This is a genomic window from Mycobacterium sp. D16R24, assembly GCF_002013385.1.
Taxonomy (GTDB): domain Bacteria; phylum Actinomycetota; class Actinomycetes; order Mycobacteriales; family Mycobacteriaceae; genus Mycobacterium.
In genome coordinates this window covers 114563-229905 of sequence record NZ_MAEV01000007.1, presented here as the reverse complement: position 1 = coordinate 229905, position 115343 = coordinate 114563, and the positions used below count along the sequence as shown (strand labels likewise).

General features: G+C 63.9%; 107 protein-coding genes and 7 pseudogenes (2 of these 114 running past the window's edge). 57 read left to right on the top strand and 57 right to left on the bottom strand.

Annotated features, from left to right (window positions below; genetic code table 11):
* From gnd to B4383_RS06325, 4 genes are all read right to left on the bottom strand, one after another.
* Positions 1-802, bottom strand: partial view of a phosphogluconate dehydrogenase (NAD(+)-dependent, decarboxylating) gene (gene gnd / locus B4383_RS06340; RefSeq protein ID WP_286143996.1) — the 5' portion only. The gene continues 122 nt to the left of window position 1, outside the view; only the first 802 of its 924 coding nucleotides appear in the window; the start codon lies at positions 800-802; the stop codon falls past the left edge of the window.
* A gap of 19 nt (positions 803-821) precedes the next feature.
* Positions 822-2021: a DNA polymerase III subunit beta gene (gene dnaN, locus B4383_RS06335; RefSeq protein WP_078289693.1), complete on the bottom strand. Its 1200-nt coding sequence runs from the start codon at positions 2019-2021 to the stop codon at positions 822-824.
* A 691-nt stretch (positions 2022-2712) separates the two neighbouring features.
* On the bottom strand, positions 2713-4188 hold the full coding sequence (gene dnaA / locus B4383_RS06330; protein ID WP_078289696.1) for a chromosomal replication initiator protein DnaA: 1476 nt from the start codon (positions 4186-4188) through the stop codon (positions 2713-2715).
* Positions 4189-4337: 149 nt separating this feature from the next.
* Positions 4338-4715, bottom strand: coding sequence for a hypothetical protein (locus B4383_RS06325; RefSeq protein ID WP_078289699.1), 378 nt, complete (start codon positions 4713-4715; stop codon positions 4338-4340).
* 73 nt (positions 4716-4788) lie between these two features.
* Here B4383_RS06325 and rpmH point away from each other — a divergent pair, with 73 nt between their 5' ends.
* The 9 genes from rpmH (at position 4789) to B4383_RS06280 (ending at position 11071) form a co-directional block, all read left to right on the top strand.
* Complete coding sequence (rpmH, locus tag B4383_RS06320) at positions 4789-4932, top strand: 50S ribosomal protein L34 (protein WP_030097696.1); 144 nt, start codon at positions 4789-4791, stop codon at positions 4930-4932.
* A 24-nt stretch (positions 4933-4956) separates the two neighbouring features.
* Positions 4957-5340 carry a ribonuclease P protein component gene (gene rnpA / locus B4383_RS06315; RefSeq protein WP_078289704.1) on the top strand — a complete coding sequence of 128 codons (384 nt, stop codon included), beginning with the start codon at positions 4957-4959 and terminating at the stop codon, positions 5338-5340.
* Positions 5337-5621, top strand: a complete 285-nt coding sequence (gene yidD / locus B4383_RS06310) for a membrane protein insertion efficiency factor YidD (protein WP_078289708.1) — start codon at positions 5337-5339, stop codon at positions 5619-5621. The genes rnpA and yidD overlap by 4 nt, the downstream gene beginning before the upstream one ends.
* Positions 5614-6711 carry a membrane protein insertase YidC gene (gene yidC / locus B4383_RS06305; RefSeq protein WP_078289713.1) on the top strand — a complete coding sequence of 366 codons (1098 nt, stop codon included), beginning with the start codon at positions 5614-5616 and terminating at the stop codon, positions 6709-6711. Before yidD ends, yidC begins: the two co-directional genes overlap by 8 nt.
* 41 nt (positions 6712-6752) lie before the next feature.
* Positions 6753-7298, top strand: a complete 546-nt coding sequence (locus B4383_RS06300) for a R3H domain-containing nucleic acid-binding protein (RefSeq protein WP_078289716.1) — start codon at positions 6753-6755, stop codon at positions 7296-7298.
* Between the two features lie 49 nt (positions 7299-7347).
* On the top strand, positions 7348-8061 hold the full coding sequence (gene rsmG / locus B4383_RS06295) for a 16S rRNA (guanine(527)-N(7))-methyltransferase RsmG (RefSeq protein ID WP_078289721.1): 714 nt from the start codon (positions 7348-7350) through the stop codon (positions 8059-8061).
* A 58-nt stretch (positions 8062-8119) separates the two neighbouring features.
* Positions 8120-9028 carry a ParA family protein gene (locus B4383_RS06290; RefSeq protein ID WP_217697253.1) on the top strand — a complete coding sequence of 303 codons (909 nt, stop codon included), beginning with the start codon at positions 8120-8122 and terminating at the stop codon, positions 9026-9028.
* 55 nt (positions 9029-9083) lie between these two features.
* Complete coding sequence (locus B4383_RS06285; RefSeq protein WP_078289729.1) at positions 9084-10067, top strand: ParB/RepB/Spo0J family partition protein; 984 nt, start codon at positions 9084-9086, stop codon at positions 10065-10067.
* 254 nt (positions 10068-10321) lie between these two features.
* Entirely contained in the window at positions 10322-11071 is a 750-nt protein-coding gene (locus B4383_RS06280; protein WP_078289731.1) for an acetyltransferase, read from the top strand.
* 21 nt (positions 11072-11092) lie between these two features.
* Here the strand turns inward: B4383_RS06280 and B4383_RS06275 are convergent, their stop codons facing one another.
* Positions 11093-12004, bottom strand: a complete 912-nt coding sequence (locus B4383_RS06275) for an MBL fold metallo-hydrolase (RefSeq protein ID WP_078289732.1) — start codon at positions 12002-12004, stop codon at positions 11093-11095.
* A gap of 147 nt (positions 12005-12151) precedes the next feature.
* Here B4383_RS06275 and B4383_RS06270 point away from each other — a divergent pair.
* Positions 12152-13435, top strand: a pseudogene (locus B4383_RS06270) (cytochrome P450).
* 2 nt (positions 13436-13437) lie between these two features.
* Positions 13438-13560 (top strand): annotated as a pseudogene (locus B4383_RS06265) (ferredoxin); the annotation flags it as partial.
* A 44-nt stretch (positions 13561-13604) separates the two neighbouring features.
* On the opposite strand, the gene B4383_RS06260 reads toward B4383_RS06265, so the two are convergent.
* From B4383_RS06260 to B4383_RS06225, 8 genes are all read right to left on the bottom strand, one after another.
* Positions 13605-14792, bottom strand: a complete 1188-nt coding sequence (locus B4383_RS06260; RefSeq protein ID WP_078289735.1) for an N-acetylmuramoyl-L-alanine amidase — start codon at positions 14790-14792, stop codon at positions 13605-13607.
* 135 nt (positions 14793-14927) lie between these two features.
* Positions 14928-15257 (bottom strand): thioredoxin, encoded by a 330-nt coding sequence (trxA, locus tag B4383_RS06255; protein ID WP_078289737.1) that lies wholly within the window; start codon positions 15255-15257, stop codon positions 14928-14930.
* A 30-nt stretch (positions 15258-15287) separates the two neighbouring features.
* On the bottom strand, positions 15288-16265 hold the full coding sequence (gene trxB, locus B4383_RS06250; RefSeq protein ID WP_078289738.1) for a thioredoxin-disulfide reductase: 978 nt from the start codon (positions 16263-16265) through the stop codon (positions 15288-15290).
* A 153-nt stretch (positions 16266-16418) separates the two neighbouring features.
* On the bottom strand, positions 16419-17315 hold the full coding sequence (locus B4383_RS06245) for a hypothetical protein (protein ID WP_078289739.1): 897 nt from the start codon (positions 17313-17315) through the stop codon (positions 16419-16421).
* Positions 17316-17400: 85 nt separating this feature from the next.
* Positions 17401-17985: an RNA polymerase sigma factor SigM gene (gene sigM / locus B4383_RS06240; RefSeq protein WP_078289983.1), complete on the bottom strand. Its 585-nt coding sequence runs from the start codon at positions 17983-17985 to the stop codon at positions 17401-17403.
* A gap of 250 nt (positions 17986-18235) precedes the next feature.
* Complete coding sequence (locus B4383_RS06235) at positions 18236-21667, bottom strand: lipid II flippase MurJ (protein WP_078289741.1); 3432 nt, start codon at positions 21665-21667, stop codon at positions 18236-18238.
* Positions 21655-23946 carry a DUF6049 family protein gene (locus B4383_RS06230; protein ID WP_078289742.1) on the bottom strand — a complete coding sequence of 764 codons (2292 nt, stop codon included), beginning with the start codon at positions 23944-23946 and terminating at the stop codon, positions 21655-21657. The genes B4383_RS06235 and B4383_RS06230 overlap by 13 nt, the downstream gene beginning before the upstream one ends.
* Positions 23943-24749, bottom strand: a complete 807-nt coding sequence (locus B4383_RS06225) for an NUDIX hydrolase (RefSeq protein WP_139360569.1) — start codon at positions 24747-24749, stop codon at positions 23943-23945. Before B4383_RS06225 ends, B4383_RS06230 begins: the two co-directional genes overlap by 4 nt.
* Before the next feature lie 62 nt (positions 24750-24811).
* Here B4383_RS06225 and B4383_RS06220 point away from each other — a divergent pair, with 62 nt between their 5' ends.
* On the top strand, positions 24812-26254 hold the full coding sequence (locus B4383_RS06220; protein WP_078289743.1) for a CCA tRNA nucleotidyltransferase: 1443 nt from the start codon (positions 24812-24814) through the stop codon (positions 26252-26254).
* Here the strand turns inward: B4383_RS06220 and B4383_RS06215 are convergent, their stop codons facing one another.
* Positions 26255-27001, bottom strand: a complete 747-nt coding sequence (locus B4383_RS06215; RefSeq protein WP_078289985.1) for a TSUP family transporter — start codon at positions 26999-27001, stop codon at positions 26255-26257. It lies immediately after the preceding gene.
* A gap of 167 nt (positions 27002-27168) precedes the next feature.
* Between B4383_RS06215 and B4383_RS06210 the strand changes: the two genes are divergently transcribed.
* Positions 27169-27717: a pullulanase gene (locus B4383_RS06210; RefSeq protein ID WP_078289745.1), complete on the top strand. Its 549-nt coding sequence runs from the start codon at positions 27169-27171 to the stop codon at positions 27715-27717.
* A 164-nt stretch (positions 27718-27881) separates the two neighbouring features.
* The gene (locus B4383_RS06205) at positions 27882-29021 is read left to right on the top strand and encodes a beta family protein (RefSeq protein ID WP_078289747.1); all 1140 of its coding nucleotides are present in this window, start codon (positions 27882-27884) and stop codon (positions 29019-29021) included.
* On the opposite strand, the gene B4383_RS06200 is transcribed toward B4383_RS06205, so the two are convergent.
* On the bottom strand, positions 28999-29541 hold the full coding sequence (locus B4383_RS06200) for a sce7726 family protein (RefSeq protein ID WP_078289749.1): 543 nt from the start codon (positions 29539-29541) through the stop codon (positions 28999-29001). The genes B4383_RS06205 and B4383_RS06200 overlap by 23 nt on opposite strands.
* Positions 29542-29592: 51 nt before the next feature.
* On the opposite strand from B4383_RS06200, the gene B4383_RS06195 reads away from it, so the two are divergent.
* Positions 29593-30030: a hypothetical protein gene (locus B4383_RS06195; RefSeq protein ID WP_139360567.1), complete on the top strand. Its 438-nt coding sequence runs from the start codon at positions 29593-29595 to the stop codon at positions 30028-30030.
* Positions 30031-30280: 250 nt separating this feature from the next.
* Here B4383_RS06195 and B4383_RS06190 read toward each other — a convergent pair whose 3' ends face one another.
* Genes B4383_RS06190 through B4383_RS06180 form a run of 3 tightly spaced genes read right to left on the bottom strand, consistent with a single transcriptional unit; the run spans position 30281 to position 33561 of the window.
* Positions 30281-31432 (bottom strand): acyltransferase, encoded by a 1152-nt coding sequence (locus tag B4383_RS06190; RefSeq protein ID WP_078289986.1) that lies wholly within the window; start codon positions 31430-31432, stop codon positions 30281-30283.
* 49 nt (positions 31433-31481) lie between these two features.
* Positions 31482-32261, bottom strand: coding sequence for a TIGR03084 family metal-binding protein (locus B4383_RS06185; RefSeq protein ID WP_078289753.1), 780 nt, complete (start codon positions 32259-32261; stop codon positions 31482-31484).
* Entirely contained in the window at positions 32245-33561 is a 1317-nt protein-coding gene (locus tag B4383_RS06180) for an MFS transporter (RefSeq protein ID WP_078289755.1), read from the bottom strand. Before B4383_RS06180 ends, B4383_RS06185 begins: the two co-directional genes overlap by 17 nt.
* A 143-nt stretch (positions 33562-33704) precedes the next feature.
* On the opposite strand from B4383_RS06180, the gene B4383_RS06175 reads away from it, so the two are divergent.
* Positions 33705-34331, top strand: coding sequence for a YqgE/AlgH family protein (locus B4383_RS06175; protein WP_078289757.1), 627 nt, complete (start codon positions 33705-33707; stop codon positions 34329-34331).
* 2 nt (positions 34332-34333) lie between these two features.
* Here the strand turns inward: B4383_RS06175 and B4383_RS06170 are convergent, their stop codons facing one another.
* From B4383_RS06170 to B4383_RS06155, 4 genes are all read right to left on the bottom strand, one after another.
* Positions 34334-35167 carry a DUF4393 domain-containing protein gene (locus B4383_RS06170; RefSeq protein WP_078289759.1) on the bottom strand — a complete coding sequence of 278 codons (834 nt, stop codon included), beginning with the start codon at positions 35165-35167 and terminating at the stop codon, positions 34334-34336.
* A gap of 36 nt (positions 35168-35203) precedes the next feature.
* Entirely contained in the window at positions 35204-36580 is a 1377-nt protein-coding gene (locus tag B4383_RS06165; RefSeq protein WP_078289987.1) for a hypothetical protein, read from the bottom strand.
* 126 nt (positions 36581-36706) lie between these two features.
* Positions 36707-37093, bottom strand: a complete 387-nt coding sequence (locus tag B4383_RS06160; protein WP_078289761.1) for a hypothetical protein — start codon at positions 37091-37093, stop codon at positions 36707-36709.
* A gap of 30 nt (positions 37094-37123) precedes the next feature.
* A complete protein-coding gene (locus tag B4383_RS06155) occupies positions 37124-38053 on the bottom strand; it encodes an LpqN/LpqT family lipoprotein (RefSeq protein WP_078289764.1) in 930 nt (309 codons plus the stop codon).
* Between the two features lie 257 nt (positions 38054-38310).
* Here B4383_RS06155 and leuS point away from each other — a divergent pair, with 257 nt between their 5' ends.
* The gene (gene leuS, locus B4383_RS06145; protein ID WP_078289768.1) at positions 38311-41190 is read left to right on the top strand and encodes a leucine--tRNA ligase; all 2880 of its coding nucleotides are present in this window, start codon (positions 38311-38313) and stop codon (positions 41188-41190) included.
* 65 nt (positions 41191-41255) lie between these two features.
* Positions 41256-41435, top strand: a complete 180-nt coding sequence (locus B4383_RS06140) for a hypothetical protein (protein ID WP_078289771.1) — start codon at positions 41256-41258, stop codon at positions 41433-41435.
* Here the strand turns inward: B4383_RS06140 and B4383_RS06135 are convergent, their stop codons facing one another.
* Complete coding sequence (locus B4383_RS06135) at positions 41436-42101, bottom strand: SDR family oxidoreductase (RefSeq protein WP_078289773.1); 666 nt, start codon at positions 42099-42101, stop codon at positions 41436-41438.
* 120 nt (positions 42102-42221) lie between these two features.
* Here B4383_RS06135 and B4383_RS06130 point away from each other — a divergent pair, with 120 nt between their 5' ends.
* Positions 42222-43562: a glycogen debranching protein gene (locus B4383_RS06130; RefSeq protein WP_078289777.1), complete on the top strand. Its 1341-nt coding sequence runs from the start codon at positions 42222-42224 to the stop codon at positions 43560-43562.
* A 3-nt stretch (positions 43563-43565) separates the two neighbouring features.
* On the opposite strand, the gene B4383_RS06125 is transcribed toward B4383_RS06130, so the two are convergent.
* Positions 43566-44039 carry an Lrp/AsnC family transcriptional regulator gene (locus B4383_RS06125; protein WP_078289780.1) on the bottom strand — a complete coding sequence of 158 codons (474 nt, stop codon included), beginning with the start codon at positions 44037-44039 and terminating at the stop codon, positions 43566-43568.
* A 163-nt stretch (positions 44040-44202) separates the two neighbouring features.
* Between B4383_RS06125 and pdhA the strand changes: the two genes are divergently transcribed.
* The 9 genes from pdhA to B4383_RS06080 all read left to right on the top strand — a co-directional run bounded on the left by pdhA (position 44203) and on the right by B4383_RS06080 (position 52801).
* Positions 44203-45315, top strand: a complete 1113-nt coding sequence (gene pdhA / locus B4383_RS06120) for a pyruvate dehydrogenase (acetyl-transferring) E1 component subunit alpha (RefSeq protein WP_078289783.1) — start codon at positions 44203-44205, stop codon at positions 45313-45315.
* A gap of 11 nt (positions 45316-45326) precedes the next feature.
* The gene (locus B4383_RS06115; protein WP_176126481.1) at positions 45327-46295 is read left to right on the top strand and encodes an alpha-ketoacid dehydrogenase subunit beta; all 969 of its coding nucleotides are present in this window, start codon (positions 45327-45329) and stop codon (positions 46293-46295) included.
* Between the two features lie 16 nt (positions 46296-46311).
* On the top strand, positions 46312-47583 hold the full coding sequence (locus tag B4383_RS06110; protein ID WP_078289790.1) for a dihydrolipoamide acetyltransferase family protein: 1272 nt from the start codon (positions 46312-46314) through the stop codon (positions 47581-47583).
* A 50-nt stretch (positions 47584-47633) separates the two neighbouring features.
* Positions 47634-48317: a sensor domain-containing protein gene (locus tag B4383_RS06105; RefSeq protein ID WP_078289792.1), complete on the top strand. Its 684-nt coding sequence runs from the start codon at positions 47634-47636 to the stop codon at positions 48315-48317.
* Complete coding sequence (locus tag B4383_RS06100) at positions 48317-48997, top strand: sensor domain-containing protein (RefSeq protein WP_078289794.1); 681 nt, start codon at positions 48317-48319, stop codon at positions 48995-48997. Before B4383_RS06105 ends, B4383_RS06100 begins: the two co-directional genes overlap by 1 nt.
* A 76-nt stretch (positions 48998-49073) precedes the next feature.
* Positions 49074-49811 carry a glucose 1-dehydrogenase gene (locus B4383_RS06095; RefSeq protein ID WP_078289796.1) on the top strand — a complete coding sequence of 246 codons (738 nt, stop codon included), beginning with the start codon at positions 49074-49076 and terminating at the stop codon, positions 49809-49811.
* Entirely contained in the window at positions 49808-50461 is a 654-nt protein-coding gene (locus B4383_RS06090; protein WP_078289799.1) for a TetR/AcrR family transcriptional regulator, read from the top strand. Before B4383_RS06095 ends, B4383_RS06090 begins: the two co-directional genes overlap by 4 nt.
* Before the next feature lies 1 nt (position 50462).
* Positions 50463-51752, top strand: a complete 1290-nt coding sequence (locus B4383_RS06085; RefSeq protein ID WP_078289800.1) for an acyl-CoA dehydrogenase family protein — start codon at positions 50463-50465, stop codon at positions 51750-51752.
* Positions 51752-52801, top strand: coding sequence for a phosphotransferase family protein (locus B4383_RS06080; RefSeq protein ID WP_078289802.1), 1050 nt, complete (start codon positions 51752-51754; stop codon positions 52799-52801). The genes B4383_RS06085 and B4383_RS06080 overlap by 1 nt, the downstream gene beginning before the upstream one ends.
* On the opposite strand, the gene B4383_RS06075 is transcribed toward B4383_RS06080, so the two are convergent.
* Positions 52791-54179: an amino acid permease gene (locus B4383_RS06075; protein WP_078289804.1), complete on the bottom strand. Its 1389-nt coding sequence runs from the start codon at positions 54177-54179 to the stop codon at positions 52791-52793. The genes B4383_RS06080 and B4383_RS06075 overlap by 11 nt on opposite strands.
* A gap of 103 nt (positions 54180-54282) precedes the next feature.
* Here B4383_RS06075 and B4383_RS06070 point away from each other — a divergent pair, with 103 nt between their 5' ends.
* Positions 54283-55116: a TIGR03619 family F420-dependent LLM class oxidoreductase gene (locus B4383_RS06070; RefSeq protein WP_078289807.1), complete on the top strand. Its 834-nt coding sequence runs from the start codon at positions 54283-54285 to the stop codon at positions 55114-55116.
* A gap of 18 nt (positions 55117-55134) precedes the next feature.
* Here the strand turns inward: B4383_RS06070 and B4383_RS06065 are convergent, their stop codons facing one another.
* The 5 genes from B4383_RS06065 to B4383_RS06045 all read right to left on the bottom strand — a co-directional run bounded on the left by B4383_RS06065 (position 55135) and on the right by B4383_RS06045 (position 59043).
* Positions 55135-56226: an inositol-3-phosphate synthase gene (locus B4383_RS06065; protein ID WP_078289988.1), complete on the bottom strand. Its 1092-nt coding sequence runs from the start codon at positions 56224-56226 to the stop codon at positions 55135-55137.
* 29 nt (positions 56227-56255) lie between these two features.
* Positions 56256-56801 carry a PadR family transcriptional regulator gene (locus B4383_RS06060; protein ID WP_030097647.1) on the bottom strand — a complete coding sequence of 182 codons (546 nt, stop codon included), beginning with the start codon at positions 56799-56801 and terminating at the stop codon, positions 56256-56258.
* A 101-nt stretch (positions 56802-56902) separates the two neighbouring features.
* Entirely contained in the window at positions 56903-57748 is an 846-nt protein-coding gene (locus B4383_RS06055) for a DUF1707 domain-containing protein (protein WP_078289809.1), read from the bottom strand.
* A gap of 28 nt (positions 57749-57776) precedes the next feature.
* Positions 57777-58562, bottom strand: a complete 786-nt coding sequence (locus B4383_RS06050) for a DUF1707 domain-containing protein (RefSeq protein ID WP_078289812.1) — start codon at positions 58560-58562, stop codon at positions 57777-57779.
* 25 nt (positions 58563-58587) lie between these two features.
* Positions 58588-59043: a hypothetical protein gene (locus B4383_RS06045; protein ID WP_078289814.1), complete on the bottom strand. Its 456-nt coding sequence runs from the start codon at positions 59041-59043 to the stop codon at positions 58588-58590.
* 130 nt (positions 59044-59173) lie between these two features.
* Here B4383_RS06045 and B4383_RS06040 point away from each other — a divergent pair, with 130 nt between their 5' ends.
* The 8 genes and pseudogenes from B4383_RS06040 to dnaB all read left to right on the top strand — a co-directional run.
* Complete coding sequence (locus tag B4383_RS06040) at positions 59174-59596, top strand: DUF5318 family protein (RefSeq protein WP_078289989.1); 423 nt, start codon at positions 59174-59176, stop codon at positions 59594-59596.
* Between the two features lie 19 nt (positions 59597-59615).
* Positions 59616-61991 carry a transglycosylase domain-containing protein gene (locus tag B4383_RS06035; protein WP_078289816.1) on the top strand — a complete coding sequence of 792 codons (2376 nt, stop codon included), beginning with the start codon at positions 59616-59618 and terminating at the stop codon, positions 61989-61991.
* Positions 61992-62136: 145 nt separating this feature from the next.
* On the top strand, positions 62137-63723 hold the full coding sequence (locus B4383_RS06030) for a glycosyltransferase family 87 protein (protein ID WP_078289990.1): 1587 nt from the start codon (positions 62137-62139) through the stop codon (positions 63721-63723).
* A gap of 129 nt (positions 63724-63852) precedes the next feature.
* Complete coding sequence (rpsF, locus tag B4383_RS06025; RefSeq protein ID WP_030097640.1) at positions 63853-64143, top strand: 30S ribosomal protein S6; 291 nt, start codon at positions 63853-63855, stop codon at positions 64141-64143.
* A gap of 74 nt (positions 64144-64217) precedes the next feature.
* Positions 64218-64721: a single-stranded DNA-binding protein gene (locus tag B4383_RS06020; RefSeq protein WP_078289818.1), complete on the top strand. Its 504-nt coding sequence runs from the start codon at positions 64218-64220 to the stop codon at positions 64719-64721.
* A gap of 44 nt (positions 64722-64765) precedes the next feature.
* Entirely contained in the window at positions 64766-65020 is a 255-nt protein-coding gene (gene rpsR, locus B4383_RS06015; protein ID WP_005064619.1) for a 30S ribosomal protein S18, read from the top strand.
* Positions 65021-65037: 17 nt separating this feature from the next.
* Positions 65038-65493: a 50S ribosomal protein L9 gene (gene rplI / locus B4383_RS06010; protein ID WP_078289820.1), complete on the top strand. Its 456-nt coding sequence runs from the start codon at positions 65038-65040 to the stop codon at positions 65491-65493.
* A 462-nt stretch (positions 65494-65955) separates the two neighbouring features.
* Positions 65956-67329, top strand: a pseudogene (gene dnaB / locus B4383_RS06005) (replicative DNA helicase); the annotation flags it as partial.
* Here the strand turns inward: dnaB and B4383_RS26195 are convergent.
* The 4 genes from B4383_RS26195 to B4383_RS05990 are packed head-to-tail and all read right to left on the bottom strand — an operon-like array spanning position 67313 to position 70166.
* The gene (locus B4383_RS26195) at positions 67313-67585 is read right to left on the bottom strand and encodes a hypothetical protein (protein ID WP_139360565.1); all 273 of its coding nucleotides are present in this window, start codon (positions 67583-67585) and stop codon (positions 67313-67315) included. The pseudogene dnaB and the gene B4383_RS26195 sit on opposite strands and share 17 nt — an antisense overlap.
* Before the next feature lie 44 nt (positions 67586-67629).
* Positions 67630-68001 (bottom strand): DUF1275 family protein, encoded by a 372-nt coding sequence (locus tag B4383_RS27035; RefSeq protein ID WP_286143978.1) that lies wholly within the window; start codon positions 67999-68001, stop codon positions 67630-67632.
* Position 68002: 1 nt separating this feature from the next.
* Positions 68003-68356 (bottom strand): DUF1275 family protein, encoded by a 354-nt coding sequence (locus tag B4383_RS27030; protein WP_286143977.1) that lies wholly within the window; start codon positions 68354-68356, stop codon positions 68003-68005.
* A gap of 10 nt (positions 68357-68366) precedes the next feature.
* Entirely contained in the window at positions 68367-70166 is a 1800-nt protein-coding gene (locus B4383_RS05990; RefSeq protein WP_286143976.1) for an ABC transporter ATP-binding protein, read from the bottom strand.
* A gap of 60 nt (positions 70167-70226) precedes the next feature.
* On the opposite strand from B4383_RS05990, the gene B4383_RS05985 reads away from it, so the two are divergent.
* A complete protein-coding gene (locus B4383_RS05985) occupies positions 70227-70838 on the top strand; it encodes a TetR/AcrR family transcriptional regulator (RefSeq protein ID WP_139360564.1) in 612 nt (203 codons plus the stop codon).
* A gap of 169 nt (positions 70839-71007) precedes the next feature.
* Here B4383_RS05985 and istB read toward each other — a convergent pair whose 3' ends face one another.
* The 5 genes from istB to B4383_RS05960 all read right to left on the bottom strand — a co-directional run bounded on the left by istB (position 71008) and on the right by B4383_RS05960 (position 76761).
* Positions 71008-71814, bottom strand: a complete 807-nt coding sequence (istB, locus tag B4383_RS05980) for an IS21-like element helper ATPase IstB (RefSeq protein ID WP_078289829.1) — start codon at positions 71812-71814, stop codon at positions 71008-71010.
* 24 nt (positions 71815-71838) lie between these two features.
* Entirely contained in the window at positions 71839-73458 is a 1620-nt protein-coding gene (gene istA / locus B4383_RS05975; RefSeq protein WP_078289992.1) for an IS21 family transposase, read from the bottom strand.
* A gap of 224 nt (positions 73459-73682) precedes the next feature.
* A complete protein-coding gene (locus tag B4383_RS05970) occupies positions 73683-74669 on the bottom strand; it encodes an enoyl-CoA hydratase/isomerase family protein (protein ID WP_078289831.1) in 987 nt (328 codons plus the stop codon).
* The gene (locus B4383_RS05965) at positions 74666-75895 is read right to left on the bottom strand and encodes a M28 family peptidase (protein WP_078289833.1); all 1230 of its coding nucleotides are present in this window, start codon (positions 75893-75895) and stop codon (positions 74666-74668) included. The genes B4383_RS05970 and B4383_RS05965 overlap by 4 nt, the downstream gene beginning before the upstream one ends.
* Positions 75892-76761, bottom strand: a complete 870-nt coding sequence (locus B4383_RS05960) for an alpha/beta fold hydrolase (RefSeq protein WP_286143975.1) — start codon at positions 76759-76761, stop codon at positions 75892-75894. The genes B4383_RS05965 and B4383_RS05960 overlap by 4 nt, the downstream gene beginning before the upstream one ends.
* A gap of 80 nt (positions 76762-76841) precedes the next feature.
* Between B4383_RS05960 and B4383_RS05955 the strand changes: the two genes are divergently transcribed.
* Together B4383_RS05955 and B4383_RS05945 are read left to right on the top strand one after the other, a co-directional pair.
* The gene (locus tag B4383_RS05955; protein ID WP_176126475.1) at positions 76842-77450 is read left to right on the top strand and encodes a TetR/AcrR family transcriptional regulator; all 609 of its coding nucleotides are present in this window, start codon (positions 76842-76844) and stop codon (positions 77448-77450) included.
* A gap of 417 nt (positions 77451-77867) precedes the next feature.
* Positions 77868-78065: pseudogene (locus B4383_RS05945) on the top strand (hypothetical protein); the annotation flags it as partial.
* A gap of 46 nt (positions 78066-78111) precedes the next feature.
* Here B4383_RS05945 and B4383_RS05940 read toward each other — a convergent pair.
* Together B4383_RS05940 and B4383_RS05935 are read right to left on the bottom strand one after the other, a co-directional pair.
* On the bottom strand, positions 78112-78924 hold the full coding sequence (locus tag B4383_RS05940) for a DUF1906 domain-containing protein (RefSeq protein WP_078289841.1): 813 nt from the start codon (positions 78922-78924) through the stop codon (positions 78112-78114).
* Between the two features lie 128 nt (positions 78925-79052).
* Positions 79053-80516 (bottom strand): serine hydrolase domain-containing protein, encoded by a 1464-nt coding sequence (locus B4383_RS05935; RefSeq protein WP_078289993.1) that lies wholly within the window; start codon positions 80514-80516, stop codon positions 79053-79055.
* A 263-nt stretch (positions 80517-80779) separates the two neighbouring features.
* On the opposite strand from B4383_RS05935, the gene B4383_RS05930 reads away from it, so the two are divergent.
* Positions 80780-81325 carry an SRPBCC family protein gene (locus tag B4383_RS05930; RefSeq protein WP_139360563.1) on the top strand — a complete coding sequence of 182 codons (546 nt, stop codon included), beginning with the start codon at positions 80780-80782 and terminating at the stop codon, positions 81323-81325.
* Here the strand turns inward: B4383_RS05930 and B4383_RS05925 are convergent.
* On the bottom strand, positions 81322-81942 hold the full coding sequence (locus B4383_RS05925) for an FMN-binding negative transcriptional regulator (protein ID WP_078289994.1): 621 nt from the start codon (positions 81940-81942) through the stop codon (positions 81322-81324). The genes B4383_RS05930 and B4383_RS05925 overlap by 4 nt on opposite strands.
* A gap of 139 nt (positions 81943-82081) precedes the next feature.
* On the opposite strand from B4383_RS05925, the gene B4383_RS05920 reads away from it, so the two are divergent.
* The gene (locus B4383_RS05920) at positions 82082-83341 is read left to right on the top strand and encodes an MFS transporter (protein ID WP_078289845.1); all 1260 of its coding nucleotides are present in this window, start codon (positions 82082-82084) and stop codon (positions 83339-83341) included.
* A 28-nt stretch (positions 83342-83369) separates the two neighbouring features.
* On the opposite strand, the gene B4383_RS05915 is transcribed toward B4383_RS05920, so the two are convergent.
* Complete coding sequence (locus B4383_RS05915; protein WP_078289847.1) at positions 83370-83978, bottom strand: TetR/AcrR family transcriptional regulator; 609 nt, start codon at positions 83976-83978, stop codon at positions 83370-83372.
* A 202-nt stretch (positions 83979-84180) separates the two neighbouring features.
* On the opposite strand from B4383_RS05915, the gene B4383_RS05910 reads away from it, so the two are divergent.
* Both B4383_RS05910 and B4383_RS05905 read left to right on the top strand, forming a co-directional pair.
* On the top strand, positions 84181-84585 hold the full coding sequence (locus tag B4383_RS05910) for an MmpS family transport accessory protein (protein ID WP_078289849.1): 405 nt from the start codon (positions 84181-84183) through the stop codon (positions 84583-84585).
* The gene (locus tag B4383_RS05905) at positions 84582-87518 is read left to right on the top strand and encodes an RND family transporter (protein ID WP_078289851.1); all 2937 of its coding nucleotides are present in this window, start codon (positions 84582-84584) and stop codon (positions 87516-87518) included. The genes B4383_RS05910 and B4383_RS05905 overlap by 4 nt, the downstream gene beginning before the upstream one ends.
* Positions 87519-87529: 11 nt before the next feature.
* Here B4383_RS05905 and ppc read toward each other — a convergent pair whose 3' ends face one another.
* From ppc to B4383_RS05885, 4 genes and pseudogenes are all read right to left on the bottom strand, one after another.
* On the bottom strand, positions 87530-90319 hold the full coding sequence (gene ppc / locus B4383_RS05900) for a phosphoenolpyruvate carboxylase (protein WP_078289853.1): 2790 nt from the start codon (positions 90317-90319) through the stop codon (positions 87530-87532).
* 140 nt (positions 90320-90459) lie between these two features.
* A pseudogene (locus B4383_RS05895) lies at positions 90460-91108 on the bottom strand (SDR family NAD(P)-dependent oxidoreductase).
* Between the two features lie 299 nt (positions 91109-91407).
* The gene (locus B4383_RS05890; RefSeq protein ID WP_078289856.1) at positions 91408-92907 is read right to left on the bottom strand and encodes a PPE family protein; all 1500 of its coding nucleotides are present in this window, start codon (positions 92905-92907) and stop codon (positions 91408-91410) included.
* A gap of 277 nt (positions 92908-93184) precedes the next feature.
* Complete coding sequence (locus B4383_RS05885) at positions 93185-93949, bottom strand: DUF1906 domain-containing protein (protein WP_078289858.1); 765 nt, start codon at positions 93947-93949, stop codon at positions 93185-93187.
* 69 nt (positions 93950-94018) lie between these two features.
* On the opposite strand from B4383_RS05885, the gene B4383_RS05880 reads away from it, so the two are divergent.
* The 3 genes and pseudogenes from B4383_RS05880 to B4383_RS05870 all read left to right on the top strand — a co-directional run bounded on the left by B4383_RS05880 (position 94019) and on the right by B4383_RS05870 (position 96534).
* The gene (locus tag B4383_RS05880) at positions 94019-95683 is read left to right on the top strand and encodes an ABC-F family ATP-binding cassette domain-containing protein (protein WP_078289860.1); all 1665 of its coding nucleotides are present in this window, start codon (positions 94019-94021) and stop codon (positions 95681-95683) included.
* A 102-nt stretch (positions 95684-95785) separates the two neighbouring features.
* Positions 95786-96151 (top strand): annotated as a pseudogene (locus B4383_RS27025) (thiocyanate hydrolase).
* Complete coding sequence (locus B4383_RS05870; RefSeq protein WP_078289862.1) at positions 96148-96534, top strand: ester cyclase; 387 nt, start codon at positions 96148-96150, stop codon at positions 96532-96534. The pseudogene B4383_RS27025 and the gene B4383_RS05870 overlap by 4 nt, the downstream one beginning before the upstream one ends.
* 45 nt (positions 96535-96579) lie before the next feature.
* Here B4383_RS05870 and B4383_RS05865 read toward each other — a convergent pair whose 3' ends face one another.
* A complete protein-coding gene (locus B4383_RS05865) occupies positions 96580-97608 on the bottom strand; it encodes a fused (3R)-hydroxyacyl-ACP dehydratase subunits HadA/HadB (protein ID WP_078289864.1) in 1029 nt (342 codons plus the stop codon).
* A 215-nt stretch (positions 97609-97823) separates the two neighbouring features.
* Here B4383_RS05865 and B4383_RS05860 point away from each other — a divergent pair, with 215 nt between their 5' ends.
* Positions 97824-98078 (top strand): hypothetical protein, encoded by a 255-nt coding sequence (locus B4383_RS05860; protein WP_078342559.1) that lies wholly within the window; start codon positions 97824-97826, stop codon positions 98076-98078.
* Positions 98079-98142: 64 nt separating this feature from the next.
* Complete coding sequence (locus B4383_RS05855) at positions 98143-99099, top strand: glycoside hydrolase family 6 protein (RefSeq protein WP_217697252.1); 957 nt, start codon at positions 98143-98145, stop codon at positions 99097-99099.
* A gap of 8 nt (positions 99100-99107) precedes the next feature.
* Here the strand turns inward: B4383_RS05855 and B4383_RS05850 are convergent, their stop codons facing one another.
* Both B4383_RS05850 and B4383_RS05845 read right to left on the bottom strand, forming a co-directional pair.
* Complete coding sequence (locus tag B4383_RS05850) at positions 99108-99857, bottom strand: enoyl-CoA hydratase-related protein (protein WP_078289868.1); 750 nt, start codon at positions 99855-99857, stop codon at positions 99108-99110.
* Between the two features lie 33 nt (positions 99858-99890).
* On the bottom strand, positions 99891-100241 hold the full coding sequence (locus tag B4383_RS05845) for a PPOX class F420-dependent oxidoreductase (protein WP_286144046.1): 351 nt from the start codon (positions 100239-100241) through the stop codon (positions 99891-99893).
* A 35-nt stretch (positions 100242-100276) separates the two neighbouring features.
* Here B4383_RS05845 and B4383_RS05840 point away from each other — a divergent pair, with 35 nt between their 5' ends.
* Positions 100277-100849: a TetR family transcriptional regulator gene (locus B4383_RS05840; protein ID WP_078289870.1), complete on the top strand. Its 573-nt coding sequence runs from the start codon at positions 100277-100279 to the stop codon at positions 100847-100849.
* A gap of 202 nt (positions 100850-101051) precedes the next feature.
* Entirely contained in the window at positions 101052-101849 is a 798-nt protein-coding gene (locus tag B4383_RS05835; protein ID WP_078289872.1) for a L,D-transpeptidase, read from the top strand.
* 80 nt (positions 101850-101929) lie between these two features.
* On the opposite strand, the gene B4383_RS26590 is transcribed toward B4383_RS05835, so the two are convergent.
* The 3 genes from B4383_RS26590 to B4383_RS05820 all read right to left on the bottom strand — a co-directional run bounded on the left by B4383_RS26590 (position 101930) and on the right by B4383_RS05820 (position 104276).
* On the bottom strand, positions 101930-102379 hold the full coding sequence (locus tag B4383_RS26590) for a hypothetical protein (RefSeq protein ID WP_078289874.1): 450 nt from the start codon (positions 102377-102379) through the stop codon (positions 101930-101932).
* A 399-nt stretch (positions 102380-102778) separates the two neighbouring features.
* Positions 102779-103234 carry an SRPBCC family protein gene (locus B4383_RS05825; protein WP_078289876.1) on the bottom strand — a complete coding sequence of 152 codons (456 nt, stop codon included), beginning with the start codon at positions 103232-103234 and terminating at the stop codon, positions 102779-102781.
* Between the two features lie 40 nt (positions 103235-103274).
* Positions 103275-104276 carry an adenylate/guanylate cyclase domain-containing protein gene (locus B4383_RS05820; protein ID WP_078289878.1) on the bottom strand — a complete coding sequence of 334 codons (1002 nt, stop codon included), beginning with the start codon at positions 104274-104276 and terminating at the stop codon, positions 103275-103277.
* Between the two features lie 141 nt (positions 104277-104417).
* On the opposite strand from B4383_RS05820, the gene B4383_RS05815 reads away from it, so the two are divergent.
* The 3 genes from B4383_RS05815 (at position 104418) to B4383_RS05805 (ending at position 108259) form a co-directional block, all read left to right on the top strand.
* Positions 104418-104864, top strand: coding sequence for a hypothetical protein (locus B4383_RS05815; RefSeq protein WP_078289880.1), 447 nt, complete (start codon positions 104418-104420; stop codon positions 104862-104864).
* A gap of 177 nt (positions 104865-105041) precedes the next feature.
* The gene (locus tag B4383_RS05810; RefSeq protein ID WP_078289882.1) at positions 105042-105440 is read left to right on the top strand and encodes an MmpS family transport accessory protein; all 399 of its coding nucleotides are present in this window, start codon (positions 105042-105044) and stop codon (positions 105438-105440) included.
* Positions 105437-108259: an RND family transporter gene (locus tag B4383_RS05805; RefSeq protein ID WP_139360561.1), complete on the top strand. Its 2823-nt coding sequence runs from the start codon at positions 105437-105439 to the stop codon at positions 108257-108259. Before B4383_RS05810 ends, B4383_RS05805 begins: the two co-directional genes overlap by 4 nt.
* Here B4383_RS05805 and B4383_RS05800 read toward each other — a convergent pair.
* The 3 genes from B4383_RS05800 to B4383_RS05790 form a co-directional block, all read right to left on the bottom strand.
* Positions 108165-109436, bottom strand: a complete 1272-nt coding sequence (locus B4383_RS05800; protein ID WP_078289998.1) for a PepSY-associated TM helix domain-containing protein — start codon at positions 109434-109436, stop codon at positions 108165-108167. The genes B4383_RS05805 and B4383_RS05800 overlap by 95 nt on opposite strands.
* 115 nt (positions 109437-109551) lie before the next feature.
* Positions 109552-110247, bottom strand: a complete 696-nt coding sequence (locus B4383_RS05795; protein ID WP_078289884.1) for a cupin domain-containing protein — start codon at positions 110245-110247, stop codon at positions 109552-109554.
* Between the two features lie 72 nt (positions 110248-110319).
* The gene (locus B4383_RS05790; RefSeq protein WP_078289999.1) at positions 110320-110928 is read right to left on the bottom strand and encodes a TetR/AcrR family transcriptional regulator; all 609 of its coding nucleotides are present in this window, start codon (positions 110926-110928) and stop codon (positions 110320-110322) included.
* Positions 110929-111052: 124 nt separating this feature from the next.
* Between B4383_RS05790 and B4383_RS05785 the strand changes: the two genes are divergently transcribed.
* From B4383_RS05785 to B4383_RS05775, 3 genes and pseudogenes are all read left to right on the top strand, one after another.
* Positions 111053-111988 carry a metal-dependent hydrolase gene (locus B4383_RS05785; RefSeq protein ID WP_078289887.1) on the top strand — a complete coding sequence of 312 codons (936 nt, stop codon included), beginning with the start codon at positions 111053-111055 and terminating at the stop codon, positions 111986-111988.
* A 2-nt stretch (positions 111989-111990) separates the two neighbouring features.
* Positions 111991-113156, top strand: a pseudogene (locus B4383_RS05780) (hypothetical protein).
* Between the two features lie 77 nt (positions 113157-113233).
* The gene (locus tag B4383_RS05775; protein WP_078289891.1) at positions 113234-113605 is read left to right on the top strand and encodes a WhiB family transcriptional regulator; all 372 of its coding nucleotides are present in this window, start codon (positions 113234-113236) and stop codon (positions 113603-113605) included.
* Here B4383_RS05775 and B4383_RS05770 read toward each other — a convergent pair.
* Positions 113595-115343 carry the 3' portion of a YhgE/Pip domain-containing protein gene (locus B4383_RS05770; RefSeq protein ID WP_078289894.1) on the bottom strand. It continues 198 nt past the right edge of the window, so 1749 of the gene's 1947 nt are visible here — the last part of the coding sequence; its start codon lies off the right edge, out of view; its stop codon occupies positions 113595-113597. The two genes, B4383_RS05775 and B4383_RS05770, sit on opposite strands and share 11 nt — an antisense overlap.

Below are 115343 nucleotides of genomic sequence, written 5' to 3'. Positions count from 1 at the left end.
CGATAACCGGAACCGGAACCCGGTGGTTGATGGCCTCTTCCACGGTCCAGCGGCCCTCACCGGAATCCTCGGTGTATCCCGAGATCGCGTCGAAGCCGGGGTCTTCCTTCAACGCCTTGGCCAACAAATCCAGCAACCAGGATCGCACCACGGTTCCCTTGGTCCAGGCTTGCAGCACGGCCTGCACATCGGTGATCAAAGGCTCGGCAGCCAGCAGCTCGTATCCCTCGGCGTAGGCATGCATGAGCCCATACTCAATGCCGTTGTGGATCATCTTCGCGTAATGGCCCGCACCCACCGGCCCGGCATGCACGAAGCCGTCCGCGCGGTCGCCCTCCGGCCGCAACGTATCGAAGATCGGCATCGCGCGCGCGACGTCCGCGTCACTGCCACCGACCATCAATCCGTAGCCATTGTCCTTACCCCACACACCGCCGGAGACTCCCGCGTCGATGTATCCAATTCCCTTGGTAGCCAACAAATCTGCGTTGGACTTATCTTCGGTGAACCGTGAGTTACCGCCGTCGATCACGAGGTCACCTTCGGACAACTCGTCAGCAAGCTCGGCAATCGTCTGCTGGGTGACCGGCCCGGACGGCACCATCACCCACACGACACGTGGCGCCTCGAGTGCCTCCGCCAACGCTTTGAGCGACGGCACGTCGGTGACCTCCGGGCGGGGGTCGTACCCGATGACCTCATGCTCGCCAGCCCGCAGCCGATCGCGCATGTTGAAACCCATCTTGCCGAGCCCAACCAAACCTAGCTGCATGACCCATAACCTCCGATGACCAGTACGTATACCGTTTGGGGCGCAAGCCCTAGCCGGGCAGGCGCACCGGCATCAATAGATACACATAGTCAGTTTGCGCTGCCGTGAACGGCCCGGTGCCTTCTGGGGAGCTTTGATCGTCTTCCGCAGGACGCAGCACCGCCGGCCGGCTGGGCGTGGTGAAACCGAAGGTCACCCGGCTCGAGTGCAGCGACCCCAGCCCGTCCGTCAGGTAGGTCGGGTTGAAGGCAATGGTCAGCGGTTCACCAACGAACTCAACGTCCAGCTCTTCCTCTGCGCGACCCACATCGTCAGCGCCTGCCGACAGACGCAGCAGCCCCGGCTCAAATTCCAACCGGATCTGCGCTCCACGATCAGCAACCAGCGCAACACGTTTGATGGCTTCAACCAACTCTGCGATGGCTATCGTCGCCAAGGCGGTGTGCTCGGTCGGCAGCAACTGCCGGAACTTGGGGAATTCGGCATCAAGAAGGCGGGTAGTGCTGCGCTTGCCGTTGCTGACAATTCCGAGCAGGCCCTCGGATCCGATGGCCGAACCCGCGCCCAGCGCAAGCTGCACATCTGACCCGCTCGATGCCGACTTTGCCGCTTCCGACAACGTTTTGGCCGGTACCAGCACGGCGGCGTTGATCTCACCTGCGCCCGAGGTCCACTTCAGCTCGCGAACCGCCAATCGGAATCGGTCGGTTGCCGCCAAAACCACTGTGTCGCCATTGATTTCAACACGAATACCGGTAAGCATCGGAAGGGTGTCGTCCTTGCCGGCTGCTACCGCAACCTGACCGATCGCCTCCGAGAACACGTCAGCACCCAGTGCACCGGTCTCCTCCGGCAGCGAAGGCAGTGCCGGGTAATCCTCGACCGGCATGCTCGGCAGCGAGAACTTCGCGCTTCCGCAGCTGATCAGCAGCCGCGTGCCCTCCAGGGCCACATCGACCGGCTTGTTGGGCAGTGATCGCGTGATATCCGAGAGCAGTCGGCCCGATACGAGTGCGCTACCGGAAGCTGCGACCTCGGCCGGCACCTGCACCTGCGAGGAAACCTCGTAATCGAAGCCCGACAACCTCAAACCGGCGTCATGCGCGGTCAGCAGCACGCCCGCCAACACCGGAACCGTCGGCCGAGAGGGCAGACTCCGCGCGACCCACGCCACCGAATCGGCGAAGTCATCACGCGCGACCCTGAACTTCAGGCTGGTGTCTGCGGCAGTGGGGCTCGCAAGATCCATGAATACCCTTCGCTTCCTCATTGTCCAGGTCGGACTGTCTCCACACAAAAATCCCTGATAGCCATCGTGGCACGTCCGGGTGACAGTGTTGACAGCGCATCGGCGGCCATCCGGTATTGACCGGGGCACCGGGCACAAGTCCTGTCACTCGCAGTGGGAAGCCGACAGGCCACGCGGCTTCCGAAGCACAACCGTAGATGCTTTCGACGCATCGGGAAAGCGGATCGGTCTCTCGAAAGGTCCCTTTCGTCCACCGCTCGGTTACCGGCTCGACTAACCATGTTGACGTGTCCATCCACACAGCTGCTTTTAAAGAGGAAGATTAGATAGAGATTTAAGCAGTATTAGTAGGTGCTGTGGAATCTGTGGACAGACAAGTGTTGTCGCACGACAGGGGCTCAGCGGGGGTGTCAGGGGATTGTGGATTCAGACGTGGTTCGCGGCCGCCGGGTGTGGACCAGATGTCATTCGTTCAGCAACTCCCAACCGATCCCAGGTTTGCCCCACAGGAGTCCACAGTTCTGTGCACAACCTCCACTGGTGTGGATGTGACGTGTGAGCCACACGAGGTGACAAAAAATCGTCGAGAAAAATGTTGAAAAGTCTTGAAATACGTGCGTGTTGAGGGCCGGAATCGGTGCTGTGCGACAAAAAAACCCGGCCGCGCGGGCCGGGTGGGGGAGCAACGAGGTCAGTGTCGGGAGCGCTGACGGATCCGCGCGGTGAGCTCCTTGACGTGATCGAAAACCTCACGCCGCTGAGCCATTTCGCCACGTACCTTTTTGTCGGCGTACATGACGGTGGTGTGGTCGCGCCCGAACGTCTGGCCGATCTTGGGCAGTGACAGGTCGGTGAGCTCGCGACACAGGTACATAGCGATCTGGCGTGCCTGAGCCAGCGCGCGCGTCTTACCGGGCCCACGAAGTTCTTCGAGGGTGGTATCGAAGTACTCGGCCGTGACGGCCATGATCGTGGCCGCGCTGATCTGGATGGCGTTGGAGTCCGGGATGAGGTCGCGCAGCACGATCTCGGCCAACGACAACTCGATGGGGGACTTGTTCAGTGATGCGAACGCGGTCACCCGGATCAGCGCGCCTTCAAGCTCACGGATATTGCGCTCAATCCGGCTCGCGATGAGCTCGAGCACGTCGTCGGGGACGTCGAGCCGATCCATTTGCGCCTTCTTACGCAGGATCGCGATCCGAGTTTCCAGTTCAGGGGGCTGGACATCGGTGATGAGACCCCATTCGAAGCGGGTGCGCAGCCGGTCCTCGAGGGTGGCCAGGCCCTTCGGCGGCCGGTCTGAGGAGATCACAATCTGCTTGTTGGCGTTGTGCAAGGTGTTGAAGGTGTGGAAGAACTCTTCCTGGATACCTTCCTTGCCCTCGATGAACTGGATGTCGTCGACCAGGAGAACATCGATGTCGCGGTAGCTGCGTTTGAACGCGACCCGGCGGTCATCGCGCAAAGAGTTGATGAAGTCGTTGGTGAACTCTTCGGTGGATACGTACTTGACACGCATACCGGGGAACAGGCGCTGGGCGTAGTTCCCCGCGGCATGGAGCAGATGCGTCTTGCCCAACCCGGATTCGCCCCAGATGAACAACGGGTTGTAGGCCCGAGCGGGGGCTTCGGAAACCGCGACGGCCGCTGCGTGGGAGAACCGATTGGACGCGCCAATGACGAAAGATTCGAAGGTGTAGCGCGAATTGAGGCTCGTGTCGGGGGTTTCGGCCTTGTCGGCTCCGCCAGGGCGGTTGATGAAGTACGACGGCCACGATTCGTGTGCGCTAGCAAGCGCCTCGGTGGTCTCGTCAACCTCGTCGAGCTCGAGTTCTGGAGCTGCGCCGGCGACCTCCGGATCTTCGCCAGGAGCCGGCGCCGCGATCCGGACACCCAGTTCGACGTTCTCGCCCAGCCTCCGGGAAAGAGCCTCCACAATGGGTCCGCGCAGGTGCCGTTCGATCTCGTTTTGCACGAAGCTGGACGGCACGGAAAGCAGCGCGAAGCCCTCGGCCATCGTGAGTGGTTTGACCAGAGTGAGCCAGGCGCGCTGCTGCGGAGTCAACGGCGGAAAACTGGACAGATATTGATTGTCGTCACCGTTGAGCTCTGCGACGACGGTATTCCATACCGCCGTGAACTGGGAATTCAGTTCATCAGTCAACGGCGAGCATCTCTCTTACTGGAGGGGACACGTCGACATTAGCCCCTTTTCAATGATCGGTCGTGGCTTTCCACACGGTTATCCACACCTGTGGACAACAAAGCAGACCACCATGATGGTGATCAGTGTGCGCATACCAGGGGATCACGTCAGATCACCTGTTCCGGGGGACCGGCTAGTCGGTGTCCGACCGCGATCGGCATCGGCCCGTGTGGGTGGTTCCGATGTGTTCGCCCGGTGGAAACGGCATTCGCAGAAGCTAACAGTTTTTGTTCCGCGCTGCCAACCGATCTGGAGACATCGCTGACAACTTTCGTCAAGGTGACAGACTCCTGTGCAGAGGGGATACGCGTGTGACGACTGTGATCAGTTTGACCGGCGACGAGCAGGTCAGTACCCTCAAACAGTCGCCCGAACGTTGGCGGCTCGGCCGCGAACCGCACGTCATCAGGGATGAAACCCGAGATTCCGTAGGCACCGCGCCGGTGGCGAGTGAGAAGTACCAACGGACTGATGCGTCTCAGCACATCGCGTGCGTCGTGAACGATCGGCGTGAGTGATGTCAGATGAGGGCGTGACGGACATGAAGGAGTAGTAGCGGTGGCAAAGGGCAAGCGGACCTTCCAGCCAAACAATCGGCGTCGCGCGCGCACCCATGGTTTTCGGTTGCGCATGCGCACCCGAGCCGGCCGCGCGATCATTGCGGTCCGGCGTCGTAAGGGCCGCAAGGAACTGACCGCCTGAGTTTCGGGCGCAGGTAGGTAGTCGGTGTTACCGACTCGACACCGGATGACTAAATCATCCGAATTCCGGCAGACCGTCAAGCGTGGGGTGCGAAGTGCCCACGCGGACTTGGTGATTCACCTCCAGCGTGGGTGCGTGGGCTCTACCCCCGGGCAGGCTGAGGGTCCCAAGATCGGTCTGATCGTCGGAAAGTCGGTCGGTGGAGCAGTGGTACGCCACCGGGTGTCCCGTCGGCTTCGGCATGTCGCCGCAGAAGTGCTGCCCGGACTTGAACCGGTCGATCGCATGGTGATCAGGGCACTGCCCAGCAGCGGCACCGCACTGTCGGCCAGTCTGCGTCAGCAATTGCGAGACGGAATCGATCGGTCGGTACGACGGCAGGAACCAGCGCCAGAACGGCAGCGATGAGAAGCCGTCCGGCGCGGGCCGTGATCTTTCTGATCCGCCTGTACCAGACCTGGATCTCACCGATGCGTTTGCCCAGTTGTCGATTCATGCCGACCTGTAGTCAGTACGCGGTTGAGGCATTGAGTGTGCACGGACTGGTCCGCGGCGGTTGGTTGGCGACAATCCGCCTACTGAAGTGTGGGCCGTGGCATCACGGTGGGTGGGATCCGATCCCTGAACGCCATACCAAGCACGGGGACGTAGAGCACGCGAGCGTGCGGAGGAGTACAGCGGATGTTTGATTGGTTCAGTCTCGGGTTCATCTATTACCCGGTCTCGGCGATCATGTGGGTCTGGTACAAGCTGTTCGCGTACCTGTTAGGGCCCAAGAACTTCTTCGCGTGGGCGCTGTCGGTGATGTTCCTCGTGTTCACCCTGCGCGCGATTCTGTACAAGCCGTTTGTGCGGCAGATCCGGACCACGCGGCAGATGCAGGAGCTTCAGCCACAGATCAAGGCGCTGCAGAAGAAGTACAAGAACGACCGTCAGCGCATGGCACTGGAGATGCAGAAGCTGCAGCGCGATCACGGCTTCAACCCGATCCTGGGATGCCTGCCCATGCTGGCGCAGATCCCGGTGTTCCTGGGCCTCTTCCATGTGCTGCGCTCGTTCAACCGAACTACCGGTGGCTTCGGCCAAGTGCATATGTCGGTAGAGGCCAACCGCGCCACTGGTAACTACATTTTCAGCGCGGGCGATGTCGCCAACTTCCTGGACGCCAACTTGTTCGGGGCACCGCTGGGCGCGACCATGATTCAGACGACAGGTCTGGACGCCTTCACCGAATTTAATAGGTGGGCCGTGGCGGGTGTCGCGGTGCCGCTGATGATCCTCGCCGGCGTCGCGACCTACTTCAACAGCCGGGCATCGATCGCGCGTCAGAGCCCTGAGGCCCAAGCCAACCCGCAGACCCAAATCATGAACCGGTTGGCGTTGTACGTCTTCCCGCTCGGCGTCGTGGTCGGCGGGCCGTTCCTGCCGCTGGCGATCATCCTGTATTGGGTGGCGAACAACATCTGGACGTTCGGGCAGCAGCACTACGTCTTCAACAACATCGCCAAGGAAGAAGAAGAGAAGAAGCAGGCGGATCTGGAGCGCCGGGCAGCCAACGCCCCGAAGCCGGGTGCCAAGCCAACACGCGGCGGCAAGAACCAGCCGGCCAAACAAGCAGACGAGTCCGACAACAACGCAGACGGCGTCGAGGTTGCGGAGTCCGATGGTACGGACGAGGACACCGGGGGACAGGCTTCCCCGAACTCCACAAACGGATCAGGCACGACGAGCCGCACCCCGAAGCCGGGTGCTCGGCCCGATCGTCGCCGCAAGCGCTAACCGCCCGCGATTCTGCACGGGCGTGACAAAGGAGAAGAACGATGACTGATCTGGACACGCAGGCCGAGGAGACCACGGCCGAGGTCGACGTCGCACCCGAGGGTGAGACACGTACCGGAGACCTTGAAGAGCGTCTGGTTGCCGAGGGCGAGATAGCCGGCGATTACCTCGAGGAGCTCCTGGACCTCCTTGACTTCGACGGTGACATCGATCTGGATGTCGAAGGCGACCGCGCGATCGTCAGCATCGATGGTGGCGGGGATCTGACTAAGCTCGTGGGCCGCAAGGGCGAGGTGCTCGACGCGCTCCAGGAGCTGACCCGCCTGGCAGTGCAGCAGAAGTCCGGTGAGCGCAGCCGCCTGATGCTCGACATCGCGAACTGGCGCGGTCGGCGCCGCGACGAACTGGCGGCGCTGGGCACCAAGATCGCTCAGCGGGTACTGGAGTCCGGCGACCGCGAGGAGCTCGCGCCGATGACACCGTTCGAGCGCAAGATCGTGCATGACGCTGTGGCGGCGGTCGATGGCGTGCGCAGTGAGAGCGAAGGCGTGGAGCCGTCGCGCCGAGTTGTCGTCCTGCACGACTGACAGTCACCAAATCTCATTGATGTAATTCTGCGGCCGCGCTCCGGGAGGAATGTTTCACGTGAAACACGGCGAGACCCTCCCGGTGCCGGAGGCCGCAGCCGAGGTATTCGGGGAGCGGCTTCCGGTCGCCATCGAGTACGTCGAAGCGCTCGCCACGATTGGTGTGGAGCGGGGTCTGATTGGGCCACGCGAGGCCGACCGATTGTGGGAGCGCCACATTCTCAATAGTGCGGTTCTGGGTGAGCTGCTAGACCCCGCGGAGCGAGTGATCGACGTCGGGAGCGGCGCCGGGCTGCCGGGCATTCCGTTGGGTATCGCACGCCCCGATGTAGATATCGTTCTCGTCGAGCCGATGCTGCGCCGCACCGAGTTCCTTCGTGAAATGATCGAGAGGCTGGGGCTGACCAACGTATCGGTGATGCGCGGTCGGGCCGAGGAGCCGAGTGTCGTGGCGGCGGTTGGCGGGGCGGACGCAGTCACCTCTCGAGCGGTCGCGGCACTCGACAAGATCGGCCGCTGGTCGCTTCCCTTGACACGGGTCGGCGGACGCATGCTGGCGATCAAGGGTGATCGCGCCGATGAAGAAGTGCAGCAGTTCGGTAGTGCGCTGAGCCTGCTCGGTGCCGACGATGTGAGGGTGGTGCAATGTGGCACGCGGTACCTCGATCCGCCCACCACGGTGGTGGTCGCGCGGCGGAAAGAATGCGGCGGAGACCGCCGGCGGGGGAGCTCCCGCGGCGGGATGCGAAAGCGGAGCCGATGAGCATCCGATCAAGGAGACGACAGTGAGTAGCGACGATGTTTCACGTGAAACCGGCGCGGTGGGTGACGGCCACCGATCGCCCGCCAACTTCGAGGAGTCGGAGACTCCCATCGGTGCGGCCGCTCAGCGCGCGACCCAAATCAAGCAGGGATCGGTACGACTTCCGAAGCCGACGCATCGCAGGATGCTGACCATAGCCAACCAGAAGGGCGGTGTCGGGAAGACCACAACTGCGGTGAACCTCGCCGCGGCGATGGCGATGCAGGGGCTTGATGTTTTGGTGATCGACCTCGATCCTCAGGGCAACGCCAGCACAGCGCTGGGTGCGGACCATCGTGCGGGCACCCCGTCTTCCTACGAGGTTCTCCTCGGCGAGATCCCCATCAAGGACGCCATTCAATCCAGCCCGCAGAGCGAGCACCTGTTCTGCGTCCCGGCGACGATCGACCTCGCCGGCGCGGAGATCGAGTTGGTCTCGATGGTCGCTCGTGAAGGACGGCTGCGCGGTGCGATCGCGGGGCTACCCGCCGACGCCTTCGACTTCGTCTTCATCGACTGCCCGCCGTCGCTTGGTCTGTTGACGGTCAACGCGCTCGTCGCCGCCAACGAAGTCCTAATCCCCATCCAGTGCGAGTACTACGCGCTCGAGGGTGTGGGGCAGCTGCTACGGAACATCGAACTTGTCCAGGCGCACCTGAATCCCGCGCTGCATGTCTCGACGATTCTGCTGACCATGTATGACGGCAGGACCAAGCTCGCGGATCAGGTGGCAGATGAGGTGCGCAGCCACTTCGGCCCGAAGGTGCTGGGCTCGGTCATCCCGCGCAGCGTCAAGGTATCCGAGGCGCCGGGATACGGGACCAGTGTCCTCGAGTACGACCCGGGTTCACGTGGTGCGCTGAGTTACCTGGATGCGGCGCGCGAACTCGCGCAGCGGCCGAGCCCGTCGGCGAGTGATCCGCAATGAGCGGCGCGCGCTACGGGAAGATGATCACGTGTATGCGAAAAGGGAGAAGTAACCGATGAGTCAGTCGCCAGCATCACGGCGTAAGGGCGGACTCGGCCGAGGCCTGGCATCCCTGATCCCGACCGCACCGGTCGACGGCTCGCCCACCTCCTCGGGTCCTCGTCTGGGCGACGCGGCGGCCGATGTGGTCATCGGTGGCGGCCCTACGGCTCCGGCGGTGCCACCGGTTGATATCGGCGCGGTCTACCGCGAGATCCCGGTGACGGCCATCAAGCCCAATCCCAAGCAGCCGCGCCAGGTGTTCGACGAGGAGGCGCTCGCCGAGCTCGTCCACTCCATCCGCGAGTTCGGAGTGATGCAGCCGATCGTGGTGCGCGTGGCTGAGGGCGGCGACTATCAACTGGTGATGGGGGAGCGGCGGTGGCGCGCCACCCAACAGGCCGGCTTGGACACCATCCCGGCGATCGTCCGCGAGACGGCCGATGACAATCTGCTTCGCGACGCACTGCTCGAGAACATCCATCGGGCACAGCTGAACCCCTTGGAAGAGGCCGCCGCCTACCAACAGCTTCTCGATGAGTTCGAGGTAACGCACGAGGAACTCGCCGCCCGGATAGGCCGGTCGCGACCGGTGATCTCCAACATGATCAGACTGCTGCGTCTGCCCATCGCGGTACAGCGCAGGGTCGCGGCGGGCGTCCTGTCGGCCGGACATGCGCGTGCACTGCTTGCCCTTGATGGTGGAGCGGAGGCACAGGAGGAGCTCGCCGCCCGGATCGTGGCGGAGGGGATGTCGGTGCGTGCCGCGGAGGAGGCGGTCACGCTGGCGAACCGCAGCGATGCCCCCAAGCCGACTCCGCGCCGCAAGCCGATCCAGATGCCGGGTCTTCAGGATGTCGCCGAGCGGCTATCAGGTACCTTCGACACCCGCGTGACGGTGAGCCTGGGGAAGCGCAAGGGCAAGATTGTCGTCGAGTTCGGTTCGGTCGAGGATTTGCAGCGAATTGTCGACATGATGTCCGGCGAGGCCACGTCCTAACCCACAGGGCAAAAACGTCACAGTGACGTGAAGCCCGCAAGAATCCAGCTGTGTCGCGAAAGCGGTTGGTAAATAAGGGGTTTCGGCTCTGCAGGGTGGCCGCGTGCCCGGTCGCGGCTCCGGTAACGGTTTTGGCACCTCAGGACGGGGCTGGCGGGTGCCAAACCAGAAATTTCGCATATCCTTGAGGGGTTGCCGGACGCATGAGGCGTACCGCGCACCATGTTGACCAGACGTGGAGGCGTACAAGACCAGTGTCGGCTCGGATCGTTCCTTTGCGGCTCGATGGTTTCGAGCAGCTGCCCAAGCACGCCCGGCGGTGTGTCTTCTGGGAAGTGGACCCCGCTACCGTCGGAGATAGTCAGCACCTGTCGGACCCCGAGTTCGAGAAGGAAGCGTGGCTGTCGATGGTCATGCTCGAGTGGGGGTCGTGCGGTCAGGTCGCGGTCACCGGCCCGCCGTCTCGACAGTCCACCGTGGGGTACGCGTTGTACGCACCGCCCGGGGTGGTGCCGCGAGCTCAGTTGTTCCCGACGGCCCCGGTCAGCGCGGATGCAGTCCTGCTGACTTCTCTGGGGGTGGAGCCGGGGCATGAATCAGACGGATTGCCGCACAGCATCATCGCCAACGTCGTCGCCGAGTTGGTGCGCCGTGGCGTGCGGGCACTGGAGGCGTTCGGCCGGACCAATGAGGCGCTGGAATTGTGCGAAGGTCCAGGGTCGGATCCTCTTCGCCCGCGCGGCTCGACGACGGCCAGATTCGCCGACGCCGCAGATGTGTTGGGCGAGTGCACCATCGAGCAGTGCATGATCGACGTGGACTTCCTGAAGGATGTGGGCTTCACCGTGGTGGCGCCCCATCAGCATTTCCCGAGACTGCGATTGGAGCTTGACCGCGGGCTCGGCTGGAAGGCCGACGTGGAGGCCGCGTTGGAGCGACTGCTGGAATCCGTGCAGATTCCGCAACCCGCCGGGGCGGGACCTGTAGTGGGCGCGGTGTTCTAGCGGGCTTTCCAGAACACTGACTTACTGCATGGCCTGAGGGTTGTCCCATGCGAACGCGGCGCCGCTACGACGGACACCGAGCGGTAGATGTGCCGGGAAGTGGGCGGTCACAAGTTGTAGGCCTTCGTCGGCGCACCGCGCCAGCAGTGAGCGACGTGCGGCAATGCCCACGAGGGGATCGGCGTCCGCGAAAAAGGGCAGATCTGGAAACTGTGCTTGCATCGGGTGGTGCAGTGCGTCGCCGGCGATGATCACGCCCGCACCCGGAGCGCTGATTTCGACGGCCAGGTGTCCGGGCGTGTGTCCCGCGGTGTCATGGGCAGTGATGTGGGTGGAGCCGTGGGAGTGGACCCGATGACCTGGCTCGATAAGGACGTGCGTCGCGTGTTCGAGGACCGGGAGCACACTGTCCTGATAGACCCAGCCGCCGCCATTGGTCCACTGCTCTGCCGGAGCTGATTCCCATTGTGTCTGAATGTATTTCAGCTCAGCGGAGTCGAATAGGTAGGTGGCGTTTGAGAAGGTGGGCCGCCACGTGCCCTCGGTCAATCGTGTGTTCCACCCGCAATGGTCCAGATGAAGATGGGTATTGATGACGATGTCGACATCGTCGGGATCGAATCCCGCCTGCGTGAGGCGGGTCAGGTAGTCGGTATCGAGCAGGTGCAGGTCCGGGAAGAAGGGCCGGTTCTTGTGGTTGCCCGAGCAGGTATCGACGATTACCACCGCATCGCCCAGCTCGATGACGTAGTTGTGGATGGAGAAGATCAGCTGGGTACCGTCCTCCGAGACGGCCGACGGCGTGTAGACGGCCCGGGCGAATGCGAGCTGCTCGTCGCTGATGGCCGGATACCAATCACGTGGCGGGATGGGCCACACCTCGCGTTCGGTCAGCTGCGTGATGGTCGCGTCGCCGACGGTGAAAGTGTTCACAGCCGCCGGAAACGCTGACCGGTAGAGGCGTATTCCCCAGATTCGCGTCTTTACGGCACGACCCGTGGTGGATGACCCGCGCAGGGATGCTCTGCGCTCACCCCACCCGGCCCAATTGGCCGACCCGTGGTGGGCAGTGTCGTGGAGATGCGGCGGGAACCGTTCGAGTTCTTTCGCCGCTGTGCCCAGGAGTACGGCGACATCTACCGTGTCCCATTTCCCTTGGGCGGCAGCATCGTTGTGGCAAACCACCCGGACTACGCCAGCCAGGTGATGGATGATCCGGTGGGCCGTTACAGCATGATCGGACCGGGCCAGGCGGCAATGGGCATGATCGGCGCGGCGATTCCGATGCTGGAGGGGAGAAGTTCCGGCAGCGGCGCCGGATGCTCATGCCGATGTTCGGACGCCGTCACCTGGCACGGGTTGCCCGAGGTGATCGCCGACGAGTTTGTCACCCGAGTTGACCGGTGGTCACGATGGGTTGACACGGGGCAGGCAGTGGATCTGCAGCGTTCCTTCGCGCAGGTCACCTTGCCGGCGTTCCTTCGCGCGATGTTCTCCTCGGCGATTACTGAGCGCGAGATCCACGAAACCGATGTCGACTTAAGAACTTTCATGTCGCTGATGGCCTCGGTGACGCTGATGAGTTCACTGCCGCGTCTGTTCCCCTTGCTCGGACGGGATACCGCACCCAGGTCCATGTGGCGATTGCGGAGACTGACGAAGCGGCTGATCGAGGAGCGCCGCCGGAACCCTGTCGAGACACCGGACCTGTTGAGCCTGTTGTTGGAGGCTACCTACGATGACGGAAGTCCCTTGTCCGAACGGGATCTCAGTATGGAACTGATGATCTTGATGGCGGGCGGATACGAGACGGTGGTGGCATCGCTGTCGTGGACGCTCGCGCTACTGCTGGCGCATCCCGATCACCTCGGGCGGCTCTACGCAGAGATCGACTCCTTGCGCGGCGCACTCCCGACCCCGGATGACTTGCCCAAGTTGGCCTGGGCGAAAGCGTGTTTCGACGAGGGGCAGAGACTTCAGGGCCACCCGCTCAATCCGAGGTTCGCGATGGAGGACGATGTGATTGGCGGGTACTTCATTCCGTGGCACACCATCGTCGGCCCATCGCTGTACTCGATGCATCGAGATCCGCGATGGTGGGTGGAACCGGACTCCTATGACCCCAACCGATTCATGGACGAGGCGCGGGCTAAGCAGCGTCCAAGGCTGGCGTTCATGCCATTTGGGTCGGGTAGGCACCATTGCCTGGGCACTGGCATGGGGTACATGAATGGGCAGTTCTTGCTGGCGGTCATCTTCCAGAGGTATCGCTTGACGCTGCCGAAGGGCTGGAAACCCAAGCACCATTTCAACTTCTCGGTGACTCTGGACGGTGGACTGCCCGCCATGCTCACGAGGGCGTGAGCATGAGCACGCCCGGTGACGGGTTCACCGTGACCGTCGATCAGGATCCATGCATGGGGTCGGGATATTGCATCGCCCAGTACCCGGAATTGTTCGAGGCCGATGCGGACGGTACTGCCATCCCGCGGAGCGTCTGCCCGGCGAGCGCCATGGAGGTGCGGAGTGGGAATTAGCTCCCGGCGGACAGTTCGTGGGCCAACAATTCGTCGAAAGTGAATGTGCCCGTGGGTCTGTCATTCTTGCCGAGTAGATACACGCGTTTGACTGCCGCCAGAATCGACTCGGCGACCACATCGCGGTAGTGCGCGGCGCTGAGGATGGAGACGTCATTCGGCGAGGTGATGTATCCGATGTCCACCTGCACGGTGGGCATCCGGGTGAGACGCAGCAGGTCCCAGGTACGGCCGTGCGCGCGACAGTCACGTAATCCGGTGCGTGCCGCGACTTCTCGTTGAATGAAGTCGGCCAGCATGTGCCCGATGGTGGACACCGAGCCGTGCAGGTTGCCAAAGTGGTAGGACGCGACGCCGCTGGCCGCCACCGTGGGCTGCGAGTCGAAACGCAGGCTGATCATCAGATCGGCGCCCACATTGTTGGCGTAGGCGGCGCGCTCGATGTCGGTGGGGTTGTTCTGGATGGCGCGCGAGATGTAAGTATCCATCCCGATGGCGGTCATCCGTCCCTCGAGACGGCTTGCCAAGTCCCACAACATGTCTGCTTCGCTGGTCGGGCCCTCGCGGCCGGGCACGATCACGCCGCGGTCAACCCCGCCGAGACCGGGGTCGATCACGATGCGCTTTCCCGACAGTTGCGGGCCGGCGTTACGGACGTGCTCGGTCTCGCGAATGGCGTGCGCAGATCCGCCGGTCACGTGACGGCCCAACAACTGGAAGGAGCGCAGGGTCTCCGGTCCACAGATACCGTCGGCGGTCATGCCGTACTCGCGCTGGTACGACATGAGCGAGTTGTAGGTCTGCAGGCCGAAGTTGCCGTCGACGAGGCCGGTGTAGAACCCGAGATCTTGCAGACGCTTCTGCAGGGTCGCCACGTCGTCGCCGTACATGGGCGCCGAGAACTGATGGAAAAGGGTGCGCGCCCCGAGACGGTATGAGGCTTCCTTGAGGGTGCGATAGGTCGCGGCACCGACTATCCCGTCGACCAGTAGGCCGCGGCGCTGCTGGAATGCCCGCACGGCGTCGTCCAACGTCGCATCGAAGTGGTCCATTGCGACGTGCCGACCGGTCGCCAGGACCTCATCGGGGTCCTCCAGGAACCCGAGTGCGGTCAGCACCTCGCGCACCTCAGTGACGGCCGGGCCTCGATCGCCGTGGCGAATGTTCGACGCGCCTGTCGTCATACTCCGCCTTTCACGAGAAACCGCACGACCATCGACCAGAGAGCGGGTGCCCGTCGTCTGGACCGCAATATTGTCTCAGATGCCTAGGCGATGGGCGAAACTCTCGGCCCTGTCGACCGAGCGGTGTTGGGCCGGTTAGACGACCCCATCCAGCTCACGTAGCAACGCCGACTTGCTCTTGGCACCGACGATGCGCTTGGTTGCCTCACCATTCTGGAACAGAATCAGCGTCGGGATCGAGGTCACCTGGAACGCGCGAGCGGTCTCTGGGTTGGCGTCGACATCCAGCTTGGCGATGGTGAGCGCATCACCGTGGTCCTTGGCGATCTCCTCGAGCACGGGGGCCACCATCTTGCAGGGCCCGCACCATGTCGCCCAGAAGTCCACCAGGACGGGCTTGTTGCTGGAGACGACGTCCTCCTGGAACGAATCGTCGGTGACGGTAATGGTCGCGTGGTCGCTCATGGTTCTCCTTGTGATCAGTGGCGGTGAGGCTTAAGCCTCGATGAGGGTCTGGGAATGTGCCGTCTCGGCAAGCCACCGTTCGGCGTCGATGGCTGCGGCGCAACCACTTCCGGCGGCGGTAACGGCCTGGCGATAGGTCCGGTCGACGAGGTCGCCGGCCGCGAACACACCCTCCAGTGAGGTGTAGGTGCTTCTGCCCCGCACCAGCACATATCCGTCGGGATCAACATCGACGACGTCACGGACGAGTTCACTGCGCGGGTCGTGTCCGACCGCGACGAACATGCCGGTGACGGGCAGCTGCGAGGACTCCCCGGTCACCGCGTTCTCCAGCTTGAGCCCGGTCACCGAATCGGTGCCCTCGACCCCGACGATCTTGGTGTTGGTCAGGACGTTGATCTTGGGATCCGCGTACGCGCGCTCCAGCATGATCTTGGAGGCGCGGAACTCGTCGCGGCGGTGGATGAGTGTCACACTGCGGGCAAACCGTGTGAGGAATGTCGCTTCCTCCATCGCGGAATCGCCGCCGCCGATGACGGCGATGTCCTGATCCTTGAAGAAGAAACCGTCACAGGTGGCACACGAGCTCACCCCGCGGCCCAGGAGGGTGTCCTCGCCCGGTACACCCAGATACCGCGGTGCGGCGCCCATGGCCAGGATGACGGCCCGGGAACGGTAAACCTCGTTACCGACGGTGACGGTCTTCACGGGTCCGCGCAGGGACACCTCGTCGACGTCCTCGGTGCGCAGATCGGCACCGAAGCGAATGGCCTGTTCACGCATCTGGTCCATGAGATCGGGCCCCATGATGCCCTCGCGGAAGCCGGGGTAGTTCTCGACCTCGGTGGTGGTCATCAATGCACCGCCGAACTGGGTGCCCTCGAAGACAATCGGTTTCAGCTGGGCACGGGCTGCGTAGACCGCCGCGGTGTACCCAGCGGGTCCGGAGCCGATGATGATGAGCTCGTGGACGTCCGATTCGGACTCGGTCGATACAACCTCCGACATGCGGTTCCCTTCTGATCCGATCTGAGTCCCTGTTCCACACAAGGCCCTGCGAGTGCTGAAACAACAGCCTAGAGCGGGATGTTCCGCACCGGGCGGGGCGGTGGGAGATAACACTGGGCGGGGCGGTGGGAGCTACACCGGGCGGGCGGGGTTCTACCGGCCGGGTGTCGCACCGATCCGGGTCTGGGCCACCCGCTGCGGATCGGACTGGTTGCATCCGGGCCGCACGGCCACGGCCAACAGCTCGCCCGGACGTTCGGCCGGCAGGACCATCAGCACCGCGGGGCCGTCGATGTCCAGCGTTTGCGCGCCGAGTACGGGCGTCGAAGCGGAGAAGCCGAGGCCGGTGAGGCAGGACGCACGCCGCGAGGCATCCTCTAGATCGCCGAACGCGGGGGTGCGGCCGACGAGGGCGGTGATCTCGTTGCCGGAGATCGGGAACGACGCCCCACCCAGTGCGCTGTGTGCGGGCAACTCCGGCGCCACAGGGGCGCCCGTCTTGGGTCCGATCTGTTGCGATAGCGATGGACCCACGGCGGTGGTGGTTTCGGAGGCGCGGTGATTGTTCTGCGCGACCACGGTGATCGCGACGGCAACACAGGCGGCGGCAGCCAACCCGGCGCTGGAGTATGCGATCCAGCGAAGCTTTGCCGCGGGGCGTCGGCGATGGTCCAGCGGGACCGGGCCGGTCACCAAGTTGAGACCGGGGTCGGTGGGCCGAACGGCATGCGCAGCTACCGCAGGCAACGTCGATTGGGCTGACTCGGCGTGCAGCGCGGCAACGATGTTGTCGACGACGGCCTCGGGTACATCGGGTGCGGGGCTCTCCATCCACGCCACCAGGTCGGCACGCACCTGATCTAGGGCGGCGAGCGCCGTGCGCGCGTCCGGATCCTGCTCTGCCCGTTGCCGAAGTACCTCAGCGTCGCCGGCGTCATAGACGCCGGCTTGCAGGTCGGCCAGGACCTCGAGTGACAGCGGTACCTCGGCGAGGTTCACCATGTCGAGGTTACCTTCGCCTTCGGGGCTGTCCGGGGTGCTGCTGACCATTTGAGTTCATTGTTCCCATATCCAGCTACCGCTGGCCACGCCAGTTGCCCAATTGGTAGGCGGATCGTGACACGGTGGCACACGGCTAGTAGTCGATGGTTTCCGGTTCGACGGAGCCGGCTTTGTCGAGATAGTGCAGGGCGACGGCCAGACGTGCGCGTGCTCGCGCACAGCGGCTCTTTACCGTCCCCTCGGGCACACCGAGCAGCTCAGCGGCATCGGCCACCGAGTATCCCTGCATATCGACTGCTATGACCGCGGCGCGTTGCTCGGCGGGCAGCCGTAGCAGGGCCTTCTGGATGACGATCGAGGTATCGATGTTGGTCGACGGGTCGTCGAGGGTGTAGACGTCCTCTTCGAGTTCGATCGGGCTGTGCGCCTTGGTGCGACGCAGACGGTCCAGACAGGCATTCACGACAATGCGATACAGCCAGCTGGTGACGGCGGCGTCATTGCGGAAATTGGCGGCCCCGCGGTGCGCGGACAGCATCGCCTCCTGGAGCGCATCGGCGGCATCCTCGGGGGTGCGGCTGGTGGCCCTCGCCAGTCGGTAGAGCCGACGGTGGTGACGGCGGAACAGCTGTTCGAAGGCTGAAGGATCGCCGGCGACATGGGCAGCCAACAACTCGGCGTCCGAGTGCTGAGGAGTCGTGAGAACCCCCTGAACCATGCCCACACGCGCACAGTAATCAAAAATGGGGCTCGGCGTCGACCACGAGCTGACCCCACAGCAAACTGTTATACAACTTTCAATAATCTGTAACAGTGATTTGCGTAACTGAGCAACATGAACAGCAGTTCAGCGCCCAAATCCGAGGTTGCCATCGGGTTTCAACTACCGCGAAAAATATAGGGGTAGAAATTGCGGAGCCATACTGAAAACCGTTCGGTAACTCCTCGACTGTCAGGCGATCCTGCAGCTAGGAAGCAGTTGTGACCGTGATTTCGCCGATTTCCGCGTGGTGATCACCGTTGGTGGAACCCAGCTTGTTGATCCAGACCAGCACATGAGAGACCTGCGAGCTGCTGGTGATCGGAATCGTTGTTTTGCCGGACTGCAGGGTGGTGGTAGCGGAGATCTCCTTGGTGTCGTTGAGGGAGCCGGGCGTAGCCGAGTCGGCGGAACGAATCTGCACTTGTGTTCCGACACTGTGAGATTCGATGCTCACGCTACTCAGAGCGCTCGCGGACTGCAGATCGAGCAATAGCCCCACACCGGGCTTGAAGAGCACCGGGAAGGGATCGGCATCGGTGTAGGTGTCGGTTGCCCACGATGTGGAAGCGTTGCCATCCACGGCCAGACTTGCCTTGCCGGGCTGATCGGCGTCGGGGCCCGGAGGGAACACGGTCGCTTGCACAATCTTGGCCGGGCTACCTGGCTTCGTGGTGTCGCCGTTGGACGACTGGGTGGGTAATCCGATCCCGACATTGATCTTGTCCAGGGGACCGACGTCGCCGAAGATCCGCGTGACCCAGACACCCAGTGCAATGCACAGTGAGATGACGAGAACGCCGACCACGCCGAGCCCGATCAGGAAGATCTTGCGGTGGCGTGCGGCTTCTTCCGGGTCGTCGTCGAGATTCTCGTCATCCTGGTCGTCGTCGAGATCCCCCGGACCATGGAACCCATGGGTCCGGCCCACGTTCAGGGCCTGGGTGGGCGCCGCGGCGGCGGGCTCCAGCATGGTGGTGTGGTCGACGCTCGCGATGGCTGATTCCAGCCCGTCGAGTAGGTCTGCGGCAGAGCCGGGATCATCGCTCAGCGCGCGTGCGGCCACATCGGAGATCTCCGTGGGGACCGTCGGCACAATGATCCGTGCCTCCACGGGCAGACCGTCAGGAGCCCGACTGGCACCGGGAAGGCCGCTCGGCTGGCCGGTTTCGGCCAGCGGCCAGCGGCGTGTGGTCAGCGCGTAGAGGGTGGCGCCGAGGCCGTGAACGTCCTCGTCCGCGGTGGCCGAGGACAGGGTGGCGGGGAACGCGAGCACCGCGTCTCCGTCAATGCTGATACGCACGCGATCGGGGTGGTCGATGCTCAGGGCCGACCCGGCCTCAAAAGCTGCGTCGGCAGCCTCTGCGAGGGATCGGACGGCTCGGCTGGCACCTACAGCGGACGGCTCGGTATCGGCGACCTCGCGCAGCGAACCGCCTCGGACCCACTGCGCGACGATGATGCCACCGGTTCCCTCACGCACGGCATCTAGCACTCGGGCCAGGCCCGCTGATCCAATCTTGCTGAGCCGCAAGGTATTCGAGAGGATGTCCTGCACCTGATCGGAGCTGAAGGTGGCGCCATCAATGATGGTGAGCGCCACCGGCCGATTCAGCTCGGTATCGGTGGCCTGCCAGAACTGCAGCCCGTCCGGGCCTCCGTGCGAGGTGAGCAGGCGGTAGCGGCCGCCCGCGATGCTGGCACCGGGCCTCATCGAGGTGGGTGCTGAACCCCCGGACGGGGGCTGGGTGGAAACAGACCGGGTCGATGACCCTGGGGTGTCTGTCACGGCCCGGCCCTTTCTCGTATCAGCACCGCCCCCGTGCGCTGGTTTGTTTGCGGTTGTGGAGTCGTCGGCACCACCGCCGCCGACTCGATCACCCGAATCAGGGTACGGCAGGGTTGGCGCAGGGGAGTTGCCCATGACCGAAGCGTGATCTTGGACGCCGGCCCCGAGTCGACCGCCCAGGCGGCGCTGCAGCATGGCGACGACGCTGAGTGCCTCCGGGAGCTTGACCGCCACCATGAGTGCGAAGGTGACCGTGAGCATGACGGTGCCCAGGATGGCCAGCCGCAGGACCGAGCCCAGGCCGCCGCCCGCCCGAGTAAGCAGGTCCAGGTCGAATCCGCGGTCGACGCCCAGGCCGATGGCGGCCGCGGTCGCCGAGACGGCGAGAGTGACCAGCACCGTACGGGCCACGTCTGGACCGATGAGCGGTCCGGAGGCGCGCCCGATGCTCCGGCGCAACAACAGGTATCCGCAGATGGCCCCCGCGACAAAGCCGAGGCCGTTGGCGGCACCGAGATAACCCGCGACCAGGCTGGGGTCGTCGGTGAGGTGCGGGGCAATCACCGAGCCGACAATCTTCACCGCGGTGATCACAACGATCATCAGCGTGGGCGTCCACGCCTCGTGCCGCGCGTAGAACACCCGAAGTTGTAGCAGCACAAGGGCGTACGCGATAAGGGTGAAGGACGAGAGCGAGATTGAGAGCCCGAGGTAGTGGGCGTTGCCGAGGGTGAAGTGCCCGTAGGCGGAAAGTGCCGGCCCCATCGCCGGACCGCCGACGGTCATCACCGCCACCACCGGGATCAGCACGACCATCGTGAGCCGGGTGGCCAGCGACATGTCCCCAACCACCGCGGCGGTGTCCTTGGCGGCCGCGTTTCGGCTGAGCCGCGGCATGACCGCGGTGAGAATGGTTACGCCGACCACCCCGTAGGGCAGCTGCAGGATCATCCAGGTCTGGTTGTAGATGATGGGGCCGGAATCGGCTGCGTGGGCGGCGATCCGGTTGGTGATGACGAATCCGAGCTGGCTGATCGCCACGTACGCGAACATGGCCGTGGCCATGCCGGCGAACTGTTTGAGCCTGTCGTCAATCCCCCACAGCGGTCGCAGGGGAATCCGCTGGCGCCGGATCGCCGGGATGAGGACCAGGGCCTGGGTCACCACGCCGAGCGTGGTGCCGATGCCGAGCACCAGGAGTTTCGGATCGCTCATCCGGGTTGGGTCCAGCGTGAGCTCGCCGGGCATGAGCCAGAACAGAATGAGCGCGGCGATGGCGACGAGGTTGTTCCATACCGGAGCCCAGGCGGGGGGCCCGAACACATTGCGGGTGTTGAGGATCGCCATGAACACCGAGGACAGGCCGTAGAAGAAGATCTGTGGCAGAAGCAGATACGCCAGTGCGGTGGTCAGCGGCGTACTGACCTTCGGGTCGCCGCCGAGTAGCAGTGCGGCGAGCAGGGGTGCGGCCAGCACGGAGAGCACCGTTGTCAGCAGTAGCAGCGTGGTGGCGATGGTCAGCAGCTTGCGGATGAAGGTCAGACCGCCGTCGGCGTCCTCCCGCTCGGCGCGGGTGAGCACCGGAATGAATATGGCGGTGAAGGTGGCCTCGAGCACCAGTGCGGCAATGATGTTGGGCAGCTGGTTGGCAGTCGAGAACGCGCTCGCGGACGCGGCGCCGAGCGCCGCGGTGATTAACAGCAGCTTGATGAAACCGGTGATCCGGCTGACCAGGGTGGCCACGGCCATCGAGCCCGAGTGTGCGACGACGGCCGCGTCGGAAAGCTCCTCGATCGTGTCGTCGGACTCGGGATCGGGTAGGGGGTCCAGCGGCTGTCTCACGGCTGCCATGTTTCGTTGTCGCGATCCAGATCCGCCCGGTCCGGTTGACCGCGGAACCGGTGCCACAGGCGCCGGCCCGTCAACGCGAAGAGCACCGTCGCGGCACTGATGGTGATGAAGAACAGCGGCTTGCCGTAGGCGTTGGAGTGCACGGAGAGACGTACCGGATCGCCCAGGGGCAGACCGTCGGGCGTATGCAGCGTGACGTCTACCGCCATTCGCTGGGACACGTTGACCTCGACGGGAACCTTCACCGGCAAGAATCCGGGCGGAATCTCTTGCACACCAACATCTGTCGCACTCATGCCGGCGGGTGTCTCGACGCGGAGGGCGACTCTGATCGGTACCGGAAGCTCGTTGCGTAGCACCAACGGCAGCGGGCTGTGCTCGGTGGCCAGGGTGTAGGAACCTCCTGGATTGACGACGGTGACGGCGTTGAACAGGTCGCCGACCGTCCGGCGGATGGCAGAGAGCCGTTCCTGGGCGGTGTCGTCACGCGCGTCCGGCGGCACGCTTTGGCTCACGGCGCGCAGGGCGTCCTGGCGCAGCGGATCGGTGTATTGGGCACCGGTGAGCCCGGTGCGAGCATCCACAGTCAAGGCGGCGGTCAGTCCCCACAGCCGCCGGACCTCGTCGCCCAGCCCCAGCGACACCCCATCGTCCACAGCACCGTGGGAATCCACTCCGAACGCGGTATCCACCGGATTGGCCTGGGCGCCGGCACGCGCCTCGCCGATGACCGTCGGCAGTGGTCGGGGTAGCGCGAGTCCGGCGTGCAGAAGCGTGGAGGTGGCGGACAGGATGGCGCGTGCCTCGCCGTCGGACAGGTCCCAGGTGGCGTCCGGGAGCAGAATCGTCTGGCGGGGAGTCTGCTGGGGAGTGAGCGCCTGCCAGGCCATCGCGCCGAGCGCGTCCTGCATCCGCGCCACGCGTGAATCATGTTGCAAGGCAAAACGAAGTGAAGTCGGCACGTATTCGGGGGTGCTGGGTGTGCGACCGGCGGCACTCAGCGCGGCACCCACCGACGGGTCGAAGGGTGACGCGACGACGGTGTCGGACACGCGGCGCGCGTTGAAGTCGGGTGGAGTTTCCTCACCCGAGGGCAGAGCCGACACCGCGACGGTCGGCCCCAGTCCGGTGAGCAGGTCGATACCCGCCTTGGAGAGGTGGCTGTCGCCAAGCAGCGTGGCGCCGCGCAGGCTGTTGATTCCCAGAACTTGATCGAGGACGTCGGCGGCACCGGTGGTGGCCTGGTGGGCGAGGCCCTCGTCGGACATCTGAGCGACCGCGTTCAGACTGGCCTGTGCGTACGGCAGCGGTGTGATGCAGGTGTGCCTGGCCAATGCGCGCAGCCGGTCGAGCCATGCGACGGCGAGTCCCTGCCCGGTGCCGGGGTGCACGGGACCGGCGGGATCGGCGGCGTTGTCGAGAACCTGGTAGCCCAGGGTCATTTCGTTCACCGTGACCAGCAGATCGGGGTCAACGGCCATGCAGACCGTGCGGCCCAGATCTCCCTTGGGGTCGACGGCCGGGTCGGTCGCGAACTCCAGGGCGCCCAGCAGCGCGTCCAGTCGGCCGCCGGGAGATAGCGAGCGTTCCAGCTGATCGTCGAGCAGTCGTATGGGTGTCGGTCCACCAGGTTGACCGGGCACCAGTCGCGGCCGGTCGGCCAGGGGCCAGAGCAGAGTCAGACCCACGGGACGGGAGGTATCGGGGGCGACTTCGGGTTCGGAGGCAGCACCGGTCGGGGGCGGAACTCCGAGAACCGGGAGCAGAAAGCGGGCGTCGTCGAGCCGTGCGGGGGCCCCGTAGTCCGGGGTGCCGTTGACGTTCACCAGAGCCGGATAGACCCCAGGGGCCGCGATGTTCCAGGTCGGTCCGGTGCCGCCGCGCAGCGGGAAGGCAAGTGTGAAGGGACGTTGCTGCCCCTGTGTGAGAGTCCCTGCGACAGTGACGAACTCGCCGACGGGCTGGTACTGGTCATGGCGGCCATGAAGACTGGCCCGCAGCTCGGAGCTGGTGGCGACGGCTTCGGCCCGCTCCAGCCGGACGACGACATCGGTGACCGGTCGATCGCCGACGTTGGTCACGGTGCCTCGCACGGTCACCATCGAATCGACGGTGGTGACGGTCTGCGGTGTCACCTCGTCGAGGACGACCTTGAGGAACTGCCCGTCGCGATAGGCCTGCGCGCGGGGGGCGGACCATGGAGTGCCGAGCAAGACAAGCGCGAGGACGGCAAGTACTGCCGCCACACGCGTCGCGCTGCGATGCGTGAGTCGGGTCATTGTTGCGGACCGCGCCCGGTTCGCCGGCCCGGTGTCCTGTGGGTACTCGAGTGCGTTTGAGGTCGCCGTCTCGGCGTGGATTGGGGTAGGGGTGGCAGCGATTCGGGCCCCCCGGAGTGCAGTTTGTCGATGAGGTCGCCGGCCACCTCAGCCAGCCGTCGTTCGTCGGCGTACGCCAGACGGGTGGGCAGCTCGCCGAGGGGAACCCAGGCGACTTCGGTGACTTCGACATCGTCGTCGGACAGCTCGCCGCCCAGGGAGCGCATCAGATAGTGATGCACGGTCTTGTGTACGCGGCGGCCCTCGGTGACAAACCAGTAGTCGATGCTGCCGAGTGCGGCGAGCACGCTGCCGCGGATTCCGGTCTCCTCGGCGACCTCGCGGATCGCGGTCTGTTCGGCGGTTTCGCCCTGTTCGATATGGCCCTTGGGCAGTGACCAGAGCATCCGGCCGCGCCGGTCGGTGCGCCCGATCAGGGCCGCCACCTGGCCATCCTTGGGGCCGTCGATGCCCGCGATGACCAGGCCACCGGCGGAGGTTTCGCGGACGGTACGCAGCGAGATTCCTGCGGTGCCGCCCTTCGCGCGCCCGCGGCCCTTTCCGCCGGTGGCAGCTGCCCCATTGGATTCGGAGGAAGCGCCAGCGGCGGGTGCGGCCGCCGGAGTGCCGGCGCCTTGCGCCCTGCCCTGTGCTCGGCCCTGCGATCGGTTGCGCCGACCACGGCGTGACCCTTTGCCGCGCGCTGAACCGTTGGGCTCGTCCGACGACCCACCCGTGCGGGAACCGCCGGAGGAGTCAGACACCCATGTGATAGTAGTTCCCGCTACTGAGAGCCCTATCGATACGCGCCGGTAGGCTGCCCGACGTGCCCGAATCGATACCGACCACCGAACTGTTGGCCACCGCCGCAGTGACCCTGAACCGGCACCAGAAGATGCTGTCGGAGTTAGGCGCGCTCTTCGATTCGGCGGGCTTTGACCTGTATCTGGTGGGCGGCACTGTCCGCGACGCCCTGCTGGGCAAGTTGGGCACCGATCTGGACTTCACCACCGATGCTCGCCCCGAGCAGGTGCAGGAATTGGTGACCGGCTGGGCCGAGGCCATCTGGGATACCGGTATCGCCTTCGGCACCATCGGGGTGGCGCGCAAGGGGCAGCGGGTGGAGATCACCACGTTCCGCAGCGACAGCTACGACCAGCAGACACGCAATCCAGAGGTGGTTTTCGGCGACAGCCTCGAGGGTGATCTAGTGCGCAGAGATTTCACCGTCAACGCGATGGCGGTCAAGATCGGGCCGGACGGGCCCGGAGAATTCTGCGATCCGCTCAATGGGCTGGAGGCACTGCGCGCCGGGGTGCTCGATACCCCGGCGGCTCCGGAGATTTCCTTCGGAGATGACCCGTTGCGCATGCTGCGGGCGGCCCGGTTCGTCTCGCAGCTCGGCTTCACGGTGGCGCCCCGGGTGCTGACGGCGCTGGACGCGATGTCCAGCCAACTGGGCCGGATAACCGTCGAACGAGTGCAGGTCGAGCTGGACAAGCTGATCCTGGGTGCGCATCCGGTCGCCGGAATCGATCTGCTGGTGGACAGCGGGCTGGGCGCGGTGGTGCTGCCCGAGGTCGGCGAGATGCAGCTGACCATCGACGAACACCACCAACACAAGGACGTGTACCGGCACTCGCTGACGGTGCTGGAGCAGGCCGTGGATCTCGAGGACGAGGGCCCCGATCTGGTGCTGCGGTGGGCGGCCCTGCTGCACGACATCGGTAAGCCGGCCACCCGCCGGCATGAGGACGGCGGCGGGGTGAGCTTTCACCACCACGAGGTTGTCGGGGCCAAGATGGTGCGCAAGCGGATGCGTGCTCTCAAGTACTCCAAGCAGATGGTCGATGACGTGTCGCAGCTGGTGTATCTGCATCTGCGGTTCCACGGGTATGGGGACGGCAAGTGGACCGATTCCGCGGTGCGCCGGTATGTCACGGATGCCGGCCCGTTGCTGCCCCGGCTGCACAAGCTGGTGCGTGCGGACTGCACGACGCGGAACAAGCGGCGTGCGGCCCGGCTGCAGGCCAACTATGACGGGCTCGAGGAGCGCATCTCCGAGCTGACCGCTCAGGAGGATCTGGCGCGGGTGCGGCCCGATCTCGACGGCAACGCGATCATGGAGCTGCTGGGTGTTCCCGCCGGACCGATTGTGGGACAGGCCTGGCGGTTCTTGAAGGAGCTCAGGCTGGAACGGGGTCCACTCGACCACGACGACGCGGTCGAGGCGCTGCAGGAATGGTGGGCGGCCCGCGACGGCTCCTGATCAGCCGAGCATGTCATAGCCGAGCTTGCCGACCATCACCACGACAACCACTAGTAGCACCACCCGGACAAATCCCGCGCCGCGTCCGAGTGCCATATGCGCACCGAGCTGAGCACCCGCGATGTTCGCGACGCCGAGTGCTAGCCCCAGCAGCCACAGCACATGGCCCTGCGAGGCGAAGACGACGAGCGCTCCCACGTTGGTTCCGGAGTTGAGCACCTTGGCGGTGGCCGAGCTTTCCAGGAAGGTCATCCCCGCGACGGCGGTCAACGTGATGATCATGAAGGTCCCGGTGCCTGGGCCCATGATGCCGTCGTAGAAGGCGATGAGAACGGCGGCCACCGCCAGGGCGGTGAGGGTGGCGGTCTTGGTGCGTGCGGTGGCTGTGGTCGAGGTTCCGAAATGGGGGCGTGTCGCGACAAACGCCCCCACCGCCACGAGCAGGACCAGCACCACGGGCTTGAAGACGGACACCGGTAGCCGCGAGGCGGTGTAGGCACCGGCGCTGGAGAACGCCGCCGCGACGACGAAGGCTCCGAGTAGCGCGCGCCAGTTCAAGGGCGTCTTGGGGAAGAGCCGGACAGCGGCCGATGCGGTACCCGACAGCGCGGCGAGTTTGTTGGTGCCCAGCGCGGTCGCAGGGGTCATCCCGGGGAAGACGAGCAGCAACACCGGGATGAGGACGAGCCCGCCACCACCCACAACCGCGTCGACCCAGCCGGCGGCGGCTGCTGCACTGAGAAGCAGCGTGAGCGTAGGGGCATCCACGGGGTGAGAGATTACGGATGGAACCGAATCGCTGTGGTTCCCCTCCTATCTATGTGAACCGAAATCAGCGCACGTTCTGTCCGGGGGGTTATCCACATGCCCGAAGAGGACGGAACGCCCGGGCTCGTCGGGGGCTCGTATCAGATATGGACTATTGCCTTGGTGGGGGAGACGGGGTCGTCACCGCGTGGGAAGCATCACCCAATGTCGACCTGGACGGTGACGGGATTCTCGACGCGGTGCGCCTGGATTTCGATGGTGACGGGTTGTTCGACGATGTGATGTGGGACGCCGACGGTGACGGCTCGGCCGACCACAGCGTCCTCGACGTGGACAACGACGGCAGGCCCGAGGCGTACTTCACCGATGATGGCTTGGGCACGTGGGCGTTTCACGTGGAACGAAGCGGATCGATCAGCTGGTTCGGCCTGGACGGTGTCGAACACACCGGTGGCGCAGCCGATATCGACGGGGATGGCAGACCCGAGCAGCTGCTCGATGTTGATGGCGACGGTGACGCCGAAAGAGCCTTCCGTACCAGCGAATCCGGGTCTTCCGTCTATGCCGACACTACCGGTGACGGTCGCTGGGATGTCGAGCTTATCGACGCTGACGGCGATGGCGCCGCCGATGCGGCCCGGCCGCTGGGACCTCCGCTCCCGTCAGCGCAGAATGCGGTCGAAGGCCCGCCCTAGCGGTTGGCGCTAACGGGACATCATGCGGTCTAGTACTGCTGTCGGCCGGTAGGCGGGCGTACAACTGGCCCCGCGCAGGAGGCCACAGATGCTGAACAGGTGCGCGAGAATTTCGCATCGAACCGCCACTAGCGCAACCGCTCTCCCCTTAGTCTGAGTTGACGATGTTGGCGAATGGGGGAAGCATGCGGGACCAAAGTCACTACATTCCGATTCTCAAGGCTCGGCTCGGCGAGTTCACTGCGCTGCGAAACATGGGGGAGGCCCGGTCAGCACAGTTCACTCCGCTCATCGAGTTTATGCCGACCGGTGATGAATTGGACGACGAAACCGGTGAGCCGATCCCTGAAAAGGTCAGCGCAACGGTGTTGAAGACGTCGAGTCGGCTATACGAGAACTGGAATGGTTCACAGGATCTCATTGTCGATCTACACGCGTTACCCCCAGTAGAGGACTATTTTCCTGCTGCAAACATTATCGACGAGTTCTATGAGCGAGATGAATCCAAGGTTATACCTGTCTGTCGCCCAATGGATTCCGACAGTGTTGCATTGATCGAACGCCTCCGTGAGTCGCTTGGGCGATTCGACAAGCGCGAGGTCTGCATACGGCTGTCAGACGAAGATCTAGACGAGCGCGATGAGCCGATGGCCAAAACATTGGACAGACTTTTGAGTCAGCTGAGGACCCAACCGGACTGCGTGGATTTGGTGATCGACTTCGGAGCAGTCAACGAGGCTTCGGCATCATTTGCGGCCCGAATCGCGCGGCTCGTGATTCTAGATCTTCCCCACCGCGACGAGTGGAAGTCGTTGACACTCGCGGCCGGAGGATTTCCTAACGCGCTCGATGGCGTCTCGCCGTGGAGATTGGCCGACCTGCCGCGATGGGAACTCACCACGTGGCGCAATGTTCGAGATCGATTGCAGGACAAGCTAAGAGTGCCGTCCTTCGGTGACTATGCCGTCGCGTACCCCAGTCAACAGGCCGGGGTCCCCTTTGCGCCGGCGCCTCAGATTAGATACACCGCTTCAGAGGCGTGGCTCGTGTTGAAAGGGCGAAAGAATGACCGCCGCGGTAGCGCGCAATTCTTCGACATCTGTGAAGTCGTTGCGCAGCATCCGGAGTTTACTTCGGAACTGTCTTGGGGTGATACACAGATCGCGGAGAAAGCGCAGTTTGCACACTTGGATCCGGTGCCGAACGGGGCAAGATCAGGCAATGCGATGACATGGCGCGCCATCGGAACAAGCCATCACATCGCCCACGTCGTTGACCGCCTTACCACGCGGGGCGAACCTTGAGCTGCGTACGGACACCGAGCTGCAGATCCGCAATTGGCCAGTCGGCCAGTCGGTCCCAGAGATTCCAACGGGTTTCGCGGGCCTTTACACATTCACCGTGGGTCTTCAGGAGAGAAGCTGCTTCATCGCGCCAGAGCAGCTGTGCGACCGAGAGTGAATCGCACTCGCGGTTGCGGCGCGGCTTCCGCCTCTGTTTCAGAATCACGCCACCGTCTAGCTCGCGAGTTTCGACGATTCCCCACCACGAAGGCACTACTTCGCGCATCTTGCTTAGATACCTATCACCGCAAACAATGGTACAGAAATCCAGTACCTTGCTGTATAGCTCGATCTGTGCTGGAAGGCGCGCGAGAGTATCTCGGTCGCTTTTGATCTCGTACCCATGGAGTGATCCGTTGATCACCGCTACGTCGACGCGCGTCGCGCCTAAGCAAAGTCCCATTTCATTGACGATCTTGTCGCCGTGGAATTCACGCCGAAGCTTGTCGACTAATGCGGCGCGAATATCAACGTCACGCATACCCGCACTATACGACATGCCCAGCTCCGGGCGTGCCGGGCAGGCGGGTCTATGAGTTGGGAATGGGTCACGCCAGTGGCAGCAGGGTATGGCGCTGTCACTGCAACGTATGCCGCCATCATGTCGACACTGGGGCGGCGCGATGCCAAGTGGCGGAGAGCAGCCAAGCAGCTCCCCGAAGTGCGAGTTGCCATCGTCTCACTGCGCGATGCCGTCGCTGAGGTCGAGCAGAAGAGTCGATCACTGGGCTCGCTGCGGGACAACAACCTTCGTGCGCACCTCGAGGTTGTCCAAGAACTACAACCGCGATTGTCTGACAAGAAACTGGCGATCCTGCTGACGGATATTGATCACAGCTATTCGGCGCTCCTTGCCCTTGAAGCAGATTCGGCGGATCACAAGAAGCTGGACAAGGTACGTGCTGCGGCCGCTAATCTGCGAGGAGCGATCAATCGGGTATCCGTGATCGAGCGGAAAGCCCTTCCGTAGATTCGTCTTGTAGCGGTGTCCCCTTCGGGTGCGTGGGCATCGCAAGGGTGTTGATGAAGTACCTGGTGATCAAAAGGTGGTTCGTGCCGGTTGATGCGGGTAGCTCTGCTGGCGGCGAAGGCATCGTCCCACTTCGTGGCAGAAATCACGAGGCGACGAATTGTTGCGTACTGCGGGGCGCCTCTTTCATGTCGGCCTTTGATTCGATGGCGTCGCCGATGCGACCCGGCCGCTGGGACCTCCGCGGCCGTCAGCGCAGAATGCGGTCGAAGGCCCGCCCTAGCGCCGCTGTCCACGCATCAGTGGGATCGGACTCGTCGTTCACCCATACCGGATGGTCGACGCTGAGCCGTCCATCGCAGGTGGTGACGAAGAAGCTTGGTGGAGCAGTTGTGGCTCGACCAGCTCGCAGGCCGCCTGCGGAGGCCCGAAAGTCGTCGACTCGTAGTCCGTCGGGCAGACGCAACGCGGGAATGCGTCCCCAGTTCGTGACCATGAGCGGGTTCGATGCGGGCTGACGCCAGATGTCTCGCGGCGACAGGAACGCTTGATGCGTTGTGCGGCGGGCGAGGCCTTCGGCGAGAGAGTCCAACACAGCGCGTCCGATGCGCGCGGGGTCATCCTGCACCTCGATCTCGACGGTCGCAGTGTCCGAGCCCTGGATGACGGTCCCTGCCTCGGCCGCAAGGGGCGGCCCCACCCGCGCACGCAAATCCACCGATGACACCACGCCGTATTCGTCTGACCCGGCCGATCCGGAAAGATCGTGAGCGGCAACCGCAATCGCGGCACAGACGACGCCGTGCACGGTGAGTCCGGCCGCATGGGCCGCGCCGAACAGCCGTGTGGTCTGTTCGCGCCCGAACCGGGTGCGCTCGTGCCGAACCATGACCGTTGCGTCGACCGTCGTCTCTGCCCGTGGCGCAGGGGGTGCACAGGGCTTGGGTGTGGCGAACCCGCGGTCGGCGAGGAATTGCTCCAGCGATATGGCCAGCGGATGCGCCGTGATCGTCCCGGGTCTCCCCGTCGCGACCACGCGGGTATACAACGCGCACAACGCCTCGAGATAGCGCAGCGAGGCGGCGGCATCGGCGATGCTGTGATGGGTCAGCAGGGTCAAGCGAAAGTCATTGTCATGCTGGGCCACATCCACGGCGCACACCGCATCGGCGTCGACGACGGTGAAACCCGTCGCGGGCAGGCCGGTGACTGTCCCCACCCGCAGCGCGGGGGCGCGGTGAGCCTGCCACAGGGCGTAGCCGTGTTCGTGGGTAACGATCTGGGCGTTCAGCACCGGGTAGGCCGGCAACAGCGCATCGAAAGCTGTTGTCAGGGCGTCGATATCGAGCGCGCCATTTCCGAACGCCGAGTACGCGACGGTGGTCCGATTGCCCGCGAACATCGCCTCCGAGCTATCGAGCAGGCGGTGGAACACCTAACCGAGCGAATTGCTATCCGCGGCCTTCACCGGGCGGGCCGGCGAAGGCCTGTGCGATGGACAGCCACTGCTGTGCGTCCTCGCCGGTGGCCCGCAGATCCAGCTCGGCGCGGGGCCGCCGCCGGGTCACCAGGTAGCAGAAATCTATTGCGGATCCGGTGACACGCTGCGCGGCATCTTCGGGACCCCAGGCCCATGTATCACCGCCGGGTCCGGTCAGCTCCACGCGGTACGGCTCGGCCGGGGCCGGTAGTGAATGCACCGAGAAGGCGTAGTCCCGGGTTCGAACACCAAGGTGAGCAATGGATTTCAGCCGAGCGGTGGGCGCGGGTACCACTCCGAGTGCGTCGGCGACGTCAAGCGCGTGCGCCCACGTCTCCATCAGGCGTGCCGTGCCCATGGAGGCAGAGCTCATCGGCGGTCCGTACCAGGGGATCTTCACTCCGTCCGGCACCGCGCGCAGCGCCGCATGCAATTGACTGCGGGTATCGCGCCAGCGGGTGAGCAGCTCGGCCGGAGGGGTCTGCGCGGTCTCCTCGGCGGCCTTGTCCACGAATCCGAAGGGATCGGCCAGCGCCTTGGGCAGCTCGTTGGCGAAGCCCTCCGGATCGGTGACCGCTAGCAGCGACTGCGCGTCGGTCCAGTGCAGATGTGCGATCTGGTGGGCGATCGTCCAGCCCGCCGCGGGAGTGTCGCGGGCCCAGTCCTGTGCGGACAGCGGTGCCACGAGGACGTCGAGTCCATCGCTCTCGTCGCGCAGGTCATCGATGACAGCGTCAGCGGTCGAGGTCACGGGCGTGTCCTTCCGGGTCGGTGTGATTCGGTTCGGCCGGGCTGGGCCATAGGGTCCGGGTCATATGCACGATCAGGCCGATCAAGTAGATCACTGCACCGGAGAAGGCCAGCCAGTGCGCTTGCGCGATGAAGGCGGCGGCCACGCTCATGGCACCGGTGAAGGTCACCCAGAACAACGAGTCCTGCACGGCGAAGACGTGTCCGCGCAGGGCGTCATCGACATCGGTCTGCATGCCGACGTCGGCACACAACTTGATCACCTGCCCCGCCATCCCCAGGCCGAACGCGGCACCGAGCACGATGGGCACGTAGAGACCGGAGGCAATCAGCTGGAGGGCAACCGCACCGCCCAGCGCTATTCCGAGGGTCCGTCCACGGCCGAAGCGTCGCAGCAGGGCAGGAGTGGAGACCGTGCCCAGGAATGAGCCGATACCAGTGCACGCCAGGAACAGTGCCGCGGCGCCGATCCCGGCGAACAGCGATGCGTTGTTACGCACCAGGACCAGGACCAGCAAGGTGTTGATGCCGAACACCATGCGGTGGGCGGCCAGACCGATGAGCGCATCGAACACCGAGGGCGTGCTGACGATGGTGCGGGCACCGTGCACCCAGCCGGTGGCCACGGCGTAGACGGCTGAACCGTAGACAGCGCGCACGCTGTCATCCGGGCCCAACCGGTCACCGGGAAAGCCCGAGGCCACCCAGGCCGCCGCCGTTGCCGGCACTATCACGAGGAAAATGACTGTGGCAGAACCCAAGTCACCGGCCCCGAAGACGGCCCGCAGCATCAGCATGAAGTTGGCACCCGCGAAGGTGGCGGTGGCGCCGACAGCGGTGGCCACCGAGTTCATGGTCGCGACCTGGTCGCGAGGTACCACATGGGGGAGGGCAGCCGATAGGCCCGATGTCACGAAGCGGGTGACCCCGTTGACGATCAGCGCACCCAACAGCAGGACCACATCGCCGGCGCTGAAGGCCAGTCCGATACCGACAAGGGCCACCAGCAGTACCCGGAGCAGGTTGGCGCAGATCAAGACCGCACGCCGGTCCCATCGGTCCAGTAGCGCACCCGCGAACGGACCGATCGCCGAATACGGCAGGAACAGCACCGCGAACGCGCCGGCGATGGCCCACGGCTCGGCCTCACGCTCGGGGTTGAACAGCAGGGCACCCGCCAGCCCGGCCTGAAAGAGGCCATCGCTGAACTGGGTGAGCAGCCGCACCCACACGAGCCGCCCGAAGTCGGGGAGATCCTGGATGGCGTGCCACAAGCTCAGCGGCGAGTGGCGCGCATTCATGTGAGTCGCTTTCGTATGTGGAGATCGGGTTACAGGAAGTAAAGCGGCAGGAATTAGGCGGACCGCTTAACGCCCACACTACAAATGTGTAGCGGTTGGCTGAGCACAAGTCATGAAACGGCAAACGATGTCATGATATTCAGGTGGCGCACGGCGACGAGCCCGAAGAGGGCGAGGCATATGGCGAGGGCTACATCGCGCCGCCCGCACATCGCCTGCGGGCGGGTACCTTGCTGGTCGCCAACACGAACCTGTTCGAGCCGACCTTTCGGCGCAGCGTGATCTTCGTCGTTGAACACAACGACGGCGGCACGCTGGGGGTGGTGCTCAACCGCCCAAGCGAGACCGCGGTGTACAACGTGTTGCCGCAGTGGGCCAAGCTCGCCAGCAAGCCGAAGACGATGTTCATCGGCGGACCGGTCAAACGTGATGCGGCGTTGTGTCTGGCGACTCTGCGGGCCGGTGTCAGCATCGAGGGTGTGAAGGGTCTGCGCCACGTGACGGGCCGTATGGCCATGGTCGATCTGGATGCCGAGCCCGAGGACATCGCCCCGCTGGTGGAGGGTGTCCGGGTTTTCGCCGGCTATTCGGGGTGGACGATCGGTCAGCTGGAGGGCGAGGTTGAGCGCGACGATTGGATCGTGTTGTCCGCGCTGCCGTCCGATGTGCTGACCGATGCGAGCCATGACCTGTGGGCCACAGTGCTGCGGCGTCAGCCGTTGCCGTTGTCGTTGTTGGCGACACACCCCATCGACGTCAGCCGCAACTAGACCTACAGGTCGTCGCCGACCGATGGGTCCGAGGGAATGACGGCCCGGCAGAAGTCCTCACCGAATGGCGTCAGGTGGATGCTGCGGCGGACAGTCTTATGCGCACGGCCCGCGCGGCGGCACGCCGCGACCACATCTGGCTGTACCTCCAATACCTGATAACGCTCGGCCGCAACCGCTTCCGGAGATGCGCGAACCAGGCCAAGGCGCACAAGGTTATTGGTGTAGGCGTTGTTGCGGTCGGTGTAGCGGCAGCCGGACCGCTCCGCGACCATCGAGAGCCCCTCGGCGATCATCTCCGAGCCGACGTCAAACGGACGACTGGTGCGCACGTCCACCACCGGCTGTGCGCCGTGCGCGGCCAGGAACCGCAGGATGCGTGCCTCATCGGGTGCGAGCTGATTGAGAATGCGGGCATAGGCGGGATGGGTGTCCTCAACGTCCGAGACATCGGCTGAGCGCCGCAGCAATTCGGCACCCCGGCGGCGCAATTCGTCGCAGTCGGGCGAACCCGATTCGGTGATGTCGATGGTGACCCGAGACGGGGCGGGCCGTTGTGGCTTGGTGATGGTGAGTCCGGTCGGGTCAGTGGGCAGCTGCAGCGCGTCGCGTACGGCACCCAGGACATGCTCGGTGGCCGACAGGGCGATATCGGAGGCCGAGCGCCCGGCCCGGACGTCGTCGATGATCTTGGTACCGGTGGTGGTGGCGATATCGGCCGACCACTTGACGCCACGCCACCAGGTTTTCGCGGCCAGCATGGCCACGCCCTGGACAACGCGATCGGGCCGCAGCTGCTGATTGTTGTGCGCGGGTACGGGCGTGTTATTGGTCATCGGGCATCATCTTGTCAGGTCGATTCGGGCCACGTGTCACCCTGCTGGCGGGAAGATGAGCAGGTGGGCCAGCCCGCCGGCCGCACCGAGGACGGCGCCGTGCACGAAGAGCAACCACTCGTCCTGTTTGACCGCTGAGCGCAGCAACTCGTTGAAATCATCGAGTGAGAGCTTGTGCATCTGGGTCGAGACGAAGGAACCGATCTTGCCTTGGCGCTGTTTGTTGAACTCCGGATCGGAAAACGCCAGCGGCGCGAATCCGGTTGCCTCGATGGTGACCGATTCGGTGATCTGGTCGTATTGGCGCCGACCAACGGCTACTCGAATGGCGCGGCGGGCAGGCCCAAGCGCTTGCTCCAGTGCCGGCCGGATGCCGTCGGCCAGCATCTGGCGGGTGCGGTCCGACCGCGGCCCGTTGAGCATCTCGTTACCGATGTTCTCCAGGGTGATGACGTTCTCGGAGATGGTGCGGGCGTACTCCTCCGAGATCTCCGACTTGCGCTTGATGAACAAACCCTGACGCCACGGCACCCATTTATTGGGATGCACGGGTTCGAAAATCATGGTGATGCCGAGGTAGTTGACGATGTACCCGATGACGATGCCGCCCACCGGCAGCACGATCCACGGTGTCCACCAGTGGTGTGGAACCGAGTGCAGGATGGCGACGAGAACGAAGCCCATGGGGTAGCCGAAGTAGAAACCGAAGTTCTGCATGAACTGCAGCTCTTTGTGCCCCATGGTCCGGAAGATGTCGTTGAGCAGCTTGGGATGAGCGGTGAGGTACCGGATGATCATCAGCTTGGCGTCGACGAGTTGCCCGATGTTCTCGCCGATTTGGTCGGTCATGTTCTTGACGATCTGCGGCAGCTGATTCTCGATGCGCTTGAACATCATCTCCCGCAATGCCGGCGGCAGGTTGTGCCACAGCTGCGGGTCCTCGCGTTCCATGATCTTGGTGATGACGCTGCGAATCTCTGTCTTGGCAATCAGTGCAAGGTGATTCGCGATGAGGTCCGGTTCGAGCTGCTCGTAGAAGTCCGAGATGCTACCGAGCTTGGCAAGGCTCTTGTCGACGGCGATGCTGGCCATCTTCTCCGCACGTGACGGCACAATGCCCTGCCACCCGAACCGTCCGTCGGAGGTGATGGCGGGGATGACCTGTACACGTCGGGGCAGGAAGGCGTACAGGGTGCGTAGCCCGGGGATGCGCCAGCCGTAGAAACGCAAGGGTGCGAACAGCATCAGCACACCGGTCCAGTTGGTGATGTACCCGATGATGCCGGTGAACAACGGCACGGTGAGCAGATCCACCATCAGCTGGTCGTCGCGATAGATATACGCGGCGATACCGGAAGCGAGCGTGAGAACACCAACGAGGATGAACTTGACCATCTGCTTGGTGTCTTTCACGGCTCCCTTTCTGACCACATCTGTCTGCGAGTGCCAGGGAACATAACACCAAAAAATGGGCCGACATGGGCGAATACGGATCACATTCAGATGAGGTAGCGCCGACGTGTCTAGAGATTGGACATGTCAGGGCCGCGCGCACACGGATGAGCCGCTTGCGCCAAGACCGTCACGGCCGGAAACGGCCGCACTGGGGCAGCCGCCGCAGGAACGGCCGCAGCTGCCCGAGGACGACATCTGTTGTGCGGCGGTGGTGTATCGCGCGACCTGCCAAGCCGCCGCACCCAGTGTCGCGATGGCAGCGGCGCCACATACCAGCAGTCCCACCAAACCGATTGCGGTGGAACCGAATAGCCCGGCGAGCGCGCCTGCCGCGAGGATGACGGTGGCTGCGGCCTGGGCGGGTGCGAGCATGCGCTGAGGGCTGCCGTGCGGTGCCCGCAGGAACCCCGCCGCCGACAGCGCGGCCAGCAGCCCGGCCAGGGCAATGGTCACGATGGCGGCGATCAACACCCGCTCAGTTTAAGCGGGATGCGGGGCCGCTTATGCCGCGGGCGGCGCCGGTGGGATAAGCGGAGGCAGGGTGGGCAGGCCCGGGATGCCGGGTGCCGGAGATGGCGGCGCGTTGGGGTCCGCGGGCGCAGGTGCCCCCGGAGCAGGCGTGACGGGTGCACCGGGCACGGCGTCCGGGTCGGCGAGCGCATTCGGATCGGCGACCGGCGCGGTGACCGGCGCGGCATCCCCGAAGCGCAGCCCGTTGACGATCAGGTCGGTGGCGGGAGCTTCGGCGATGGCGTTGCCGACGGTCGTGGTGACGGCCAGCTGGACCAGGTATCGGTCTTTGCCTTGCGTGATGATTGCGGCCCGGCGCGAAGTGTTGAGGGTTTCACCGTCCTGACGGAAGGTGCCTTCCACGATCGAGGACGGGGCGCCTTGATAGGTGACCAGCGAGGCGTCGGTGGGCTGCCAGCCCTGCAGAGACTTGACCTCAACGGGACCGTGAGAGACGGCCTCGTTGGTGTCGAACTCGCCGACAAGCTTGCTCATGGTGACCTGCGCGTTGGACTGGTAGAGCCCGGTGCCGTTGGCCTTGCTGACAATCACTTGGTACGCGTTGGGGACATTGGGATCCGGCACGTTCGCCCAGTTGTTGGGTATCGGGATGCTGACGCGCGGTGCACCGTGGCTGTTCTTGGTCAGCGGTTCCAGCTTGACGTTCTTGGAAGCGAAGAACTCCGTCAGCGTGCCCTCGTTGGCGGGCGCGAGCCCACCGATCGGCGCGGAAGGCTGCAGCGGATTCGTGGGCGCCGCCGCCGGTGCGACGGGAGCCGACGTGGCGGCGTTCGGAGTGGCCACCGGTGCCGGGGGCACAGGCTGTGGGTCCGCCAGCGCGATGGCGGTGGTCCCGGCGAGCAGTGCCGCAACGGAGGCCGTGGCCGCCGCGAACCTGACTGAATACCGTGTGGTCTTCACCTTCTCTGTCCTTCCGGCTCTGTCCAATGCGTCGTGTGAGTTGTCTGCGCGTGGTGGGCGACAACCGTGGGCGAGGAGGTGTCGACCGCGATGTCGACAGGCAGGCTCTCGGTTGTGGCGGTCCCGAAGTTAGTGAGCGCAGCTGAGAAACCACCCCGGACACCCCCGGAAGTGGCCGGATTGTGACCAGAGTGATTAACTCTCGTCGCCAAAGCGGCGATTTCTGTTCGCTGAGCTGCCGCATTTACCCTTGATGCGTGACTGAAGCCCAGCAGGACGCCGGCAGAGCTATTGAGGAAACCGCTGAATTCCCCAAGCATCGCTACTCCGCGCAGCTCGCCGGGCAGATCGAGCACCACTGGCAACAGAATTGGGCCGACCGCGGCACTTTCCATGTACCGAATCCGGTGGGGACGCTCGCACCGACCGACGGCACCCAGATTCCCAAGGACAAGATGTTTGTCCAGGACATGTTCCCGTACCCGTCGGGTGACGGGCTGCACGTCGGACACCCGCTGGGCTACATCGCGACGGATGTCTATGCCCGCTTCCACCGGATGCGCGGTGCCAACGTGCTGCATGCGCTGGGGTTCGACGCGTTCGGGCTGCCCGCCGAGCAGTACGCGGTGCAGACCGGTACGCACCCGCGGGTGCGCACCGAAGCCAACATCGTCAACTACAAGCGCCAGCTCGGGCGGCTCGGACTGGGCCATGACTCACGCCGCAGCTTCGCGACCACCGACGCCGACTTCTACAAGTGGACTCAGTGGATCTTCCTGCAGATCTATAACGCCTGGTACGACGTCGATGCCCAGCGGGCGCGGCGCATCGACGAGCTGGTGGCCGAATTCGATTCCGGCGCACGTACGCCTGCCGACGGCACCGTGTGGGACGAGCTGAGCGATGGTGAGCGCGCCGAGCTCGTCGACTCATATCGCCTCGTGTACCAATCGGATTCAGTGGTCAACTGGTGCCCGGGGTTGGGTACCGTGCTGGCCAACGAAGAGGTCACCTCGGATGGTCGCAGCGAGCGCGGCAACTTCCCCGTATTCCGTAAGCGGTTGCGGCAGTGGATGATGCGGATCACCTCATACTCCGACCGGCTGATCGAAGACCTGGAGTACCTGGACTGGCCCGACAAGGTCAAGACGATGCAGCGCAACTGGATCGGCCGGTCACAGGGTGCGTCGGTGTTGTTCGCTGTCCCAGGCGTAGGCGATATCGAGGTATTCACCACTAGGCCCGACACACTTTTCGGTGCCACCTACATGGTGCTGGCTCCCGAGCATCCGCTGGTCGATGCGCTGGTCGGCGACAGCTGGCCGGAGGGGACCGCCGCGAGGTGGACCGGTGGCCAGGACTCGCCACGGGCGGCGATCGACCAGTACCGGCGCTCCATAGCGGCCAAGAGCGATTTGGAACGTCAAGAGAACAAAGAAAAGACGGGCGTGTTCACCGGCGCGTACGCGACCAACCCGGTGAGCGGCGATCCGGTGCCGGTCTTCATCGCGGACTATGTGTTGGTGGGCTATGGCACGGGAGCCATCATGGCGGTGCCGGGACATGACCAGCGCGACTGGGACTTTGCGCACGCCTTCGGATTGCCTGTGCAGGAGGTGATTTCGGGTGGTGATGTCACGGAAGCCGCATACACGGGCGACGGCGCCCTGGTGAACTCCGACTATCTGAACGGGCTGGACGTCGTCGCGGCCAAGGCCGAGGTGACCCGCCGGCTGGTGAACGATGGACGCGGTGAATCGCGCATCGAATACAAGCTTCGCGACTGGCTCTTTGCGCGGCAGCGCTATTGGGGCGAGCCGTTCCCCATCGTCTACGGCGAGGACGGGCGACCGCACGCGCTGGACGAGGATGTGCTGCCCGTCGAACTGCCGGAGGTCGAGGACTACGCGCCGGTGTCCTTCGATCCCGATGACGCGTCGAGTGAGCCGTCGCCGCCACTGTCGAAGGCCACCGATTGGGTGAGCGTCGAGCTGGACCTGGGAGACGGACTCAAGCGGTACACGCGCGATACCAACGTGATGCCGCAGTGGGCGGGCAGCTCGTGGTACGAGTTGCGCTACGCGGACCCCGACAATGCGGAAGCCTTCTGCGACAAGGAGAACGAGGCCTACTGGCTGGGTCCGCGCCCGGCCGAGCACGGTCCGGATGATCCCGGTGGCGTCGACCTATACGTCGGCGGCATGGAGCACGCCGTCCTGCACCTGCTGTACTCACGGTTCTGGCACAAGGTCCTCTACGACCTCGGACACGTCAGCTCCCGCGAACCGTATCGGCGGCTGCTGAACCAGGGCTACATCCAGGCGTACGCCTACACCGACGCGCGCGGTATGTACGTCCCGGCCGCTGAGGTGATTGAAGAGGGCGGAAAGTTCTTCTGGCCCGGTCCGGAGGGGAAAGTCGAGGTGAAACAGGAGTTCGGCAAGATCGGTAAGAGTCTCAAGAACTCGATTTCGCCGGATGACATTTGCGACAACTACGGCGCCGACACCCTGCGTGTATACGAGATGTCGATGGGCCCGCTTGAGCTGTCGCGTCCCTGGGCGACAAAGGATGTCGTTGGCGCACACCGGTTCCTGCAGCGGGTGTGGCGTGCGGTGATCGATGAGGAGACCGGCGAGATCCGCGTCACCGAAGATGCCCTGACGAGCGAGGAGACGCTGCGGGCGCTGCACAAGACGATAGCTGGAGTCACCGAAGACTATGCGGCCCTGCGTAATAACACGGCAGCGGCCAAGTTGATCGAGTACACCAACCACCTCACCAAGGAGTACCCGGAGGGTGCCCCGCGCGCCGCGGTGGAACCACTGGTGTTGCTGCTCGCGCCGTTGGCGCCGCACCTGGCCGAGGAGCTGTGGAGGCAGCTGGGGTGTGACGTGTCGTTGGCCCACGGCCCGTTCCCCGAATCCGATGAGCGGTGGCTCGTGGCCGACACGGTCGAGTACCCGATCCAGGTGAATGGCAAGATACGTGGCCGCATCACGGTTGCCGCCGATGCACCGGCGAACGATATCGAGGCCGCTGCGCTCGCCGAGGAGAAGGTTCTTGAGTTCCTGGCGGGCGCCACCCCGAAGAAGGTCATCGTGGTGCCTGGCCGCATGGTGAACCTGGTCGTCTAGGGCGCTCGCTCAGATCCGTCCGTCAGAGCCTTCCACTTCAAGATCACGGGGGCCAGGATGGGCGGATGGACGCACGCAATACCGACGCCGTGGTGATGCCGGATTTGGCGGCCGTTGCCGAGGCGGTCGCGGCCACGATCCGTGCAGGTGATCGCGGTAAGCGCGAATTCCTGGCCTACCTGGACCAGGCGCTGCCGTACAGCGACATCTGGTGCCTGCCGTTGCGCCACCGCGACGACGACTGATTAGTTCTGCCGCACTACGATCTGGTGCACACGAGCGTCGCGCGGAAGGTTCACGGCATCGGCGACTAGCTGCGCCACGGACTCGGGCCGCATGTACTCAGCCGGATTGTATTTGCGCCCTTCATGTTCGGTGAGTTCCTGCTGCATGGGTGTGCTGATCCGGCCGGGATGCACCGAGGTCACCCGAAGCAGTGGTTCCTCGGCGCGCAGCACATCGGCGAATCCGCGCAACGCGAACTTGCTCGCAGAGTACGAGCCGATACCCGGGTGTGCGTTGATCCCCGCTCCGGAATTGATGAAGACCACGTCGCCTTGTGCCGCGCGCAGGGCGGGAAGAAGCGCCTGGGTGAGCGCTACTGGTGCTAATACATTGACCTCAAGGGTCTTTCGCCAGTCGGATAGCTTCGAGTCGGCGATTGTCGCCGGGTAGGAAACCCCGGCGTTATGCACCAGTAGGTCGAGTTCGCCGATGTCGGCTGCGGCCGCCAGCACCGCGTCCTCGTCGCCCAGGTCAACCGGCCACGCGGTCGCGCCCAGTCCTGCGGCCAACTCGTCGAGCCGTGTGGAGGGCCGGCCGCCCAGCAGGAGTGCATGCGTAGGGGCGAGTGCGCGCGCGATCGCGGCGCCGAGTCCGCCGCTTGCGCCGGTGATGAGAGCCAGGGGCATGCGCGCCAGGCTAGCCTCGTTCCGTCGAATGTCGACTTCGGACGGCTTCTCCTGGCACTTTCGCACCGAAACTGCGCTTTCGACGAGAGGGAATGGCCGGGTACGCCGCACAATGGACGGATGCCGTCCCACCCGATGTTCACTCCCACGCAGCTGGCGGCGCGTGCGGCGTACCTGCTCAGAGGAAATGACCGGGGGACGATGACCAGTGCCGCACCCAAGCTGTACCCACATATGTGGAGCTGGGATGCGGCGTTTGTGGCGGTGGGGCTGGCGCCGCTGAGCGTCGAACGTGCCGTCACCGAACTCGACACACTGCTCTCGGCGCAATGGGCCAACGGGATGATCCCGCATATCGTCTTCGCCAATGGTGTCGACGGCTACTTTCCCGGGCCGGCACGCTGGCAGACGTCGACACTGGCCGCGAACGCGCCGTCGAACTATCAGACATCGGGTATCACCCAGCCGCCAGTACATGCCATAGCGGTGCAACGCATTTTGGACCACGCGCGCCGCCGGGGCCGTAGTGCCCGGGGGATCGCCGAGGCCTTTCTGGACCGGCGCTGGGCCGACTTGATGCGGTGGCATCGTTGGCTCGCGGAGGCGCGAGATCAGAACCAGCACGGTCGAATCACCCTGTACCACGGGTGGGAATCGGGGATGGATAACTCGCCGCGCTGGGACAGTGCGTACGCAAACGTGGTTCCGGGCGAGCTGCCGCCGTATGTGCGGGAGGACACCGCGATCATCACCGACGCCTCGCAGCGCCCCAAAGACGCCGAGTACGACGTGTACCTCTGGCTGCTCGAAGAGATGAAATCGGTGGGGTACGACGATGCCCGGCTGCCGGACGTGATGAGTTTCGTCATGGAAGACGTGTTCGTTTCGGCCATCTTCGCGGTGGCCTGCGAGGTGCTGGCCACCATCGGTGAGGAGCACGCCCGGCCGCGTGCCGATGTGCGTGAACTGCACGGCTGGGCCGATCGATTCCGGCGCGGGGTTGTTGATACCACCGAGGAACGTAGCGGTGCGGCAAGAGATTTCGATGTCAAGACCGGGAAGTGGGTGGCAACCGACACGGTTGCGATGTTCGCGCCGCTGCTCTCCGGTGGCCTGCCGCGTGCGCAGGAGCTGGCACTGCTGAGGCTGTTGGAAGGTCCGCGATTCTGCGGTCATCCCGACCTGCGATACGCGCTGGTGCCGTCGACGTCGCCGGTGTCCCGGGACTTTCGTCCGCGCGAGTATTGGCGCGGTCCGGTCTGGCCGGTGCTCACCTGGCTGTTCTGTTGGGCGTTCGAGCGGCGCGGATGGAGTGAACGTGCGTTCCTGCTACGGCAGGAAGGATTGCGGCAGGCGGGTGACGGATCCTTCGCGGAGTATTACGAGCCGTTTACCGGCGAGCCGTTGGGCAGCATGCAGCAATCCTGGACGGCCGCAGCGGTTCTAGACTGGCTGGGTTGAGCATCAGTCGTGCCCGGCGAGGCGCCGCAGTAATGGCGTCATCCGGAATGCAACCAACTCGTGCATGGCGATCGCGATGGATGTGCGGGTGATGCCCGGGATATCGAGGATGTTCCCGGCGATTCGGTAGAGGTCGTCGCTGTCGACCGCCACCACCTTGATCATCAGGTCATCGGCGCCCGCCAGGCCGTGTACCTGCACGACCTCCGGTACATCGGCGAGCGCTACTCCGATGGTTCTCAGCTGGTGCTGGTCGATGCGAGCCGTCACGTAGGCAGTCATGGGATAGCCCATCGCCCGCGGCACGATCTGGTGGTCGATACCGGCCAGCGCCTCGTGCTGGTCCCAACGGGTGAGCCGTGCCTGCACGGTGTTGCGGGACAGATTCAGCCGCTGCGCCAGCTCCACTCCGGACGCGCGGGGTGTTTGCGTGAGCGCGAGTAACAACCTGGCGTCGGTGGCGTCGAGAGTGGTCATAGCGCGCAGTATCGCACAGAATGGCCCGGCAATTATATGCAGAATGCGCAATTCAACACGCATCGGTTGCGCAGTATGACTATCTGATGCACTGTGAGTCATGACACAACCACAGGGTGGTGGTCATCGGTAGGTGGTGCTTCACTTCGTTAGCGAGGCGGGTATGGAAACCATCCAGCTCCTGGATCCGGAAGGCAACCGGGTCGAGAATTCAGCGTATGCGCCGCTGGTCGCTGATATCGGCGACGAGCAGCTTGTCGCGCTGTATGAGGACATGGTGGCGGTCCGCCGCATCGACACCGAGGCCACGGCTCTGCAGCGTCAGGGCGAGCTCGCGCTGTGGGCACCGCTGCTGGGCCAGGAGGCCGCACAGGTCGGCTCTGCCCGTGCGCTGGCGCACGACGACTTCGCCTTCACCAGCTTCCGTGAGCACGGTGTCGCGTACTGCCGCGGCGTCGAACCCACGGCCATGCTCCAGTTCTGGCGGGGCTCCACCCAGTCGGGCTGGAATCCCCGCGACCACAACGTCACAGCACCCGCGATCATCGTCGGCGCGCAGACGCTGCACGCCACCGGATACGCCATGGGCGTCAAGTTCGACGGGGCGGATACCGCGGTCATCGCGTACTTCGGCGACGGCGCCACCAGTCAGGGCGATGTGTCGGAGGCCTTCGCCTTCGCATCGAGTTTCGGTGCGCCCGTTGTCTTCTTCTGCCAGAACAATCAGTGGGCCATCAGCGAGCCGGTGCGGGTGCAGAGCCATCTGCCACTGGCGGCGCGCGGCACCGGATTCGGGGTGCCGGGAATTCAGGTGGACGGCAACGATGTGCTCGCGGTGATGTCCACGACGCGGGCGGCGCTGCGTCGCGCGCGCGAGGGCAGCGGGCCCACCCTGATCGAAGCGGTCACCTATCGGATGGGGCCGCACACCACCTCCGACGACCCCACCAAGTACCGCAACGCCGCCGAGCTCGAGGAGTGGCGCGCCAAGGATCCGCTGTCGCGGGTGGAAAAGTACCTGGCGCGACGAGGAGCCCTGACGGATTCGGAGAAGCAGCGCATCGCGGCTAGGGCCGATAAGGTCGCCGCCGAGATGCGCGCCGGATGTCTCGGCACGATCGAGCCAACTGCCGCGGACATGTTCAATCACGTATACGCAGAGCCACATTCACTTGTCGCCGCGGAACGACGCGACTATCTGGAATACCTCGCAGGCTTTGGAGTCGAAGGGGTCGATGAGCCGCTTGCGCGAAGAGAAGGGACCTACGCATCATGACCAGAATGACCATGTCCGGTGCCCTGAATGCAGGTCTGCGTGCGGCCCTGGAAGACGACGACAAGGTGATCGTCATGGGGGAGGACGTGGGCAAGCTCGGCGGCGTCTTCCGGGTCACCGATGGGCTGCAGAAGGACTTCGGTGACCATCGGGTCATCGATACGCCGCTCGCCGAGTCCGGAATCATCGGCACTGCAGTGGGTTTGGCCATGCGTGGATATCGCCCGGTGTGCGAGATCCAGTTCGACGGCTTCGTGTACCCGGCCTTTGACCAGATCGTCAGTCAGGTGGCCAAGCTGCACTATCGGACCAAGGGTGCGGTGGGCATGCCGCTGACCATCCGCATCCCGTTTGGTGGCGGAATCGGTGCGGTGGAGCACCATTCGGAATCGCCGGAGGCGTACTTCGCCCACACGGCCGGCCTCCGGGTGGTGGCGTGCGGATCGCCGCAGGATGCCTACGACATGATCCGCCAGTCCGTGGCCTGCGATGACCCGGTCATCTTCTTTGAGCCCAAGCGCCGCTATTGGGAGAAGGGCGAGGTCAACCTGGAAGACACGGCGGCCCCGGCCCTTTCCCTGTCCTCTGCCCGTATCGTCCGGCCCGGCACCGCGGCGACCGTCGCCGCGTACGGTCCGATGGTCGCCGTCGCCACCGCTGCCGCGGATATGGCAGCCGCGGAGGGTATGTCGATAGAGGTGGTGGATCTGCGCTCCCTCTCGCCGGTCGACTTCGACACCCTGGAGGCGTCGGTACGCAAGACCGGACGGCTGGTGGTGGTTCACGAGGCATCGGTGTTCATGGGATTGGGCGCGGAGATCGCGGCACGCATCACCGAGCGGTGCTTCTATCACCTGGAGGCCCCGATTCTGCGCGTCGGTGGCTTCGCCCTGCCGTACCCCGCCAACAAGGTGGAGCACCACTACCTGCCCGACGCGGAGCGAGTGATGGACGCCGTCGACCGCGCCATTGCCGCCTAGGAGGAATGCGAAATCCATGGCAGTCAAACAGTTTCTGCTCCCAGATCTCGGTGAGGGGCTCACCGAAGCCGATCTGATCTCGTGGAAGGTGAAAGTCGGCGACGAGGTAAAGCTGAACCAGGTGCTCGCCGATGTGGAAACCGCGAAAGCGATGGTCGAGCTGCCCTCCCCCTACGAAGGAACCGTGGTGGCGTTGGACGCGGCCGAGAATTCGACCCTTGCGGTCGGTTCACCGCTGATCTCGATCGAGGTGGCCGGTGCCGAACCGGACGCGCCCGCGAACCTCGTCGGTTACGGTCCGTCGGAATCGAGTGGCCAGACCCGGCGTCGACGTCGTGCGGGAACCGGGGCAGCCGCGCTTGCGCTGGTGGAGGAGACGGAGGCGACCGCGCCGGTGGCAGTTCAGCCGGCGGCGTTGGACCAGCCTCGCCCCGCTGCCAAACCGTCGGTGCGCAAGCTGGCCGACGAACTCGGCGTGGCCCTCGACCTGATCAGCGGCACCGGGATCGGGGGCATCATCACCCGACAGGATGTGGAGGCCTACACCCGCAGCCTCACCGCCCGCGCTCCGCAGGTAGAACCCGCGGTACCGGTGGGCGGGGAAACGCGGATCCCCGTCGCGGGCGTCCGCAAGCACACCGCCGCCGCCATGGTCCGCAGCGCCTTCACCGCGCCGCACGTCACCGAATTCCTGACGGTGGACATGACCGCGACGATGGAGCTGCTCGCCGAGTTGAAGTCCAAGCACCCCGATCTCAAGCTCACCCCGATGACGCTGGTCGCGCGGATGGTGCTGCTGACGCTGCGGTCGCACCCCTCCCTCAACTCCACCTGGGACGAGCAGGCCGGCGAGATCGTCATCAAGCACTACGTGAATCTGGGTGTCGCGGCAGCGACCGAGCGCGGACTAGTGGTTCCGAATGTCAAGAGCGCCAACGGGATGTCGCTGCGTGAGCTGGCCGCGGTCTTCGCGCAGTTGGTGACCACCGCGCGTGAGGGAAAGACGGCGCCCGCCGATATGACCGGTGGAACGTTCACGCTGACCAACATCGGCGTGTTCGGCATCGATGCGGGCACCCCGATCATCAATCCGGGTGAAGCGGCCATCCTGGCCCTGGGCTCGATCGCCAAACGCCCGTGGGTGGTGGACGGCGAGCTCGCGGTCCGCGACGTCACCACGCTGGCGCTGTCCTTCGACCACCGGTTGGTCGATGGTGAGCAGGGGTCGAAGTTCCTCGCGGATCTGGGTGCGATGCTGACCGATCCACGCATGGCACTGGTGGTGTAGCTACACTCCTAGCAAACCCCGATCGAGGGTTGCGGGGACAGGGGGTGTGCATGCATCGAGGTATCGCGCTGTTGTGTGCGGCGCTTAGTTTGGCTGGTTGCACGCGGATTGCCGATGGTGAGGCGCTGGTGCCGGTGGACAGGGAGAGCCTCTACCGCGAGATTCAGCCGGTAGACGGCAAGCTTCGCGGGCGGCTGCTCACTCCCGAGGAGGTTCGGGAAGTTACCGGCCTCCCGAGACTCCTGAAGGTGTGGGACCCGGTAGACGGCATGTTCGGGTCGACTGACCCCGGCCTGCCATGCGCGCTGGGTTATTCGCTTGCCGAGGTCGTGCAGTACTCGGGATACGAGGCCGCGCGAATTGAGGGGTACTCGCAAGAGACCGAGGAGGTCAGGGAGTACTCGGTAGCGAACGCGCTGATCGTTTTCGGTGATACGCGCACCGCGCAGCGTGAGTTTCGGAGATTCGCCGGCCGGATGTCGCAATGTGATGGCGTCACCACGCAGAAGAGGCGTGACGCCGCCGACGCCTGGAAGCTGAGCGTCACCAGCGCCGATACCGCTGATGAGGTGGCCTGGACGCGTAGCGTGGTCGACTCCAGCTGGACCTGCTACATGGCCGCACGACAGCGGACCAACTTCGTGGCATCGTCGATGTTCTGCACCCATGGTTCCGATAACAAGGCGGGCGATGTGCTGAACCGATTGACGATGAAGCTCTCGGAGGCACGGTAATGCGCTGGTTACCAATCATTTTGCTCAGTCTGTCTGCGCTGTTTACGTCGTGCACCCATGCGGTCGCGGGTGAGGCCGCCGCCCCCGCCAAGCCGGAGAGGCTCTACCAGGTGTTGCCGCCGAGGCAGGCCGACCTTGAAGATCGCCTGCTGTCGGCATCGGATATTCGTGCGGCAGTGGGTCTTCCGGGGGTCAAGACCATTCCGCCGCTCGACACGGTGCTCTCGACGGCGAACACCGTGTCCGATTGCGCGTACGGATACTCCCTGGCCACGCGGCAGCAGTACCTGAGCTTCAGCGCGGCACGCATCCGGGCGTACTCCGAAACCGTCGGAAAGGTCCGCAGACACACCATCGGCACGGCGCTCATCGTGTTCGAGACCGCCAGCTCGGCGAGCCAGCAGTTCGAGCAGTTTGCCCAGCGCATGTCCCGATGCGATGGAGTGCATGGCACTACCGCGGTGGGTGGTGTCCAGGAGAGCTGGACGCTCAGCGTCGTGCACAGCGGTCACGACGAGGTGAACTGGACGCGCACCACCGACCGCTCACCGTGGTCGTGCCGACTGGTGGCGCGACAGCGCGCGAACTATGTCGCCTCGGTGATGTTCTGCCGACTCGACCCCAACGACGATAAGACCGAAGCGCTGTTCACCTTGCTGCTGGACAAGCTCGCTCGCTGATCGATCACGGCAGCCCTTGCGTTATCGGCGTCGCGTCCTTAATGTATCGATCGCCACATTAATGGAGGAGACTCGAATGCTGCAGGACAAGGTCGTCGTCGTCACCGGTGGAAGCCGCGGCTTGGGGCGAGCGATGGTGCAGGCGTTCGCGGCCCACGGCGCCGATGTGGTGATCGCGAGCCGCAAGATCGACTCCTGTAGCGAGCTGGCCGCCAAGGTGGAAGCCGAGCAGGGCCGCCGCGCGCTACCGGTGGCCTGCAATGTCAGCTCCTGGGCACAATGCGATGAGCTGGTCGACACCGTGTACCGCGAATTCGGCCGCGTGGACGTGCTGGTGAACAACGCGGGGCTGTCACCGCTGTACCCCAGCCTGGACCAGGTCTCGGAAGCATTGTTCGACAAGGTGATCGGGGTCAACTTGAAGGGTCCGTTCCGGCTGTCGGCATCGATTGCCACCAAGATGGCGGCAGGTGCGGGCGGCTCGATCATCAACATCAGCTCGATCGAAGCGGTACGGCCCGACGCCACCGCGCTGCCGTACGCGGCGGCCAAGGCCGGTTTAAACGCCCTGACCCTCGGGCTGGCGCATACCTTTGGACCGACCGTGCGTGCCAACACGATTCAGTGCGGGCTGTTCAACACCGATATCGCGGCGGCCTGGCCGGCGGGATTCGCGGAGGCGCTCATTCCCAGCATTCCGTTGCGACGTGTCGGTGAGCCGGAGGATATCGTCGGCGCGGCACTGTATCTCGCGAGCGACGCGTCGGCCTACTGCACGGGAACGACGATTCGCCTGGACGGCGGCATCCTGTGACGGAGGCCGGCGCCAAACCGCGGCGGGGCCGGCCGCCCGCGTCCGACGGTGATGCCGCGGCGACCCGCCGGCGGATCATGGATGCGGCAACGGAACTCTTCGCGGAAAAGGGATTTCACGGCACCGGGGTGGCAGAGATCGGCTCGGCGGCGGGTGTGCGCGGTGGTGCGCTGTACTACCACATCGGATCAAAAGAGGAACTTCTCTGGGAGATCCTGCGCAGCTACATCGACGAGATGCTCACCGAGGCCGCTCATATCGCGGGTATGAGCACCGCCCCGGCCAAGCGCCTGCGCACGCTGATCGGCTCCTACGTCATCCTCATCGTCAAGTACCGCAAGCAGGTCGCCATCCAGGTCCGCGATGGCTCCGCGCTGACCGGTGAGCGCGCCGCGGAGCTGCAGGTACTACGCGACGAGTTGCAGCGCTGCTGGCAGCGCGTCCTCGACGAGGGCCACGAGGCCGGGGCGTTTCGTACCTCCGATCACCTGATCACCAACGCGATTCTCGGGATGCTCAACATGGTGGCGGTCTGGTACCGCGCCGACGGCAAGAGCCCGGCACAGATCGCCAAACGCATCGCCGACATGGTCTTGGACGGTGTCCAGTTGGACCGTCCCGTTGAACCCGAACCGACAGGAAGTGACTGACATGGCATGGGATTTCGAAACCGACCCCGAGTACCAGGAGCTGCTGGACTGGGCCGAGGAGTTCGTCCGCACCGAGGTCGAACCGCTCGACTACGTGTTCCCCAATCCGTACGACAAGTCCGACAAAGAGGCCATGGACTACGTACGTCCACTCAAGGAAGAGGTCAAGCGGCGCGGCCTGTGGGCCTGCCACCTCGGACCCGAACTGGGCGGCCCGGGCTTCGGGCAGCTCAAGCTGGCGCTTCTCAATGAAATACTGGGCAGGTCGGTCTGGGGGCCTTCGATATTCGGATGCCAGGCACCCGACACCGGCAATGCCGAGATCCTCGCGCACTACGGGACGGAAGCTCAGAAGGCCACCTATCTGCAGCCGCTGATGGACGGTGACATCGGCTCCTGTTACGTCATGACCGAGCCGCAGGGCGGATCCGATCCGACGCTATTCAAGACCACCGCGGTGCGCGACGGTGGCGAGTGGATCCTCAACGGGGAGAAGTGGTTCAACTCCGAAGCGCGGCACGCGGCCTTCTGGATCGTCATGGCCGTCACCAACCCGGACGTCAGTCCCTACCAGGGCATGTCCATGTTCATCGTCGACCCGAACGCCCCCGGAGTCGAGATCGTCAGAAACATCACCGTGCACGGGTTCAGCGAGGACGAGGCATACACCCGCTTCACCAACGCCCGGATTCCCGCCGAGAACATGCTGGGTGCCGAAGGTGCCGCGTTCGTGATCGCGCAGACCCGTCTTGGTGGAGGCCGCGTGCACCACGCCATGCGCACGGTGGCCCAGGTGCGCAAGGCATTCGACATGATGTGTGAGCGTGTCATCAGCCGGGAAGCGCGTGGCGGCACCATTGCGAAGCTGCAGATGACGCAGGAGCGCATCGCCGACAGCTGGATCGAGATGGAATCGTTCCGTCTGCTGGTGCTCCGTACCGCCTGGCTGATCGACAAGCACCAGGACTACCTCAAGGTGCGCAAAGACATTGCGGCGATCAAGGCCGCCATGCCGAAAGTCATGCACGATGTCGCCCAGCGTGCCCTGCATCTGCACGGCTCGCTCGGGGTGTCCGAGGAGATGCCGCTGGCCAAGATGTTCCTGTACTCGGAGGTGATGGGTCTGGTCGACGGCCCGACCGAGGTGCACAAGGTGACCATCGCCAAGGAGGTCCTCAAGGATTACACCCCGTATGAGGGGCTGTTCCCGCCGAGCCACATACCGGCGCTGACGGAGAAGGCGCGGGCGCATGTGGCGGCGCGGATCGAGCACCGGGTGGGCAATCTGTAATGGCCGCACCGCAGCATGTAGATCCGAAAAGCGTTGATTTCGAGATAGTTTCGCGCTGGATGGACGAGCAAGGGCTCCCCGTGGGTGAGGTTGCGGATATCTCCGCGATCACGGGAGGCACTCAGAACATCATGGTGCGGTTCACCCGGGGCGGCCGCGAGTACGTGTTGCGGCGGCCGCCGAAGCACCTGCGTGAGGCCAGCAACAACGTGATCCGCCGCGAGGCGCGATTGCTGGGAGCATTACGCGGGCAAGGAGTTCCAGCGCCGGAACTCATCGCGGCCTGCGTCGACGAGACGGTGCTGGGTGGCGCGGTGTTCTACCTGATGGAGCCGGTCGACGGCTTCAATGCCTCGGTTACCCTGCCGGAGTTACATGCCGGCAGTGCGGATGTCCGGCATCAGATGGGGTTGGAGGCGGTCAGCGGTATTGCTGCGCTGGGCGCACTGGACTACCAGACGCTGGGACTGGATGGCTACGGCAATCCCGATGGCTTCCTGGAGCGCCAAGTGCCGCGCTGGCTCAAGGAGCTCGACTCGTATGTCAAGCATGAGGGATATCCAGGCCCGGATATCCCGGGCCTGCAGTCCGTCGCGGATTGGCTTGAGCAGCATCGGCCGTCGCAGTGGAAGCCGGGAATCATGCACGGCGATTTCCACCTGGCCAACATGATGTTCCGTCGCGATGGCCCGCAGTTGGCGGCGATCGTGGACTGGGAAATGTCGACCATCGGCGACCCGCTGTTGGATTTGGGGTGGCTGCTGGCGACCTGGCCGTCGGAGACCGACGATGCGTCACTGGGCGGAGCACTCGTACAGGCCGGGAACCTGCCCACACCCGGGGAGCTCGTCGCGCACTACGCCGAACGCACGGATCGTGATCTGAGTGCGATGGACTGGTACACGGTGCTGGCCTGCTTCAAGCTGGGCATCATCCTGGAGGGTACGCACGCGCGTGCATTCGCCGGGAAAGCACCTGTGGCGGTGGGTGATTACCTCCACGGTCTGACTCTGCAGCTGTTCAGGCGGGCGGTGGCGATTACCGGGTGACCGGCTCCTCGGGCAACGGGTCGCGTTGGCGGGTCAGCCGCAGCACCACGAAGGCGATCAGGATTACGGCCCAGGACAGCAGGCTGGCCCATAGCTGCGACCGGGTGCCGTCCTGAAAGCCCATGGCAACCAGAATCGTCACGATGGCACCTGCGGTGAGAATCGTCAACACCGGGTAGCCCCACATCTTGACGATCAGCTTCTCCGGGGGTGTGCGGGGCCTGAGCACCAGCTGCGATATCGCAATCATGAAGTACACAAAGAGGATTACCGCGCCGGAGGAATTGAGCAGGAACAGGAATACGGTGTCCTCGGCGATGTAGGCGAGTATTACGCAGACGAATCCGATGAACGAGGACGCCAGGATGGCGTGCATGGGAACACCGCGAGAGTTGACGCGTAGCCAGCTGCGTGGTGCCTCGCCCCTTCCTGCCAACACGAACAGCATGCGGGAGGCGGTGTACATCGCTGAATTGAGACAGGACAGTACGGCGGTGAGCACCACGATCCGCATGATGTTGTCGGCGTGCGGAATTCCCATGGTCTTGAATGCGGTGACGAAGGGCGAGGTGCCCAGGGTCGGACTGTCCCATGGCACGATCACCGCGATAAGGAAGATGGATCCCACGAAGAAGAGCCCAATTCGGTAGATGACCGAGTTAGTGGCCCTGCTGATGGCCCGCGCGGGGTCCTTGGATTCGGCGGCCGCGATGGTGGCAATTTCCGGGCCGACCATGGAGAACACCACGACCACGATGGCGGAGAAGATCGCACCGGTGCCGTTCGGTGCGAACCCGCCCTTGGTGAGGTTGGAGAAGTCCATCTGCTTATCCGGCCACCAGCCCACGACGAACAGCGTGCCGAGGACCAGAAACGCGATGATGGCAAGGACTTTCACGCTCGCGAACCAGTATTCGAATTCGCCATAGGAGCGCACCGAGAAGAGGTTGGTGGCGGTCATGGCCACCATGAGGACAAGTGCGATGAGCCACAGGGGAGTGTGCGGCCACCAATCTTGGACGATCTTGCCGCCGGCCACCGCCTCGAATCCGACAACGATCACCCAGAAGTACCAGTAAAGCCAGCCGACCGAGAATCCCGCCCAATCACCGAGTGCACGGCGGCTGTAGTCGGCGAAGGAGCCGGTCGACGGATTCGCCACGGCCATCTCGCCGAGCATGCGCATCACCAGCACGATGAGCACGCCGGTAATGGCATAGGTGAGGAAGGCAGCCGGTCCGGCGGCCTTGATGGTCGCACCGGACCCGACGAACAGACCGGCACCGATCACGCCGCCGATCGCGATCATCGTCAGGTGGCGCTTCTGCAGCGAGTGCTGCAGACCGCCGCCATGGGGCGCTTCCGCCGTGGTGCCCATGGGGTGTCTCCTTCAGCCGGGTAGGTCGATGTTGCACCCCGTAACCAGATCGTGCAGCGCGTTGCCAGGAATTTCGGGGGCCTGCGGGAGGTTCCTGGAGGTCGTGAGCCACTTCGGTATCTCCACCTCCTCGGCCGATGGATACGTGAGCCCGGACGTGCTCGCCCGCGCGGTAGAGGAACGCGGGTTCGATTGGCTGTTGTTCGATGACCACTCGTACTTCCCGGTCGACACACCCGATGAGATCGATGCGGAGTTTCGTGCTCGGCTTCCGTTGATCCGGGACCTTCCCGTGGTGCTGGCCTACGCGGCTGCGGCCACCGAACGGCTTGTGGTCGGGTCCGGAGTCGCGTTGCTACCCCAGCGCGATGTGCTGCACACCGCCAAGGCGTGGGCGACCCTGGCGACGTTGTCGGGTGGCCGTGCGGTGCTCGGCGTCGGTGTCGGGTGGAATCTGGGCGAGCTGCGCAACCACGGCGCCGACCCGACGGTGCGCGGTGTGAAACTCGACGAGCAGTTGGTCGCCCTGAAGCTGCTGTGGACCGATGAGGTGGCCGAATTCCACGGAGAGCATGTGGATTTCGGGCCCGTCGCAGCGAGTCCGCGTCCGCCATCGCCCATCCCGATCTACGTCGGCGGCCCGAGCCCGGCGGCACAACGTCGCGCGGTGCGGCTCGGCGATGGCTGGTTGCCGTACGCGGAGACGTCGACGCCCGATGATGTGCGCGAGGCACGCCGTCGGTTCGCCGAGCATGGTCGCGCGGACCTGCCCGCCACCGTGAGCGGCGCGGCCGGGGACGAGCGTGTTGCCGCGGAATATCTGGACGCCGGTGTGGATCGGGTGCTGTTTCACCTTGATCCGCGAAGTGAAACAGAAACACTGCTGGAGCTCGACAGGCTCACTGCGATCGCGAATCGCTTGCGCGCCAAAAAATAACGCGGAGTACGTGAGCGGTCAGCCCTCGATGAACTGCTCCAGCTGAACACGCGCGACGTCGTCGGCGAGCTGCTTCGGCGGGCTCTTCATCAGGTAGGCCGAGGCCGGCAGGATCGGGCCGCCGAGTCCACGGTCGAGCGCGATCTTCGCCGCGCGCACCGCGTCGATGATGATGCCGGCCGAGTTGGGGGAGTCCCAGACCTCGAGCTTGTACTCGAGGTTCAGCGGCACGTCGCCGAAGGCGCGACCTTCGAGGCGGACGTAGGCCCACTTGCGATCATCGAGCCAGGCGACGTAGTCGGACGGGCCGATGTGCACGTTCTTGTCGTACACCTTGTCGGCCAGTGAGCCGTTCAGGTTCGAGGTGACGGCCTGGGTCTTGGAGACCTTCTTGGACTCCAGACGCTCACGCTCGAGCATGTTCTTGAAGTCCATGTTGCCGCCGACGTTGAGCTGGTAGGTGCGATCCAGGGTGACACCGCGATCTTCGAACAGCTTGGCCATCACGCGGTGGGTGATGGTGGCACCCACCTGGCTCTTAATGTCGTCGCCCACGATCGGTACACCGGCGTCTTCGAACTTCTTGGCCCACACTGGGTCCGAGGCGATGAACACCGGCAGCGCGTTGACGAATGCCACCTTTGCGTCGATGGCGCACTGGGCGTAGAACTTGTCGGCCTCTTCGGAACCGACCGGCAGGTAGGAGACCAGGACGTCGACGTTGTTGTCCTTCAACGTCTTCACGACGTCGACGGGCTCGGCGTCGGAAATCTCGATGGTCTCGGCGTAGTACTTGCCGATGCCGTCCAGGGTCGGGCCGCGCTGTACCAGGACGTTGGTTGGCGGTACGTCGGCGATCTTGATGGTGTTGTTCTCGGAAGCGGCGATGGCCTCGGAAAGGTCGAAGCCGACCTTCTTGGCGTCCACGTCAAAGGCGGCGACGAATTTCACGTCGCGCACGTGGTACTGGCCGAACTTGACGTGCATCAGACCGGGAACATTGGAGTTCTCGTCCGCGTCCTGGTAATACTGCACACCCTGGACCAGCGAGGACGCGCAGTTGCCGACGCCGACGATGGCGACGCGCACCTCAGATGTGTTGTTGGACATGGACGGTTCTCCTTTACCGATGGACATACTTAACGCTCCTCGACCCGTGCCTGCGCGGTGCGCTCGGCGGCGATCAAGTCGTTGAGCCACTTCACTTCTCGTTCACTGGATTCCAGGCCTAGCTGGTGTAACTGCTTCGTGTATCGGTCGAACGAACTGCTCGCCCGGGTAATGGCCTCGCGCAGGCCTTCCCGGCGTTCCTCCACCTGACGGCGACGGCCTTCGAGGATGCGCATCCGGGCCTCGGCCGGGGTGCGGTTGAAGAATGCCAGGTGCACACCGAAGCCGTCGTCGGTGTAGTTCTGTGGACCGGTGTCCGCCACCAGCTCGCTGAAGCGAGCACGGCCGGCCGCCGTCATCTGGTAGACCCGCTTGCCACGAAGCAGCACCGTGGTGCCCGCGGGCGCGGAGTCCTCTGCGATGAGCCCGTCAGCCTGCATGCGGCGCAGGGCCGGGTATAGCGAGCCGTAAGAGAAGGCCCGAAAGGCGCCCAGTAGGCCCGTCAGGCGCTTGCGCAGCTCGTAGCCATGCATGGGTGACTCAAGCAGCAGGCCCAGGATGGCCAGTTCCAACATGAAGTCACCTCCCAACACCGTGTATGACGCCCGAGCATCTCTCGTGCACCGATCGGGACATAGTATCGCCGCGATATATGCGGGCGCCACACGGGGGAGGTTTAGTTCTCCGACGGGTAGAGGGTCCGAATCGGCGTGCCGTCGGGATTGACGTAGATCGAGCCGTTCTGGAACTCACCGCTCACCGAGATGTCGATCTGCACGGTGTCCGGCGGTGCGGTCTTATCCTCGCTCGGTTTGATGAAAAGGTAGGTGTTCTTGACCTCGCTGGCCTTGATGCCGAGGGTTTCGGGTGCACCGCGCAGGATCCCGACGATGGTCTTGACATCAAACTTGCCGAGATCCACCACGTGGTCGGCATGCGACCCACTGTCGTCATCGGGATGGTCCCACCCGCCCTCGTAGCGGTACCGCAGCGTGCGGCGCGGCTCGCGCGGATCGGGTCGGGTGAGTAGGGCGTACTCCCCGTAGATGTTCAGTTCGTACCCCGTGGTGTCGCCGAACTTTTGGCGCATCTGCTCGAACAGCCCGGTCAGACCGCCCAGCGACATCAGCTGGCGCGGCGGCGTCAGCACGATCGGCGCCACGCCGTCGGGCTTGGCGCCCGGGTCTGATTGGAAGTCCAAAGGGGAGCTGGTGTTTCCGTACGCGCCCCAACCGACGAGAACACCCACCAGGACCAGCGCCGTGGACACCCCGGCGGGGGCGTACCACCGCCGCCACCAGGGGCGTTGCGACCCCTGGAGGACGGGCATACTCGCCGCGGACTTTGCGTTCTGCAGATCCGAGACGAGGGCGCTCAGCTGGCTCAGTGTGGAGGCGTTGGTGGCCGCAGCGACCCGTTCCCGGTGCTCCTCCATGGAGAGCTGTCCGTCGCTCAGCGCATCGTCGAGCAGCTTGCAGGTGTCGTTGCGGTCGCCGTCCTTGGCCCGGGTGACTGTCGCCATGCGAGGAATCGTAGAGCGATCTTGATGCTCAGGATGCGGGCGTGACCTCTTTGGGTTCACCGTTACCCGCGACGACCATCCGTCCGGTGCGGTCCTTTTCCGAGACGGTGATGGTGATGTCGACGCCCTCATCACGGGGCTTGATCACCATGACGGTCCCGCCGTCGCCCGCGGCGGGCACATTCAGGCTCTCGGGAGCTCCGCGCAGGACGCCGACGATCTTGGCCGGATCGAACCGGCTCAGATCTCCGATTCGAACGTCGCGCCAGGTGCCGGGCATCGCACCACCGTCGCGGAACCCGCCCTGATACGGGTACGTGATGGGCAGGTTCGGATCCGCCGGTTCGATGCGGACCAACGACGCGTTGTTCGAGCGGACGGTCAGTTCGATGCCGACGGTGTCACCGAACTTCGCGCGCATTTGGTCCAGCAGGCCGGACAGACCCGGGACGGAGAACAGCTTGGTCGGCGCGATCACCACGGGGGCGACGCCGTCGGCGGCCGCGCCCGGGTCCGGTGGCACCGGCCGAGTCGCGTAGCTCCCCACCCCGGCTCCGACGGCGGCAGCGACAACGGCTGTGACAACGATCGCCGGCCAGCGGCGCCGCTGAGGCTGCGGCGCGGGTATGTGGGCCGGAAGTGCGGCGATCTGCAGATCGGAGACCACGCCGTTGAGTTCACCGAGAGTCTGCGCACGGGTGGCCACGGCGATCCGTTGACGATGTTCCTCCGAGGAGATCTGGCCCTCGCCAAAGGCGGCATCGAGCGTCTTGCAGGTGACGTCTCGGTCAGAGTCCTTGGCACGGGTCGCCATGCGAGGAATCGTAGAGTGGCCGGAATCAGCCCCAGTACGCGAACTCGCAGACCGGGTTCGGCTCGCTCTTGAACGACACCAGCATGTCGCCCATCATGATCGTGCAGCCGGTGGCGCCGGCGCCGTTGGCCCGGACCTCGGAGTGCGCCTCCTCGACGACGTCGATGGTGTGTTCCCAGGGCAGCGAGACGTCCTTCTCGATGTGGGCGGGGCTGCCGTTCTCCTTCCAGGTGACGGTTGCCGTTCCGGCGCCCGTCACCTTCAGGACTGCGGACCCGACGACCTTGCCGGTGCCCTTCACCCCAACCGGCGCGGAGGCGGTCGCTGCGGGACCGTCGACCGGGGCCGGGCGCGTCGTCGACGTGGCCGTTGAGGTGGCTGCTTGCGTCGACGAGATGTCGGCAGATTTCCCGCATCCGGATGTGATCACGGCGATAACCGCAAAGCCGGCAAGCGCCGGCGAAAGTCGAGTAAATGTCACCCTGCCCCCTCTTCCTGACAACCGACCAATCGTAACGAGTGGAACGCAGACAGACTTCGGCTTCGCAGAGGACATGCTGTCTGTGTGGCCCCGGGTCTGCCTGCGGGTAATCGCACGTACTCTGGTTACCGTGCGATTGCAGAGACAGGTGGTGGATTACGCGCTCAAGCGGCGATCCCTGCTGGCCGAGGTCTATTCCGGGCGTACCGGCGTGGCCGAAGTCTGCGACGCGAACCCGTACCTGCTCCGCGCGGCTAAGTTTCACGGCAAATCGAGTGCCGTGGTCTGCCCGATCTGCCGCAAGGAGCAACTGACGCTGGTGTCGTGGGTTTTCGGCGAGCACTTGGGAGCGGTATCCGGGTCGGCCCGTTCGGCTGAGGAACTCGTGATGCTTGCCACTCGGTACTCGGAGTTCGCCGTGCACGTTGTCGAGGTATGCCGGACCTGCAGTTGGAATCATTTGGTGAAGTCGTATGTCATGGGCGCCCTCCCGGCGCCGAAGGGGACCACCCCACGTCAGCGGACAACTCGTGCCCGGACGGCCAGTGAATAGGCCACCAGGTGAGGGCGGCGTGGTTGGCGGGCAGAATCCGGTAGCTCACAGCGGCGGCTCGGATTCACCGCGTACCCCCAGCATGGACGATCGCCCGACATCGATCCTCGACCCCGTCGAGGATCTGCCGTTGTACCGGCGCGACGAGGACGCCGTGGCCGCCGCGCGCGCGGCACTGGAGCGTGACGACGACGAGGGCATGGGGCACGAGCCGCCACCTCCACCCGGCAGGCCCGGTGGTCCGTCTCGTCCGCCGCAGCGCCGCCGTAAGCGAAAGACCAACGGCTGGAGAATTTTCCGTCGTGTGATGATCGCGCTGGTCTTGCTGGCGATCGTTATCCCGCTGGCGACGTTCGCGCTGGCGTATTCGGTGGTCGACATCCCGAAGCCGGGCGACATTCGTACCAGCCAGGTGTCCACCATCCTGGCCAGTGACGGCACCACCGAGCTCGCCAAAGTTGTTCCACCGGACGGGAACCGGGTCGATATCAAGATCGACCAGGTGCCTCAGCACGTGCGTGCGGCCGTGATGGCGGCCGAGGACCGTGATTTCTACGGCAACCCCGGCTTCTCCTTCTCGGGCCTGCTGCGCGCGTTCAAGAACAACATGTTCGGTGGCGACACTCAGGGTGGATCGACGATCACTCAGCAGTACGTGAAGAACGCGATGGTAGGCGCGCAGCGCGCCGGCCTCGGCGGTCTCACCCGTAAGGCCAAAGAGATCGTCATCTCCACCAAGATGTCCCAGTCCTGGTCCAAGGATCAGGTGCTGGAGGCCTACCTCAACATCATCTATTTCGGGCGCGGTGCGTACGGTATCTCGGCGGCATCGAAGGCCTACTTCGACAAGCCGGTCGAGCAGCTGACCGTGTCCGAGGGTGCGTTGTTGGCCGCGCTGATCCAACGGCCTTCGCGACTGGATCCCGCGGTGGACTTGCCTGAGTCGACGAACCGGTGGAATTGGGTGCTCGACGGCATGGTGACCATCGGTGCCCTGTCCGCGCAGGATCGCGCCGGGCAGGTGTATCCGGCAACGGTGCCGCCGGAGCAGGCCGCCGCACAGAACGCGACGACGGGCCCGAACGGCCTCATCAAACGTCAGGTGATGGCGGAGCTGACCGACCTGTTCAACATCGATGAGCAGACATTGAACACCGAGGGTCTGCAGATCACGACCACCATCGACACCAAGGCACAGCAGGCTGCCGAGAACGCGGTCAACAGCACCCTGCAGGGTGAGAACCCTGATCTGCGGACGGCCGTGGTCTCCGTCGACCCACGTACCGGCGCGGTAAAGGCCTACTACGGCGGATCGAACGCACAGGGCCTGGACTATGCGCAGCAGGGTCTGCAGACCGGCTCGTCGTTCAAGGTGTTTGCCTTGGTGGCGGCATTGCAGCAGGGCATCGGCCTGGGCTATCAGCTGGACAGCTCGGAGTTGACCTATCAGGGCATCACCATCAAGAACAGCGAAGATGCTTCGTGCGGAACGTGTTCGGTGGCGGAGGCGCTCAAGCGCTCGCTGAACACCAGCTTCTACCGGCTCATGCTGAAGCTGAAGAACGGGCCCGATGATGTGGCTACCGCCGCGCATTCCGCGGGCATCGCCGAGAACTTTCCCGGTGTCTCACACACCCTGTCCGAGGACGGTCAGGGCGGCCCGCCGAACAACGGCGTCGTGTTGGGCCAGTATCAGACCAGGGTGATCGACATGGCCTCGGCGTACGCGACGTTGGCGGCGTCGGGGACTTACCGGAAGCCGCATTTCATCCAGAAGGTGGTGAACGCGGACGGTCAGGTGCTTTTCGACGCCGGTTCCTCGGACAACACCGGCGAGAAGCGCATATCCGATGACGTTGCCAACAACGCGATCTCGGCGATGAAGCCGATTGCGGGCTACTCGCGTGGACATGCGCTGGCCGGTGGCCGAGAGTCGGCCGCCAAGACCGGTACCGCACAGTTGGGCGACACCAAGGACAACAAGGACGCCTGGATGGTCGGTGTCACCCCGTCGCTCTCGACAGCGGTGTGGGTGGGAACCGACGACGGCAAGCCGATCAAGAACAGTTGGGGCGGGCCGATTTACGGATCCGGCCTGCCGTCGGACATCTGGAAGAAGACTATGGATGGTGCGCTGGACGGCACTACCAAGGAGACCTTCCCCAAGCCCGGTGCCATCGGTGGTTATGCCGGTGTGCCCGTCTACGTACCGCCGCCTCCGGCGCCGAATGGTCCGCCTGCGCCCGCGCCGGGCGGTGGCGGAGAGGTGACGGTCATCCAGCCGACCATCGAGATCGCGCCGGGTATCACCATTCCGGTGGGGCCCCCGACAACGATTCCGGTGGGCCCGGCCGCGCCACCGGCGGGTGACGTACCGCCACCTCCGGGGCAGTAGGCAGGTGCCGGCAGAATCCCGGAGCCGCACCATCGGCGACATTGAGCCGGTGAGCCGCAGCGTCGGCGACATGGAGTCTGTGAGCCGCAGCGTCGGCGACATGGAGTCTGTGAGCCGCAGCGCCGGCGACATTCAGGGTGCGACGGTGTCTCCCGAAAAGCTCGCGGGTGACCTGCGCAGCGCCGACGACCGTGACTTCCCTAGTCGCACAGATGTGATGGGTGCCGAGCTGTCCGAGGTGGTCGGCGGACCGCTAGGTCGGCACGCGCTGGTCGGCAGGCAACCGTTCTGGACGCCACTGCGGGTGGTGTTCATCATCGCGCTGGGGTTCCTGATCCTGGGGTGGACCAGCAAGGCGCCCTGTCTGCAGCAGAGTGGAACCGGCAATGGTGCTCAGCGCGTGGCCAATTGGGACAACAACCGCGCCTACTACCAACTGTGCTATTCGGATACCGTGCCGCTCTACGGCGCGGAGCTCTTGAACCAGGGCCGCTTCCCGTACAAGTCGAGCTGGCTGGAAACCGACTCGAGCGGGCATCAGAAGATTCAGTACGACGGCACCCCGGCGGTCCGGTACATGGAGTACCCGGTGGTCACCGGGGTGTACCAGTACACCGCGATGGCTCTGGCCAAGACGTACACCCAGGCCAGCGACCTGCTGGGGCTGCCCATCGTCGCCGAAGTCGTGATGTTCTTCAACATCGTGGCCTTCGGGTTGGCGCTGGCCTGGCTGGTGACCATTTGGGCCAGTGCGGGATTGAGCCCGCGTACACGTCCCTGGGATGTGGTGATGATCGCCGCGTCTCCGATCGTGATCTTCCAGATCTTCACGAATTTCGATGCCCTCGCTACGGCTTTCAGCATGACGGCGCTCTTGGCGTGGGCGCGCAAGAAACCCTGGCTTGCCGGTGTGCTGATCGGGCTGGGGGTGTCCGCCAAGCTCTACCCGGTACTGCTGCTGTTTCCGCTGCTGTTGGTGAGCCTGCGGGGCGGCAAGATGCACGAGTTCTCGAAGACCGCCGCCGCCGCGCTGGCCAGCTGGGTAGTGGTGAACGCGCCGGTGGCGATGCTCTTTCCGCGAGGGTGGGGGGAGTTCTTCCGGCTCAACACCCGGCGTGGCGACGATATGGATTCGCTGTACAACGTCTTCAAATCCTTCACGGGGTGGCAGGGCTTCGACGGCTCGCTGGGCTTCTGGGAACCCCCGGTCATTCTCAACGCGGTCTCGGCAGTGCTGTTCGGGATCTGTTGCGTAGGTATCGGATACGTGGCGCTGACGGCGCCGCGGCGTCCGCGCGTGGCGCAGCTGGCCTTCCTGGTGGTGGCGGTGTTCCTGCTGACCAACAAGGTGTGGAGCCCGCAGTTCTCGCTGTGGCTGGTGCCGCTGGCCGTGGTGGCGCTGCCGCACCGCCGAATCCTGTTGGCATGGATGACCGTTGATGCGCTCGTGTGGATTCCACGGATGTACTACCTGCTGGGTATGGAGAACAAGGGACTGCCCGAGCAGTGGTTCACCGGCACGGTGCTGGTGCGGGACATCGCGGTGATCGGTCTGTGCGCCTTGGTGCTGCGCCAGATCTATCACCCCAGCGAGGATGTGGTGCGCGCGCACAGCGACAACACCGACGATCCGGCGGGTGGGCCGTGCGACGGGGCCGCCGACGACGCCCCGGCATGGCTGCCCTCCTGGCTGCGGCCGCGTAAGCCCACACCGCATATCTCCCGCGCGTAGTTCCTCCAGTCGGGCGATTTCGCCGGTCAGGGGGCTGTGCGGTAGCCTTGGCCGGTTGCCGACGCAGGCGACTCTCCTGCCACGGATACGCCGTGGCCGCACTAGACCACAGGAGGTGATGAGTTTCTCATGCGTCAGTACGAAATCATGGTCATTCTCGACCCAACCCTTGACGAGCGCACCGTAGCTCCATCGCTGGATACGTTCTTGAACGTTATCCGGGGTGACGGCGGAACCGTTTCGAAGGTAGAGGTCTGGGGCAAGCGTCGTCTTGCATACGAGATCGCCAAGCATGCCGAGGGCATCTACGCGGTGATCGACGTGGTCGCAGAGCCCGCCACCGTATCGGAGCTTGATCGCCAGCTTGGCCTCAACGAGTCCGTGCTACGGACCAAGGTCCTGCGCACCGGAGCCCGTTAGAGGTCCTACGGAAGTCAGTCGACTTCCGTAGGCTGCCGGTTAACCACGCCAGCTGACAGACACGAGGAGGAACCGTGGCAGGTGACACCACCATCACGGTCATCGGAAATTTGACCGCCGATCCAGAACTGCGTTTCACCCCGTCGGGGGCCGCCGTCGCCAACTTCACGGTGGCGTCGACTCCCCGCATCTTCGACCGACAGAGTTCGGAGTGGAAGGACGGAGAGGCGCTGTTCCTGCGGTGCAATATCTGGCGTGAGGCCGCCGAGAATGTGGCCGAGAGCCTGACCCGAGGGTCCCGTGTCATCGTCACTGGTCGGCTCAAGCAGCGCTCCTTCGAAACCCGCGAGGGCGAGAAGCGCACCGTCATGGAGGTCGAGGTCGACGAGATCGGCCCGTCTCTGCGGTACGCGACCGCCAAGGTCAACAAGGCCTCGCGTGGTGGTGGCGGTGGTGGAGGTTTCGGTGGCGGCGGAGGTGGCGGCGGGGCTTCCCGTCCCAGCGAGCCCGCCGACGATCCGTGGGGCAGTGCCCCGGCCTCCGGTTCCACCGCAGCGGACGACGAACCGCCCTTCTGATCTGGGCGACACAACTTATCTAGCTAGAAAGAAAGAGATTCACCATGGCCAAGACGACTAAGCGCCGTCCTGCCCCGGAAAAGCCGGTCAAGACACGTAAGTGCGCGTTCTGCACCAAGAAGGCGCTGAACATCGATTACAAGGACACCAACCTGCTGCGCACGTACATCAGTGAGCGCGGCAAGATTCGTGCCCGCCGGGTTACCGGCAACTGCGTTCAGCACCAGCGCGACATCGCGATCGCGGTGAAGAACGCGCGCGAAGTAGCCCTGCTGCCGTTCAGCTCGGCGACGCGGTAGGACCGGAGGGACATCTGATGAAGCTGATTCTGACGACCGAGGTCGAGCACCTCGGCACTGCCGGTGACACCGTTGAGGTCAAGGACGGTTACGGACGCAACTACCTGCTGCCCCGCGGACTGGCGATTGTTGCCACCCGTGGTGCAGAGCGCCAGGCCACCGACATCCGTCGCGCCCGCGAGGCCAAGGAGATCCGTGGCGTCGAGCACGCCCACGAGATCAAGCAGGCGATCGAGGGCCTGGGTGCCGTGAAGCTGACGGTGAAGACTGCCGGCGAGGGCAAGCTGTTCGGTTCGGTGACCGCCGCTGACGTGGTGGGCGCCATCAAGGCCGCCGGTGGACCGAACCTGGACAAGCGGACCGTCACCTTGCCGAAGGCACATATCAAGCAGATCGGTTCGTACGCACTGGACGTGCATCTGCACGCCGGGGTGGCAACCAAGGTCACGGTGGATGTAGTCGCCGCAGGCTGATCGATCCGAAATACTGCCGGGTCAACGGCGTCGCGGGTTTCCGCGGCGCCGTTGCCGTATCTGCTGGCGAACGTATTGTACGCGTGTGCCACTCCAGCGAAGCTACCTCTAGTTAACCTAGAGGGTTGAGAGGGGTAACAGAACACGCCCGAGTACGCAACCTGATGCGACACGCCGAACGGATTCCCATCCACAGTCCTGTCAATTAGTTAACCGGCCGCCAACTGGGAAAAGTGCAGGACTGTAGGTAGCTATCCCCAGGTTGTCCCCAACCCCCTAACACCGGGTTGGACAGTAGTCCACACTCCATACCCAGGCCCATCCACAGGTGCACTTGGCAGGGTCGCTAGCAACATCTAACGTCTACCGCGGCGCGCCGGGACCACGAGGATTGTCAGTCGCCGTCGTTACCATGACTGCGAACATACGTTCGATCTGAGTTGAGTAGGAGGACCGCGCGCCGTGGCAATAGTCGACGATCTAGGCCAGTCCGGTCCAGTTGCCCCTCCCGAGGAGGAGTTCGGCCGTCAACCCCCTCAGGATGTGGCTGCCGAGCAGTCCGTGCTGGGCGGGATGCTGCTGTCCAAGGACGCCATCGCCGATGTGCTGGAGAAGCTGCGGCCGCACGATTTCTACCGGCCCAATCACCAGAGTGTGTATGAGGCCGTCCTCGATCTGTACGGCAGGGGCGAGCCCGCCGATGCGGTGACCGTGGCCGCCGAGCTGGACCGGCGTGGGCAGCTGCGCCGGGTGGGCGGGGCGCCGTATCTGCACACGCTGATCTCCACCGTGCCGACCGCCGCCAACGCCGGGTACTACGCGGGCATCGTCGCCGAGAAGGCGCTGCTGCGCCGGCTCGTGGAGGCCGGGACCCGCGTGGTGCAGTACGGGTACGCCGGGGCCGAGGGTGCCGATGTGGCTGAGGTGGTGGACCGCGCCCAGGCCGAGGTCTACGACGTCACCGACCGTCGAATGTCGGAAGACTACGTACCTCTGGAAGAACTGCTGCAGCCGACGATGGATGAGATCGATGCGATCGCGTCCGCCGGCGGCATGTCCAAGGGTGTGCCGACAGGCTTCACCGATCTGGACGAGATCACCAACGGTCTACATCCGGGTCAGATGATCATCGTGGCGGCGCGACCTGGTGTCGGGAAATCGACGCTGGGTTTGGATTTTATGCGGTCGTGTTCCATCAAGCACCAGCTGCCCAGCGTCATCTTCTCGCTGGAAATGAGCAAGACCGAGATCGTCATGCGACTACTCTCGGCCGAGGCGAAGATCAAACTGGGCGATATGCGTTCGGGCCGGATGAGCGATGACGACTGGACCCGGCTGGCGCGGCGGATGAGTGAGATCAGCGAGGCCCCGCTCTACATCGACGACTCCCCGAACCTGACGATGATGGAGATCCGCGCCAAGGCGCGACGGCTCAACCAGAAGGCCGGGCTCAAGCTGGTGGTGGTGGACTACCTGCAGCTGATGACCTCCGGTAAGAAGCACGAATCCCGTCAGCAGGAAGTCTCGGAGTTCTCCCGAAATCTGAAGCTTTTGGCCAAGGAGCTCGAAGTTCCGGTCATCGCGATCAGTCAGCTGAACCGTGGTCCCGAGCAGCGCACTGATAAGCGACCGCAGGTGTCGGATCTTCGTGAATCGGGCTCGCTGGAACAGGACGCCGACATGGTCATCCTGCTGCACCGGCCCGATGCGTTCGAGCGCGATGATCCGCGCGGCGGCGAGGCCGACCTAATCCTGGGTAAGCACCGTAACGGCCCGACGGCGACGATCACCGTGGCCCACCAGCTGCACCTGTCGCGCTTCACCAACATGGCGCGGTAGCCGACAGCCGATAGATAGCCTCACGGCCGACGGCGGAGTCGAGTTGAAACTCGATCGCCCGCAACGTATTCAGCGCTTCGTCATCGATCTGCGGAATCAACGACTCCGCAGTCAGGGCGGATTCAACTGGTCGTCGCAACACCTCGATGATGGAGGTGTTGATGGGCAGACCAGCGGGGTGGATGAAGGAGTTGACGGGGCGCTCGCCGTAGCGCAACGCCGTCCCGGCGCGACGATGCGGAACCCATGGCACGCATGCCCGACGGCGTGATGCCGCAGCTCCGGGTAGCGCCGTCCTTATTTGTCGTCGTGAGTGAGGAATCGGAGATGGTCCAGTTGCCAGGCGGCTAACGCGACGAGGGAAGCGGTGATCCATAGCGCGAGCAGCGCATTGTGGATGCCGATGGAGGTAAAAGCGATGCCGCCGATCGCAGCCCCAGTCAGGAATCCGCAGTAGATAGTCAGGTGAGCTACCCACGTCCATTTGGTGACTCCTGCCAGATGAAGGGATGCGCCCTGCCCGATCTTTACCAATGTTCCGGTTACGCAGGAAAGCGGCATGACCACTTCTCCCCGGCGGCTTATCGACGTGTTGAGGGCGCCGAGGCCGAATGCCAGACACAGGACAGGTATCGCTCCGATCTGCGGCCCGTCGTCAGGGAGTAGCACATCACATAGCCACGCAGTGAACCGCCACCGTCGCCACGACCGTGGCACCGTGTCTGGCCTTGCGCCACAGATACAGTCTGGCGAATGTCGCTGTGCTCACACCGAAGAGGAAAGCACCGACAGCTGCGGCGGCAGAAAGTCCGAGTGCGTGATTGCCGTTTACATGTTCGAGCACTAGGCGCTCGGTGTTGCCTGTCATGAAGGTGACGTACCACCCCGAGGTGTAAAGCCATGCCGCTGCACCCGTGGAGCCGGCGAGCACGGCCGGAAGTGCCCCCAGGGCCATCTCCCTTAGGTCGTGGAAGGGACCCAAGGCAGAGTGCTTGACGGCCGCAGCCTCTGTCTTCGAAGGCATTGTCTAGGAATCACTTCCGTGTGGCGGCGAGGGAGTCGCCGGTGTGGGGCGTATCGAGCCGCAAGGAGTCAACGAGGCGGCGATACAGCGGGCAGCGGGTCAACAGGTCGCAGTGGCGACCGCGGTCGACAATCTGCCCTTGGTTCATGACGACAATGGTGTCCGCATCGATCACCGTGGATAGCCGATGCGCAATGGTGAGCACTGCCCCCGCCGATGCTTGTTCCCGAATCACCTGGTGCACTGCCGATTCGGTCAGGCCATCGATTTGGGCAGTGGCCTCGTCCAACAGAAGCACCTCAGGGTTCCCGAGCAGGGCCCTGGCCAGAGCGATGCGTTGTCGCTGCCCGCCGGAGATATTCGTGCCCGCCACGTCGGTATCGAGGCCTTGATCGAGTCCCTCGGCAAGTTCGGTCAGGTGCACCCGCCTCAGAACTTCGGCGATATCGCCTTCCGCGGCTTCGGGGTTGGTAAATACCAGGTTGTCACGCAGGCTTCCTGGCAGCAGCGGAGTATCCTGCTCGACGTAGCCCAGTCTGCCCCGGATCTCGCCGATGCCGAGCTCGCAGTACGGTGTTCCAGCCATCGACAATCGGCCGCTCTCAGGATCAATGAACTTGAGGATCAGCGAGAAAAGAGTTGTCTTGCCTGCACCGGAGGGACCCACGATCGCGGTGTGTCCACGGCTGGGCACCTCGAGGCTGACATCGTGAAGGATCGTCGGTCCACCGTCGTGGTAGCGAGCCGTCACCTGGTCGAAAGCGATCACCGGCGCCGGGTTCACGTCGCGGCTCACTGGTGGAGTGATCGAGTCTAATTCGGTGTCCAAAACTTGCACTTCGTGAATCCGGCCGGCGGCCGCTATGCCTGCTTGCAGCGTGGCCAGATCGTTGCTCAGTTCCATGGTCGGGCCGAGTAGGCCCACGGCATAAAGCAGAAAGGCCACCAGGGTGGACATTGTCATCTGGCCGGTCGACACCAAATAGGCTCCACCACAGACGATAATGAGGGTGGCTGCCTGAATTCCGGAGAAGGCCACACTCCACACCAGCGCCTCGCGCCGGACCGCGCGCAGACCGTACTGCCTCGACTCGGCGGCGTGTGCCAACAGTGCGTCCGCTTGGCGGTGCTCGGCAGCCGCCACCTTGACCGTTTTGATCGCACGCAGGGTGCTCTCCAGCGCGCCGCCGAGATTGCCCAACGAGTCCTGGGCCCGCTCCTGCGCCCGGGCGATCCCCGGCATCAGCACCACGAACACCAGCGCGATCACAGCGATGGCCCCGATCGTCACCCCACCGAGCAGCGGATGCAGAACGACCATCATCACCAGGGTCCCAAACAGGGTAATCGTGCTGTTCACGAGCCCGACGACACTTGACGACGCCGCCTCCCTGAGCAGAACAGAATCGCTTGTCACACGCGTCACCAGTTCGCCAGTCGGGTGAGCCTGCAGCGGGAGCACTCGCGCAAGAAGGAACCGCTGCACCATTCCCTGGCGTGCGCCGTACACGACATTCTCGGCGAGAGTGCCCAGAACCACCCACTGGCACCAGCTCATTACGGTGCCCGCCACGATCAAGCCAGCGAGCAGGAGTATCGGCTCAGTGAACCGGCTACCGCTGGCACCGATGGCGTCCAAGACCCAGCGAGTGACCAACGGGGTAGCCAGTTCCGCGGCCGCCACGCCCAATCCCAAAAACAGCGCGAAAACCAGTTTGGGAGCGTGCGGGCGGGCGAACCCCCAGAGAATCGCCACTCGGGATGGGCGTCCGAGCTGGGCCGCCGGTAGGGACGCCGTGGTTGAGGTCACGCAACAATTAGGACATGACTGTCCCATTGTCGTCAATTCGTGTTCGATTACCATGTCCTGGTGGACGATGGCTATATGACTGCTTCCCCGACCCGACCCCCCCGAGTTCGGGATCGAACACGCGGAACATTGCTCACTGCTGCCATCGAAGTGCTGAGCAAAAGCCCAGCCGCCGCGATGGGCGATATCGCGACCGCTGCAGGTGTCGCGCGCAGCACGCTGCATCGTTACTTCCCCGACCGCAGCTCACTGATGGAGAGCATCGAGAGCTACGTGGAAGCCCAATACGACGAAGCCATAGAAGCTGCCCGCATCGGCGAAGGCACCGGACTGGCCGCGTACACCAGGATCGTTGACGAACTACTAGAACGAATCGAAAGCCTCGGCTGGTGGATGCACACCGCCCGCGACGATGGCATCGATGACTTCGACTGCGACGCCGACCGCGGCATCATGGCCGTGGTTGCGCGCGGTCAGCAGGACCGCACCATGGATCCGCAATTCACCGCGGAGTGGATCATCACCATTATCTGGTCCTTGCTGTCATCTGCTTACCAAAGCCTGCAGCACCGACAGCAGCCACGCCGGGAGATCCGCGAAATATGCCGGAACGCGTTACTGAAGATCGCAGCGTCGCCTTCACCTTCTTCGCACTTGAACGCCACGCAGTAATTCGCGCCTATGAAACTCCGCCGCCCAGCCAGCGCCTTGTCGCATCGAAAGATGCGACGGGGCGGGCTGCCGGCGCTTGGCTTTGGGCGCGGACTCTGGGGTCGAATGTTCGCGAACTCTGGCGTCACCAGGGGCGTGAGAGCTTGCGGGATGTTCGGGAATGTCGTCGTCAGCGTTGGGGTTTTTCGCGGGCGTTGAGTGTGTGCGCGAGGCGGTAGGAGTCGGTGCCAGTTTCGATGATGTTGCCGCCAAATGTCAGGCGGTCGACGATCGCAGCGCAGAGACGGGGGTCGGTGAAGGTCTTGGTCCAGCCGCTGAAGGCTTCGTTGGATGCGATGGCTACAGACGCCTTTTCTTCGCGCTCGGTTAGTACTTGGAACAGCAGTTCTGCGCCGCGCTTGTCCAGGGCCATGTAGCCGAGTTCGTCGATGCAGAGCAGGTCGACTCTTCCGTACCGGGCGATGATCTTGGTGAGCATCATGTCGTCGGCGGCTTCGACGAGTTCGTTGACCAGTTTCGTGGCCAGCGTGTATTTGACGCGGAAGCCAGCCATGGCCGCTTCAGTCCCGAGCGCGATGAGCAGGTGGGACTTGCCGGTACCGGAATCACCAATGAGACATAGCGGTTGGCCTTTGCGGATCCAGTCGCAGGGGGTTGCCAACGTGTTGGTGACGGCGGGATCGATACTAGGGTTGGCGGCGTAGTCGAAGCCTCTCAGAGACTTTTCACGCGGGAACGCCGCGGCGCGGATGCGGCGTTCGGAGCGGCGACGGGCGCGGTCATCGCATTCGGCGAGCAGGAGGTCAGCGAGGAATGCGCGATAGGACTGCTGCTGTCGGGCTGCAGAGTCGGCAGTGTCGGTGAACTGACCCCGGATCGTGGGGAGCCGGAGCATGCGGCAGGCTTGGTCGATGGCGGCGTCGGCGGCTTGCTCGGTCAAGCCGCGGCGCGCGGGGGTGGATGCTGTTGTGCCCATTGGTGATCCTTGGTCTCATGCGGGTCAGTGAGTGCGTTGATGTCGGAGTAGCCGGTCATAGGGCGTCACCGTCGGTATCGGCCGGTCGTCGGGTGGTAGGTGGGTCAGCCTGCGCTGGGTGAGGGAGGCAATGCGCGCCCTTGTCGGCGCAGGCTCAGGTGGCTCGTTGGTGCGGTCGTGCAGGTGGTTCGCATCGGCGGCTTTGCGGGCCTCCAGCGCGACGGCGTCGGCGGTGAGCGCGCCGGCATGCAACGCTGCGGTGATCCCTGCCAGTACGTGTTCGTGGGGCATGTGACGATGCAGCAGGAGTACTTCGATGAGGGCCCGGGTGCCGTCGCCGTCGCCGTGGGCCTTGCAGGCAGCCGCCCACCAGGCGTCGTGAATTGGAGTGAATCTGCCTGCGGCTCGGGCCTGTTCGAGCGCGGTGGATCCGGGCAAGGCGCCGGGTTTGCGGATGAGGGCTTCCAGGTAGTGGTTAAGGTCGAGCCGGGCAGCGCCCTTGGTGAGTAGTCGCTCGTGTGCGGTGACCGGGGTACGGCCGTCGAAGACGGACAACTCGGAGGCATGGAGCAGAACGCGGACTTGTCGGCCAATGAACCTGGATGGAACGGAGTATCGGTTGGAGCGGACGGTGATCTGGGCGTACCGGTCAACGCGCGGTGTGAGCCACAGGCCGGTTTCGAAGCGCTCCATGGGTAGCGGCTTGAGCAGGCTCTGTTCAACGGTAAAGGCCTCGCCGACGGTGTGGGCGCGGCTGCCGATGCGCCTGTCGTCGTCGGTGATGTCGTAGCCGTTGACCATGTCGTTGAGATCTCGTATGGAGTCGACTTCGGGAACGGGAACGAGGTGGTTGCGACGAAATCGGCCGATATCGCCTTCGACGCCGCCCTTTTCGTGCGCGCCAGTGATGCCGGGCTGGCAGTAGAAGGCGTCGACGTCGAAATGTGAGCGGAACGCTACCCAGCGGTCGGTCTCGACACGTTGGCGAGAGAAGCCGATCACCTGGGCGACTGCGGCTTTGAGATTGTCATAGCGGATTTTGCCAGCAGGAATTCCACCGAGGGTGTCGAAGGCATGGACGTGACCTTCGAAGAAGGCTTCCTGCCCGCCAGTAGCCGAGACCCGGTGCACGGCTTTACCTGAGTAGGACATGCGAAGGGAGAACAGGTGACAAGTGACCAGCTCTCCGCGTAGCCGTATCGCGATCTCGCCGAAGTCCACCTCGGCTTCACGGCCAGGCAGGTGGGTTTGAGGAATGAACACACCGGGCTCGGCACGACCGTGTTCGGCGCGGATCTGTGGGCGGCGCTTGGCGACATATGCGCGCACGACGGGGTAGGAGACTTGGTTCATGGCATGCTCGTCACACAGCCGGTCGAAGATCCTCGTCACGGTGTGGCGCTGTTTACGAGGCGCATCGAGGTCGGCGGTCAGGATCTCGTCGATGATGTGTTTGAAGGGGTCGAGTTTCGACGCCCGAGTCGGGTAGGGCGCCCGCGGGGAGGGCCACGCCGAAGCGACCGCTTCCTGAACTGTGCGCCACCCAACACCATGCTTGCGCTGTACCTCACGCCCGGACAAGCCCGCCCGGGTGTCGCGGCGGATTGCGGCATAGAGCTCAACGCGAGACGGCCTAGCCACCATGCCCGCATTGCCCATCCCAGTGCGGCTGTCGGGCGACTCCGGCGATGACTTGCGCACCGACCCCGCGGCTCCGCCGGGTGAGACGATTGCCCCAGGCTGCGGCGAGCAGTGCGTAGCAGGCGACGCTGGGCCCGGTTACGCATTCCTCAGCCGCCCACCGTTGCGTTTCATTGCGACCAGCGTCTCGGTCGGTGGTGGTGGATCGTCGCATCGTCGGATTCCGATCAGTGCGGGGCGTGTGGCTGATGGGCTGGTGTAGCGGCGGAAGACGGTGCGGGAACGCCGTGTTCGAGTAGAGGTCGCCAGCCGCGCATGATGGCGTCGTCGGTGAGTTCACCGACGTTGGACAGGTGGTCGTTGTAGGCGCTCAGGCTGCGTTCGGCTTGGCGGGTGGTGAGCGTGGTGATCAGGCTGGCGGCTTCGCGGGCCAGTGCGGTAGGGAGGGGGCGGCTGCCGTTGTCATAGACGCAGCGTTTGATTTCACGGGTGATGATCGGCGAACGCCGTGCCAGGCGTTCGGCGACGGTATGCGCACGACCGAGCAGATCGGCGCGGGGAACGACTTCGTGGACTAGGCCCAGGTTGGCGGCCTCTGCGGCGTTGAGCCAGCGCCCGTCAAGCAGCAGTTCCACGGAGCGGCTGGTGCCGATCATGCGGGTCAGCCGTTGCGTGCCGCCGGCACCGGCCAGCATGCCCAGTGCCGATTCGGGGAGCCCCATCTGGGTGTCGTCGGCCATCAGGCGGATATCGCAGGTGAGCGACAAAATGCATCCCATGCCCAGGGCAAGCCCGTTGACCGCCCCGACGACCACCTTGTCCATGCTGTTCAGGCGGTTAAGCGATCGATAGGTGCGCGCCATGAACACGACCTCGCGCGCCGGAGTAGAGCGCAGTGCCCGGTCCACGGCACGGCTGCGGGTCGCCAGGCTTGCAGCGGCCGCGGCTGCGCGCGCCGCGGTGTATCCGACCGGGAATGGGGTGGAGCGGGCGCCGCGGAGGAGGTCGGGAACATCGAAATGGGTGATGAAATGGTCGCCGTGGCCGGTGAATACCACTGCGCCGATCGAGGAGTCCCGAGCCAGCGCACGGGTGAGGTCGTCGAACGCCAGGCTCATGTCCTCGTCGAAGAAGTGTCGCGGCGGGTTGGTGAATGTGACGGTAAGCACCCGCCCCGATTGGTTGGTAGTCAGCCGAGATGTGTGGGGGCTCATTGCTGGTTTCCTTCGGTAGCCCAGGTGGTGGCGATGTGCTCGGTCAATGCGGCGGCCTGGCTGACGGTGTGCCAATCGACTTGGTCGATCGTGTCGGAGGTGCGGTGAAGGTGACTGATCCAGCCGTGCTCGTCAGACAGCAGTGAGATGGTGGTCAGCCCGGCGTGGGTGAGGCCAACGGCGTCGGTCGCGTTCGGGATCGCCCTGGTTCGTAGCTCGATCCCTAGTTCGGCGGCGCACTGTCGTGCGCGCTGCACTGCTCTTTTTGACAGCGGGTTGGTGAGGCTTTCGCGGTGCGCTACGGCCAAGGGGCCGCGGCTGCCGACAGCATCGAGGTTTATCACCAGTGTGGCCTCGGGGTCGAGCTGCCGACGATTCTGTCGCAGCCACTGGCGGATACCAGTGTTGCCGACCTCTTCGCCGCCGGGGAAGACCAGCAGGACAGTGGTGTCGGGTAGCGGGTTGGTCGTCAAACGTCGTGCGAGTTCGAGGCCGACGGCGACTCCGGTGGCGTTGTCGTTGGCCCCGGGGGTGGTGCGGCTGCGCGTCGACTGCACCATGAGCGCGGCGCTGGCCGCCAGGGCAGCGGCGCCGGCGATCCGTGCCGCCCGGGCAGGCAACGCGGTTGCTGCCAATGCCGCAAGGGTGGGCGCGTGGCTGGGGATGGCGCGGCCGGTGTGGCGTGACAGCCATTGGCTGCCAGCCACCGCGGAGCGCTGCCACATCCACCCGGTATGCGCTGCGTCGTGGTGCGCGACGACAACCAGTGTGCGGTGCGACTCGCCGGCAGCCGGGATTCGCGCGGTCACCGACGTGCCCCGGCGTGCCGGGATCAGCCGGCGTATCCATTGGCTTCTGCCGGAGACCTCGAGCTCGTAGGAGATCGTGACGAGCGCGCCCAAGGTGCGAGCGGCTCCGTGGTCGATCGCGGCGGCCAGCCCCCCGATGGCGATGTGCGCCAGATGTGGGGGCACCCACGATGAGTGGGTTCGAAAAATCGGGAGCACAACATCTTTGGCGCCGATGGCGATCAGGGAGTCGGCGATGTAGCGCGCTGAACGGTACTCGCCTGCCGTCGCCGTGCGCCGATCGAATTCGAGTAGACGGGTGACGTCATGGTGGAGCCGGTCACGCTCTGCGCCGTCCGGTGCTGGGTTAGTTCCTGCCGGTGCGGTCGCTGATATACCAGGCGTGACGGATCCGGTGGAGGTGCTTCTGGCGTTCATGGCAGGTCTTTCGTCGGAGCGGGTGGGCGTGTTGTTTGAATGAACGCCACGATCTCGCTGGTGAGCAGTTCTGGTTGGTCCTCGGAAACAAAGGTGTAGCTGTCGCCGGCGTCCACGAGACGAGCGTCGGGCAGGATCTGGGCCCAGTGCTCAGCGTGTTCGAATGGGAAGAACGGTGCACCTCGCGGCCACACCAACAGGACGGGTTTGTCGAAACTGCGCAGGACCGTAGCGGCGGCCAGGGTGTCGCGGTGATCGATTGCTGCAAGGAAGCGGGCGGTGTCGCGGCGCACCTCGCCGCTGGTGAGCATCGGATGTACCCACGCAGCGGCGATGTCGTCGGGGACACCGTGTTTGGCCAAGGTGCGGTACACGAGGCGGCGCACGAAACGGCTGCGGAGCGGTTGCACCCCAACCGCCAAGAGGCCCGGAACTTGTGCGACGTGTTGCAGGATGCGAATGGACGGCGGTAGGAAGTTGTCGAATGAATCGCACGGAGTCAACACGACGCGCGCGATGCGGTCGTGGCGCCCGGAAGCCAGGAGTAGTTGCACGATCGCGCCCCCGGTGTCGGTGGCAACTAGCGTGACATCCCGCAAATCCACGACGTCGAGAAACTCTACGAGCAGGGCCGCCACTGCTCGTGGTGACATCTTCGCGTCTGCGTGCATCGGCAGCAGGTGAGAGCCCAACGGCAAGTTGGGGGCGACAACGCGGAATCCCGCAGAGCCTAAGGGGGATTCCAGCTTGCGCCAGACCGCCGAATCCACGAACACGCCGTGCACGAACACCACCGCCGGCCCGTCACCGCCGTCACGGTACCGAATCCGTCCGGCCGACAACTCGACCTCTCGTAATGAAGCCACGGGTCCTCCGTTCGCCGGGGTGCGCATGTACAGAGTAACACTCTGTGAAAAAGTCGTGTTCGGCGAGTATGCTTCACTCCATGAAAGTGGTCAAGCCTCGGCGGCGCGACATCAGCGCAGCCTTGACCCGCACGGCGGTGCTGAACGCGGCACGAGATCTGTTCATCGCCAAGGGTTTCGAAGCAACATCGATCGATGAAATAGCCCGCGCCTCCGAATCCAGCAATGGCGCGGTGTACCACCACTTTCGAGACAAACAAGAGATCTTCGCCGAGCTGTTCCAGGACAGTCAGGCCGCAGTTCTGCAAACCGCGATCGCGGCGATGCCTAGCGAAGCCTCTGCATGGGAGCGTGTCGAACTCGCCACCCGCGCATTCCTGCGCAGCTACGTCCTCGACGCCGACGCCCGCGCCCTGCTCGCACAGGCGATCAGTGTGCTCGGATGGGACAGGGTGCGCCAGCTCGACGAAAAGCAATCGTTGCCGATGATTCGAGCCACCCTCACCCACGCTATCGAGACCGGTGAATCCAAACCCGTGCCCGTCACGGCGACCGCAGACATTCTCTTCAGCGTCTACTGCAACGCCGTGCTGTTCGTCGCCGCCAGCGAAAACCCCGACCAAGCCGCACGAGATGCCGAAACAGTCATCGCCACGTTGCTCAGCGGAATGCGCGCCGCACCCTCTTGAGGGTGGCCACGGTAACCCAGCCGGTCCCGGCCACATCCGGCCGCATAAAAGCCGGCGCCAACCGACACCAACTTTAGTGCGCCAAATGTTCTTGATGCCGCCCGCCGTCCGCGGTCTCACCGGCCGTGTACATCGGAAGTCAGCGTGGCGCGCTGGGCAGACGCTGAAATTCGCGAACACTCAATCAGCGATGTCACGCGCCGACGCAGATATTCGCCACCAAACGACGCCGACATTCGCGTTCAAGGCCACGGCGCTAATGCTGCAACTTTGAATGAATACGCGCCGCTCACCTGAATTGGGTCGGTATTTCAGCAGGATTTGGTAGTCAGATATTTGTTGGTGCTGATGACTAGCGTCAGCAATGACAGTGCCGCCGCTGCGGCGCACCCGGCGCCCGGTATCGCTTTGTCGGTCAACTGGTTCGACACCGTGCAGGAGAGCCAGGTGCTTGCCGGCCAGCGGGAGTTCCGCGGACGCCTCAGCGACGCCGGTATCCCACACGAGTTTCGTGAGGAGCCCGGCGGCCGCGTCTTCCGGCCCAACATGTTCGTGCTCGACCTCGACGGGATCATCGCGCGGCTGCGCCCCGCGAGTAGCAGCGTGGCCGTTTGAGACCTCGTCGACAGCCACCGACGTGGCGGGTCGGTGCTCTACGACCTCATTGATGGAAGTTCCACTGGCCGACATCCTGGGCCAGGGCATCGCTGACGTCGACTTCGAGCCCGCCAACCACCGGGCCCGGATTGGACGCGGTGCTCACGATGCGCTGGTAGAGGACCGCGCCGGAGAAGACCTGGCCGCGAGACCAGGACCGGGTCTGCCAGGCCCACACGTGGCCGGGCGACCGTGAGTTACCGATCACGCCATCGGCGGCGGCCCACTGGCACGGATTGACACCCCCGTAGATGCCGGTGCGCTGCACCCCCAACACCGAATTGATACCCCGAAACCACGGCAGCGCAACGTCATTCCAGGTGTCGCGGTTGATGTCGTCATCGACGGAGAAGAAGACCGGTGCGCTCTGGCCGCCGCCGGCCGCGGTGTGCAGCTGCCAGGCGGTGCGAGCGTCCTCGACGCCGCCGGAGAATCCACGCGTGAAATCCGAAGGCGCTGTGCCACCGGGCTTTCCGTATTGGAAATTGCTGACGATCACCAGCCCGGCTGCGGTGAGCGCCTGGGCGTAGGGCCGGGTGATCGGTTTGGCGCCCATGGAGGAGCCGGGACGTGACGTGGAGACGTAATTGATCACTCCCGCGTGCCCGGCGGCCTTGATGTGCTCCGCGGGAATCTGGCGCATGGCGAAGTCGATCAATGTAGGAGCGGCGGCCGAGGCCGTCGGTGTGCCGGCACCAAGTGATGCCGCACCCAACCCGGCGAATGCCGATACCGCAGTGGCGTAGCGCAGCGCGTCACGCCGGGTTACCGGACGTGAGGTGCGCCGAAGGCTGTCAGTCCCCGACGAGTCTTGCATTGCGCGATGTTAACAAAGTGACTGATGTTAAAGCTGTCGCCTCGACGGCCCTTGCATAACGCTCTTGTATCAATGCGAAGGATCTCGTGATCGTCACGGGCGCAGGCGTTCTCGATTGCAGGGCCCGATTAGTTGCTGTAGAGATGCAGAATCTGTGCGGCTGTTGTAGCGATATCGCCGCTCAGCCTCACGATGGGTGGGCCGCCTCGTTGATGGATGACGTTCGCCAGGACGATTACGTACGTGTCCGACCTTGGGTCCAGCCACAGCGACACCCCGGTGAAGCCGGAGTGGCCGAAGCTGCCGGCGGGAAAGAGCATTCCGCGCGGCTTGGACAGTTCGGTATCGATATCCCAGCTGAAGCCGCGGAGGTTCTGTCCGGCGATGGCCGGGTATCTCGGTGCAAGCAGGGGATCTGTTGGGTTAGGGGCCTTTTCGATGGCCTGGCGGATGGCGTCGTTAGCGGCATTGAGTTGCGCGGGGGTATGGCCGGGCTGCTGCGGACTCGTCATCAATTCCAGGGTGGATTGTTTCAGCGGGAACGGGCTCGCGCGCCCGGCGAGCCGATCGAGAAGCGCTTGGGAGTACCGGCCGACATCGTCGGCGGTCGAGAACACACCAGCGCTGCCGGCCACACCGCCCATCCGGCGCGCGGTCGGGTCATGCACGGTGCCGCGAATCAGATGGTCGTAGTTGGGGTTGAGGCCTGGGGAGTCTTCGTCATGAGCAGTCGGCGCGATGCGTGTCAACAGCTCGGTGCTCCAGGTACCTGCTGAGCACGGGGTATGCGCGGCCGTGTCGAAAGCAATTGCCGTACCGATGATTTGACGAGAGCCACACGACTTCGCCGCGGGAAGGTATCGAGTGTCGGCCATGCCCAACGGCGCAAAGACATTGTTCTGCACATAAACATCCAAGGACTCGCCGGTGATCTTTTCGATGAGTGCTCCGAGGATGATGAAGTTGATATCGGAGTAATGGAACGTCGTGCCGGGGTCGAATGCCAACGGGGCGGTGAGTGCGCGATGGATGCCGTCGGCCTTGTCTGCTTCTGTCAGTCCCCACGGGCCCTGATGGCTCAAGTCACCTCCGGCGCCCGAGGTGTGAGTGAGCAGCATACGAAGCGTCACCTGGGCGCGGCATGGGTCGTGGGCGGGGTTGAAGTCCGGTAGATACGTCTGCACGGGCTCGTCGATTCCCACCAGGCTCTTTTCGTACAGCTGGAGAAGGGCCACGCTTGTCGCAAGGGGTTTGGTCAACGATGCCAGGTCGAAAATCGTGTCTGTGGTCATCGGTTCGGCGGGGGAGGGCGACCCATCCAGGCCTGGTTCGTCGGGGAGCTTGCGCCACCCGAAAGCCTGCCGGAAGACGATCTTGCCGGCGTGTCCAATTTCAACCACCGCACCAGGCAGTCGAGGTGCCGCAACCGCGTCGTTCACGAGTTGGGTGACTGGTGCGAAAGGACCGTGGGGAACCACGCTCGGCGCAGGGGTCGGATGCACTGAGTTCCCGCACGAAGGCACCCCGGCGAGGGCCAGTAAAACGGCGACGACGGCACAGGCCCGGACGACGCACGATCCCGATACGGTCACAAGCTCGACGGTAGTTGAGCGGCAGGCACGGGAAGGGTCGTCGAGCGGCAGAACCACGAACTTCCCGGGGTGCACCGACGGCCGACGGCTACGAGGATGGATTCAGTGGAACATCTACGTGGTGACGGGTGCACCGCTGGCGCAAACCGGGGGTTCTCCAGTCTGGTGATTGGCAACAACGTGCGCTGGGACCTGTCACACACTTCAGGTGGGTAGCGCCGAAGCCCCTTCCTCCGATCGTGGCGTCCCCTAGGTTCGTTCCAGTGAGTACAACGCAGTACGGACGCGCGAGGAGCACCATGGTGAAGAACCCGCTTCGTCGTCCGGCCGAGGTACTACGCACGGAAACCGCCGAAAGTGTGCGCGACGAGTACTCGGTGCAGGTGTCCGCACCGCCGGAACAGTTGTGGGACATGGCTTCCGATATCACCCGCATGGGCCGCTTCAGCCCGGAGAACCGTGCCGGGTGGTGGCTGAAACCCTCGGCTGCCCCTGTGGTGAACTCGTGGTTCATCGGGGTCAACCGCATTGGACCGGTTATCTGGGCGACGCCGTGCCGCGTGACGGCACTGGAGCCTGGCCGTCATTTTGAGTTCAAGGTCTATCTCGTCGGCACGGTATGGGGCTACTACCTGGATCCCGATGAGGACGGCGGTGTCATGGTCACCGAATACCGCGAATGGCCTCGCTCGGCATTTCTTCACCGAGTGTTGCGCTGGTCTGGTCCGTTCGGCAGGCCGCGTGACGTCCTTGCGCTGGACGGACTGCACCGCTCGTTGCAACGCATCAAGGAGACCGCGGAGGGCTAGTCCCCGGAGCTCCGGGTCTCCACGCACTTGGCGACGCGTTGGTCTGCCGGGTTGGGGGACTGGCGTAGTCCGTCGATGACGCCGGTGCGATTGCGTTCGGGCTGGTTTTGGGACATCTTCGTCTTGCCTTCGACACGATCGATGCTCAGTTCGATCCCGACGATGGCGCGTATCTGTGCGGTGGTGAATGCCTCTGGCGCATCATCGATTCCCCACGGTGACTCCCTGTTCTGCTCATGCCGGTCCGTGAGTTCGGCGACGAGCGTGCGTACCCAGTCTGCATCGTCATGAGCGGTGAGATTGCCGTGAACGGCGATGACTTCGTAGTTCCAGGTGGGCACCACCTTGCCGGTCTCGCCTTTGGTGGCATAGAAACTCGGGGAGATGTACGCCTGCGGCCCGGGAAAGATCGCGACGGCCGGTCCACTTCGTTGCCAGTGCGGGTTGGCCCGAGAGACATGCCCCACCACAGTGTTGGTCGCGGCCCGATAGAGCAGGGGAACCGGTGTCACCAGGTATCCGTCGGCGTCGTGGGTGACGAGGTGTGCCAGGCCGACTTCGGAGAGCGCCGCGGCTGTCTCGTCGTCCCGTATCGCGAAGCTCTTCGGTACGTACACGAGCTTATTGTCCTCAACCACTGTGGTGAAGCGAGCGAGATAACCGGGCTCTGCCTCGTCAACGCGAACGATCTCGTCCCCAGCGGCCCTCGCGCAAGACCACCTACAGTGGTTGTTCGAAGAACATCGAGAGGACCGTATGTCTACGGAAACGCCTGTTACACGCCTTGAGGCGGATGTCAGGGTTGTGCAGCCGCGCGCCTTCCTGCCGGTCTTTCTGCTGGCCTACTTCGCCTCCGCGGTCGCGCTGCTTGCCGCCGGTGCGGTGAGCATCCCCCTGCGTCTTGCCGAGCTTGACCCAGGACACAAGACCCAGGCGCTGTCGCTGACGATGGCTCTCGGTGGAATTGCGATCATCGTGGTGACACCGCCGCTGGGCCATCTCAGCGACACATCTCTCTCGCGATTCGGTATCCGCAGGCCGTTTCTCGTGGGAGGCACCCTCATCGGGGTGGTGGGTCTGACGACATTGGCCACGGCACCCACGGTCGGCGGGGTCGTCGCTGGCTGGTGCATCACCCAGATAGGTTTCGCGGCAACGCTTGTAGTGTTTAACGCACTGTTGGCAGATCAGATATCGGTCGCCATCCGCGCACGTGTTGCGGCGGTGTTCGGCATCTCCACCAGCCTGGCGCCCGTGGTCGGTAGTGTTTTCATCAACGTCTTGCCCAACGACCCCCGGTGGTGGTTCGGTCTCCCGGCGGTGATGGCGCTGCTGTTCAACGGCGCCGCCGTACTTGTTCTGCGCGACATCGTCCGCACGCACCGGGTCCCCCGAAGCTGGCAGGCGATCCTGGCCAGCTATTGGATAAATCCCAGGAAGCACCAGGATTTCGCGTGGGCGTGGATCTGCCGGCTCTTCGTCACGATGTCGGTGCTGTTGGTGACGGTCTACATGCTGTACATCGTGGCGGGCACCCTGGGGTTGTCCGAGCATGAGGCGGCCGCCAAGTACGGCGTGATCATCGGCGCCTTCTTGATCACCAATATGCTCACCGCAGCGGTATCTGCCTGGTGGTCGGATCGCACCGGGCGGCGCAAGGGCATCGTTTGGGCCTCGTGCCTGATCACGGCGGTCGGCCTGGTGATTCTGTTGCTGTTCAAAGACTTTCATGCACTCCTGCTCGGCGCGGCGGTAATCGGAGCCGGGCAGGGTGCCTACGCCGCGGTGGACTTGGCGCTGATGACGGAGGTGCTCCCCGAGACGGAGTCGTCGGGGAAAGACCTTGGCGTGGTGGCCATGGCGTACCTGCTGCCGCAGCTGCTTGTCCCCCTGCTGGCCACCGCGCTATTCGGGTTGCACCATGACCAAGGAGATTTCAGCGTCCTGTACCTCGCGTCGATGATGCTGTCGGTCCTCGGTGCGCTGGCGGTGCTTCCGATCAAAGCCGTGCGATAGCAGCGGCCGTCTGCGGGATCGGATGCGGTCACTCCTCGTGGGGTTCGATGTAGGAGGCCACCGCGGCGTAGAAGATCTCGACGTAGATGTCGATCATGTGTTGGCGGTTTAAGTCGGGACGGGATTGCCACCAGTGTCCGAGGCGCTCAGCGGCCCCGGACATGGCGTGGGCGAGACCTTCGGCGAACAGCTCAGGTATGCCTGGCCGATCCTTGATGATCAGTCGGTACGTCGTCTGGATGTTGTCCAACCGCAGGGCAGTGAGTTCTTCTCGTGATTCGGCCGGCAGCACCGCGGCGCTGCCGTAAATAAGCTCCCACCGCTCGGGATGGGTCTCTAGGAGCTCAAAGAACAGGTCGGCGGCGGTGGCGAACTGTTCTCGCACCGCCAACGAGGCGTCAACTCGCAAGATCAGTGCCTGCGCGAAGTCGGCTTGTGCTCGGCGAGCGCAGGCTAAATATGCGCCATCTTTGGTGGTGAAGTGGCGGTAGGCGATGGGCTTCGTGACGCCCGCGGCCTGGGCGATATCACCCAACGACACCGCGGCGAAGCCGCGCTCAAAGAACAACTGCTCGGCAGTGTCGAGTAGGTGGGTGTGACGCAGCACCCACGGTTGACGTGTCGAGCTGGCCTCCATGAGCCAACAGCCTAGCCCACTTGTTACTTTCGGTAACAAGAGTTATGTTACTCGTAGTAACAAAGGATTCTGTGGTCGCAAGGAGCATGTGATGAGGGGATTCGATGGTCGTGGTGCATTCCGCTCCCGACACACCGCCTCGAAGACGAGCAGTCGCAAACGGTCGAGTGGCCGTGCGGGGCGAATCCTCGGCACGTTGTGGATGCCCTTGGTGGCGCTGATCGTCGTCGCGGTCGTCGCGTTCGGCGTCAATCGGATTCGAGAGAAGTCGCAGGCGATTAGCCACCCGCCGACTACCCGTCCGATTCCGGCCACGGTTGTTCAGATCAATCCCAAGAACGTCACCTACGAGGTGTTCGGCAATTTGGGAGCTAGCGGGAAAGTGTCCTATGCAAATCTCAAGAGCGAACCGGTTGATGTCGTGCTGACATCACTGCCGTGGTCTGTCTCTGAAACCACGATGTCGTCGGCTGCGTCGCTGAGCCTGGTCGCTCAGGTCGATGGAGACTCGTTGGGCTGCCGCATCCGGGTCAATGGCGAGGTCCGTGAGGAACAGGTCGTCAACCATGCTGGTGCCGCGGTTGCATGCACGGTGACGGCAGCATGACGTCGGGTCAGCAGCCGCCGGAGGACGCGGATACCGGTCCGGTGCAGGTACCTTCCGCACCGCCGGTGGTGAAGGAGCCCGGGAAGCGACCTGGGCCAGTGCGATTGCTTCGGGTGCTCGCGATTCCGGTGGTGATTTTCTGGGTAGTGGCTGCCGCCGCGCTGAACATCTTCGTGCCCACCCTGGAAGAAACCACCGCGGCCAACGCCAAGGCGATGATTCCGCGTGATGCACCTTCGTCGGCCGCTGCCATCACCCAGGGGCAGGACTTCCAGGAGTCCGATTACACGAGCATGGCGGTGGTTGTCCTAGAAACAAAGGGCCGCACGCTCGGCGAGCAGGACCATCGTTACTACGACGAGATGGTCCGCCGTCTGCTTGACGACAAAGAGCATGTGCAGTCGCTGATGAATCTGTGGGGCGACCCGGTGACCATGTCGGGTCAGCAGAGCGCGGACGCGCAGTCGGCAACGCTGACGGTCAGACCTGCCGGAGATTTGGGTGATGCCGATTCGAACAGATCGATCAAGGCCATCCGCGGCGTCATCGAGAAGCTGGATAAGGACAAGCCCGAGGGTCTCACGGTCTACGTGAGTGGCCCCGCACCCCTGGCCTCGGACACCCTCAACGCCGCCGATGAAAGCATGGTCACACTGACCATCGTCACCGTTGTGGTGATCATCGCCATGCTGCTCATCGCCTACCGCTCGTTCACCCGGGCGATCATCCCGTTGATCGGCGTCCTGATCACGTTGGCGACGGCCCGCGGCGTCGTTTCGCTCCTGGTCGAGAATCACATCATCGGGATCTCATCGTTCGCGATGAACATGGCGGTGTCTTTGGTCCTGGGTGTGGCTACCGACTACGGGATCTTCTACCTGGGTCGCTTTCAGGAGGCCCGGCGCGCGGGGGAGGACCGCGAAACGGCCTACTACACCTCGGTGCGCAGCGTGGCCCATGTCGTTCTGGGATCGGGTGTCGCCATATCGGGTGCGTGCCTGTGCCTGAGCCTCACGACCCTCGACTACTTCCGTACGCTCGGTCCGCCGTGTTTCGTGGCCATGGTCGTGGCCGTCATCGCCGCACTCACGCTGGGTCCGGCGCTGCTCACCCTGGGGAGCAAGGTGCCCTGGTTGTCCGAGCCGGCCAAGACCAGCCCGGTCTGGCGCAAGTTGGGAACGGCCATCGCCAAGTGGCCCGCCGCGATGATTGCGGTTGCGGCGCTGGTGATTCCGTTGTGCATTGCGAACCTGGCCAACTACACGGTCAGCTACAACGATCGTGATTACGCGCCCAAGAGCGTCGAGTCGTCTCGCGGGTATGACGCCGCGGATCGGCATTTCCAGCCAAGTCAGCTCTCGATCGACACGCTGTACATCAAGGCCGATCACGACATGCGCAACACCACCGACATGATCAGCCTGGATCGCATCGCCAAGAATATTGTTCGTACGCCGGGTATTTCGATGGTGCAGAGCATCACCCGGCCCAACGGCCGACCCTTGGAGCACGCCTCGCTGCCCTACGCGATGGGTTCGATGGGAACCAAGATCGGTCAGAATCTCGGGTTCCTGAAAGACCGCGTCGCCGATATCGACACCATGGCCGCGCGGATGGGCGACATGATGCAGTTGAGTAAGAACATGGCGGACATCACCGGTCAGCTGTCCGCGGGCACGCAGATGTCTGTGGAAGCTTCTCGGGGTCTGAAGGCCGCGATGGACAAGACGCGCGACAACCTGGCCACCTTCGATGATTTCTTCCGGCCGGTGCGCAACTATTTGTATTGGGAGCCGCACTGCTTCGACATCCCGATCTGTTGGGCCATGCGCTCGCTGAACGAATCGGTCGACAATATTGACGAGGCGACTTCGCAGCTCGGCCCAATGGTCGATGGACTGAGCATGGTGGACGCGGCCACGCCGCAGATGATCACGCAGCTCAATGCGATGGTGCAGAACATGGCCGTCATGCAGCAGCTGACCTTGACGATGCAAAGTCTGTTCCACGCCACCATTGCCCAGCTCGAACCCATGATTAATCCGATGGTCGATATGGGCAAGGCGTTCGATAACGCCAAGAACGACGACTTCTTCTTCATGCCGCCTGAGTCGTTCAAGACCAAGGACTTTCAGACCGGCCTGAAGTTCATGATGACACCCGACGGCAAGGGCGCCCGGATTTTGATCTACCACCAGGGCGAGGCCATGAGCCCGGAGGGCATCGATCAGATCCAGCGGGCTGAGGCCGCCGCGCACGAGGCGATCAAGGGGACGTCGTTGTCCAATGTTGATCTGCTGGTGGCTGGTGCATCTGCCAATTACCGTGACGTCCAGGCATTTTCCCAGAACGACATCCTGACGATGATGTTGGCGACGTTCGGACTGGTGTTCCTGATCGTCATGGTCATTACCCGAACCCTCGCTGGTTCGGTGATTGTCTTGATTACCGTGGTGCTGTCTTTCCTGGGCTCCCTCGGACTGGCCGCCTTCATCTGGGAAACCCTGATAGGAATTGAATTACATTGGCTGACACTGCCCATCGCGTTCATCGTGCTGGTGGGCGTGGGCTGTGACTATAACCTGCTATTGCTTTCCCGGTACCGGGAGGAGTTGCACGCAGGTATCCGCACGGGCCTGATCCGCACCATCGCGGGGTCCGGCAACGTCGCCGTCACCGCGGCCTTCGTGCTGGCCGGCACCATGCTGGCGATGCTGTCCAGCGATGTGGTCAATATCGGCCAGGCCGGATCGACCATCTGTATCGGACTGATCTTCGACATGATGATCGTTCGCCTGTTCCTGGTCATGCCGCTAGCCCGGATACTCGGACCATGGTTCTGGTGGCCCCAGAAGCTGCCCACACGCAAACGCGCCACGTTCAGGGACGAGCCCGAACTCGGCCCGCAGCCAGACGAGACGGTCAGCGCGTGAGCATCCAGCGGCTATCCGCTGTTGCGCAGCGCTGTGGCCAGACCGCTCATCGTGAGCAGTATCCCGCGCTGCACCAGTTCGTCTTGGTCGCCAGAACGGTATCGACGCAGCAGTTCAACTTGTAGGTGGTTGAGCGGCTCCAGATAGGGAAAACGGTTGAACACCGAACGTGCCAGTGCCGGGTTGTCGGCAAGCAGGTCGTCATGTCCGGTAATCAGCTGATGCATGGCGATGGTTCTGTCGTGTTCAGCCACGATCTTGTCGAAAACCCGGTGCCGCAGCGCTTCGTCATCAACGAGTTCGGCATAGCGGGCCGCCAATCCCATGTCTGACTTGGCCAGAACCTGAGCCATGTTGGAGAGGACCGTTTGAAAGAACGGCCATTGACGGTAGAGCTGCTGCAACACTTCAAGTCGTCCATCACCTTCGGCGATCCACTGTTCGATCGCGGCTCCCGTGCCGTACCAGCCGGGCAGCATCACCCGCGATTGGCTCCACGCTAAAACCCATGGGATAGCGCGCAGGTCGGCGATCGATGTGGTGGGTTTCCGCGACGTGGGCCGACTGCCGATATTGAGGGCCCCGATCTCGTTGACTGGCGTCGACGCCTTGAAATACTCGACAAATCCGGGTGTTTCGTGCACCAATTCGCGGTAGGCGCGCTGAGCGCGCGCGGCGAGGTCATCGAGTATTTCGTACGCTGCGCCAGCCGCCTGTCCCAAACCTTCGACATCGAGCAGCGTCGACTCCAGGGTTGCGGCCAGCAGTGTCTCGAGGTTGCGATGGGCGGTGCGTGGTTCGGCGTACTTGGCGGCGATTACTTCGCCCTGTTCGGTGATACGAAGCGACCCGGCCACCGCCCCCGGTGGTTGCGCCAGGATGGCGTCGTAACTCGGACCACCGCCGCGGCCCACGGTGCCTCCGCGACCATGGAAGAGCCGCAATCGAATTCCGGTCTTGCGCGCGGATTCCACCAAGTCCAGTTCGGCGCGGTACAGGGCCCAGTTGGCGGCCAGGTAGCCACCATCCTTGTTGGAATCCGAGTACCCGAGCATGACCTCTTGGCTTTCGCCTCGGGACGCCACCAGGGCGCGGTACAGCGGAAGTTCCAGTGCCGCCTCGAGAATAGCGGAGCCGCGTTGCAGATCGTCGATCGTCTCGAACAGCGGCACGATGCCCACGGGGCAGAATGGCCGCGGTCGGGAAGCGTCCAGCAGGCCTGCCTCTTTGAGGAGAATCGCCGCCTCCAACATATCCGAAACGGATTGGCACATCGAGATGATGTAGTTGGGAACTGCCCTAGGGCCGTATGTCTGAACGGCCCGTGCGGCGGCAGCGACGATATCGAGTTCCTTGCGGGCAAGCTCGGAGAGCTCCGCATCCTCGCCGATCAAGGGGCGGCGAGTACGTAGCTCGGCGAGCAGTACCTCGATGCGCTCCGGCTCCGACAGCGATCGATAGTTGGCGTGCACCCCGGCCCACGCGAGTAGCTCGGACACCACCTCTTCGTGGACATCCGAATTCTGTCGCATATCCAGACCGCTGAGATGAAAACCGAAGACATGAACAGCTTCTCGTAGCACGCGCAGACGATCGTCGGCTAGTACCACGCTGCCGTGTGCGCGTAGTGAAGCGTCCACGACGTCTAGGTCGCTGAGCAATTCATCCGGCGTGTGGTACGGACTCAGGTCGAGATCCAGATCGTGCTCGGGCATCTGGTCAAGGATCTGGGCAGCGGTCGCGGTGAGACGCGCATGAATGACGCGCAGTGCACGACGGTAGGGCTCGTCTGCCCGCTCGGTCTCGCCACCTTGTTCGGCCAACGCGGTCAGGTCGGCAGAAACCGTGACCAGGCGGATCGATAGGGAGAGCTCCTGCTCGAGTGCCACCAATTGTTCGAAGTAGTAGGCAACGGCCGTCTGGGCGGCGCTGCTCGTCGCAAGATGCACTACCTCGGCGGTGACGTTCGGATTTCCGTCCCGGTCGCCGCCAATCCAGGATCCAGGCCGCAGGATCGGCTCGCTGAGCAGTTGCGTATCCGGCCACCGGCGGCGTAACGCCTTGCGGACCTCGGCGTTGATCTCAGGTATCACCTCGAAGAACGCCGCCTGGTAGTACCGCAGCCCGACCGCGATCTCGTCTTGAATTTTTAACCGGGACAAGCGGATCAATGCCGTCTGCCACAGTGTGAGAATCTGCCGCCGCAGTTCGCTCTCGATATCGCGGCCGGTTTCGGTACGCGTCAGCCCATGCATCCGTAGTCGCATGAGCTCGGTGACGCGATGCTGGGTATCGAATACGGTACGGCGGCGTGTCTCGGTAGGGTGGGCGGTAATAACCGGCGACACCAGTGCGCCGGTCAGCGCGCGCGTGACGCGATTTGAATCTATCTGCGCAGCATCGAGTTTCAGGTACGTGGCGGCGAGGCTGCTGTCCTGCGGTGGTGCGCCCGCGATGACGTGGACGGCGCGACGACGCTCCCGATGAATATCCTCCGCGACATTGGCCAGCAGCGCGAAATGGGTGAAGGCCCGAATGACGGGGATGGCTTGGTGAATGTCGACGCCGTCGAACAGGTCTGCCAGCTCGGCGCGGTCGATCTCCGATCGGCGCACCCGGAATGACTCCACCCGCGCCCGCTCGACGAGTTCGAAGACCTCGTCGCCGCACTGCTCACGTACCGTTCGGCCCAAGATGGTGCCCAGGAGCCGGATGTCTTCACGCATCGGCTCGGTGGCCTCCCGGCCCACCTGCGTCCGGGTAACCGCGCCTATCGGTGCAAGATCCGAAACTTCAGCCATAAGTCGAGTATCCGTGGCAACGCGGCTGTTCGCACGATGAGCACGGTTGTTTACTGGCGCTCCCGCCGCCCCAACGCGGCAGGGTGTGTCTTGGTAGTGTGTCGGGTACCGCGATCGGCACCCGGTACGTCTGTGCGTGTCTATGTGATCGAGGCGATGGTGCTGTCCGATGCTGTCGGAGAGAATAGGTCGATCGCCGGCAGCAAGGCGCGCAATGCGGCGGCTCCGTCGTATTCCGCTGTGGGTGCGATCATTTCGGTGCGTACGAGTGGGAAGTACACGTTGGTCGCGTGCACACCGGAGTGTGGGCGTTCGGCGTTGAGACTACGTCCGAAGATCGCCAGCGCGCTCTTCGAGGCCGCGTATGCGGAGAAGCGCGGAAGTTTTGGCGTGCAGGGCCCATGTGCAGAAATTGACGGACTGGCCGCGTCCGCGCTGAATCATTCCGGGCATCAAGCCGAGGGTTAGTTGTACCGGTGCGACGTAGTTCAGTGCCATCGTGCGCTGATAATCGTGCAGCCGGTCAGACGCATCGACAATGCGACGGCGGATCGAATGACCGGCGTTGTTCACTAGCACATCCACCTGTTCGTCGGCGAGATCCTGCACCAGCCGCCACTCGCAACCGGTCTCTGCCACCAGTATCTGCAGCTCGTCCGCACGCCGGGCCACGCCGATGACCCGGGCCCCGCGGGCGCGCAGTTGTGTCACGGTCTGTCGGCCGATTCCGGCTGACGCACCGGTGACCACCACCGTCAGTTGGCTGACGTCACGACCCGGACCCAACAGATAGGCGCACCCGGTCGCCGTCGCTTATGCGGGGGTGCACTCAAAACCACACCTTGCGGCCCGCAACCGGCCTGTCCACTGCCCCCAGGATCCACAGCATGGCCCGGCTACTACGAGGACTATTCCTATTGTCTGCAGAATCGGAATGGCCAGTACGTATCCCAAGACGGCCAGCAGAATGCCCAAAATGATCATGATGTCCCTCTCCTTGCCTAAGGCGCCTGGAGCCTTATGTGGGAGGGCATACCCGCTCGGAGTAATACTGAAACATCGAGCATGAGTGCCGGAAGCGCGAGGAGTCAGCGTGCGGTGTCATCCCCATCAACGGCCCAGGTCTGCGGCAGCATCGGGCTGGTCCGGCTCTCGGGCGCGTCCCCTGCGAGGGTGGCCAATCCGGCGGCCTCGGTGCCCGCCGACGTGGTGCGGACGCCGGCGAAGCCGAGCCTCCCCGCACCCGTGCTAGAGGCCCTCACGGTCGCCGGATCATCAGGGCCGAAGGGGATTTCGGTGTCCATGGTGGCGTACTCGTGGCGGTAGCCGCGGTCCTCGGCGGTTCCGCGACGGCGCCTGCGGCTCCTGGACTTTCCGGGATTGCAGGCCAGTGCCGCGGCGGGCGCCACGGCACTGCTCGGTGCGTGGGCCACGGCGCCGGTGCTGTGGCCCATGGTCGGCCCGAACCCGACTCCGGGACCGTCGCCCCGAACGGCATAACCCAGGCCTTCGACTCCCGTGGGAGGCGGTGTGGGCGCCGGGGCGGAGCTGGGGGCCACTGTGGAGGTAGATGACGGGGTGGGCGCGGCGGAGCTCGCCGTGGTCACCGTGCCTCCACTCATCGCGACGGCGTTCGGTTGCTCTGCACGTGGATGGACGACCTCTGCGGGTAGGTCGGCCGGGGGCGCCGCCGGCATCTGGGACAGGCTGCCCAAGGTGATGGCGAGCGGGAGCGAGATGCCTGCCGCGGGGCCCAAGATTGCGGCGTAGATGGGCGTTCCCATCACGCCAAATGTTGCGGCGTAGGCGAATACAAAGAACAGCGGCTGCCAGGTAACCAGGGCTGCGGCCGGGTTGGTGGAGAAGTCGATGATGATCTGAATGATGGTGCCGACCGGGTCGGTGATCAGTCCCTTCAGCGCGCGATACATGCCCAGGAAGTGTTGGGAATTCGCCAGCAACATCTCAATGGGATCGTTCGGATCAGGCACGATGGGCGGCGGCTTGGTGGCGTCCTGGGCCGCGGCCCGTGCGGTGCCACCACTTTCTGGCGAGAGCAGTACCGGTGACGGGAGGGTCGGCGTCGCTGATGTCACCGAGGTCTCGGAGACAGCCTGATAGGTGCTCATCACGGTAGCGGCCTGTATCCACATCCGGATGTAGTCGGCCTCATTGAGGGCAATCGGAATAGTGTTGATACCAAAGAAATTGGTGGCGATCAGCGCCCCGTGCGTCGCGTGATTGGCGGCGAGTTCGACAAGGGTGGGCATGGTGGCCAGCGCCTCGGAATAGGCGGTGGCCGCGGTCTCGGTTTGCACCGCCACTCCCGCGCTGGCCGTGCTGGTCTGCTGTAACCAGCTCAGGTAGGGCACGTGTGCCGCCTGGTATTGCTCTGAGCTGGGGCCGTTCCATGAGCCTGCCCGCACCGAACCCAGCGTTGTAGTGAGTTCTGTTGCTGCTGACGAGTATTCCGTGCTCAGCGCGCGCCAGGCGGCTGCGGCTGCGAGCAAGGGGCCGGGCCCGGGGCCACTGCTCAGCAAGGCGGAATGCACTTCCGGAGGAGCCGCCATCCATACCGGAGCTGTCATGAGCCGTTGCCTACGCTGCTGATCGGGCCGACTGTGGGGGAAGCAGTTTCGCAACTCATCATCTGACCGGTTTCCAGGGCGACGCGCGGGCGGCCCTGGCGTCTCCTCTCCAGTGCTCGCTGGCCGGCTATGAAATGGGCCAGCCAATGTAGGTTAGCGTAACCTTCCTTCAATTGGTGGCGTCCCTCAGAGCGGGAGATCTGGTTCCGCTGCGGTGCTAGATATCTGGGTGTGCGGCGACCCACGGATGGCGGGCGTGGACTGCATCTCGCGATGCTTATCGAGGCAAGTCCCACTGGCCGAAGTCGGGAGCGAGAACGTCGTCGACGTCCACATGTACGTCACCGATGAGCGGTCCGGGGGTCGAGGCGGTGTTGACCGCGCTTTGATACAGCACGGCCGCAGGCTCACGCGCCCCACCGGACCAGGCACGTGTCTGCCAGGCCCAGCGATACCCGCCGGTCGTTGAGTGCCCGATGACACCGTCGCTGATCGCCCACCCGCACGCCCGGGCGTGACCGTAGATGCCGGTGCGGCGAACGCCCAATACGGCGTTGATGCCCTGGAACCATTGAACAGCAACAGTTTTCCACGTGTTCTGATCGACATCCTCGTCGACGCTGAAGAAGATCGGTGCGGAATCAGGTCCTCCTGCGGCACCGTGCAGCCGCAGGGCGGTCTGTGCGTCGGCTACGCCGCCGTCGTAGCCGCGGGTGAAGTCGGATGGGGTGGGCCAGCCGGGCTTGCCGTACTGATAGCAACTGACGACGTGAAGGCCGACCGCGCGTAGCCCGGCGGCGTAGTCCCGGGTGACGGGTTTGAAGTCAAAGGTTGCGCCCGGCCGCAACTCGGACACGTAGACAAGGGCACCCGCGTACCCCGCGGATTTGATCTGTTCCGGGGTAACCAGGCGCTCGGTGAAGTCGATCAGCCGCATGCCGTCTGCGGATGCGTGCGGTGCAAGGGCTATCGGAAGACCCGCGAGGATCGGCGCGGCCAACGCGTATCGAAGGGCGTCGCGCCGTGAGACCGACAGGTGCATGGCGCGATGGTAGCGGTCTACTACTTACGCGCGGGCCCTGTCGCGGTGTGGTGATGGGACGATGAACCCATGACCGCAACGCTTGTCGCGAAGAATGTGGCCGGCGGATTCGCCCACCGCACCCTCTTCGAGGCGCTCGACGTGACCGTGGCGCCCGGCGATGTGGTCGGCGTTGTCGGCGCCAACGGTGCCGGCAAGAGCACGCTTCTGCGGATACTTGCCGGGGATCTCGAGCCGCTCGAGGGTTCCGTCAGCGCTGCGCCGGCCGACGCGTTCATCGGGTGGCTCCCGCAGGAGCATGAGCGGGTGCCGGGAGAAACCGTCGCCACCTATATCGCGCGCCGCACGGGATGCACCGAAGCTACGCAGGCCATGGAGGCTGCGGCCGCGGCGTTGGCCCACGAGGATCAGAGCCCCTCGGAGATCGATCCGACCGACGCCTACTCGGCCGCGTTTGATCGTTGGCTCGCCTCCGGCGCGGCGGATCTCGACGAGCGGTTGCCCGCGGTTCTGGTTGACCTGGGCCTCGGCTCGGATGCGGTGCGTCCGCAGTCGACCCTGATGACTGACCTGTCGGGTGGACAAGCGGCGCGTGTGGGATTGGCGGCGCTGGTGCTGTCGCGGTTCGACATTGTTCTGCTGGACGAGCCGACCAATGATCTCGACCTGGACGGACTGGCTCGACTAGAGGAATTCGTCCGGGATCTGCGTGGGGGCGTGGTGTTGGTGAGTCACGATCGCGAGTTTCTCGCGCGCAGCGTCACCCACGTTCTCGAACTGGACTTGGCGCAGAACACCACCACCGTCTACGGCGGCGGTTACGAAAGTTATCTGGAAGAGCGTGCGGTTGGTCGGCGGCATCGACGCGAACAGTACGAAGAGTTCGCCGAGAAAAAGGCTGACCTTGTCGCGCGGGCACGTACTCAACGGGAGTGGTCGAGCCAGGGTGTACGCAACGCGATGCGTAAGGCCCCCGATAACGACAAGATCCGGCGTCGCGCGGCCTCCGAGTCCAGCGAGAAGCAAGCGCAGAAGGTTCGTCAGATGGAGAGCCGGATCGCCAGGCTCGAGGAGGTCGTGGAACCCCGTAAGGAATGGGTGCTCGAGTTCACCATCGGCGCAGCGCCCAGATCGAGCTCTGTTGTCGCGACTCTCGATAATGCCGTTGTGCGACAAGGGGATTTCGTTCTCGGGCCGGTGTCGCTTCAGGTCGATGCCGGTGAGCGGATCGGTATCACGGGCCCTAACGGGGCAGGAAAGTCCACCCTGCTGCGCGTGCTCCTGGGGCGCCAGCAGCCCGACGAGGGCCGTGCGAGTATGGGTGCAAACGTTGCGATCGGCGAGATCGACCAGGCGCGTGCGGATTTCACCGGAACGGACCGGCTCGTCGATCGCTTCGAGCAGCGGGTGCCGGCGTGGTCGACGGCCGACGTGCGAACCCTGCTCGCCAAGTTCGGTCTGCGTGCCGATCATGTGGAACGCCGGGTGGACGAGCTTTCGCCCGGTGAGCGGACCCGGGCAGGCCTAGCGCTGCTGCAGGCGTGCGGCACGAACGTATTGGTCCTGGACGAGCCCACGAACCATCTCGACCTCGCCGCCATCGAGCAGCTCGAGGAGGCGCTCGAGACCTATGACGGCGCGTTGTTGTTGGTGACGCATGACCGCCGGATGCTGCAGAACGTTCGGTTGGACCGTTCGTGGATGGTTGACAACGGTTGCGTGACCGAGCTCTAGCCGTAAGTTCTAATACTTTGCTGTATCTGTGATCGGTCGGCGTCACCACCAACGTCATCGTCGATACTCGTCCGCCCGTAACCGAGTGAGAGCCGAAACATCATGGAGACAGAGGATTTGGGCTCGTCTGGAGTTGCCATCGAGTCATTGCAGGACATTGTGCGACGCCATCAGGTCTGGCCGGAGATGGCGGCAAAGTACGGGGTCCGCAAACCCCGTACCGCCGTGGAAGACCAGTCTGGATGGCCTCTGCGATGCGCTCGACCACGCTTCCTGCGGCGCCGGTATCCCCACCTTCAAAGGGCGGAGGGACGAGGAGGACGCACTTTCGGCCACCCTGTATTCCAGCCCGCCCTATCCCGAGAGTCAGCTGGTGTCACTCGCGGCGTCATCGACGATGCCGAGCTGGGGCGACGGCTCGCGAGCGTGCGCGCTTGGAACAGACACACGAGGGAGCACATCTCATGAGCGACAGCGCGTCTGGAGACATCGCTAAGGAGATCGTGCGACGCAATACCGAGCGAGTCCAAGGTCAGGGAGACTTCGACTTGTTCGAGACGCTGTTCGCCGACGACTTCATCGATCACACACCGCAACCGGGCACGACAGCCGATAAGGACGGGTTTCGGGTGCTCTATCAGCGGCTGCGTGCCGCCTTCCCTGATTTTCGGCCCGAAATCCATTGGCAGACCGTGGATGGCGACGTGGTCACCATCGAGCCGACGGGCCGCGTCGTACGGTTCGAGACTGTCGACGCGATGCGCGTCCGGCGCGGGCAGATCGCAGAACACTGGAGAGTGGCCAACTTGTACTCAGTTGTCCACCAGCTTGGCGGTCGTGTCGAGTCATGAACCTCGCAAGGCCATGCTGCACCGCTGTGACCGAGGATCGTCAGGTCAGCTGAAGCGGACGTGCATGGTCGCGAGGCCGAAGATCTTTTTACCGCTGGACTTCGCAGTCACAATGATGATGCCGGTGCGGGTCTCTGGATCCAGCGATTTGATCTTGCCGCCGAACTCGATGTCCGCGCCTTCGGCGGACGACACGATCGCCGGCGCGGACAGCCGCACCGCGTAGCGAGTCACCGCACCCGGGTCTCCCGACCACGCCGAGAAGAATCCGGCGCCCAATCCCATGGTGAGCATGCCGTGCGCGATCACGTCGGGCAGCCCGGCGAGCTTGGCGATCTCCTCGTCCCAGTGAATCGGGTTGGCATCGCCTGCCACGCCGGCGTAGTTCACCAGGTCGCCCCGGGACAGTCGGGTGTGATGTACCGGCAGCTCGTCGCCGACCTTCACGTCGTCGAAGGACGGCGTCCCGGGTGTGCGGGTGGTGTCCGCGGCGATCTGAACCTCACCCGGGGGCCGCACGGTCCTCTCGTAGGTCTCGGCCGATACTCCGATGCCAGAGAAGTCGACGTCGTGCATCATCGCCCTCTGCACGGCCGCCATCGTCCCCGGATTAATCTCATCGGCGCTGACGCCGACGACGGTGGTGTGCAGGGTGTGCACCCGCTCGCCGGCCGTGTCCGTGAAGGTGTTGGTCACGGTGATCAGGTCCCGGCCCGCGGCCCGGCGCACTGATGTCAGCTCTACGTCGATCTGCAGTTCATCTCCGGCGACAATCGGCCGGTGCTGTTCGAAGACTTCTTCTGTCTGTAGATAGGTGTCGTAACCCACGACAACGGATTCGAACATGCGGCGGTTACACGCCATGGCGGGGGTGGATGTGAACGTCAGCGGGGCCACCAGACCTGAGTAGCCCAGCTCCGCGGCAGCGGCGGCATCCCAGTGGGCGGGGTGATAGTCCTGCACCGCGCGGGCGTACTCGCGCACCTTCTCGCGGCCGACCAGGTAGGGGCCGTCCATCTGGTAGTGGTGGCCGACGCGTGCTTCGAGCGTCGACGCTTCTGCTGGTGCAGTCATGAGTTGTCCAACTTTCCTGTCGGCCTGTTCGCTGAGGCCGACGCAAGCACATTAGCGCGCAGACCCCGGGTAGATAGACGCCGATCTGTGTCTCAACTGGCCTTCGGCGCGGCCATTACTTTGTAAAATGGGTGGTCACCGCACGTGTTCACGTGTCGTCGCTGCCGCGAAACCGTGATCGGGGGGTGGTGCCCGTAGGAAGAAGGGAAGCCACTATGGCCAATATTGGAGGCGCCGTTGCCGCGGCCTGTGCCGCCGTGATCGCGGGCACTTTTCACGTCTCGGTTCCCACTGCATACGCGGTGCCCACAACTCGCGTGATGTGCGAGCGGGTCAATGAGTTTGGCGATTGCGAGCAGGACCCGCCTAACCAGCAGGACGGTGGGAGTAACTGTGTGCTCGTCAACGAGTTGGATGCTTGTGAGGATCAGCAGGAAGTAGACAACCCGCCGCACACCATGGACAGGTAGCCCCCCGGGAACTGCTCACGGGGCCGAATGGCGCTTCTGGGCGTGCTACGGCTATTTTTCTGAGGTGATTTCCTCAGCTGCTGGTTTTCTCGCGCGATGGATCGCCCCCATCCTGGCCGTTACATGCCTGGGTCTGTTCGTTGGCCCGGTGGCCAGGGCGGACAACCCGTTGGATGGTCAGGGGTTCTACGTCAATCCGAACTCGGCGGCCATGCGCGCCGCGCAGGGTGCGGGAAGCGCCGAGCTGACCTCCATCGCCAACACGCCGCAGGCCTACTGGATGGATAACGTCTCGACTCCCAGCGTGGACGCGAAGTACATCAGTGCGGCGCAGGCTTCCGGCGCCACGCCGGTGCTGGCTCTGTACGCAATCCCGCACCGCGACTGCGGCAGCTTCGCCGCCGGGGGCTTCGGGTCGGCCGATGCCTACCGAGGGTGGATCGATGGCGTCGCGTCTGCCGTGGGTTCCGGGCCGGCAGTGATCATCCTCGAACCCGACGCACTGGCGATGGCCGACTGTCTGTCGGCCGGCCAACGCCAGGAACGCTTTGAGTTGATGCGCTACGCCGTCTACACACTGACCCGTAACCCGGCCACCGCCCTCTACGTCGACGGAGGACATTCGCGTTGGGTGAGCGCCGACACCATGGCCGCCCGGCTCAACGATGTCGGCGTCGCCAAGGCGCGAGGCTTCAGCCTCAACACCGCGAACTTCTTCACCACTGATGAGGAAATCGGATACGGCGACGCGATTTCCGGAATGACGAACGGCGCGCACTACGTGATCGACACCTCGCGCAACGGAGCGGGGCCCACCGCTGACGCGCTCTACTGGTGCAATCCCAGTGGTCGTGCCCTGGGTACCCCGCCCACCACGGCCACCGCGAGCCCCAACGTTGACGCTTATCTGTGGGTCAAGCGTCCCGGGGAATCCGACGGTTCATGCGACCGCGGGGATCCTCGGGCCGGAACCTTCGTGAACCAGTTCGCGATCGATCTGGCGCGTAACGCGGGACGGTAAAGGCGGGGCTACTTGCCGGTCCACCGAGGTGGTCGACGTTCGAAGAACGCGGTGATCCCTTCCGCCATATCTGCGGACTGCAGCACTGCTTCGAATGCGGTCTCGGTGTCTGCCCACCCGGCCTCGTCAGCCTGGTTGAACGCTTGGTGCGTCGCGCGCAGGCTTTCTTGAACAGACACAGGCGAATTGAGCACGATCCGTTGGGCGAGGGCGATCGCGGACTCCAGGGCCGCGCAGCTTTCAGTCACCTCGTTCACCAGCCCCAGCTGGTAAGCACGATCCGCCGTGATCGGATCGCCGGTGAGGAGTATCTGTCGTGCGATGTTCAGCGGCAGTGCACGTTGCGCGCGGAACAGGCCGCCGCAGGTGGCGATGACCCCCCGGCGAGCCTCGGGCAGTCCGAAGGTCGCCGAAACCGCCGCCACCACCAGATCGCAGGCGAGCACGATTTCCATGCCGCCACCCAAGGCCCTTCCCTCGACGGCGGCGATCAGCGGCTTACGGCGTGAGCGCCGAATCACGCCGTACTCTCCTCCGCGCGCGGTGCGCGGGCCGGATGTCTCGGCGAGATCGGTACCCGCACAAAAACCCTCGCGGTAGCCGGTCAGTACTGCCACCCACAGGCCCGGGTCGTCTTCGAAATCGTTCAGGGCAGCATCCAGCGCCAGCGTCATCTCGGGATTAATGGCATTGCGCTTCGCGGGCCGGTCCATCCGGATCACGCAGACCCGGTCGTGCTTCTCGATCGTCACAGGCATACCGCAGAGCATGACCGATGCGTGCGGTAGCGCCTAGACCCTTCTCCCGCGCGTCTGTGGGTCATCGATTCCCCACGAGATGACCCGATGTGGCGTAATGCGGATGATGTCTCCGCTCAGCCCGCCGGAGGTGCTGCCCTGGCCAGGCATCACCTCCGCCGTCCCGCGTACCTCGATGCCGTGCGCCCGCGGCGGTTTCACCGAGATCACTTCGTCGACGATGAAGGCCACGCGTGGGTTACCGATCACGTTGCGCCACTTCTGCGTTGATGCCAGCGCGTGACCGACGATATCGATTGCTGCGTCAGGACCGAGGTATACACCTACCGGTCTGATCTGCGGATCGCCGTCGGACCCTATGGTGCACAGACGAGAATAACTCAACAGAAGTCTACTTTTATTCCTGCGAGGATGTGTCCATGTCTTCACCAACACCCGAGCGCAAGGGACAGCGGACGCGGCAACGAATCCTGTCGGCCTCGCGCCGGGTGTTCGCCGAGGTCGGGTACGTGAAGGCCACGATTCGGGGTATCGCGGCCGCCGCCGACGTAGACAAGTCATCGGTCATCCAATACTTCGGGAGCAAGAGCAACCTTTTTCGAGAGGCCGTCCATTGGAGAATCCCGGTAGACGAGCTGACCGTGACGGATCCCGCGGAAACGGCCGAGAACTATCTGCGCGGCCTGCTCTCGGGATGGGCAGCCGAGCCGGATGGCCCAATGGCCGTGCTGCTGCGCAACAGCATGACCAGCGAGGATGCCCTGAAATTGTTGCGCGAGCAGGTAACCGATCATGCGGTGAGTTCGGTGGCGGCCACCATCGAGCAGCCCGATGCGCGGCTGCGAGCGGCATTGTTAAGTGCCGTATTGATGGGGATTGCCAGTCAGCGGTACCTCTTGCAGATGCCCGATCTGTCGGCCGCCAGCGACGACGAGATTGTCGCGCTGATGTCGCCGTTGTTGACAGCCCTCATCTCTGGGGAAAACGCCTGATGAGACCCCATAATTTGGGTTTGCGCTGAGACCAGTTAGCGGGCCAATGTCACGGACTTTTTCGTTATCAAACCGTGGGAAACGCGTTACCGAAACGGCAAGCGCGCCCGCTACTTCCGCCGTTGACACGTCCATACGATCACATCGTTCATGACTAAGTGGTCATCCCAGAGGGGTCGGGTCGATGAGGACTGTTCTTCACATGGTTGTCGCGGTATCGGTGGTCGCGGCGACGCTGGCCGGGCGTACTACCGGTGTCGAGACCACGGCGGTCAGTCTTCCGCTTAATCTGGATGTCAGATCCATTGCGCCTGCGCCTGACAAGCCTGTGGGTATTGCGCACCCCGTGGTGGTGACTTTCAACGGACCCATCGCCGACCGCCAGGCCGCCGAGCGGGCGCTGGGGGTCACGACGGAGCCCGCCATGACAGGCAAGTACCAATGGATCGATAACGACGTCGTGCAATGGATTCCGGACCGGTTCTGGCCGTCGCACAGCACCGTGAAACTGATGGTGGGCGGCAAGCTCGCGGAGATCTCGACCGGGCCTGCCCTCATCGGCATTGCGAGTGTCTCGCGGCACACGTTCACAGTGTCCTACGAAGGAGTGTGGCGTCGACCATCGGATGGGGTGACGGGATTGCCTGCACCGCATCATCTTCCCCGTCTGGGCGAGGAGGGGGTCTTCCCGGCCTCCATGGGCCGGCCGGAGTATCCGACACCCGTCGGCACCTACTCGGTCCTAGGTAAGGAGCGCTCGGTGCTGATGGATTCCAGCAGCGTCGGCATTCCTGTCACAGCGCCCGACGGCTACAAAATCGACGTGGAGAACGCCGTACGATTCACCAACCGTGGCCTCTTCGTGCATTCGGCCCCGTGGGCCGTGCCGGCGATGGGTTACGAGAACGTCAGTCACGGCTGCATCAGCCTGCCTCCGGCTGCCGCCGAGTGGTACTTCAACAACGTCAACATCGGTGATCCGGTAGTCGTGCAGGAGTAGCGGCGCGTCCAACGAAAAACAATGATGCCGAGACTCCTCTATGGAGCCTCGGCATCGTTGGGGGGAATGGGGAGTGGCGATCAGTCCTGCGGGCCGGCCGGAGTCGGAACACCCGGGGTCGGACCACCCGGAACCGTAGAACCGACCGGTGCGCCCTTGCCGCCTACGGGGCCTGCGGCCAGCGCACCATCCAGGGGTGCCGCGGCAGGGACGACGGCGGGCGCTGCCGGAACCACCGGTGCCGCAGGAACAATCGGCGCGGCCGGGACAACGGGCGCTGCCGGAACGATAGGCGCGGCGGGTGCTGCGACAGGCCCCGGCAGGATCGGCACACCGGCTATGGGTGCCGCTCCCGCGGCGGGGGCGCCGACGAGCGCACCTTTACCGGAGCCGCCCGCGCTGTCGTCAATGGCGTAGTGCCCAACGGTGAGTGACTCTGCGACTGCGGACGGCGCCCATGCTACGGCGGCCGCACATAAACCAGCGCTGGCAATTACTTGAATAGCCAATCGATCAAAGATGATCGCCACCGACCCGACTCCCTAGCTTGTGCGTGTAAATCACGCGGTTGAAATTCGTTGGCTGAACTTTATAACGCACCAAAAATGGCGTCCAGCTGGCATACAGGTTGGTTATCAAGTTGATGCGGAAAAGGAACTGCGCCCGTGATCCAACAGGCGCATGGCGGTAATCAGATGTTCGGCGCGTATCCTGCCAACAGGCATGTCAGAAGGTGCATTGCGGCAAAACCGAACCTCCCCCGGGTGAGACGGAACTGCAACGGAAAAGTATTCAATACGAGTCAATTGTCGTGTAGGGCATAAGTGGTCACGCAAAACAATTAACGGCCCGAAAAAGGCACACCGAATGGACTAGATATGCAAATCTATGCGCCGGGAATTTAAATACGGCCGTTACTCAGTGTGCGTTCAAAAGGCGTTACGGGAAGTGCCGCCTGCACCTCTGCGAGCGGCCTCGCGCCGTGCGCCGTTGACAAGGCTCGACATCGATTGACGCAGCACCCAAACCATCGCGGCATTGGGCACCGGGATCAGCGGAGTGGACTCCATGGAGTAGTGCACCGCAGTCCCCTGAGGGTGATCGGTGAGCGTGATGGTTCCTATGTGTGAGCGCACCGGAAGTCCGCCAACGACCCGGTACTGGATGCGTTCGCCTTCAACGAGATCGACGATCTCTTCCTTGACGCCAACGGGTCCGATGCCGATGCGGTGAACGGCCCCGACGCCTTGCCGTTCGGTGGCGCCGGGGCGCACCAGGGTGATAGTGAAGGGTAGGAACTCGTTGTACCCCTCGCGGTCGGCGAGCAATTCGTACACGATGTTCCGGGATGCTTCGAAGACGGTCTCCTCGGTGTACTGAGCCATCTGATGCCTTTCGTATCCGGTGGGCGTATTTGAGAAACTGTCAGCGTTTTCGCGTGCGCAATACGTGCGAACCCAATCGGGAGAACCCCTTGACGCGTACGCCGCGCAGATGGCGAAGAAGGAACTCGTCGTTGTCTCCCAACGCCGTTGCGGCGGCGTCGTCGAGAAGGATTGTTCCGGGCCGTGCGACGCCGGTCAGTCGCGCCGCGATATTCACCACGGTGCCGTAGAGGTCGCCGAAGCGCACGAGCACTTGTCCGTAGGCCAAGCCCACTCGTATCTGCGGCATGTCCGGAATCCTCTGTGCTGCTTCGGTGATCGCCGCGTTCATGGCGATGGCGATGCGCGCACCTGTTCCGGCGTTGGCGGCCGCGAACATGACCTCGTCGCCGACGTTCTTGATCACCCAGCCGCCATGCGTGGTGATCGCGTCGGTCAGTGCGGTCTCGAAGGCCTCCAGGAGGTTCGTCAGCTCATCGGGGTCTAGATGGCGGGACAGGCGTGTGTAGCCCACCATGTCGGCAAAACCTACGAGTAATTGTCGTGTGGTGCTGCCGGATTCATGCGCTCGAGTGAGCGCCGCGGCGAGGTGTCGCTGCCAGGCATAGTCCTGCAGCGCCGTCAGTGTGGAGATTGTCTGGGCGACTGCCTCGACGCTTGACCCGGGCGTGAACTGGTCGCCCTCGGCGGTAATACGATCTCCGATTTCGCGGGTGAGTAGGTCCGCCTGCCACTCGGCGAGCCGAGCCATGGCCTGACCGAGTGTTCGGGCGGCGGTAACTTGGCTCTGTTCGTTGGCGGCTGCTGTCGTCTCCAGCGCCGCGAAGGTTCGGATCGCGGAGACATCGGCATCGGTGAACGCGACGTCGTCGTCGCTTTCCGCCGCCGCGAAGCCCAGTGCGACCCATAGCTTCCGGGCGCGCTCGACGGGCACGCCGGAGAGCTCGGCTACCTGCGAGCGGGTGTACTTGCGTGGGCCCCCGAGGAGCGACTGCTCGATCGCGGCATCGACCACCTCGTTGAGCTCGCGAGACTCGGGCATCTGGTCAGTACAGCACACCTAGAACCCACTGTCGGCATAACGATACGAGCGGCAGGCAGTGTCAGGAGCCTTGACTTGACCCGGGGAAACCCCGAGTATCTCCAAGGAGATTCCTCGATGGCGGGGCAAAGGGACGGTGTGATGAACTGGAACTTCTTGGGGCATAACTGGCACCTCTTCGGGTACCTGGCGATTGTCGCCTTCGTGGCCCTACTGACCTTCGCCACGTGCATGTTTGTGTACACCACGCGGCTGAGGACCCGCGGGTCCTCACCGCTGGCGGACCAGGTCGGCGGCTATCCATTCGTGCTGAAGAAGGTGCGTAAACGGGAGCCGATGTCGGCCGACGAGCTCCACTTCGCACGACAGGCGATTACCGACCGGGGGTCGCTGTGGGCATTTTCCATCCCGGCCACGATCTTCAGCCTGGGCTGCTTTTATGTGCTCGGCAGCCTCGAGCAGCTACACGGAGCCACACCCTCCGAGCGAACATTTCTCGGGGTGATTCCTATGATCTCGTCGATCAACATCACGGCACAGGTACTCAGAATGCGGCGGTTGAAGGGGCGACTGCCACGCGCGGCATGACGCTGATCTGACGGACTGTTGGGGTGGTCAAAGTTGGCGTTCGCATTCCCAGGTTGGGCTGATAGCATTTCCGACCGTACTTATGTCAGTTCCATTGACATACACGTGACGTGACGTGCGGAAGGCGGTCGGGTGAGCCCACGTTCGGTTGGCAGGACGGTCCTGGCACGAGCCTGGATGCCTCTCGTCGCAGTCATCGCGCTCGGAGTGGCCGGTGGCTCGATGTTGAAGGTGCATGAGTTGTCTGCTCCCGGGCCCGTGCTCACCGTCAATCCGCCGCAGGCACCACCGGAGTTCACGCCCAAGACCCTCACCTACGAGGTCTTCGGCACAGTCGGGAACGGCGGGATGTTGAGCTATATCGATATCGACGGTCATCCGCACCAGGTTGACGTGACCACGCTGCCGTGGTCGCACACGGAGACAACGACTCTCACCGTGGTGTCGGGCAGCATCTCCGTACAGGTGCGTGGGGGCCAGGTCGGCTGCCGGATACGGGTGAATGATGTGGTCCGCGATGAGATGTCCGACGACCACGCGGATGCGAACGTCATGTGCAGGGTGAAGTCGGCATGAGCGAGCATCGGGAGAAGAAGCCCTTCGTCGCGAGGATGGTCCGCGTCCTGGCGGTTCCGATCATCGTCTTTTGGGCCATCGTCGCGGTAACGACGAATACATTTGTGCCACACGTAGAAGACGTTGCGGCAGAGCTCGCCGGGCCGATGATCCCGCACTACGCCCCGTCTCAGCGGGCGATGCTGCAGATCGGGGAGAAGTTTCAGGAATCCACATCCACCAGCTTGACCATGCTGGTGCTGGAGGCCGATCGGCCGCTCGGCGAGGTCGATCACCAGTACTACGACGATCTGGTACGCAGGCTCAACAACGACACCGAGCATGTGCAGTACGTGATGGACACGTGGGGAAAGCCGATCACCGCGGCCGGAGCGCAGAGCCTCGATGGCAAGTCAGCGTTTGTATTGCTGCGCCTGGCAGGCGATATCGGCCAGATGCAGGCGAACAAATCTGTCGACGCGGTCAAGGACCTGATCGACAGGGATACTCCACCGCCCGGTCTCAAGATCTATGTCAGTGGTGCGGCCCCCCTGGCCTCGGACACGTTGAGCGTCGCGAACTCCAGCCTGAACAACATCACGATCGTGACGATCTTCCTCATTATCTTCATGCTGCTGATGGTGTACCGCTCCGTCACCACGATGCTGGTGCCATTGTTCGGCGTTTTGGTCGAGATGCTGGTTGCGCGAGGAGTTGTCGCGACTCTCGGACACTTCGGATATATCGAGCTGTCCTCATTCGCGGTCAATATCGTCATCTCCCTGACACTGGGGGCCGGTACGGACTACGGCATCTTCCTGCTGGGGCGGTATCACGAGGCGCGGAACGGGGGGCTGAGTCGGGAGGACGCCTTCTACGCGGCGTACCGCGGCGTCTCTCACGTCATCATCGGCTCAGGTTTGACGATCGCGGGCGCGGGCCTGTGTCTGAGCTTCGCGCGGCTTAACTACTTCCACACCATGGGTCCGGCCGTGGCCATCGGCATGCTCTTGACCATCGCGGCAGCGCTCACGCTCGGGCCGGCCATGCTGCACCTGGGTAGCCTGTTCGGGCTGTTCGACCCCAAACAAAGGGCCAAGGCGCGTCTGTACCGCCGCATCGGGGCAAGCGTGGTGCGTTGGCCCAAGCCGATCCTCGTGGCAAGTGCCGCAGCGGTTCTCGTCGGAGCGGTTTTCGTGCCGACCTACCAAGTGAGCTATGACGATCGCGCTTATCAGCCTTCGGACGCTCCGGCCAAGGAAGGTTTTGCCGCTGCGGATCGGCACTTCCCGCCCAGCAAGTTGTTCACCGAGATGCTCATGGTCGAGTCGGATCACGACATGCGCAACTCAGCCGACTTCATCTCATTGGACCGGGTCTCCAAGAGCCTGGTGCGCCTTCCCGGCGTCGCGATGGTGCAGAGCATTACCAGGCCGATGGGGCGAGCACTCGAACATGCTTCTCTGCCTTACCTATTCACCACTCAGGGCAGTGGAAACGGTCAGCAGCTCCCATTCGCGAAGGCGCAGAACGCCAACACCGACAAGCAGGCCCAGATCATGGCGCACTCTGTGGCGGTTCTGCGGCAGACCGTTGACCTGACGCAGAAACTTGCGGACGAAATGCATAACACCGTCGTGACGATGGAGGACATGCAACAGGTCACGAAAGACATGGACGAGAAGGTCTCAAACCTCGATGACTTCATGCGCCCGCTGCGCAACTACTTCTATTGGGAACCACACTGTTTCGATATTCCGGTGTGCTTGTCCTTCAGATCATTATTCGACATGCTCGACAGCATCGACAAGCTGGCGGCCGACATCAAGGATGCGGTGGGCTCCCTGGAGGCCGTCGATCGGCTGTTGCCGCAGATGGTTGCGCTATTGAAGCTGACGGCCAACGACCAGGAAGCGCTGCAGGCCCTCATCGTCAATACCTATGGCCAGACCAATCTGCAGTCCACCGCGACGGATCAGACCTTCGACGACATGATCAACGTCGGAAACGATTTCGACGCATCCCGCAGCGATGACTTCTTCTACATACCGCACGAAGCGTTCGACAACGAGGACATTAAAACCGGTATGGCGCTGATGATGTCACCCGATGGCAAGGCGGCCCGGTTCATCGTCACCCACGTGGGAAATGCCATGGGTCCGGAAGGTATCGAGCACGTCAACGAGTTCCCCGATGCCATCACGACGGCGCTGAAGGAAACCTCGTTGGCCGGGTCAAAGGTCTATATCGGCGGCGCGGGGTCCAACAACAAGGACATCAAGGAGTACGCCGCATCGGATCTACTCATCGCGGCAATCGCGGCCTTCACGCTGATCTTCTTGATCATGATGGTCATCACGCGAAGTCTGGTGGCGCCCTTCGTCATTATCGGCACGGTTGCCTTCTCGTTCGCGGGTGCGTTCGGCCTTTCGGTGCTCATTTGGCAGCACCTTGTCGGGCTGCCGTTGCACTGGCTGATCCTGCCGCTGACGTTCATCATCTTGGTGGCGGTGGGCTCGGACTACAACCTATTGCTGATCGCCCGACTCAAAGAAGAGACCCATGCCGGGTTGAACACCGGACTCATCCGCGCGTTGGGAAGTACTGGTGGCGTGGTCACTTCCGCCGGCTTGGTGTTCGCCTTCACGATGCTGGCGATGCTGTCGAGTGATCTGCGAACCATTGGCCAGGTGGGCACCACCGTGTGCATCGGTCTGCTGCTCGACACGTTGATCGTGCGCTCGTTTATTGTGCCGGCACTCGTTCGGCTGCTGGGGACGTGGTTCTGGTGGCCGACTCGGGTGCTCGCGCGTCCGCGCCGGGAACCTGTGCGGTCCTGATGCGGGCACGCAGACGGGCACGGTGGCGCCAGTGCCAGGTGCTGAAGCCGGTGATCGCGAGCAGCAGGGGAGTCATGCCGAGGACGAACCAGATCGCGCGCCAGTAGCCGTTCACGGCAAGGCCGTAATGGACGGCAGAACTGGCCCATTCGTCGGCAATAGCGTTGGACGCAGTGGCCGGCTTACCTCGAAGGATCTGCACGTGTCCGGCGTCGTGAGCGTCGACGCCCACGGAACGATTCCCGTGGTAGTTGTGGCTGTGCGCGCGTAAGTCAGGTCCGTCGTGATCCAGCAGGTCGACGGTGTAGAACGAATTCTCGTTGTCCGGCATGCCTATCCAGGTCACCTCAGAACCTGGGAACTGGTTCCTGGCCGCAGCCACGGCGTCCGCGACGGTGACATTCTGATCGCCAGAGCGTGCGGTGAATGTCTTTTCGGCGACCTGGCCCCCGGTCACCGAATACCAGAGGGTAGTGAGTCCGGGGATCTCGAATTGCAGTCCGGTCAGCCCCCACACCAGGAGCGGTACCGTAGCGATGATGCCGATGATGGCGTGTAGGTCGAAATCGCGAGCGAATCGCCCGGCTCTCCAGCGGACACGCAAAGCATTGCGCAGCTTGCGGATTGCCTTCCACCAGATGAACGGCGCAGGAATCACCAGCAGCAGGAGGACGACCGCTGCGACCGCCAGTAGTGCTGCGCCCCAGGACAACCCAGCGAAGGCGCTCGTCTGCGCCAGCGGGCAAGGCTGGGCGAGGAATGGCAGATAGCCGCTGTAGTCCTCGCAGGTGAAACTGCAATCGTGCAGATTGACCAGAAACCCCAGCACGCCCGTACCGAGGTCCATTCGCCCGTTGACCAGGCCGGTCCCCGCGTCGACGAAGAACGTGTCGTGGGAGTCGGTCGAGGCGCTCAGCAGATACACCCCGTCCTTCAGAGAAGCCTTTGCAGGCTGGATGTCGGGGTAGCGCGATTGGACCACGGCCATCGCCTGTGTGAAGCCGACAGGCTTATCGGCGACGGTGGTGTGGAACATCTCGGGGTGCAGCACACGGATCAGCTCCGGCTGATACACGAGCAGGGCACCGCTGGTGCTCACTACCACAACAAGGAGCCCGCAGGCCAGGCCGACCCAGCGGTGACCGAGGACCAAGGCGCGCCGGACCTTTAAAGACACACGACGGCGCCGGGATGTGGCCACCTTCTCCTCCATAACGCGCGCCGACCGCTGCCCGTCGAGTAAGGCTAGTGTCGGCGACCGCGCAATGGGCGCCTACGTATCGGGTGGGGTACTACGCAGTAGGTCTGCGCAGGATGGTGATGGACTCGTCGATCTTCTTGAACTTCGCGAAGGTCTCGGTCGGCACGCCGAACACAGCGGCGAGGACGTCAGGTGGGAGCTTGCTGATCGAGGCGCCAATTCCGATGTCATCCTTGCCTTCTGCGGTGCTCGCGTTGAACACGATCAGCAGCTTGAGGGCTTCGGTGCCCTTGTTCTCGAAGTAGTGCAGCGATCCCTGGGGCGCGAAGACCACATCGCCCACGTGGGCGTCGAAGGTTTCGCTGTGTCCCTCGGGGTCCAACAACGTCCACTTCGCGACGCCGCCGGTGATGATGTTGATCTCCCAGGCGCTGGGATGCCAGTGTGGCTCCCGGATTCCACCCGGCTGCAGGGTCACCATGACGATGCTGGCCTGCTGCCCGGTGAGGATGGGGAAGTTGCCCTCGTGCGCCTGGCGCAGCTCGCCACCGTCGAAGGTCTGCGGTGCCAGGGCGCCGAGGTGAAACATATGCGGTTGGGCGGTATTCAGTTCGGCGGGAATGCGGGGATCGCCGAAGCGTGCGGCGTCATCGGTCACGGTCTGATCCTTTATGTCGTCACGGGAGCGTGGGGAAGACAGTGCGCGGTCGGCTCCTGCACCGGCGACGGCTGCGACCCCCGCCACTCCGACACCGCCGAGCACGGTACGTCGATTGATCGGCTTCATAAGGCGACGGTAGGCCCGTCCAGACTAATTATGAAAGGCGATATAAACGTTTAGTTAAAACGGAAATCACGATTAATGAGAGGGCTGGGCCAGAATGGCTCCGCCCAGCCAGCGCGTGAGGAAGCGCCGCAATTCGTCGCGGGAGCGGGTGGCCTCATTGGGGGAGACGAAGAACGACAACATGATTCGTAACGCGAACTCCACGAGTCCGCGCTTGGCCTCATCGTCGTATCCGTACTGATCCCACTCGACGTCAAACCGGCCGAGCATGCGCAAACCGAACGCCCGCGCCTGATCCGAGGTCATATCGCTGGTGTGGGAGTGTGCGTAGGGCTCGGACATCATGATGGCCAAATGCGGTGTGCGAGTGACCTCTTCCAGGGTGTAGAGCACACCTTCGGTGAGTGCCTCGGCCGGATCGGTGATGCCGCGCACCACCTCCGTCAGCCGATCCAGGAAGCCGTCCACCGAGGCGATGGACGCGGCGTGCATAAGCGCATCGGCGGTGGGGAAATACCGGTAGACGGTTTGTCGGATAACGCCGAGCTCTGCCGCGACGTCGGCGAGGCTTACCGCCGCGCCGGTCTCGCCGATCAACTGCACTGCTGCGGCGACGATCCGCGCGGAAGCCTCCTCGTCACTGCTGGGCGGCTGCCCGTCCCATCCCCGCCTACGCGCCATCGTCGAGTCCTCTGGCCGCCAGCATCCATGCAGCATATCGGCCGTTGACAGCGCCCGGCCCATCCAGTAATCATACAGAACAACAAATAAATGTCTTATTGTATGTTCAAGTGAGGTGCCTGTCATGACGGAACTCATCGTGCGCAAGTTGCGGTTTGCGTTCGCCGACCACCACGTGCCGTTCCTGTGGAACGAGTCCAACCCCGCCTTTTCGAGCATGGCCAACGCTGTCTCCTTTCTGGCGATCGCGTTCGAGAAGATGATCGGGCAGATGATTCCCGAGGCCATTCCGTTGATTGCCGATCCCGCGATCGCTGAGGAGGCAGAGGCCTTCGTGCGGCAAGAGGGACAGCACTCCATGGGGCATCGTCAGCACGCGAAGGGCCTGATCAAGAGTTACCCGGGCCTCAAGGAAACCCTGGACGAGGTGATCGCCGCCTTCGACGACCTGACCGCCAATAAGCCATTGAAGTACCGGTTGGCCTACACCGCCGACCTCGAGGCGACCTTCACGCCGGTCTTCAAGCTGATGCTGGACCACGACGACAGCTTGTTCGCGCCCGGTGATGATCGCGTCGCTTCGTTGTTCTTATGGCACTTCGTCGAGGAGGTTGAGCATCGGAGTTCAGCCCTGATCATCTATGACGCGGTGGCCAACGATCCGTGGTACCGCATGCGGATGGCTCCCTCGATCTTCAGGCATGTGTGGTCCGTGCTGCGCATCGCGTGCGAAGGATTCAACAAACACGTTCCGCTAGAAGACCGCAAGGTGGATGCTCTGTCGATGTTCGGTATGCAAGCGCGTAAGAAGGCACTGCTGCACCGCCTTCCATTCGGAGACGCGCCGTACGACGGGCCCATTGAAAACGCGTTCAGGCACCTGCCGGTGCGCGAGGTAATGGTCGCCATGTCGGGTGCGGTGCGCAGTCAGATTCCGGGCCACAATCCAGCGCATGAGAAGCTGCCGGCATTGGCCGACGAATGGTTCGCGCGGTATGAGGCCGGTTACGAAGTCACCCAGTGGTACACGGCCGATCAGGCGACGCAGGTAGGAGTCTGATCGTGTCTGATCTGTGTGCGCCGACCTTCGCCGATCTGGCGGCGCGGCTGGGCTTCTCATGCGACACCGCAGGCGGGATCGCCGCCTTCCGCAGTCCGTTCTCACTGCAGAATTGGACGCTGCCGGTCCTGGAGCTGACCGTGATCGCAGGGGCGGTGCTGGCATTGGTGTACGCGATCATCCGGCTGCGCCGCCACAACGATCCGACGAACATCGTCGTGTGGTTCGGGGCGATCGCCTATCTGTTGATCATCGAACCGCCGCTGTATTTTCCCGGGCCGTTCGGCATCAGCGAGCATGTCGATACGATGTTCGCGCACAACGTCTTTACCGTAGATTTCCTGTGGGGTCGGCTACCCCTGTACATCATCGCGATCTACCCGATGATGGCCACGGTGGCCTTCGAGATCGTGCGGACATTGGGGGTCTTCCGCCGCCACGGGGTTCTGATCGGAGCAGCGTGCGTCGGCGTGATCCACCATGTGTTCTATGAGATCTTCGACCACCTCGGGCCGCAATTGCGTTGGTGGGAATGGAGTCTGGACAATCCACTGAACAAGCCGTTCTTCGACTCGGTGCCGATGGGCAGTGTGGTCGTCTTCGCCGCGCTGTGGCCGATGTCCCTGGCGTTCTGTGCGCAGCTATTTGTCGGCCGCCACGTGGACGAAGGAAAATCCTTCACCGGTGGTCAGATCATATGGCGCACTGTGGTTATCGGCGTGCTGGCCTCGATCGGTACCGCAGTCCTGCCGATGCCTGCCACCATCGCGGGTGCGATATCGGGCAGTACCGCTGTGGTCGGCGTCGTGTACGCCCTGGAGCTGATAGCCCTGGTGGCGGTGACGGTACCGGTGCTGATCAAACAGTGGCTCGATGTCCGGCGCACTGGTGTGGACGGTTACACCACGCGTCCGGCGATCCTGATATATGCCGGCGTCTACCTTGCGGTCATGGCAGTGCTGTGGGTGACCGCGCTGCCTGGCTACTTTGGGGCGGCGAATGGTGTGACCACTGCAGGCGATCCGATCGGCAGTCTCTGGTACGCCGTGATTTGTCTCGGCGTCGCAGCGGCGAGCACAATCGCCGCCTGGACTGTTGCCGCACCCGTCCGCCGAGGCGACGTGCTCAGCGGACGCGCACCCTAGCGATTGGCACGGGCGAATCCTAGAGCCAGTCGGGTCAATTCAGTGGCGCGCATTATCCAAAGTGGCTATCGCGTAACGCCGGCATTCGGATCCAGACTCAGTGGATGCGGATGGCATCGACGCGCCCGAACGTTTGTGGGTGGTCCGGAGCAAGGCCGTGACACGACCAAAGTTTCGCGGCGTGGAACCGGCGCTGGATGAACTGGAGTGGCAGGTCAAAGCGGTCTGTCGCGGAATGTCGACGGATATCTTCTACTACGCCGAAACTCAGCGTGGAGCGTTGCGGAAGCAATACGAGGTGCAGGCAAAACGGATCTGCAACGAGTGTCCGGTACGAGTGCCGTGCGCGGCCCATGCCATAAGAACCGATGAACCACACGGCGTTTGGGGCGCGATGACGACGCGCGAGCGCCGGGTGGCTATGACGCGGTCGTGGCGCAAGGCCGCCGCAGCGGATCAGGCTACATCTTGATCGACGGCAGCAGCCTCGTCAGATTCCAGAGCTGATTACGCCGGGCCGACAAGCTGGTGATCAGGAGCCCACCCAACGCGATGCAGAGCAGCGTGACCACCGCCTGCCACAGTCTGCCGTCAATACCGCCCAGGATCAGCTGACGCAACCCGTCGACGCCGTACGTCATCGGGTCGTATTTGTGCAGAACCTGGAAGGGTCTCGAGGTGGTCTCCACCGGATACATGCCACCGGCACTGACCAGCTGCAACATCAGTAGCGCCATGAGCAGTACGCGCCCTACGGCCGGACCCACCAGCGCGTTGATGGCCTGGGTCGCGGCGACGAATGCGAACGAGATCAGCACCATGAAGCCGAGCATCGCGACCGGGTGCGCGGCATGCATCCCGAGGGCGAATCGCACCACGCAGTACAGGATGATCGCCTGGAAGATCCCGATGGTGGCGGCGGGCAGATAGCTGGAGAGGGCCACCCGGATGGGGAGAACCTCTGCGGCGATTGCACGATTCTGCAAGGGGCGCAATATCATCCATAGCACCAAGGCCCCGAAGAACAATGCCAGTGTGACGAAGAACGGCGCCATTCCGGTACCGAAGTTGGGCGCGGCGTTCTCGTGCGAGGTCTCCAGATGCACCGGGACGCCGATGGTGTCGGCGATGGCGTCCTTCTGTTGAGCACTCCAGTTGGGCACTTGCTTGGCCCCGTCGGAGAGCTTGGTCGCCAGTTCCGCCGAGCCGGAGCGCAGCTGCGAGGTACCGGACTTCAGTTGTTGTGCGCCGTCGTCCATGTGAGCGATACCGCTGGCCAATTGCGCGTTGCCGGCCGCCAGCTGCTGTGCGCCGTTCCGCATCTGGGTGAGCTTGTTGGTGAGTTCCTGTCCCTTGCCGCCAACTTGATCGAGTGCCGACTTCAGCGGACTGCCAGGCCCCCGCAACGTCTCGGTCATCGCGATCGACGCGTTCTCCGCGTCGGTCAGCTGCTGGCGAACCTGGGGTGTGAACTGATGTTCGCGTAGCTGATCCTGGATTCCGCGCAGCGTGTTCGCCGCCGGATCTTGGCGTCCCGCCAGCTGATCGATCACAGCGGTCAGCGCGTTGGCGGCGTTGTCCTGGGCCTTGGCGATGCCGTCGATCTGATCGTTGGCTTGCCGGAGCGCGTCAGTGCCCTGCTGAAGTTTGTCGGTGCTGCCGCCGATGTTGGCGACCGCCTTGCTGACGGTTAGCAGAGGGTCGGTGGCCTGGTTGATGCCATCGGAGAGCTGCTTGGCGCCGGTGGCCAGTTGCGCAGATCCGGGCCGGGCGGTGTGCAGTCCGTTGGCGAGCTGCCCCGCACCGTCGTCGACCTTAGCCGCGCCGTCTGCGAGTTCCTGAGCGCCATCAGCGGCCTGCTGGATGCCCGCACCGGAGGAAACCACCACGGACAGAACCTGATTGACGGCTTGACCGGAGATACGGGTCGAGACCGCATTGAGCACCTGATCGATGGCGGTGCGGCCGATGCTCGAGGAGATGTAGTTATTGGCGTCGTTGTAGACGGCGACCAGATTGGCCTGCTTCGGCTGACCGGTGAGCGGCGAGGCGATGGCCTCACTGAAATCCGGGGGTAGCTCCAGCATGAAGTAGTACGTGCCGTGGTCAACCCCGCTGCGCGCCTCATCGAGACTGAGAACATGCCAGTCCATGCTGCCGTCGGCGGTGAGGCTCTTGGAGATTTCCTCGCCGATGTTCACGTGCTGGCC

What these genes read in the sequence shown, in the direction of transcription:
- B4383_RS05920 (WP_078289845.1), top strand. Translation starts at nt 82,082, where the DNA reads ATGTCTACGGAAACGCCTGTTACACGCCTTGAGGCGGATGTCAGGGTT.
- B4383_RS06180 (WP_078289755.1), bottom strand. Translation starts at nt 33,561, where the DNA reads ATGAATGCGCGCCACTCGCCGCTGAGCTTGTGGCACGCCATCCAGGAT.
- B4383_RS06080 (WP_078289802.1), top strand. Translation starts at nt 51,752, where the DNA reads ATGGCCGCACCGCAGCATGTAGATCCGAAAAGCGTTGATTTCGAGATA.
- B4383_RS05795 (WP_078289884.1), bottom strand. Translation starts at nt 110,247, where the DNA reads ATGAAGCCGATCAATCGACGTACCGTGCTCGGCGGTGTCGGAGTGGCG.
- B4383_RS06190 (WP_078289986.1), bottom strand. Translation starts at nt 31,432, where the DNA reads ATGTTCGCGGGCAATCGGACCACCGTCGCGTACTCGGCGTTCGGAAAT.
- B4383_RS06115 (WP_176126481.1), top strand. Translation starts at nt 45,327, where the DNA reads ATGTCCGGTGCCCTGAATGCAGGTCTGCGTGCGGCCCTGGAAGACGAC.
- yidD (WP_078289708.1), top strand. Translation starts at nt 5,337, where the DNA reads ATGAGAAGCCGTCCGGCGCGGGCCGTGATCTTTCTGATCCGCCTGTAC.
- B4383_RS05790 (WP_078289999.1), bottom strand. Translation starts at nt 110,928, where the DNA reads ATGGCGCGTAGGCGGGGATGGGACGGGCAGCCGCCCAGCAGTGACGAG.
- B4383_RS06100 (WP_078289794.1), top strand. Translation starts at nt 48,317, where the DNA reads ATGCGCTGGTTACCAATCATTTTGCTCAGTCTGTCTGCGCTGTTTACG.
- B4383_RS05860 (WP_078342559.1), top strand. Translation starts at nt 97,824, where the DNA reads ATGGCCAATATTGGAGGCGCCGTTGCCGCGGCCTGTGCCGCCGTGATC.
- B4383_RS06130 (WP_078289777.1), top strand. Translation starts at nt 42,222, where the DNA reads ATGCCGTCCCACCCGATGTTCACTCCCACGCAGCTGGCGGCGCGTGCG.
- B4383_RS05970 (WP_078289831.1), bottom strand. Translation starts at nt 74,669, where the DNA reads ATGAGCCCCCACACATCTCGGCTGACTACCAACCAATCGGGGCGGGTG.
- B4383_RS06210 (WP_078289745.1), top strand. Translation starts at nt 27,169, where the DNA reads ATGGACTATTGCCTTGGTGGGGGAGACGGGGTCGTCACCGCGTGGGAA.
- rsmG (WP_078289721.1), top strand. Translation starts at nt 7,348, where the DNA reads ATGTTTCACGTGAAACACGGCGAGACCCTCCCGGTGCCGGAGGCCGCA.
- B4383_RS05965 (WP_078289833.1), bottom strand. Translation starts at nt 75,895, where the DNA reads ATGAACGCCAGAAGCACCTCCACCGGATCCGTCACGCCTGGTATATCA.
- B4383_RS06065 (WP_078289988.1), bottom strand. Translation starts at nt 56,226, where the DNA reads ATGTCCAACAACACATCTGAGGTGCGCGTCGCCATCGTCGGCGTCGGC.
- B4383_RS05880 (WP_078289860.1), top strand. Translation starts at nt 94,019, where the DNA reads ATGACCGCAACGCTTGTCGCGAAGAATGTGGCCGGCGGATTCGCCCAC.
- B4383_RS06050 (WP_078289812.1), bottom strand. Translation starts at nt 58,562, where the DNA reads ATGGCGACCCGTGCCAAGGACTCTGACCGAGACGTCACCTGCAAGACG.
- B4383_RS06125 (WP_078289780.1), bottom strand. Translation starts at nt 44,039, where the DNA reads ATGACCACTCTCGACGCCACCGACGCCAGGTTGTTACTCGCGCTCACG.
- B4383_RS05910 (WP_078289849.1), top strand. Translation starts at nt 84,181, where the DNA reads ATGCCCTTGGTGGCGCTGATCGTCGTCGCGGTCGTCGCGTTCGGCGTC.
- B4383_RS05820 (WP_078289878.1), bottom strand. Translation starts at nt 104,276, where the DNA reads ATGCCCGAGTCTCGCGAGCTCAACGAGGTGGTCGATGCCGCGATCGAG.
- B4383_RS06205 (WP_078289747.1), top strand. Translation starts at nt 27,882, where the DNA reads ATGTTGGCGAATGGGGGAAGCATGCGGGACCAAAGTCACTACATTCCG.
- B4383_RS05840 (WP_078289870.1), top strand. Translation starts at nt 100,277, where the DNA reads ATGTCTTCACCAACACCCGAGCGCAAGGGACAGCGGACGCGGCAACGA.
- istA (WP_078289992.1), bottom strand. Translation starts at nt 73,458, where the DNA reads ATGGTGGCTAGGCCGTCTCGCGTTGAGCTCTATGCCGCAATCCGCCGC.
- pdhA (WP_078289783.1), top strand. Translation starts at nt 44,203, where the DNA reads ATGGAAACCATCCAGCTCCTGGATCCGGAAGGCAACCGGGTCGAGAAT.
- yidC (WP_078289713.1), top strand. Translation starts at nt 5,614, where the DNA reads ATGTTTGATTGGTTCAGTCTCGGGTTCATCTATTACCCGGTCTCGGCG.
- dnaN (WP_078289693.1), bottom strand. Translation starts at nt 2,021, where the DNA reads ATGGATCTTGCGAGCCCCACTGCCGCAGACACCAGCCTGAAGTTCAGG.
- B4383_RS06245 (WP_078289739.1), bottom strand. Translation starts at nt 17,315, where the DNA reads ATGGTCAGCAGCACCCCGGACAGCCCCGAAGGCGAAGGTAACCTCGAC.
- B4383_RS05955 (WP_176126475.1), top strand. Translation starts at nt 76,842, where the DNA reads ATGAAAGTGGTCAAGCCTCGGCGGCGCGACATCAGCGCAGCCTTGACC.
- istB (WP_078289829.1), bottom strand. Translation starts at nt 71,814, where the DNA reads ATGGGCACAACAGCATCCACCCCCGCGCGCCGCGGCTTGACCGAGCAA.
- B4383_RS06195 (WP_139360567.1), top strand. Translation starts at nt 29,593, where the DNA reads ATGAGTTGGGAATGGGTCACGCCAGTGGCAGCAGGGTATGGCGCTGTC.
- sigM (WP_078289983.1), bottom strand. Translation starts at nt 17,985, where the DNA reads ATGGTTCAGGGGGTTCTCACGACTCCTCAGCACTCGGACGCCGAGTTG.
- trxB (WP_078289738.1), bottom strand. Translation starts at nt 16,265, where the DNA reads ATGTCGGAGGTTGTATCGACCGAGTCCGAATCGGACGTCCACGAGCTC.
- rpsF (WP_030097640.1), top strand. Translation starts at nt 63,853, where the DNA reads ATGCGTCAGTACGAAATCATGGTCATTCTCGACCCAACCCTTGACGAG.
- B4383_RS06235 (WP_078289741.1), bottom strand. Translation starts at nt 21,667, where the DNA reads ATGGCAGCCGTGAGACAGCCGCTGGACCCCCTACCCGATCCCGAGTCC.
- B4383_RS05890 (WP_078289856.1), bottom strand. Translation starts at nt 92,907, where the DNA reads ATGACAGCTCCGGTATGGATGGCGGCTCCTCCGGAAGTGCATTCCGCC.
- B4383_RS06230 (WP_078289742.1), bottom strand. Translation starts at nt 23,946, where the DNA reads ATGACCCGACTCACGCATCGCAGCGCGACGCGTGTGGCGGCAGTACTT.
- B4383_RS05835 (WP_078289872.1), top strand. Translation starts at nt 101,052, where the DNA reads ATGGTTGTCGCGGTATCGGTGGTCGCGGCGACGCTGGCCGGGCGTACT.
- B4383_RS27030 (WP_286143977.1), bottom strand. Translation starts at nt 68,356, where the DNA reads ATGCCTTCGAAGACAGAGGCTGCGGCCGTCAAGCACTCTGCCTTGGGT.
- rplI (WP_078289820.1), top strand. Translation starts at nt 65,038, where the DNA reads ATGAAGCTGATTCTGACGACCGAGGTCGAGCACCTCGGCACTGCCGGT.
- B4383_RS05865 (WP_078289864.1), bottom strand. Translation starts at nt 97,608, where the DNA reads ATGACTGCACCAGCAGAAGCGTCGACGCTCGAAGCACGCGTCGGCCAC.
- B4383_RS05810 (WP_078289882.1), top strand. Translation starts at nt 105,042, where the DNA reads ATGCCTCTCGTCGCAGTCATCGCGCTCGGAGTGGCCGGTGGCTCGATG.
- B4383_RS06285 (WP_078289729.1), top strand. Translation starts at nt 9,084, where the DNA reads ATGAGTCAGTCGCCAGCATCACGGCGTAAGGGCGGACTCGGCCGAGGC.
- B4383_RS06170 (WP_078289759.1), bottom strand. Translation starts at nt 35,167, where the DNA reads ATGACCAATAACACGCCCGTACCCGCGCACAACAATCAGCAGCTGCGG.
- B4383_RS05850 (WP_078289868.1), bottom strand. Translation starts at nt 99,857, where the DNA reads ATGCCTGTGACGATCGAGAAGCACGACCGGGTCTGCGTGATCCGGATG.
- B4383_RS06085 (WP_078289800.1), top strand. Translation starts at nt 50,463, where the DNA reads ATGGCATGGGATTTCGAAACCGACCCCGAGTACCAGGAGCTGCTGGAC.
- B4383_RS05805 (WP_139360561.1), top strand. Translation starts at nt 105,437, where the DNA reads ATGAGCGAGCATCGGGAGAAGAAGCCCTTCGTCGCGAGGATGGTCCGC.
- rpsR (WP_005064619.1), top strand. Translation starts at nt 64,766, where the DNA reads ATGGCCAAGACGACTAAGCGCCGTCCTGCCCCGGAAAAGCCGGTCAAG.
- B4383_RS06075 (WP_078289804.1), bottom strand. Translation starts at nt 54,179, where the DNA reads ATGGGCACCACGGCGGAAGCGCCCCATGGCGGCGGTCTGCAGCACTCG.
- trxA (WP_078289737.1), bottom strand. Translation starts at nt 15,257, where the DNA reads ATGAGCGACCACGCGACCATTACCGTCACCGACGATTCGTTCCAGGAG.
- B4383_RS05915 (WP_078289847.1), bottom strand. Translation starts at nt 83,978, where the DNA reads ATGGAGGCCAGCTCGACACGTCAACCGTGGGTGCTGCGTCACACCCAC.
- B4383_RS05885 (WP_078289858.1), bottom strand. Translation starts at nt 93,949, where the DNA reads ATGCACCTGTCGGTCTCACGGCGCGACGCCCTTCGATACGCGTTGGCC.
- ppc (WP_078289853.1), bottom strand. Translation starts at nt 90,319, where the DNA reads ATGGCTGAAGTTTCGGATCTTGCACCGATAGGCGCGGTTACCCGGACG.
- B4383_RS06300 (WP_078289716.1), top strand. Translation starts at nt 6,753, where the DNA reads ATGACTGATCTGGACACGCAGGCCGAGGAGACCACGGCCGAGGTCGAC.
- B4383_RS05940 (WP_078289841.1), bottom strand. Translation starts at nt 78,924, where the DNA reads ATGCAAGACTCGTCGGGGACTGACAGCCTTCGGCGCACCTCACGTCCG.
- B4383_RS06140 (WP_078289771.1), top strand. Translation starts at nt 41,256, where the DNA reads ATGGACGCACGCAATACCGACGCCGTGGTGATGCCGGATTTGGCGGCC.
- B4383_RS06105 (WP_078289792.1), top strand. Translation starts at nt 47,634, where the DNA reads ATGCATCGAGGTATCGCGCTGTTGTGTGCGGCGCTTAGTTTGGCTGGT.
- B4383_RS05870 (WP_078289862.1), top strand. Translation starts at nt 96,148, where the DNA reads ATGAGCGACAGCGCGTCTGGAGACATCGCTAAGGAGATCGTGCGACGC.
- B4383_RS05815 (WP_078289880.1), top strand. Translation starts at nt 104,418, where the DNA reads ATGAACTGGAACTTCTTGGGGCATAACTGGCACCTCTTCGGGTACCTG.
- B4383_RS06095 (WP_078289796.1), top strand. Translation starts at nt 49,074, where the DNA reads ATGCTGCAGGACAAGGTCGTCGTCGTCACCGGTGGAAGCCGCGGCTTG.
- B4383_RS05785 (WP_078289887.1), top strand. Translation starts at nt 111,053, where the DNA reads ATGACGGAACTCATCGTGCGCAAGTTGCGGTTTGCGTTCGCCGACCAC.
- B4383_RS06060 (WP_030097647.1), bottom strand. Translation starts at nt 56,801, where the DNA reads ATGTTGGAACTGGCCATCCTGGGCCTGCTGCTTGAGTCACCCATGCAT.
- B4383_RS06200 (WP_078289749.1), bottom strand. Translation starts at nt 29,541, where the DNA reads ATGCGTGACGTTGATATTCGCGCCGCATTAGTCGACAAGCTTCGGCGT.
- B4383_RS06135 (WP_078289773.1), bottom strand. Translation starts at nt 42,101, where the DNA reads ATGCCCCTGGCTCTCATCACCGGCGCAAGCGGCGGACTCGGCGCCGCG.
- B4383_RS06110 (WP_078289790.1), top strand. Translation starts at nt 46,312, where the DNA reads ATGGCAGTCAAACAGTTTCTGCTCCCAGATCTCGGTGAGGGGCTCACC.
- B4383_RS05905 (WP_078289851.1), top strand. Translation starts at nt 84,582, where the DNA reads ATGACGTCGGGTCAGCAGCCGCCGGAGGACGCGGATACCGGTCCGGTG.
- B4383_RS06055 (WP_078289809.1), bottom strand. Translation starts at nt 57,748, where the DNA reads ATGGCGACAGTCACCCGGGCCAAGGACGGCGACCGCAACGACACCTGC.
- B4383_RS05825 (WP_078289876.1), bottom strand. Translation starts at nt 103,234, where the DNA reads ATGGCTCAGTACACCGAGGAGACCGTCTTCGAAGCATCCCGGAACATC.
- B4383_RS06260 (WP_078289735.1), bottom strand. Translation starts at nt 14,792, where the DNA reads ATGACGACAGGCGCGTCGAACATTCGCCACGGCGATCGAGGCCCGGCC.